The sequence below is a fragment of the Kitasatospora sp. NPDC097643 genome (assembly GCF_040302625.1).
Classification (GTDB): domain Bacteria; phylum Actinomycetota; class Actinomycetes; order Streptomycetales; family Streptomycetaceae; genus Kitasatospora.
Window position 1 is genome coordinate 1 of the sequence record NZ_JBEOSA010000026.1, and the last position, 104,149, is coordinate 104,149.

Sequence of the window (104,149 nt, forward strand, 5' to 3'; positions counted from 1 at the left end):
CCGCGGTCATCCTCGGCGGCATGGGCACCATCAGCGGCCCGCTCGCCGGCGCCACCCTGCTCTTCCTCATCCCGAAGAAGCTCGAATTCCTCTCCGACTACCAGCTGCTCGCCTTCGGCGCCGCCCTCATCGTCCTGATGCGCGTCCGCCCCGAGGGGCTCATCCCCAACCGGCGCCAGCAGCTCGAGTTCCACGAGGCCGCCATCCCGGCCCAGCCCACCGGCGACGCCGCAGCACTCACCAAGGCAGGGGCGTGACCAGCCAGATGACCACCACCACGGCCCGGCCCCTGCTCGAAGTCTCCAACGTCACCATGCGGTTCGGCGGCCTCACCGCCGTCAACGACGTCTCCCTCACCGTCGGCGAGGGCGAGATCATCGGCCTCATCGGCCCCAACGGCGCCGGCAAGACCACCTTCTTCAACTGCCTCACCGGCCTGTACGTCCCCACCGAGGGCGTCGTCCGCTACCGCGACACCGTCCTGCCGCCCAAGCCCCACCTGGTCACCCAGGCCGGCATCGCGCGCACCTTCCAGAACATCCGGCTCTTCGCCAACATGACCGTCCTGGAGAACGTCCTGGTCGGCCGGCACACCCGCACCAAGGAAGGCATCTTCTCCGCCATCCTGCGCGGCCCCGGCTACCACCGCGCCGAAGCCGCCAGCCGCGAGAAGGCGATGGAACTCCTCGCCTTCACCGGCCTCGCCGACAAGGCCGACCACCTCGCCCGCAACCTCCCGTACGGCGAGCAGCGCAAGCTCGAGATCGCCCGCGCCCTCGCCTCCGAACCGGGCCTCCTGCTGCTCGACGAGCCCACCGCCGGCATGAACCCCCAGGAGACCCGCGCCGCCGAGGAACTCGTCTTCGCCATCCGCGACCGCGGCATCTCCATCCTCGTCATCGAGCACGACATGCGCTTCATCTTCAACCTCTGCGACCGGACCGCCGTCCTCGTCCAGGGCCAGAAGATCGTCGAAGGCGACCGCGAGACCGTCCAGAACGACGAACGCGTCATCACCGCCTACCTCGGCGCCCCGCTCGAAGGCACCACCGCTCCGGAGGACCACCAGTGACCGCGCTCCTTGAGGTCGAGGACCTCCGCGTCGCCTACGGCAAGATCGAGGCCGTCAAGGGCATCAGCTTCACCGTCAACCAGGGCGAGGTCACCACCCTCATCGGCACCAACGGCGCCGGCAAGACCACCACCCTGCGCACCCTGTCCGGGCTGCTCAAGCCCACCAGCGGGAAGATCACCTTCGACGGCCAGGACCTCTCCGTCGTCCCCGCCCACAAGATCGTGTCCCTCGGCCTCGCCCACTCCCCCGAAGGCCGGCACATCTTCCCGCGCATGACGATCGAGGAGAACCTCCTCCTCGGCGCCTTCCTGCGCACCGACACCGCCGGCATCGCCGCCGACGTGGAACGGGCCTACGGCCTCTTCCCCATCCTCGGCGAGCGCCGCAAGCAGGCCGCCGGCACCCTGTCCGGCGGCGAGCAGCAGATGCTCGCCATGGGCCGGGCCCTGATGAGCCAGCCCAAGCTGCTCATGCTCGACGAGCCGTCGATGGGCCTGTCGCCGCTGATGATGCAGAAGATCATGGCGACCATCGTCGAACTCAAGGCCGGCGGCACCACCATCCTGCTCGTCGAGCAGAACGCCCAGGCCGCGCTGTCGCTCTCCGACCAGGGCTACGTCATGGAGACCGGCCGCATCGTCCTCACCGGGACGGGCGCCGACCTCCTCCACGACGAGTCCGTGCGCAAGGCCTACCTCGGCGAGGACTGACCCCGCGCAACGCTGAGGGCCCCGTCCGGGGGGACGGGGCCCTCAGTCGTTCCTCCTGGTACTACTCCCCCTGGGCCGCGTCCTCGGCCTTCTTGCGGTCCTGGGCCTCGCCCTCCTCGATGACCGCCTCGGCCACCGCCGCCATCGTCATCCGACGGTCCATCGAGGTCTTCTGGATCCACCGGAACGCGGCCGGCTCGGTCAGCCCGAACTTGGTCTGCAGCACGCCCTTCGCCCGGTCCACCAGCTTCCGGGTCTCCAGCCGCTGGGTGAGGTCCCCGATCTCCTTCTCCAGCGCCCGCATCTCGGTGTACCGCGACACCGCCATCTCGATCGCCGGCACCAGGTCCGACTTGGAGAACGGCTTCACGATGTACGCCATCGCGCCCGCGTCACGGGCCCGGTCCACCAGCTCCCGCTGCGAGAACGCGGTCAGCATCAGCACCGGCGCCAGGTGCTTCTCGTGGATCTGCTCAGCGGCCGAGAGCCCGTCCAGAACCGGCATCTTCACGTCGAAGATCGCCAGATCCGGCCTCAGCTCCTCCACCAACCGCACCGCCGTCTCGCCGTCGCCCGCTTCCCCGACGACGGTGTACCCCTCCTCTTCGAGCATCTCCTTCAGGTCAAGGCGGATCAGCGCCTCGTCCTCGGCGATCACAATCCGCGTGATCTGGGGCGTATCGGTCTCAAGCGGCTGTGCCTGCTCGTCGGCGGTGCTCACGGGGCTCCTAGTTCCGGCGGGGTACTGCATGCACGAGGGTACCTAGCTGCGCTCAACCGCGCTCACAGGGTATCCTTCACGGGCGCGAACTTGCCGGGTTGGTGGAAGGGCATACACGATCGCCTCAAAAGCGATTGCCCGAAAGGGCTTGTGGGTTCGAATCCCACACTCGGCACCAGAATTTTTCTTATATTCCCAGGCTGCGGGAAATTCACCCCATCTAGTGGATCAGACCTAAGACGTCCACCATCCACTTTGACTCGTCTCACTCTGGCGCACATGACCACAGTTTCCGTGCGCGAACAAGCTGTTCACCTACTCCGCCGAGGCACCGCAACGCCGAGGTTGCCCGCCGTCTCGGTGTCCCGAAGGGCACGGTCTCCTGGTGGAAGCACCAGGACCTCGCCAAGCGCAGCCAACTCCCCGACCGCAAGCGTTCCGCCTGCATGCACTGCTACGGCGACGAGTTGAACCGCCCCGCCTATGCCTATCTGCTCGGCCTCTACCTCGGCGACGGCCACATCCTGATGCCCAACGAGTACCGCCGAACGCAGAGCCTTCAGATCACCTGTGACGACCACTGGCCGGGAATCATGGACTCCGTCGAGCAGGCCATGCGCCAGGTCCTCCCCAACAACAAGCCCTGCCGGGTCCGGCGAACCGGCTGCCACGACGTCAAGGTCTACTCGAATCACCTGACCTGCTACTTCCCCCAGCACGGCCCCGGCAAGAAACACGAGCGCGTCATAGCCCTGGCGCCCTGGCAGCAGGAGATCGTCGACGCCCACTCGTGGGAGTTCCTGCGCGGCCTGATCCACTCCGACGGCTGTCGCATCACCAACTGGGCGACCCGCACGGTCAACGGCGTCAAGAAGCGCTACGAGTACCCGCGGTACTTCTTCACCAACACCTCGACCGACATCATCGGCCTCTTCACCGCCACCCTCGACGCCGTCGGCGTCCACTGGAAGGCCGCCGCCCGGTCCAACAGCGGCATCAACATCTCCATCGCCCGCAAGGACTCCGTCGCCCTCATGGACGCCCACATCGGCCCCAAGTACTGACAGCGGTGCGGCCCTTCCCCGGGAAGGGCCGCACCGTCGATGGCCGCTCAGTTGTCCAGGGTCCCCACGTGGTGGACGCGGACGAGGTTGGTGGAGCCGGCGAGGCCGGGTGGGGAGCCTGCCGTGATGACGACGATGTCGCCCTTCTGGCAGCGGCCGAGGGAGAGCAGTGCGGCGTCGACCTGCTCGACCATCTGGTCGGTGGTGGGGGCGAAGGGGCCGAGGAAGGTCTCGACGCCCCAGGTGAGGGCGAGTTGGCTGCGGACGGCCGGCTCGTAGGTGAAGGCGAGGACGGGGATCGGCGAGCGGTAGCGGGTCAACCGGCGTGCGGTGTCGCCGGACTGGGTGAAGGCGATCAGGTACTTGGCGTCGAGGAAGTCGCCGATCTCGGCGGCCGCGCGGGCGACGGCGCCGCCCTGGGTCCGCGGCTTGCTGCCGGTGGTGAGCGGCGGGAGGCCGGCGGCGAGGATGTCGGATTCGGCGGCCGCGATGATGCGGCTCATGGTCTTGACGGTCTCGACCGGGAACTTCCCGACCGAGGTCTCGCCGGAGAGCATCACCGCGTCCGTGCCGTCCAGCACCGCGTTGGCGACGTCGGAGGCCTCGGCCCGGGTCGGCCGGGAGGCGTTGATCATCGAGTCGAGCATCTGGGTGGCGACGATGACCGGCTTGGCGTTGCGCTTGGCGAGCTTGATGGCGCGCTTCTGGACCAGCGGGACCTCTTCGAGGGGCATCTCCACGCCGAGGTCGCCGCGGGCCACCATGATGCCGTCGAAGGCGTCCACGATGGCGTCCAGGTTGTCGACCGCCTGCGGCTTCTCGATCTTGGCGATGACCGGGACGTACCGCCCCTCCTCCGCCATGATCCGGTGCACGTCCTCGATGTCGCGCCCGCTGCGGACGAAGGAGAGCGCGACGAGGTCGGCGCCGGTGCGCAGCGCCCACCGCAGGTCGGCGACGTCCTTGTCGCTGAGCGCGGGGACGGAGACGGCGACGCCGGGGAGGTTGAGGCCCTTGTGGTCGGAGACGAGTCCGCCCTCGATGACGAGGCACCGCACCCGGGGCCCGTCCACCGAGAGGACCTCCAGGGTGACGCGGCCGTCGTCGACCAGGATGCGTTCGCCGCGGGAGACGTCGCCGGCCAGGCCGGGGTAGGTGGTGCCGCAGATGTCCTTGTCCCCCACGACGCCGTTGTCGGTGGAGATGGTGAACTCGTCGCCGCGTTCGAGAAGTACCGGCCCGTGGGCGAAGGTGTCGAGGCGGATCTTCGGGCCTTGAAGGTCGACGAGGACGCCGACGCTGCGGCCGGTCTCGTCGGCGGCCTTGCGGACCCGGCGGTACCGCTCCTCGTGTTCGAGGTGGGAGCCGTGGCTGAGGTTGAAGCGGGCGATGTCCATTCCGGCGTCGACCAGGGTCTTGATCTGGTCGTACGAGTCGGTGGCGGGCCCGAGGGTACAGACGATTTTTGCTCGGCGCATAGTGCTGAGAGTAGGCATTACCGGCGCGTAACCACGAGGCGGGTCCGGACCGCGGGATGACCTTTGCCGGAAGGCGAGTTGAACAATCTGACACATCCTCGGACCGGTGTGCGAGCACCGGTTCGGAAGCCCCGCGGGCGCTGCCCGTCGATGCGATTCCGTGAAGGGGTGTTAACCCGTAGTTCACCGTTGCTTCGGCTGGTGCTCCTCGCCCGGCGGGACGCTCGTCACCCCCGGGTGACCACCCGGACGGACGTAGCGGACGAGGGGAGCGTTCGGTATGAGACGTGCGCTGGTGATCCTGATGGCACTGGTCCTGGCGGGTGGGGTGACGTACGCGCTGTTCCCCGAGGGCGACGACGACAAGGACGTCGTCGAGGTCTCCGGCCTGATCGGCTCGGAGAAACGTGACTTCTTCCAGGATCCGCAGGTCGTCGCCGAGTTGGCCAAGCAGGGCCTGAAGGTGAACGTGGAGAGCGTCGGCTCCTGGCTGATGGACGGCGAGACGAAGCGGGACTTCGCCTTCCCGGCCAGCCAGCCGCCGGCCGACAAGCTGCGCGACGCGTGGGGCATCAAGGAGGTCCCGGTCCAGCCGTTCTACTCCCCGCTGGTGATCCTCGCGCACCGGCCGGTGGCGGACGTCCTGAGGCAGAACAACCTGGCCACGCTGGACGAGTCCACCGGGCTGTGGACGTTCAGGATGGACGCCTACGTGGCCGCTCTGAAGGCCGGCAGCACCTGGCCCGATCTCACCGGCGCGAAGGACCACGCGGAGCTGAAGGGCCCGGTGTTCCTCACCACCACCGACCCGGAGACCAGCTCCTCGGGCGCGCTGCACATCGCCCTGCTGTCCTACCTCCTGAACAACCGCCAGGTGGTCTTCGACCAGACCGGCATCGACAACACCAAGAAGGTGCTGTACACCGCGACCGCCCTCCAGGGCGGCCAGCAGAGCAGCAGCGACGAGCCGTTCAAGCGGTTCCTGGCCGGGGTCGGCAACCCGCTGGTGCTGGCCTACGAGTCGCAGGCCGCCGCGCTGGTGCTGAAGGGCGAGCCGACCGGCGACATGGTGGTGCTGTACCCGGACACCACCATCTACACCGACCACACCATCGTCAGCCGCACCGACAACGGCCGGAAGCTGGCCGCCCAGCTGCGCGACAACCCCGAACTGCGCCGGCTGGAGGCCCGGTACGGCTTCCGTCCGCAGGACGACCCGGACGCGTTCGCCGCGCTGGTCAAGGGCAAGACGCCCGCCTTCGCCCCGAACCTCACGGCCGCGAAGGTGAACCAGCCGCCGATCCCGGTGCCCGACGTCCTGACCAGGCTGATCAAGGCCGCCAAGGGAAAGGCCCAGTGAACGCCCCCGTGAATGCCCCTGCGAACAACGCCACGAACGACGTCACGAACGAAGCGACGAACGCCCCCGTGCGGCAGAAGGGTTGGCGCCTGCTCGCCGCCGCCCTGGGCACCGTCCTGGTGACGGTCACCGCCTGCACCTCCGACGCCACCCCGCCCGGCCCGAAGGTGACCGACCCACCCCCGCAGACCGCCCAGGCGGGCGTGCTGCGGGTCCTCGCCGGCAGTGAACTCCAGGACCTCGCGCCGATCCTGGAGGACGCGAAGAAGGCCACCGGGATCACCGTGCAGTTCTCCTGGACGGGCTCGCTGGACGGCGCGGACGCGGTCTCCAGCGGCCGGGCGGACGGCAAGTACGACGCCGTCTGGTTCCCGTCCAACCAGTACCTGCGGCTGGACGACACCGGGAAGTCCAAGGTGCTCTCCGAGACCCCGGTGATGGTCTCGCCGGTGGCGGTGGGCGTGCGCTCCTCGGTGCTCAACGAGCTCGGCTGGGGCGACGGTTCGAAGGTCACCTGGGCGCAGATCGGGGACGCCGCCTCGGCCGGGAAGCTGGCGTACGGGATGGCCGACCCGTCCCGTTCGAACTCGGGCTTCTCGACGCTGGTCGCGGTCGCCGCGGCCTTCTCGGGCGCGGGCGCCGCGCTGACCGAGGCGGACGTGCAGAAGGCCTCGCCGCAGCTGAAGCAGTTCTTCACCGGTCAGAAGCTCACCTCCGGCTCCTCCGGCTGGCTGGCGCAGGCCTACACCCGGGCCGAGCCCGGCAAGGTGGGGGCGCTGGTGAACTACGAGTCGGTGCTGCTCTCCCTGAACAAGACGCTCTCCCCGGACCAGCAGCTGACGGTGATCCGCCCGGTGGACGGCGTGGTGTCGGCGGACTACCCGCTGTCCCTGCTCGCCTCCTCGGCGCAGCGGGAGCGGGACTCCTTCCAGAAGCTGACCGCGTACCTGCTCAAGGAGGACGTGCAGAAGCGGATCTCGGAGACGACGCTGCGCCGCCCGGTGACCCCGGGGGTGTCCCCGGCGGCGGGCCTGCCGGCGGACCGGCGGCGGGAGCTGCCGTTCCCGGGCAGCCGGGCGGTGGCGGACGGGCTGCTGGCCTCGTACCAGAACGACCTGCGCCGGCCGTCCCGGACGGTGTACGTGCTGGACACCTCGGGGTCGATGGACGGGTCGCGGATCGCCGCGCTGAAGGCGGCGCTGAGCCGGCTGACCGGCGCGGACGACACCCGCGGGGTGCGCCGGTTCCGCAACCGTGAGGAGGTGACGCTGATCTCCTTCGCGTCGAAGGTGAAGTCGACGAAGACGCACGTGGTGCCGCCCTCCGGTAGCCAGCCGGGCCCGCAGGCGGAGCTGGCCTCGATCAACGCGGACGTGCAGTCGCTGTCGGCCTCGGGCGGGACGGCGCTGTACGACTCGCTGGAGGAGGCGTACCGGGTGATCCAGCGCCAGCAGCAGGCGGCGGGGGACGACCGGTTCACCTCGATCGTGCTGATGACGGACGGGGAGAGCAACGAGGGCGCCACGGACAACGACTTCCGGTCGTTCCACGCGGGGCTGTCGCCGGCGCAGAAGGCCATCCCGGTGTTCCCGATCAAGTTCGGGGAGGCGGCGGTGAGCCAGTTGCAGGGGGTGGCGGAGCTGAGCGGCGGGAAGCTGTTCGACGGGTCGGGTTCGCTGGACGGGGCGTTCGAGGAGATCCGTGGCTACCAGTGAGGGCGGCCGCCCGGGGGTGGGCCGGCGGGTGTGGCGGTACCTGGAGTCGACCAGGAACCTGGTGGGCTTCGGCGGCGCCATCGCGGGCGTCGGGCTGCACATCGCCGGGCTGGGCGGGTCGCTGTGGCCGGGGGTGGTGGTGGGGCTGTACGGCATCGGCGCGCTGCTGACGCCCGGTCCGAAGGACCCCGACGGCTCCCGGCAGCCCCCGAACCCGACCCCACAGCCGCCGGTACCGGAGGCCTCCGGGATCTCCGGCATCTCCGGGCTCTCCGGCATCTCCGGGGCCTCCGGGCTCTCCGGGGTCTCGGCCGGCTCCACGGCCCCGCCCCCCGCGCCGCGCCCCGACCCCGAGCTGGAGGCGCTGGCCGCGTACCTGGACTCGGCGGAGCTGCCGCCCTCGGCCAAGGTGGACGACCTGGTGGACGCGCTGCGCGCCGCCGGGTCGGGCCCGGTGGCGGAGCGGATCGTGCGGCACCGGCTGCCGGTCGCGGTCGCCGGCTACCTGCGGGCCCGGACCTGGCAGCCGTGGGCGGGCCCGGACGCGCCGGACCCGGAGGCCGAGCTCGCCCGGGAGGTGGACCGGCTGGCCGCCGACCTCGCCTGACCCACCGAAGCCGACCAAACCTGAGCTGACCTGACCTCGCCTGACCCGCCGAACCGCCGTCATACCACCCCGACCCCCGCCCACCCCGGTCACGAACGAGTCGCCAAGATCTCACCTGTTGGAAACGTCGGAGGGCTATCCATCGGCGGGGCCCGCACGGCAGACTTCTACGCGCGTTCCTCTACGCGCGTCACCGCGCTCACGCATGCCCCATGAACACCAGTTGACGGTCCATCCGCCCGTCAGTCCCCACCCGGGAGAGTCGTCCATGTCCCTGAACCGTCGTGACTTCGTCACCCGGTCCGCCGCCACCGCCGCCGGCGCCGCCCTCGTCGGCGGGACCGGCCTCGCCGCCGCCACCCCCGCCGCGGCCGCCGAGCCGGGCCCGGAGCAGGCGCAGGCCAAGGGCAAGAGCCACAAGCAGGCCTTCACCGTCATGGGCACCACCGACCTGCACGGCCGGGTGCTCAACTGGGACTACTTCACCGACGCGGTCTACGCCGACAAGGCGCACAACGCCGTCGGCCTCGCCAAGATCTCCACCCTGGCCAACCAGGTCCGCGAGGAGAAGGGCTGGAACCGCTGCCTGCTGATCGACTCCGGCGACATCATCCAGGGCACCCAGCTGACCTACTACTACGCCCGCGTCGAGCCGATCGCCACCGACGGCGACACCGTGCCCGACCACCCGATGGCCGTCGCCATGAACCTCATGGGCTACGACGCCGCCGCGCTCGGCAACCACGAGTTCAACTACGGCATCCCCACCGTGAAGGCCTTCGAGGACCAGCTGGAGTTCCCGCTGCTGGGCGCCAACGCCCTGCACGCCAAGAACGAGAAGCCGGCCTTCCCGCCGTACGTCATCAAGGAACTGCACCTGGGCGGCGGCCGCCCGCTGCGGGTCGGCATCCTCGGCCTCACCAACCCGGGCATCGCGATCTGGGACAAGGCCAACGTCACCGGCAAGATGGTCTTCCCGGGCATCGTGGAGACGGCGGCGAAGTACGTGCCGCGGATGAAGGCGGCGGGCGCGGACGTCATCGTGGTGTCGGCGCACTCCGGCATCGACGAGCCGACCACCTACGGCGACCAGCTGCCCTGGCCCGAGGACGCCTCGGGCGAGATGGCGGAGACCGTCCCGGACATCGACGCGGTGCTGGTGGGGCACACCCACAAGGAGGTGCCGCAGCGGCTGATCGTCAACAAGAAGACCGGCAAGACCGTGGTGCTCTCCGAGCCGCTGTGCTGGGGCCAGCGCCTGAGCTGCTTCGACTTCGAGGTCGAGCTCGTCGACGGCGCCTGGAAGGTCCTCTCGGTCTCCTCGCGGGTGCTGAACTCCAACACCGCCGAGGAGAACCCGGAGATCGTCAACGCGATCACCGACCAGCACAAGAAGGTCGTGGCGTACGTCAACCAGCAGATCGGCACCTGCAAGGCCGAGCTGTCGATCGCCGAGTCGCGGTTCCAGGCGACCCCGATCATCGACCTGATCGGCCGCGTCCAGGCCGACACCGTGAAGGCGGCCCTGGCCGGCGGGCAGTACGCCAACCTGCCGGTGGTGGCGCAGGCCGCGCCGTTCAACCGCACCGCGGTGATCCCGGCCGGCCAGGTCAAGCTGCGTGACGCGGCCGGCCTGTACATCTACGAGAACACCCTGGAGGCCCGCATCCTGACGGGTGCGGAGCTGAAGGACTACCTGGAGTTCTCGGCGAAGTACTTCTACCAGCTGGCCCCCGGCGCCGCGGTGGACAAGGAGAAGCTGACCGGCGCCGAGACCACGCCCGACTACAACTACGACTCGGTGTACGGGCTGAGCTACGACATCGACATCGCGCAGCCGAAGGGCCAGCGGATCGTCAACCTGTCGTTCCAGGGCAAGCCGATCGACCCGGCCGCCCAGTTCGTCCTGGCGGTCAACAACTACCGCGCCAACGGCGGCGGCAACTTCCCGCACGTGGCGAAGGCCAAGCTGGTCTGGTCGAACTCCGACGAGATCCGCAACACGATGATCGCCTGGGTGAAGGCCAAGGGCGTCATCGACCCGGCCGACTTCTTCACCAACTCCTGGCGCCTCGTCCGCGCCGGCCAGCCGGTGTTCTGATCGGTGCTCCCCTTCGAGGCGCCGCCGGGCTCGTCCGCCCGGCGGCGCCTCGCCGCGTGCGGGGCGGTGGAAGAATGGCGCCATGAGCGAGATCCCCGAGCGCCACGCGCGGTTGCTGGCGTACGCGCAGAGCCTGACGCCTCCAGCCGGGTGGAAGATCGAGATCTCCGGCGACGAGATCATCATGATGGCCGGTCCGTCCGTCATCCATCAGCGCAACCTCCTGCTCGTCCGCAGGCAGTTCGAAGCACACGAACCTGCCGACATGATGGCGAGCGAGAACACCGATCTCGCCTCGCCCAACGTGGGCAAGCTACGCAATCCCGACCTCACCTACGTCCCGCTCTCGGTGCTCGAGTCCGGCGGCAACGAGGTGCCCGCCGAGCAGGCCGCCATCGCAGTGGAGATCGTCTCCCCGTCGAACCCGGAGAACGACCTGGTCGGCAAGGTCCGTGACTACCCGCTGATGGACATCCCGCTGTACCTGCTGATCGACCCGCGCAACGGCGACATCACGCTCTACTCCGAGCCCTCCGCCACTGGCTACCACCAGCAGTGGACCGGCAAGTTCGGCGACCGGGTGCCGATCCCGGCCCCGTTCGACTTCGAGCTCGCCACCGACACCCTGCTCCGCTACCCGGTCTGACCCACTCGCTCGGCGAGACGATCGGACATCTGAGAGAGACTGGAGGATATTCAGCCGCTCACCCGCCCTCCCTATCGTTGAGTCATCGCGAACGGCCCCACGGGGGGCCTGGGTTGTGGACCGGACAGGGAGTGAGTGCGATGCGTGCGGTGGTGCAGCGGGAGGTCGGCGGGCCGGAGGTCCTGGAGGTCGCCGAGGTGGCGCGCCCGGAGCTGCTGAGCGGCGAGGTGCTGGTGCGGGTGAAGGCGGCCGGGGTGAACCCGGTGGACGTGGCGGTGCGGGCGGGCTGGTTCCCGCTGCTGGGCGAGCCGCCGTTCACGGTGGGCTGGGACCTCTCCGGGGTGGTGGAGGAGGCCGCGCCCGGTGCCCGGTACCGGGTGGGCGAGGAGGTGTACGGGATGCCGTTCTTCCCGCGCGCCGCGAACGCGTACGCCGAGTACGTGGCCGCGCCGTCCCGCCAGCTGGCCCGCAAGCCCGCCTCGATCGACCACGTGCAGGCGGCCGCGCTGCCGCTGGCCGCGCTGACCGCCTGGCAGGGCCTGGTGGACGTGGCGAAGGTCGACGAGGGGCAGCGGGTGCTGATCCACCGGGCGGCGGGCGGGGTCGGCCACTTCGCGGTGCAGATCGCCAAGGCCCGTGGGGCGTACGTGATCGCGCTGGCGAGCGAGCCCAAGCACGCCTTCCTCCAGGAGATCGGCGCGGACGAGGTGATCGACTACCGCACCACCGACTACACGGAGGCGGTCAAGGACGTCGACATCGTCTTCGACTCCTCCTCCGAGGGCACCCGCGCGCTGGAGGTGCTCAAGCCCGGCGGGGTGCTGGTGAGCATCATGGAGCACCGCGACCGGGAGCTGGCCGCCGCCGTCGAGGCCGCCGGACGGCGCTTCGCGGGCGTCTCGGTCGAGCCGGACTACGCGGCGCTGGAGGAGATCGCCGCCCTGGTGGACGAGGGCCGGATCCGCCCGCACGTCGCGCGGACCTTCCCGCTGGCCGAGGCCGGCCCGGCGCACGAGCTGGTGGGCTCCGGTACCGTCCAGGGCAAGGTCGTCCTCACCGTCGGCTGAGGAAGCGAAGGAGCGGGGCATTGGACATCCTGACCGAGGCACTGGGCTCGATGCGGACGGCGCACCCCGCCTCCGTCCGCACCGAGGGCCGCGCGCCCTGGGCCCTGCGGCTGCCGCCGGTGGTCGGGGCCGGGTTCCACGTCGTCCTGTACGGGACGTGCTGGCTGATCCCGCTCAACCCCCAGGAGCACGGCCCGGAACCCGGCGAGCCGGTGCCGCTCAGCCCGGGGGACGTGGTGTTCCTGCGGGACGGCCGCGGCCACATCCTCGCCGACCACCCGGACACCCCGCCGGTGTCGGCCGAGGCGTCCCGGGCGGACGACAGCCTGCCGATCGGCACCGTCTCGCTGGGCGGTGCCGGCGCCCGCACCAGTCTGCTGTGCGGCAACTACCACCTGGACCAGGGCCGCCCGCACCCGATGGTCCGCCAGTTGCCGGCCCTCATCCACCTCCAGACCCGGCACGGCCGCCACCCCGAACTGGCCGCCGCCGTCCAGCTGTTGGGCGCGGAGCTGGAGAACCCGCGGATCGGCTCGACCGGGATCGTGCCGGCCCTGATCGACTCGCTGCTGCTGTACATCCTGCGGGCCTGGTTCGAGGACCAGCCGCCCGCGACGGCCGCGGGCTGGGCGGCGGCGCTCGGCGACGCGGGGGTGGCCCCGGCCCTGGCGGCGATCCACGAGGCGCCGGCGACGGCCTGGACGGTGGAGTCGCTGGCGGAGCGGGCGGGGCTGTCCCGGGCGGCGTTCGCCCGCCGGTTCACCTCGATGGTGGGCGAGCCGCCGATGGCGTACCTCACCCGCTGGCGGATGACCACGGCGGCCCGGCTGCTGCGCGAGTCGGAGGCGCCGCTGACGACGGTGGCGGCCCGGACCGGGTACGGCTCGGAGTACGCCTTCGCGAAGGCGTTCAAGCGGGAGTTCGGGCAGGCCCCCGGCGGCTACCGCCGGGAGGCCCGCGCCGCGTGACCCGCCCGAACCCCGTTGCTAGGACCTTCAGGGAACGGAGCGTCAGAACGGGAACGCCGTCCGCCCGTGCTGGACGGAGATCCACTTCACCGTGGTGAAGGCGTCCACCGTGGACTCGCCGTTGAGCCGCCCGACCCCGGAGTTCTTCTCCCCGCCGAACGGCACCGCCGGCTCGTCCGCGATGGTCCCGTCGTTGACGTGGATCATGCCGGTCTCGATCCGGTGCGCGACCCGCACACCGCGCTCGACGTCGGCGGTGTGCACGGCGCCGCTGAGCCCGAAGGGGCTGTCGTTGGCGATCCGGACGGCCTCGTCCTCGCCGTCGAAGGGCACCACCAGTACGACCGGGCCGAAGAGTTCGCGCCGCAGGATCGGCGCGTCCTCGGCCAGGCCGGTGAGCACCACGGGCTCCATCAGGCTGCCGACCGTGCTGCCGCGCAGCAGCACGGTGGCGCCGGCCGCGACCGCCTGGTCGACCTGCGTGCCGATGTTGTCGGCCTGGACGGCGTTGATCAGCGGGCCGATCTGGGTGGCCGGGTCCTTCGGGTCGCCGACGGTGAGCGAGGCGACCTTGGCGACGAACTTCTCGGTGAACTCGGCCTCGATGCTGCGGTCGACCAGCACCCGGTTGGCGGCCATGCAGACCTGGCCCTGGTGGACGAAGCGGCTGAACACGGCGGCGTCGACCGCGTAGTCCACGTCGGCGTCGTCCAGCACGATCAGCGCGCTGTTGCCACCGAGCTCCAGCACCGTCCGCTTGAAGTGCGCGGCGGCGACGGTCGCGACGTGCCGGCCGATCTGGTCGGAGCCGGTGAAGGAGATCACCTTGGGCACGGGGTGCTCGATGAACGCGTCGCCGATCTCGGCGATGTCGGTGACCACGACGTTGAGCAGGCCGGGCGGCAGGCCGGCGTCCTCGAAGATCTTGGCGATCAGGGTGCCGCCGACCACCGGGGTCTCCTGGTGCGGCTTGAGCACCACGCCGTTGCCGAGCGCCAGGGCCGGCGCGACGGCCTTGAGCGAGAGGAACAGCGGGAAGTTGAACGGGCTGATCACGCCGACCACGCCGACCGGCAGCCGGTAGAGGCGGTTCTCCTTGCCGGGCGCCGGGGAGGGCAGCAGCCGGCCCTCGGCGCTCACCGACAGGTGCAGGCACTCCCGCAGCATGTCCTTGACGAGGCCGAGCTCGAACCCGGCCTTGAGCGCGGTGCCGCCGAGCTCGGCCATGATCGCCTGGACGATCTCCGGCTCGCGCTCCTCGACGATGCGCAGCGCCCGTTCGAAGACCAGCCGCCGGGCGTACGGATTGGCGGCGGCCCACACCCGCTGGGCGCGTTCGGCGGCCCGGTAGGCCTGGTCGACCTCGTCGACGGTGGCGACGGTGATGGTGGCGAGCTTGTCCCCGGTGTAGGGATCGACGTCGACGATGTCCCAGGAGCCGCTGCCGCTGCGCCATTCGCCGTCGATGTACTGCAGCGCCAAGTCGGAGAAGTACGACATCCGATCCCTCTCGTGCCGATGCGGGAACCCGTGCGGGCCGCTACGGCGTCCCGCCCTGACTGAACATCATCGTACTGACCGGTCAAAGCTCTTGGCGTACGGAGCGAAGAAGATCCCGGGTCGGCTCGGGGTCGAGGCTGTCGGCGAGCAGGCCCTCCATCGCCTGGCGGTACTCGGCGACCTCGGCGGGCTTGTCGAGGTAGAGCGCGGTGGTGAACTGCTCCAGGTAGACGACGTCGCCGAGTTCGGGTTCGGCGAAGCCGAGCAGGGTGAACGCGCCCGCCTCGGCGCTGAGTCCGGCGGAGCCGAGCGGCAGCACCCGGAACCGGACGTTGGGCAGGTCGCTCAGCTCCAGCAGCCGGTCGATCTGGTTGCGCATCAGTTCGCGGCCGCCCCAGGGCCGGCGCAGCGCGGCCTCGTCGAGGACGGCGAGCAGCCTCGGCGCGCGCTCGGCGGTGAGCAGCGCCTGGCGCTTGAGCCGGACCTCGACCCGCCGTTCGATCTCGGCCGGTTCGGTGACGTGGCCGCCCGCGGCGATGACGGCCCGGGCGTAGTCGGGGGTCTGGAGCAGCCCATGGACGAACTGGACCTCGTAGCCGAAGATCTCGGCGACGGCCTCCTCCAGGCCGACGTAGTTCTGGAACCAGGTGGGCAGCACGTCGCCGTACTCGTGCCACCAGGAGGAGGCGTTGGCGTCCTGGACCAGGCCGAGGACGGTGGCGCGCTCGTGCTCGGACTCGACGCCGTACAGGGTGAGCAGGTCGGCGACGTCGCGCTCCTTGAAGCCGACCCGGCCCAGCTCCATCCGGCTGATCTTGGACTCGGAGGCGCGGATCGAGTACCCGGCCTCCTCGCGGCTGACGCCTCTGGCCTCGCGGAGTTTTCGCAGCTGGGTCCCGAGGAGCAGGCGCCGGACTGTGGCACCACCGCCCGCCTGAGTCGTGCTCATTGCGTCAACCTCCGCACTCGCGCAGCCCCCCGGCCGTCGGCGGCAGTCTGCCATCTGGCACCGACGAACAACAGCCCGTCAGCGGGTGCGTTCCAGCCGGATCAGCGCAGGGACGGCGGCGGCGCTCAGGACGGCCAGGAAGAGCCAGGGCACGGCGGCACCGCGGCCGAGGAGCAGGGTCAGCAGAGCGGGCGCGACGGCCTGGCCGAAGTTCCAGGAGAGCTGGTAGAGGGCCAGGTAGCGGCCGCGGCGGGCCGGGTCGGCGAGCGAGACGCTGAGGTCCGCGGTGAACGGGGTGGCGACGGTCTCGGCCAGGTTGTAGACGAGCATCGCGGTGACCAGTCCGACCGGGACGGCCCAGCCGGGGGCGGCGGCGACCAGGGCGAAGAGGAGGAAGGCGAGCGCGTTGAGGAGCGCGCCGACGGCCACCACCCGGGTGGGGCGCCGGTGTTCGAGCCGGCGGGCGACGGCGCTCTGGGTGAGCACGACCTGGACGCCGTTGAGGACGAGCAGGGCGCCGGCGGTCCAGGCGTCGCGGTGCAGGCCCTCGGTGAGGTACACGGCGAGCAGCATGCCGAGGATCATCGAGGCGAAGACGAAGGTGAGGTTGACGGCGATCAGCAGCAGGTAGCGCCGGTCGCGCAGCACCGCCCGGTACCCGCCGGGGGCGTCCGCCGCGTCCTGCGCCGCGCTGGGGAGGTCCGCCGGTGCCGCCCCCGCGCCGGTCGGCCGCCAGGTGCCCAGCAGGGCCGCCGCGAGGGCGTAGCTGGCCGCGTTGAGCACCACCAGCAGCCGCAGCGCGCCGTTCCCGCCGCCGGCCACCAGGACGGCGCCGAGCGCCCCGCCGAGGCCGAGTCCGGTGTTGCGCAGCGTCTGCACCAGGGCGAACCAGCGCGGCCGCTCCCCCTCGTCGGCGGCGAGGACGACCAGGCCGGTGCTGGCGGTCCAGTAGCCGACGTGCCCGATCTGGGCCAGCAGGCAGACCAGCACGATCTGCCAGGCTTGCTGGGCGCCGAGGAAGCCGAGGTAGGCGAGGGCGGAGAGCGCGTTCCCGGCGGTGGCGACCGGCCGGGCGCCGTACCGGTCGATCAGCGGCCCGACGGCGACGGCGGTGGGCAGGGCGAGCAGCCGCGCGGTGGAGACGGCGGCGCCGACGGCGGCGACGGCGAGGCCGGTGGTGGTGGCGAAGTAGACGAGGGTGAAGGCGAGGATCAGCCCGGTGCCGAGGCTGTCGACGAGGTGGGCGCCGATCAGCCGGGCGCGGCCGGCGGTGGCGGGCAGTCCGAGGCGGTCGCGCAGCGGCGGGCGCGGTTCGGAACGCGGCGGGGAGGGGGTCGCGGTGGTCATGGGTCGAGCCTTCCTGGGATGATCACCGGCGCCCACTGATTCCATCAGGATCGAATCCTCATCGGAGGCGCCCGTGCTGACCTGGGAGTTCTCGGCGCAGGACCTGGCCCGCACCCGGTTCGCCCGTTCCCCGCTCGGCGAGCTGGTGACGAGCGTCGAGGTGCTCAAGGACCCGGGCCGGCACGCCGTGCACCTGCCGTGGGTGCGGGCGGCCCGGCGGCGGCTGGCGGGGGTCGGCTGGGAGCTGCTGTCGGCGCTGGTGCGGCTGCCGACGGTGTACGTGGCGGACTTCCTCACCCCGGTGCCGGACGGCCCGGATCCGACGATCGAGCGGCAGGCGGCCGAGCTGGCCGCCACCGATCCGGCCGTGGTGCGCCGCGACCTGGCCCGGATCGACGGTGAACTCCACCCGCTGGTGGCCCGGTTGGCGCGGGACCCGGAGTCCGGCATGGCCCGGCTGGCGGCCGAGGTGGAGGCGTACTGGGCGGCCGCGATCGCCCCGCACTGGGCGCGGATGCAGCGGCTGACCGACGGCGAGATCCTGCGCCGGGCCCGGCAGATGTCGGCGGGCGGTCCGGCGGCGCTCTTCGCCGACCTGCACCCGCAGGTCGGCTGGGAGCGCGACACGCTGCGGATCGGCCACCGGATCGACGTGCACCGGCGGCTGGACGGCGCGCGCGGGCTGGTGCTGCTGCCGACGGTCTTCGCCTGGCCGGGCGTGTACTCGCAGCAGAACCCGCCCTGGCAGCCCGGTCTGGTCTACCCGCCGCGCGGCGTCGCCACGCTCTGGGAGACCTCGGGCGAGCCGGTCCCGGAGGGGCTGGCCCGGGTCCTCGGCCGCACCCGGGCCCGGCTGCTGGCCGAGCTCGACGCCCCCGCCTCCACCACCGAACTGGCCGCCCGCACCGGCCTGTCCGCCCCGAACCTCTCGCACCACCTGGGCGCCCTGCACGACGCCGGCCTGCTGGCCCGCCACCGCACCGGCCGCACGGTCCTCTACCTGCGCACGGAGGCGGCCGAACTCCTGCTGAACGTCCGGTAGTTGACGCAACCACCCGGGCCACTCGGGCGTCCCACAGACCGTGCTCCGACGACTCCTGATCGCCGCACTGCTGCTCGCCGTCCTCGCCGCCACCGGCGCCGCCGACGACGACCGTCCGCCGCCGCCCCGGGCCGCCGCGTCTCCCGAGGCCTCACCCACCCCGACGCCGACCGCCGAGCTCCCGAGCGCCATGACCACCGTCCCGCCCGGCACCACCGAACCGAGCGGTCCGCTGCTGGAGCGGGCCCGGGCGCTGACGGCGGCCTGGTCCGGCTCCGACACCCAACGCCTCTGGCGGACCGGGTACTTCCCGCGGAGCACCAAGGAGCTGTTCGGACCGGCCGCGGGCTACGACAGCCGGAACGACCGGGAGGCGCTCGCCTACTACCGGTTGGACCTGCCGGCCGAGGCCGTCGAGGTCCCCGCGACCGGCGAGGTGGTCTGGCCGGACGGCTCGCGCGCGACCCTGCCGCTGCTGGACCCGGCGACCGCGCTGCGTTCCCCGTACAGCCGGGACCTGTGCCCGAGCGACCCGTGCGGCCGGCTCACCGTCACCGCCGTCCGGCTGGCCACCCGCCCGCAGCTGACCAGCCGGGGCGAGGCGACGATCCCGGTCTGGGAGCTGACGACCGCCGGCCACGAGACGCCGCTCGCCGTCGCCGCCGTGGCGGCGTCCGAGCCGCGCTTCCTGAGGAACGCCCCGGACTGGCACGGCATCCCGCTGGCGAGCGTCCTGGAATCCGGGTCGACCGAGCAGCGACTCGAAGGGCTGTTCCTGCTGGAGGGCTGCGAGCAGCTGCTGCCGGGCGAGGTGTACGAGACCGCGGAGGTGGTGGTGCTGATCGGCCACATCGCGCCCGCCCGGCGGGCCGGCTGCGAAACGGAGGAATCCCGGACCGTCGTGGGCGCCTTCCGGCTCGCCCGGCCGCTCGGCGACCGCGTCGTCCTCAACCTGGCGCTCTGGACGCCCGAGGTGCTCGACCACTCCTGGCGCCGGTAGGCGTCGCCGGCGCCTGCCCGGACATGCGAGGGCGCCTGCCCCCCAACTGGTCGGGGAAGGGGGCAGACGCCAGAGGACCGCATTGGCCCGGCGACGCTGACGGGTGGAAGCGGGTAACACAACCCGGTGAATGCGGCACCGGGCGGTCAGGGGTCCGGCTCAGACCACCAGCGGGCGGTCGGTGGGCCGGATCGGCGCGGGAAGCGGGGTCTTGCCGCCGAGGTACTTGTCCACCGCGGCGGCGGCCGAACGGCCCTCCGCGATGGCCCAGACGATCAGCGACTGGCCACGGCCGGCGTCGCCGCAGACGTAGACGCCATCGACATTGGTGGCGAACTTCCCGTCCCGGGCGATATTACCGCGTGCGTCGAGGTCCACGCCCAACTGCTCGACCAGACCGTTCTTCACGTCCGTCCCGGTGAAGCCCATGGCCAGGGTGACCAGCTGGGCCGGGATGGTCCGCTCGCTGCCGGGGACGGGCTCGAACCGGCCGTCCTTGAACTCCACCTCGACCAGGTGCAGCTCCTGGACGTTGCCGTCCTCGTCACCGCTGAAGTGGGTGGTGTTGACGGAGTAGATCCGCTCGCCGCCCTCCTCGTGCGCGGAGGTGACCTTGTAGGTCATCGGCATGGTCGGCCAGGGCTGGTGGCCGGGGCGCTCCTCGGACGGCCGCGGCATGATCTCCAGCTGGGTGACCGAGGCCGCGCCCTGGCGGTGGGCGGTGCCGACGCAGTCCGCGCCGGTGTCGCCGCCGCCGATGACGACGACGTGCTTGCCCTTGGCGCTGATCGGCGACTCGACGAAGTCGCCCTCCTGCACCTTGTTGGCCAGCGGCAGGTACTCCATGGCCTGGTGGATGCCCTTGAGCTCGCGCCCGGGCACCGGCAGGTCGCGGGCGGTGGTCGCACCGGCCGCGAGGACGACGGCGTCGAAGCGCTCGCGCAGCTGCTGGCCGGTGATGTCCTCGCCGACGTGCACGCCGGTGCGGAACCGGGTGCCCTCCGCGCGCATCTGCTCGATGCGGCGGTTGATGTGGCGCTTCTCCATCTTGAACTCGGGGATGCCGTAGCGCAGCAGGCCACCGACGCGGTCGGCGCGCTCGTACACCACCACGGTGTGCCCGGCCCGGGTGAGCTGCTGGGCGACGGCCAGGCCGGCCGGGCCGGAGCCGACCACGGCCACCGTCTTGCCGGACAGCCGCTCCGGGACCTGCGGCGTGACGCCGCCGCGGTCCCAGGCCTTGTCGATGATGGTGACCTCGACGTTCTTGATGGTCACCGCGTCCTGGTTGATGCCGAGGACGCACGCCGACTCACAGGGCGCGGGGCAGAGGCGGCCGGTGAACTCCGGGAAGTTGTTGGTCGCGTGCAGCCGCTCGATCGCGCCGACGAAGTCGTCCCGGTAGGCGAGGTCGTTCCACTCGGGGATGAGGTTCCCGAGCGGGCAGCCGTTGTGGCAGAACGGGATGCCGCAGTCCATGCAGCGACCGGCCTGCTTGGTGATGATCGGCAGGAGGCTGCGCTCGACGTAGACCTCGTTCCAGTCCCGCAGACGGACGTCCACGGGACGGCGCTCGGCCAGCTGCTTGGGCGTGGTCAGGAAGCCCTTGGGGTCAGCCATTTGCCGCCTCCATCATCTTGCGAGTGGTCTCGGCCTCGGAGAGGCCATCGCGCTCAGCGGCGTCCTTGGCGGCGAGCACTGCCTTGTAGTCGGTCGGCATGATCTTGGAGAAGCGGGAGACCCCGCCGCCCCAGTCGGCCAGGAGCTCGGCGGCGACGGTGGAGCCGGTCTCCTCGTAGTGCTGCTGCACGGTCTCGCGCAGCCAGTCGCGGTCGTCGGCGGTCGGGGCCTCGATGCCCACCATGCCGTCGTTCACGTTCGCGGGGCGCAGGTCCAGGACGTACGCGATGCCGCCGGACATGCCCGCCGCCAGGTTGCGCCCGGTCTCGCCGAGGATGACGACCCGGCCGCCGGTCATGTACTCCAGGCCGTGGTCGCCCACGCCCTCGACCACCAGGGTGGCCCCGGAGTTGCGGACGGCGAAGCGCTCACCGGCCTTGCCGCGCAGGTGGATCCGGCCCGCGGTGGCGCCGTAGCCGATGGTGTTGCCGGTGATGACGTGGTTCTGCGCGTCGTTGCCGATGGCCGCGGCGTCGCGGGCCGGGCGGACGATCACCACACCGCCGGAGAGGCCCTTGCCGACGTAGTCGTTGGCGTCGCCCTCCAGCCGCAGGGTGATGCCCTTGGGCACGAAGGCGCCGAAGGACTGCCCGGCGGAGCCGGTGAAGGTGACGTCGATCGTCCCCTCCGGCAGGCCCTCGCCGCGGTACCGCTTGGTCACCTCGTGGCCGAGCATGGTGCCGACGGTGCGGTTGACGTTGCGGATCGGCAGCTGGACGCGGACGGCGTCGCCGCGCTCCAGGGCGTCCTCGGCGAGCTCGATCAGCTGGTTGTCCAGCGCCTTGTCCAGCGCGTGGTCCTGCGAGGTGGTGCAGTGGCGGGCGGCACCCTCCGGCAGCGCCGGCACGTGGAACAGCGGGGCCAGGTCGAGCCCGGCGGCCTTCCAGTGGTCGATCGCCGCCTGGGCGTTGATGTGCTCGGCGTGGCCGACGGCCTCCTCGATCGAGCGGAAGCCGAGCTCCGCCAGGATCTCGCGGACCTCCTCGGCGATGAACTCGAAGAAGTTGACCACGAATTCGGGCTTGCCGGAGAACCGCTCGCGCAGCACCGGGTTCTGCGTGGCGACACCGACCGGGCAGGTGTCCAGGTGGCAGACGCGCATCATGATGCAGCCGGAGACGACCAGCGGGGCGGTCGCGAAGCCGAACTCCTCGGCGCCCAGCAGGGCGGCGATGACGACGTCGCGGCCGGTCTTCAGCTGACCGTCCGTCTGGACCACGATGCGGTCGCGCAGCCCGTTGAGCAGCAGGGTCTGCTGGGTCTCGGCGAGGCCGAGCTCCCAGGGGCCGCCCGCGTGCTTCAGCGAGGTGAGCGGCGAGGCGCCGGTGCCGCCGTCGTGCCCGGAGACCAGGACGACGTCCGCGTGCGCCTTGGACACACCGGCCGCGACCGTCCCGACGCCGACCTCGGACACCAGCTTCACGTGGATGCGGGCGGCCGGGTTGGCGTTCTTGAGGTCGTGGATCAGCTGCGCCAGGTCCTCGATCGAGTAGATGTCGTGGTGCGGCGGCGGCGAGATCAGGCCGACACCCGGGGTGGAGTGCCGGGTCTTGGCGACCCACGGGTAGACCTTGTGGCCGGGCAGCTGGCCGCCCTCGCCGGGCTTGGCGCCCTGGGCCATCTTGATCTGGATGTCGTCCGCGTTGACCAGGTACTCGGAGGTGACGCCGAAGCGGCCGGAGGCGACCTGCTTGATCGCCGAGCGGCGCTCCGGGTCGTACAGGCGGTCCGGGTCCTCGCCGCCCTCACCGGTGTTGGACTTGCCGCCGAGGCGGTTCATCGCGATGGCCAGGGTCTCGTGCGCCTCGCGGGAGATCGAGCCGTACGACATGGCGCCGGTGGAGAAGCGCTTGACGATCTCGGAGACCGGCTCGACCTCCTCGACCGGGATCGGCGCGCGGCCGAGGCCGTCCAGCTGGAACAGGCCGCGCAGCGTCATCAGACGGGCGGACTGCTCGTTCACCCGGTCCGTGTACTGCTTGAAGATGTCGTACCGGCGGTTGCGGGTGGAGTGCTGCAACCGGAAGACGGTGTCCGGGTCGAACAGGTGCGGCTCGCCCTCGCGGCGCCACTGGTACTCGCCGCCGATCTCCAGCGCGCGGTGCGCGGCCGGGATGCCGGAGGCCGGGTACGCCTTGGCGTGCCGGGCGGCGGTCTCGCGGGCGATCTCGTCCAGGCCGATGCCGCCGAGCTTGGTGGTGGTGCCGGCGAAGTAGCCGTCCACCAGCTCCTGGGAGAGGCCGATGGCCTCGAAGACCTGGGCTCCGCGATAGGAGGCCACGGTGGAGATGCCCATCTTGGACATGACCTTGAGCACGCCCTTGCCGAGCGCCTTGATCAGGTGCTTGATGGCCTTCTCGGGCTCGACGCCCTGGATGAACACGCCCTGGGCGACCAGGTCCTCGACGGACTCCATCGCCAGGTACGGGTTGACCGCGCCGGCGCCGTAGCCGATCAGCAGCGCGACGTGGTGCACCTCGCGGACGTCACCGGCCTCGACCAGCAGCGACACCTGGGTGCGCTGCTTGGTGCGGATCAGGTGGTGGTGGATCGCCGAGGTGAGCAGCAGCGAGGGGATCGGGGCGTGCTCGGCGTCCGAGTGGCGGTCGGAGAGCACGATGATCCGGGCGCCGTCGGCGATCGCCGCGTCGGCCTCGGCCGCGATCTCGGCGAGCCGGGAGGCCAGGCCCTGGCCGCCGGTGGTGACCTTGTAGAGGCCGGACAGCGTGACGGCCTTGAGGCCGGGCTGGTCGCCGTCGTGGTTGATGTGGACGAGCTTGGCCAGCTCGTCGTTGTCGATCACCGGGAAGGTGATGCCGACCGAGCGGCAGGAGGCGGCCTCGGCGCCCAGCAGGTTGCCCTCGGGGCCGAGGTTGCTCAGCAGCGAGGTGACGAGCTCCTCGCGGATGGCGTCCAGCGGCGGGTTGGTGACCTGCGCGAAGAGCTGCACGAAGTAGTCGAACAGCAGGCGCGGCTTCTCGCTGAGCGCGGCGATCGGCGAGTCGGTGCCCATCGAACCGAGCGCCTCGGCGCCGGTCTTGGCCATCGGCGCGAGGATGACCCGCAGCTCCTCCTCGGTGTAGCCGAAGGTCTGCTGGCGGCGGGTGACCGAGGCGTGGGTGTGCGCGATGTGCTCGCGCTCGGGCAGCTTGGCGAGCTGGATCTGCCCGGCGGCGACCCACTCCTCGTACGGGTGCTCGGCGGCGAGGGCGGACTTGATCTCCTCGTCCTCGACGATCCGGCCCTCGACGGTGTCGACCAGGAACATCTTGCCGGGCTGGAGGCGGCCCTTCTTGGCGATCTTCTCCTGCTCGATGTCGAGCACGCCGACCTCGGAGGAGAGGACGACCAGGCCGTCCTCGGTGATCCAGTAGCGGGCCGGGCGCAGGCCGTTGCGGTCCAGCACGGCGCCGATCTGGGTGCCGTCGGTGAAGGTGACGCAGGCCGGGCCGTCCCAGGGCTCCATCAGGTTGGAGTGGTACTGGTAGAACGCGCGGCGGGCCGGGTCCATGGTGGCGTGGTTCTCCCACGCCTCCGGGATCATCATCAGCACCGAGTGCGGCAGCGAGCGGCCGCCGAGGTGGAGCAGCTCCAGGACCTCGTCGAAGGACGCGGAGTCGGAGTGGTCCGGGGTGCAGATCGGGAAGATCCGGCTCAGGTCGCCAGGGATCCTGTCCGTGGCCAGCTGGGACTCGCGGGCGCGCATCCAGTTGCGGTTGCCCTTGACCGTGTTGATCTCGCCGTTGTGCGCGACGAAGCGGTACGGGTGGGCCAGCGGCCAGCTCGGGAAGGTGTTGGTGGAGAACCGCGAGTGCACCAGGCCGATGGCGGACGCGTAGCTGCGGTCCGACAGGTCGGGGAAGAAGGGCTCCAGCTGGCCGGTGGTCAGCATGCCCTTGTAGACGATGGTGCGCGCGGACAGCGACGGGAAGTACACCCCGGCCTCGCGCTCGGCCCGCTTGCGAACGACGAAGCCGATCCGGTCCAGCTCGATGCCGGCCTTCTCGCCCTGCGAAAGGAAGAGCTGCCGGAACCGCGGCATCACGCTGCGCGCGGTGGCGCCGAGCAGGTCCGGGGTGACCGGGACGTCGCGCCAGCCGAGGACGGTCAGGCCCTCCTCGGCGGCGATGGCCTCGATCTGCGCGACGGCGGCGGCGTCCGCCTCGTCCTCGTCGGGCAGGAAGGCGATGCCGACCGCGTAGGAGCCGGCGGCCGGGAGCTCGAAGCCCACCTTGCCGCGCAGGAAGGCGTCCGGGATCTGGGTGAGGATGCCCGCGCCGTCACCGGAGTCCGGCTCGGCGCCGGTGGCGCCGCGGTGCTCCAGGTTGCGCAGGACGGTCAGCGCCTGGTCGACGACGGTGTGGTCGGCGATGCCGGTCAGCGTGGCGACGAAACCGACGCCACAGGCGTCGTGCTCGTTCCGCGGGTCGTACAGGCCCTGAGCAGCAGGTCGCGCATCCGGAACGAGCGCGTACGGCGCGCGGGCGGCGCCGGCCTGGAGCTCGTTGGCGGAGTGCATGGATGCAGACAGCATCGGCTCTCCCGTCGTCGTCTTTCGGCAAGTTGGTGCAAGTAGGGACGACGTTGGCCCTGATGCGATGGTGCGATTTCGTGCAAGTTACATGATGCCCAAGATCCCGGAAAGCGGGAACATCCGGTCCACATGGCGGACGGATCCGCAGGTCAGCGGGACGTGGGGGGCCTTGGGGGGGACGTGCCACAGTGCACGTCCCGACGATTGTGCCCGCCCGTCCCCGGCCTGAAACAGGGGCGAAACGCCACCGCCACAGAAGCCGATCATGGCCGCCTGGGAATCCATTCCCGAGAGCGGGTCAACGGATGCGAATCTGCGGCCATTGGGCTCGGATGATGAGACTAGGCCAGGCGCCGCGGGACGCCCATGTGTGGAACGTCACGCGGTTCGCAGCATAGTCATGCAGAATCCTGTGTCATCCCACATGCCCGCCGATCAGCCAGCCGAGCAGGTACGTGACCCCGGCCGCCGCCCCGCCCAGCAGCAGCTGCCGCAGCCCGCTGAACCACCAGCTGCGCGCCGTCACCCGGGCCACCACCGCGCCGCACAGGAACAGGCCCGCCATCGACAGCAGCAGCGCCGGCAGCAGCGAGGTCGCCCCCAGCAGGTACGGCAGCAGCGGCAGCAGCGCGCCCACCGCGAAGCAGACGAAGGACGACCCGGCGGCCACCCACGGCGAGGGCAGGTCGTTGGGGTCGATGCCCAGCTCCTCCCGCGCGTGGATCTCCAGCGTCTGGTCCGGGTCCGCCGACAGCTGCCGGGCCACCTCGTGGGCGAGCTCCGGCTCCACCCCGCGGGCGATGTACAGCTGCGCCAGCTCGGCCAGCTCCCCGTGCGGGTTGCGGCGCAGCTCCAGCCGCTCGGCCTCGATCTCGGCCTGCACCAGCTCGGCCTGCGAGGCCACCGAGGTGTACTCCCCCGCCGCCATCGAGCAGGCCCCGGCCGCCAGGCCCGCAAGTCCGGTCAGCACCACCGTGCCGCTGGACACCGAGCCGCCGACCACGCCGGTCATCAGCGCGAAGTTGGAGACCAGGCCGTCCATCGCCCCGAACACGGCGGGCCGCAGCCAGCCGCCGTTGACGTCTCGGTGGTGCCCCGCGGCGGGTATGCGGGGGTGGTTCCCGGCTTCGGGCTCCAGGGTGGTCGTGCTCACGGTCGTCCCCTCCGTTCGATTGGTCTGACTCGAACGTAGACCGGCTGAGCTGGGCATTTCCAGCAAAGTAAGGCTGTCCGAACAGCACTCCGGCCGCCCTGCGCGAGCTTCGCACGGGCGGCCGGAACGGGGTGAACTCCCAGGTCAGGTCAGGTTCTTGGCGTCCTTGCCGGTCTTCTCCGCGGCATCGGGCGCCGGGCTCGCATCCACCTTTTCGTCCGCCTTCCGAGACAGCTCGGCGGTCTCACCGGCCCCGGCGACCTTCTCGGACGGGGTGGCCTTGTCGGTGGGCCCGGCCTCGTCGGCCGCCGCGTCGGCGGCCTCGTGCGCGGCCGGGTCGATGCTCGCCGGGTCCTCCCGGCCGGGCCGCTTCTTCCCGACGATCACCAGGTACGCGACGGCGGAGAGGAACACCGCGATCGCCACCCAGTCGTTCAGCCGCAGGCCGAAGAAGACGTGCGCCTCGTCGATCCGCAGCCACTCGGTCCAGAACCGGCCCACCGTGTACGCGGCCACGTACAGCGCGAACGCCCGGCCGTGGCCCAGCGTGAAGCGCCGGTCCGCCCAGATCACCAGCAGCGCGACGCCGACGCACCAGAGCGACTCGTACAGGAAGGTCGGGTGGTAGACGCCGTCCACGACGGTGCCGTCCGGCAGCACCTTGTGGATCTTCAGGCCCCACGGCAGCGTGGTGTCCCGGCCGTACAGCTCCTGGTTGAAGTAGTTGCCCCAGCGGCCCATCGCCTGCGCGAGCGCGATGCCCGGCGCGATGGCGTCGGCGTAGGCGGGCAGCGGCACGCCCCGGCGCCGGCAGCCGATCCAGGCGCCGACCGCGCCGAACGCGATCGCGCCCCAGATGCCGAGGCCGCCCTCCCAGATCTTGAAGGCGTTCCAGGGGTTCCGGCCGTCCCCGAAGTACAGCTGGTTGTCGGTGATCACGTGGTACAGCCGCCCGCCGACCAGGCCGAACGGCACGGCCCAGACGGCGATGTCACCGACCGTGTGCTTGGCACCGCCCCGGGCGACCCAGCGCTTGCTGCCGAGCCAGACGGCGGCGACGACACCGAGGATGATGCAGAAGGCGTAGGCGCGCAGCGGGACCGGTCCGAGGTACAGGACGCCCCGCGACGGGCTGGGAATGTAGGCGATATCCATGGCAGCTCCGACGCTACAGGGTCGGCGGCCCGCGCCGGACACCCCCGGGGTCTCTATTTGCGCTCGGCCCGCCGAAACCGAACAACGCCCGCCGCCGCCCCCTCCGGACGGGGAGGGGGCGGCGGCGGGCGTCCGGCGACGGGCAGGGCTCAGCCGGCGTTCGGCGACGGGTTGTTGCTCTCCGACGCGGTGCTGGTCGGCGCCGGGGTCTGCCCGTTGGAGCCCGGGGTGCCCAACTGCTTGCCCTGGTTGGCGGCGTCGACCCACTTCGCCAGGTTCGCCGGGGTGATCTCCTCGGTGCCGTTCTTCGGGTAGACCGGCTGGCCGTTGAGCAGCACGGTCGGGGTGGACTTGTAGCTGGACTTGTCGAAGTCCTGCTGCACCGAGGACACCCATCCGCCGTACTTGTTGTCGTTGACGCAGGCCTCGAAGGCGGGCGTGTCCAGGCCGTTGACCTGCTTGGCGAGGTTGATCAGGACGGCCTTGTTGCCGAAGGCGTCGTTGGTCTCGTCCGGCTGGTTGCGGTACAGCACGTCGTGGTAGTCCCGGAAGTGCCCGGCGTCCTGGGCGCAGGCCAGCGCGTTGGCGCCGTACTTGGAGCCCTTGCCCGGCACGGCCCGGTCGATGAACGAGACGATGTGGTAGTTGGTGGTGATCTTGCCGGCGTCCTCCAGCTGGTCGATCGTCGGCGAGAACTCGCGCTCGAACATGCCGCAGGCGGGGCAGCGCGGGTCCTCGTAGACGGTGAGGACGGCGGGCGCGTTGGCCGCCCCGGCCGGGATGACGAGGTTCTTGTCGCCGATGGTGCCGGCCGGGGCGGCGGCCGGCGTCTCCGGCGTGGAGCGCTCGTTCTGCACCACGACGCCGGTGACCACGGCGGCGGCGATCACCGCGAGCACCGAGCCGCCCACGATCAGCTTCTTCCTGCGCCGGGAGGCGGCCTCGTCGGCCGCCCGCTGCTCCAGCATCCGCTCGCGGGCGGTGCGCTTGCCTTCTCGGTTCTTCTCGCTCATTGCCTTGACATCCACGGTCGGGGAGGGCCTTCGTCAGGTGGGAGTGGGGGTGTGGGGGTGCGGGTACGGGCCCCGCCGGTCAGCTCGCCAGCCAGCCGTCCACCGAGAACCTGGTGCGGGGCCGCCAGAGCAGCCACCCGGCCAGCAGCAGGAAGCCGGTGTCGCGCAGGATCTCCTGGAGGTACTCGGTCTGCGAGGCGTCCACGTGCCCACCGCCGCCGAAGCAGCCGCAGTCGATCGAGATGCCGCGCGCCCAGGCGGAGGTGATCCCGGCGATGAAGGCGAGCAGCAGCAGCGCCGAGACGCCCGCGACGATCCGGACGCCGAGACCGATCACCAGCAGCAGGGCGAGCGCCAGCTCCAGGAAGGGCAGGGCGTAGCCGACCGGCTTGACCAGGCCCTCGGGCAGGATCTCGTAGGCGCGGACGGCCTGGGCGGCCTCCGCCGGGTCGGCGATCTTGGCCAGGCCGGCCCAGCCCCAGACCACCGCGAGGCCGAGCCGGGCCGCGAGGCCGACCCACTCCGTCCACACCGGCACCGGCCGCCGCACGGCCGACGGGGAGGCGGGGTCACCGGGCTGGGCTGCCGGGCCGGCCATCAGGGAACCCCCCTTGGGAAACTCGTTCACTTCCTGATGAACCGTAAGGGATGAAGACCGGTTCCTCCATATTCAGGAATTACGCCGTATGGGTGATACCTGATGACGGTGTGTCCGAATACACCCGAACGTCCGTTCCTACCGGCAGCCCGCCGGGCGACCGGGGTCGAGCAGCTCCGCCCGCCCCTCGTGGTGCCGGTGCGCCGCCCGGGCGGCGTCGCCCCACCGGGCCGCCTCGGCACAGGCCGTCGCGGCCCGCTCCGCCCGTTCGGCCGCCCGTTTGGCCAGCGCCTGCCCGACCTCGGGGTGGGCCCCGACGGCGGCGCCGAGCGCCAGCGCGGCGGCCGCCGCCCGCAGCAGGACGGCTCGATGGAGACCCGGCACCGGCTCACCCCTTCGCTCGCTCGGCAACCCCCGTACACCTCGTTCGTGCACTCGTCCCTCCACTCAACGCCGGTCAACCCCGGCTGATGCGTGTGCCCGGCGCGGTTCACCCGTTCGGGGCCCGCACGGCCCCGACGCCGCCCGCTCGACGAGCCGAAGGGCCGCGCCGGTGTCGAAAGGGAGAAGGGCCAAGCCGCCGACGAAGGAGGTGGCGCAGCGCCCGCCGACCGTCGGCACCGGGTCAGGAGCGGCCCGGAGGCGAGTCGAGCGCAAAAAGAGGGGCCCGCCGCCCCCTTACCACAGGAGCGACGGGCCGTCGGGCTCGATCACGCGTCAGTGCCGGCGCACACCCTCCGCCAGCTCGCCCGCGAGGGCGCGGACGGCGGCCAGCGCGGCCGTCTCGTCACCGTCCGCCGCGAGGATCCGCTGGACAAACGCCGAGCCGACGATCACACCGTCCGCGAAGCGCGCCACCTCGGCCGCCTGGTCGGCCGTGGAGACCCCGAGGCCCACGCAGACCGGCAGCTCGGTGGTGGCCCGGGTGCGGGCGACCAGGTCCTCGGCCATCGAGCCGACCGCGGACCGGGTGCCGGTCACACCCATCACGGCCGCCGCGTACACGAACCCGCTGCCCGCCGCGGTGACCTGCGCGAGCCGCTGGTCCTTGCTGCTGGGGGCGACCACGAACACGGTGTCCAGCCCGTGCTCCTCCGCCGCCTTGCGCCACTCCGCGGACTCCTCGACCGGCAGGTCCGGCAGGATGCAGCCCGCACCGCCGGCCGCGGCCAGGTCGGCCGCGAACCGCGCCACCCCGTACCGGTCGACCGGGTTCCAGTACGTCATCACCAGCACCGCCGCCTCGGGGTGCGCGGAGGCGACCTCCTGGACGGTGCGCAGCACGTCCTTGATCCGCACGCCGCCGCGCAGCGCGATGTCGTCGGCGGTCTGGATGACCGCGCCGTCCAGCACCGGGTCGGAGTGCGGCAGGCCGACCTCGACCACGTCGCAGCCGCCCTCGATCAGCGCGTTGACCGCCCGGATGCCGCCGTCGACGGTCGGGAAGCCGGCCGGCAGGTAGCCGATCAGCGCGGCCCGGTCCGCCGCCTTGGCGGCGGCCAGGATCTCCGTGAGCTTCGTCGCCATGGTCAGTTACCCCCGTTGCCCGTGCCGTGGGCCGAACCGGCGCCCGGCTCGTCGTAGAGGCCGAAGTACTCGGCCGCGGTGTGCATGTCCTTGTCGCCGCGCCCGGAGAGGGAGACCAGGATGGTGGCCTCCGGCCCGAGCTCGCGGCCCAGCTCCAGGGCGCCGGCCAGCGCGTGCGCGCTCTCGATGGCCGGGATGATGCCCTCGGTGCGGGACAGCAGCCGCAGTGCCTGCATGGCGGCGTCGTCGGTGACGGGGCGGTACTCGGCCCGTCCGGTGTCCTTCAGCCAGGCGTGCTCCGGGCCGACGCCCGGGTAGTCCAGGCCGGCCGAGATGGAGTGCGACTCGATGGTCTGGCCGTCCTCGTCCTGGAGGACGTAGGTGCGCGAGCCGTGCAGCACGCCCGGGTCGCCCTTGGTGAGGGTGGCCGCGTGCCTGGGGGTGTCGGCGCCCTCGCCGGCCGCCTCGCAGCCGATCAGGCGCACGCCGGCGTCCGGGATGAACTCGTGGAAGATGCCCATCGCGTTGGAGCCGCCGCCGACGCAGGCGACCACGGCGTCGGGCAGCCGCCCGGTGCGGTCGAGCACCTGCTGCCGGGCCTCGACGCCGATGATCCGGTGGAAGTCGCGCACCATCATCGGGAAGGGGTGCGGCCCGGCCACGGTGCCGAACAGGTAGTGGGTCGAGTCGACGTTGGCGACCCAGTCCCGGAACGCCTCGTTGATGGCGTCCTTGAGCGTGCGGCTGCCGGACTTGACGGCCACCACCTCGGCGCCGAGCATCCGCATCCGGGCGACGTTCAGCGCCTGGCGCTGGGTGTCCACCTCGCCCATGTAGATGGTGCAGTCGAAGCCGAACAGCGCGCAGGCGGTGGCGGTGGCCACGCCGTGCTGGCCCGCGCCGGTCTCGGCGATGATCCGGGTCTTGCCCATCCGCTTGGTGAGCAGCGCCTGGCCCAGCACGTTGTTGATCTTGTGCGAGCCGGTGTGGTTGAGGTCCTCGCGCTTGAGCAGGATGCGCGCGCCGCCCGCCTCGGCGGAGAAGCGGTGCACGTCGGTCAGCGGGCTCGGGCGGCCCGTGTAGTCCTTGAGCAGGGCGTCGAGCTCGGCCGTGAAGGCCGGGTCGGCCTTGGCCTTCTCGTACTCCTCGGCGACCTGCTCGACGGCGGCGACCAGCGCCTCGGGGATGAAGCGGCCGCCGTACGCGCCGAAGTAGCCGCGGGCGTCCGGCACCTGGGCGCCGGGCAGGTAGTCCTGGTCGGACGGTTCGGACATGGTGGAGTCCTTCTGGAATTCGGAGGATGACGACAGTGACGTCTGAACGGCCTTGTCAGCCGTACGTCCTGCGCCATCGCCGACCAGGCACCTGCCCGGGCTCGCAGCCGATCACGTACCGCACCCGACGCCCCAGCACCCGGCGGGCGGGCGCGCGGCAGCCGCGCGGGCGGCAGCCGGGGGCGAGGCGGGTGGCGATCTTCATGGTCGGCGGATCAGTCCTTGTGCCGAACGGCGGGGTGGGCCCCGGCGGCGACCAGGTCGGCCACCGCGGCGCGCGGGTCCTTGCCGGTCACCAGGGACTCGCCGACCAGCACCGCGTCGGCGCCGAGGTTGGCGTACGAGATGACGTCCAGCGGGCCGCGCACACCGGACTCGGCGACCTTGACGACACCGTCCGGGATGGCGTGGACGACGTTGCCGAAGGTGTTGCGGTCCACCTCGAGGGTCTTGAGGTTGCGGGCGTTGACGCCGATGATCCGCGCCCCGGCGTCCACCGCGCGCTTGATCTCCTCCTCGTCGTGCACCTCGACCAGCGGGGTGAGGCCGATCGACTCGGCGCGCTCGATCAGCGACACCAGGGCCGGCTGGTCGAGGGCCGCGACGATCAGCAGCGCGAGGTCGGCGCCGTGCGCCCGGGCCTCCCACAGCTGGTACGCGGTGACGATGAAGTCCTTGCGCAGCAGCGGGGTGTCCACCGCCGCGCGGACGGAGTCCAGGTCGGCCAGCGACCCGCCGAAGCGGCGCTGCTCGGTCAGCACGCTGATCGCGGCGGCACCGCCGGCCGCGTAGTCGCGGGCCAGGGCGGCCGGATCGGCGATCGCGGCCAGGGCGCCCTTGGACGGGCTGGAGCGCTTCACCTCGCAGATCACCCGGACCCCGTCGCCCTTGAGGGCGGCGACGCCGTCCTTGGCCTCCGGAGCCTTGGTGGCGAGCTCCTTGAGCTCGTCCAGGGAGACCCGGGCCTGCCGCTCGGCGAGGTCCTCGCGGACCCCCTCGATGATCGTGTCGAGCACACTCACTCGAGTTGCCCCCTATATTTCTGCTAGTTCGCTAGCGACGAGCCGTCCGGGCAAGGGCCCGGCGGCTCTTCGATGGTATCGGCACGCGGGGGCGCGGGGCGCATCCACCCGGCGCGCGTCTCGCGGACCGGACGCCCCCTGCGGCGGCCCTCAGCTGCGCCTTCACCGTTCGTCCACTGATCCCGTAGTCGGCCGCCGATCCGGTGGGCGGCCGCCCGGCTCAGACCAGCGGCGGTGCCAGCCCGGCCCCCACCGGCAGGTTCCGCACCACCGCGAACACCAGCACCAGCAGCGCGATCAGCGCCCAGCGCCGGGCCCCGACGACGAGCCGGGGCGGCGCTCCCCCGGTCAGCGCGGCCCAGCCCCAGCGCAGCCAGAGCACCGCCAGCACGCCGAACAGCAGCACCGCGACCGCGTTGTCGTGCAACGCGCCGGTGAGGTCCCCGTGGGCCAGCGCGTGAACGCAGCGCAGGCCGCCGCAGCCCGGGCACCACCAGCCGGTGGCGGCCAGGAACGGGCAGTCCGGGTAGTGCCCGGGGGCGTTCGGGTCGACCGCGGCGACGTACACCGAGGGGACGGCCACCGCGGTCAGCGCGGCCAGCGGCGGCACCAGCCGGCGCAGCACGGGCGGCGGGGCGGAGGCGGTGGGGGCGGCGTTCACGCCCCGATTCTGCCCGGCACGGGCCCGGACAGAACGAAACGGCGGGCGTGGCGCGCCCGCCGTTCAGCTGTGCGAAAAGACCGTCGTCAGGCGGTGACGGCGGCGGCGGCACCCTTGCGGGCCGCGAGCGCCTCGGCCTGCTCCTTGGCGTCCTTGTAGACGTGCGGGCTCGGCTGCTTGCCCATGCCGGCCATCGACATGGCCACGCCGACCACGCCGCCGACCAGGACGACCGCCAGGCCGGCGCAGACCAGCAGCACCGACGGGAGGATCATGGCCACACCCGCGATCCCGAAACCGATGAACGTGATGGTCACGCCGGTCCAGGCGGCGGGGGTGTGACCGTGTGCTGCTGCTGCCACTGTGGTGCTCCTAGGCTCTCGGGGCCCGGCCGGGCCTGCGGGGCCGCCGGCGGGTTGACGCCTCCCATTGTGCCGGGCCGTACACGCGCGCCCCAAAGCGGGTGCCGGGTCTATCGCGTCACATCCGGGACGTCCGCACGGCTGACCGGTCCGACCGGTCAGACCGCGGTCGGGTCCTCGCCCCGGTCCAGCGCCTTCCACAGGTCCGCCGGGGTCTCCGCCTTCGCCGGGGCCTTGCCGGTGGGCGCCTCGTAGCGGCTGCCCATGGCCGGCCAGCTCCGACCGAAGCGCAGCGTCAGCAGCCCGGCGAGCGCCAGCAGCAGCCCGCCGGCCAACGCCACCCAGGGCCAACCGGTGTGGCCGACCTCGGTGGCCGCCGAGCCGGACAGCGCCAGCTTGCGGGCTGCCTCGGCGTCCAGCGCGGCGGTGTCACCGGCCCCGGCGACCGCGGCGGCGGCCGCGCCGAGCCCGGCCAGCAGGGTCAGCGCGCCCACCGCGAGTCGGCCGACGCCCCGCACCGCGAACACCGCGACGGCCGCGGCCAGCCCCACCAGGGCCAGCCCGCCGGGCAGTTCGGAGATCCGGCCACCGGTGACGGACACCGCCAGGGTGCCGGCCCTGCCCTCGGCCCAGACCCGGCCGGCCGCGGTCAGCACCAGGACGGCGCTCAGCACGGTCAGCAGCAGCATCACGAGGAGCGTCCGGCGGCCCGACGCGGGGGCCGACGGGGCGGGGGCGGTGGTCTGGTCTGGAGCGCTCACCCGTCCACTATCCCCCGTCCGCCGCCCGGCCCCGTACCCGGGGTGGGCGCCCCGGGCGGGAACTCGTCGGTCCGCAGCACCAGGGTCCGCCCGCCGGCCGGCAGGAACAGGTCGTTGCCGAACGGCACCCGCTCGGCCTCCCGGTACGCCCCGCCCGGCGAGGGCGCGGTGTGCACGGTGCAGACCCGCACGGCCGGGTCGACCAGCACGTAGAGCGGCACACCGCCCTCCGCGCAGACCCGCGCCCAGACGTGGCCGCGGCCCGGCCGCGCCACCTCCAGCACCACCTCGACGTCGGCCGCGCGGTACCGGCCCCCGGCGTCGCGCCCGGCGTCCGGGGCGAGCACCACCAGGTCCGGGGCTCGCCCCTCGGGCGCGCCCGGGAGGTCGACCGGCACGCCGGACAGCACCCGGCCCCGGCCCGCCAGCTGCTCCCGGAGCTGCACCGAGGAGCTGAGCACGACCTCCCACCGCAGCTCGTCGTGCGGCAACTCGGACATCCCGGCCGCCTCCTTTACGAGAGTCCCGGTGTGACGGGGTTCCGGTGTGACGAGGGTTCCGGCGTCACGAGGGTTCCGGCGCTACGAGAGTTCCGGCGTCCGCAGCGTATTGGCGGTGGCGACGGCCCGCAGCACGGCGGCCGCCTTGTTGCGGCACTCGGTGTCCTCGCCGTGCGGGTCGGAGTCGGCCACCACGCCCGCGCCGGCCTGCACGTAGGCGGTGCCGTCGCGCAGCACGGCCGTCCGGATGGCGATCGCGGTGTCGGAGTCGCCGGCGAAGTCCAGGTAGCCGACGCAGCCGCCGTACAGGCCGCGGCGGGTCGGCTCCAGCTCCTCGATGATCCGCATCGCGCGCGGCTTGGGCGCGCCGGAGAGCGTGCCGGCCGGGAAGCAGGCGGTCAGCACGTCGAAGGCGGTCCGTCCGGGCGCCACCGTGCCGGTCACGGTGGAGACGATGTGCATGACGTGGCTGTACCGCTCGATCTGCATGAAGTCGACCACCTCGACGCTGCCCGGCTCGCAGACCCGGCCGAGGTCGTTGCGGCCGAGGTCGACCAGCATCAGGTGCTCGGCCCGCTCCTTGGGGTCGGCCAGCAGTTCGGCGGCCAGCGCCGCGTCCTCGTGCGGGGTGGCGCCCCGGTGCCGGGTGCCGGCGATCGGGTGCAGCATCGCCTCGCCGTCGGTGACCTTGACCAGCGCCTCCGGGCTGGAGCCGACCACGTCGAAGCCGCCCTCGGCGGTGCCGTCCGGGCCCGGGAAGCGGAACAGGTACATGTACGGGCTGGGGTTGGTGGTGCGCAGCACGCGGTAGACGTCCAGCGCGGAGGCCGGGCAGGGCGCCTCGAAGCGCTGCGAGGGGACGACCTGGAAGGCCTCGCCGGCCCGGATCCGCTCCTTGATCTCCTCCACCGCGGCCCGGTAGGGCGCGCCGCCGAACGGGGAGTGCACCGCGCCGGGGCCGGCCGGGGTGAAGGTGGCCAGGCCCGGGTCGACCGGCTTGAGCAGGTCCGCCTCCATCGCGTCCAGCCGGGCCACCGCGTCCGCGTAGGCCTCGTCCACGCCACTGGCCAGGTCGTTGTGGTTGACGGCGTTGGCGATCAGCAGCACCGTGCCGTCGGCGTGGTCGAGCACGGCCAGGTCGGTGGCCAGCAGCATGGTCAGCTCGGGGAGCTTCAGCTCGTCCGGGTTGAGGTCGGGCAGCTTCTCCAGCCGGCGGACGACGTCGTAGCCGAGGTAGCCGACCAGGCCACCGGTGAGCGGGGGCAGGCCGTCGTCGGTGTGCCGCGGGGTGTGCAGCGCCTCCAGGGCGGCGCGCAGCACCTGCAACGGGTCACCCGACGTGGGGATGCCGACCGGCGGGGTGCCCAGCCAGCGGGCGTCGCCGTCCGGGCCGGCGGTGAGGGTGGCGGCGCTGCGGACCCCGACGAAGGAGTAGCGCGACCAGCTGCGGCCCTGCTCGGCGGACTCCAGCAGGAAGGTGCCGGGCCGCTCGGCGGCGAGGCTGCGGTAGAGGCCGATCGGGGTGAGACCGTCCGCGAGGAGCCTGCGGGTGACCGGGATGACCCGGGTGTCGACGGCGAGCTTGCGGAAGGCTGCGAGATCCATGGTGCGGCGACCTTCGGGAGTTCAGGGGTTCGGGAGTTCGGGAGTTCCGGTGGGGGGGTGGGTCAGGCGAGCGGGAGCACGTCGGCGTCGAAGCAGGTGCGGTCACCGGTGTGGCAGGCCGCGCCGGTCTGGTCGACCTTCACCAGCAGGGTGTCGCCGTCGCAGTCCAGCGCCACCGACTTGACCGCCTGGACGTGCCCCGAGGTGTCGCCCTTCACCCAGTACTCGCGGCGGCTACGGCTCCAGTAGGTGCAGCGGCCGGTGGTGAGCGTGCGGTGCAGCGCCTCGTCGTCCATCCAGCCGAGCATCAGCACCTCGCCGGTGTCGTACTGCTGCGCGATGGCCGGGAGCAGGCCGTCCTCGGTGCGCTTCAGGCGGGCGGCGATCTCGGGGGCCAGGGCGGTGCTGCCGGGGGCGGCGGGTGTGGTGGACATGGGGCCATTGTGTCAGTTCGGGCGCCCCTCCCCGGCTCGCCGCGGCACTGCTCCGGATCACCGCTCCCGCGTCACCGCTCCACACCCCGCTCGCAGCCCACCGGCCAGATCCGGTGGACGAACAGCCCGGCCGCGTGGGCGAGTCCGGCGACCCGGGCCGGCTCGCTGCCCGGTTCACCGTCCCAGACCGCGATCAGCTCGTCGATCATGCCGACCAGGGCGCGCCCGGTGTCGTCACCGAGGCCGCCACGGTCGGCGGCGGCGAGCCGGTGGACGGCGTTCGCCTCGTTCATCAACCGCAGCCTGGTACCCCGGTGGTGGTCGTCGGCACGGCCGACCACCGGCGCACCCGCCGGGACGATGACCTCCAACTTGCCGCCGTGCTCCAGGACGGACCGGGCGAACCAGCTCTCCGGACCCTCGTCGACACAGCTGACACCGACCAGCTCGTACGAGCCGTAGGTGATGACCAGCCGCCACAGCTCCCCGCGGACCAGCATCTCGGTGATGCCGCCCGACAGGCCCTGGTGACCGGTGATTCCGACGCGCATTCCCAACTCCCGGGATCGTGTCGTGCCGCCGGGAGCCTATCCGACCCGCCCCTGCTCCCCTCCCTGCTCCTCTCCTCCCATCGACGAGTTCGGCCAACCGCCTGCCGGGCGGGCCCGGCGTGGGCCATCCTCGTGGCCATGACGTCCGAGCAGCCGCAGCCGCCCGCAGCCGCCGAATCCCGTCCGTCCCGGGGCCTGGTCCTCACCGTCGCGGCGGTGCTGGCCGTACTGCTCGCGGTGGTGGCCACGGTGCTGCTCTGGCCGGAGGAGAAGAAGCCGGCCGCCGCGCCGCCGCCGCCGACCCCCACGGCCACTCCCACCCCGACCCCGACACCCACCCCCACGCCGACGCCCACCCCCACCCCGAAGCCGCCGTACGTCTTCTTCCCGGTCGGCACCTGCTTCGACCACCCGCAGCTCAGCCCGACGATCATCAAGGCCGAGGAACGCCCCTGCACCGGCGAGCACGACGGCGAGGTCATCGCCAACCCGAAGCTCCCCGACGGGATCGCCGGCGACCTCGCGATCTCCCTGGCGATGCGGGACGGCTGCAAGGAGGCGGAGAAGGCCGCCAAGGCCCGGCAGACCGACGGAAAGACCTACTACGTCCGGCAGTTCGGCCCGACCAAGGCCGGCTACGAGCAGGGCTGGCGGGACTTCACCTGCTCCCTGACGGCCAGCGAGAAACAGGGCGGCCCCAAGCTCACCGGCCACCTCCAGTGACGGGCCCGACCCCGCTCTAGGGTGGCGACATGTCGAACCACGCCCTCGCCGAACGCCACCGCCTCGCCGAACTCCTGGCCGCCGCCGGGCCGGACGCCCCTACCCTCTGCGCCGGGTGGACCACCCGCGACCTCGCCGCCCACCTCGTCATCCGCGAGCGCCGGGCCGACGCGGCCGCCGGCATCCGGATCGACGCCCTGGCCGGCTGGACCCAGCGCGTGCAGTCCGCCTACGCCGAGCGCCCGTACGAGGAGCTCCTCAAGCTGTTCCGCTCCGGCCCCCCGGTGTTCTCCTTCTTCGCCCTGCCCGGCGCCGACGAAGCGGCCAACACCGTCGAGTACTTCGTCCACGCCGAGGACGTCCGCCGCGCGGCCAAGGACTGGACCCCGCAACCCCTCCCGCCCGGCCGCGCCGAAGCCCTGTGGCGCCGACTCCCCCTCCTCGCCCGCCTGGAAGCCGGCCGCCGCTCCCCCGTCCGCCTGACCCTCTGCCACCCCGACGGCCGCTCCCTCACCATCGGCCCCGCCGGCACCCCCACCGTCCGCCTCACCGGCGACCCCAGCGAACTCATCCTCTTCACCTACGGCCGCGGCACCCACACCACCCTCACCACCGACGGCCCCGAGGACGCCCTCGAAGCCCTCCGCCACGTCCTGCCGCTGCCCTAGAACAACACTAGAAAAGGTGGGTGTCGGCTCCTCGACATGCCGAGGAGCCGACACCCGAACAAAAATTACGACGCCCCCTCGGTGGAGGCGATGCAGCCCAACCTGGACGCCAGGCTCAAGAGCTGACGGACTTTCGACACGAGGGCCGTGTGGGCGGCTGTCACTTCGGCACCTCGCTGCGCGAACCGGCCAGGTTCAACGCTCAGCAGCCGTCGCCGGATTCGCCACAACTGATCGCGACGATCCGCCGGATCCTCTGAATCCGCAAACTCGGCCGTGTCCCGGCTGCGGATGTCAGTGCCCGGGTGCAGACTCGCTTGTGGCCGGGAAGGGGGCGTGTGCGCGCCTTGGGGGGAGCCGTCCCGGTCAGCACTTCCGCTGAAGGAGCACCACTTCATGCTCACCACCGATTTCCCCATCGGCTCGCCCTGCTGGATCGACCTCGGCAGCCCGGACGTGAACGCCACCGTCGAGTTCTACGGCAGGGTCTTCGGCTGGACGTTCCAGTCCGCCGGCCCGGAGGCGGGCGGGTACGGCTTCCTCCAGGCGAACGGCAAGACGGTCGCCGCCGTCGGTCCGCTGACCGAGCAGGGGGCACAGTCCGCCTGGACGACGTACTTCCGGACGGCCGACGCCGACGCCACCGCCAAGGCGGTCAAGAACGTCGGCGGCACCGTCCGGGTCCCGCCGATGGACGTGATGGACGCCGGGCGGATGGCGCAGCTGACCGACCCGCAGGGGGCCCAGTTCGCGATCTGGCAGGCCGGGACGGTCAAGGGCCTGGACGTGGTGTCCGAGGACAACGCGCTGGTCTGGACGGAGTTGCACGCCGCCGACCAGAACGCGGCCCGCGACTTCTACGGGTCGGTGTTCGGCTGGCGCGCCGAGCCGTTCCCCGCGCCGGGCATCACGTACCTGGTGCTGTCCCCCGCCGAGGGTGACCAGCAGGCCACGTCCTTCGGCGGCATCGCCCCGGTCATGGCGGAGGGGCAGTCGCCGTCCTGGACGCCGTACTTCGCCACCGAGGTGGTGGACGAGCTGGTCACCAAGGCGCAGGCGGCCGGCGGCACGGTGCTGATGCCGGCCACGGACATGCCGGGCGTCGGCCGGATCGCCTGGCTGGCGGACCCGAACGGCGCGCCGTTCGCGCTGATCAAGGGTGAGCCGCGCGAACAGTCCTGAGCAAGCGGGAGGGCCCGCCGTCACCACGGCGGGCCCTCCGACGATTCACCGGACCGGGTGCCCGGCCTCCCGCAGCGCGTTCTTGACCTCGCCGATCCGCAGGTCCCCGAAGTGGAAGACGCTGGCCGCGAGCACCGCGTCCGCGCCCGCTTCCACGGCCGGCGCGAAGTCGGCGAGCTTGCCGGCCCCGCCGGAGGCGATCACCGGTACGGATACGGCCTTGCGGACGGCCCGGATCATGTCCAGGTCGTAGCCGTCCTTGGTGCCGTCCGCGTCCATCGAGTTGAGCAGGATCTCGCCCGCGCCCAACTCGGCCGCGCGGCCCGCCCATTCGACGGCGTCGAGGCCGGTGCCCTGGCGCCCGCCGTGCGTGGTGACCTCGTACCCCGAAGGAGTCTCCACCCCGGCAGGGCAGCGCCGGGCGTCGACGGAGAGCACCAGCACCTGCCGCCCGAACCGCTGGGCGATCTCACGCACCAGCTCGGGCCGGGCGATGGCGGCGGTGTTGACGCCGACCTTGTCGGCGCCGGCCCGCAGCAGCTTGTCGACGTCCTCGACGGCGCGGATGCCGCCGCCGACGGTGAGCGGGATGAAGACCTGCTCGGCGGTGCGGCGGACCACGTCGTAGGTGGTCTCCCGGTCGCCGGAGGAGGCGGTGATGTCGAGGAAGGTCAACTCGTCGGCGCCCTCGGCGTCGTAGAGCTTGGCCATCTCGACCGGGTCGCCGGCGTCGCGCAGGTTCTGGAAGTTGACGCCCTTGACCACCCGTCCGGCGTCCACGTCCAGGCAGGGGATGACACGTACTGCGAGGGTCACGGCTGTTCGCCTTCCAGGGTTTCCAGGGTTCCCAGGGGTTCGGAGGCTTCCAGAGCTTCCGGGGCGTCCAGGGCTTCCAGGGTCTTTGCCAGCCCGGCACGATAGGCGTCGAGCTCGATCTCGACCATCATCCGGGAGTCGATCAGGCCCTCGACCACCACCATGGTGGCCACCGGGCGGGCGGCGGCGAAGAGTTCGCGGTGGGCGCGGCCCACCTCCTCGGCGTCGCGGACGTGGGTGATGTACATCCGGGTGCGGACCACGTCGTCCACCGTCAGACCGTACGCGGCCAGGGCCTGGAGCCCAACGCCGAACGCGGCGAGGGTCTGCCCGTACGGGTCGCCCTCGTGCTCGATCCGGCCGTCCACCCACGCGGTGGAGCCGGCGACGTGCACGTGGTCGCCCGCGGCGACCGCCCGGGAGTAGCCGAACTCGTCCTCCCAGGGGGAGAATCCGCCGATCCGACCGCGTACGACCCGGCCGCGTGCGATCTGACGTTCCGTCATCCTGAAACCGCCTCCAGGGCCTCTTCGAGGGTGAACTTCTGCTCGTAGAGTGCCTTGCCCACGATGGCGCCCTCGACACCCACCTCGACCAGGCCGGCGATGGCGCGCAGGTCGTCGAGCGAGGAGACGCCGCCGGAGGCGACGACCGGGCGGTCGGTGGCGGCGCAGACGTCACGCAGCAGCTGGAGGTTGGGGCCGGTGAGGGTGCCGTCCCGGTTGACGTCGGTGACGACGTAGCGGGCGCAGCCCTCGCTGTTCAGCCGCTCCAGCACGTCGAAGAGCTGGCCGCCGTCGCGGGTCCAGCCGCGGCCGCGCAGGGTGGTGCCGACGACGTCCAGGCCGACGGCGATCTTGTCGCCGTGCTCGGCGATGGCCTTGGCGACCCACTCGGGGGCCTCCAGGGCGGCGGTGCCGAGGTTGACCCGGGTGCAGCCGGTGGCGAGCGCGCGGGCGAGCGACTCGTCGTCGCGGATGCCGCCGGACAGCTCGACCTTGATGTCCAGCTGGCCGGTGACCTCGCGCAGCAGCTCGTAGTTGCTGCCCGTGCCGAAGGCGGCGTCCAGGTCGACCAGGTGCAGCCACTCGGCGCCGGCGTGCTGCCAGGCGAGGGCGGCGGCCAGCGGCTCACCGAAGGAGGTCTCGGTGCCGGAGGCGCCCTTGACCAGGCGGACGGCCTGGCCGTCGCGGACGTCGACGGCGGGCAGCAGTTCGAGGCGGCTCTTCAGGCTCATCAGATACAACTCTCAGACGGTCAGAGGGTGTTGACCCAGTTGGTCAGCAGGGCGGCGCCGGCGTCACCGGACTTCTCGGGGTGGAACTGGGTGGCCCAGAGCGGGCCGTTCTCGACGGCCGCGACGAACGGCTGCCCGTGCGTGGCCCAGGTGACGAGCGGGGCGTTGATCCGCGCGCTGTGGATCTCCAGCTCCCAGTGCCGCACGCCGTAGGAGTGCACGAAGTAGAAGCGGGTCTCCGGGTCGAGGCCGGCGAACATCCGGCTGCCCTCGGGCACGTCCACGGTGTTCCAGCCCATGTGCGGCACGACCGGCGCGTCGAGCGGCTCGACGGTGCCCGGCCACTCGTCGCAGCCCGGGGTCTCCACGCCGTGCTCGACCCCCTTCTCGAAGAGGATCTGCATGCCGACGCAGATGCCCATGACCGGCCGGCCGCCGGCCAGGCGGCGGCCGATGATCCAGTCCCCGCGGACCGACTTCAGGCCGCGCATGCAGGCCTCGAAGGCGCCGACGCCGGGGACGAGCAGGCCGTCCGCGTTCATCGCGGTGTCGTAGTCGGAGGTGACGGTGACGGTCGCACCGGTGCGCTCGACGGCGCGCTGCGCGGAGCGGAGGTTGCCCGACCCGTAATCGAGGACGACGACGTTCTTGCCCATGTTCAGGTGTCCAGTCTCTTCAAGCGGGGTCAGTCGGGGTCAGCCGGGACTACAGGCGCATGACGCCGGCGGCCAGGCACATGCCCGAGCCGAGGGCGAGCACCAGGATGACGCCCTTGGGCAGCTTCTGCTTCCAGAACGAGATCACCCCGCCGGCCAGGAACAGCCCGACGAAGATGAGCCCGACAGCGGCCTTGCTCACAGCGCCCCCTTGGTGGACGGAAGGATGCCGGCCGCGCGGACGTCGCGCTCGGAGGCGTAGCGCAGGGCCCGGGCCAGCGCCTTGAACTGGCACTCGACGATGTGGTGGGCGTTGCGCCCGTACGGCACGTGGACGTGCAGGGCTATCTGGGCCTGGGCCACGAAGGACTCCAGGATGTGCCGGGTCATCGTGGTGTCGTACGAGCCGATCATCGGCGCCATGTTCTCGGGCTCGGTGTGCACCAGGTAGGGCCGGCCGGAGAGGTCCACGGTGACCTGGGCGAGCGACTCGTCCAGCGGCACCGTGCAGTTGCCGAAGCGGTAGATGCCGACCTTGTCGCCGAGCGCCTGCCGGAAGGCGGCGCCGAGCGCGAGGGCGGTGTCCTCGATGGTGTGGTGGGTGTCGATGTGCAGGTCGCCGTCGGTCTTGACGGTGAGGTCGAACAGACCGTGCCGGCCGAGCTGGTCGAGCATGTGGTCGTAGAACCCGACGCCCGTGGAGATGTCGGTCTTGCCGGTGCCGTCGAGGTCGATCTCGACCAGGACCGAGGTCTCCTTGGTGGTGCGCTCAACGCGTCCGATGCGGGACATGCGGGATTACAGCTCCTTGATCACAGTGCGAACGGCGTCCAGGAAGGCGTCGTTCTCGGCCGGCGTGCCGGCGGTGACGCGCAGCCACCCGGGGACGCCGTTGTCGCGGACCAGGACACCCTGGTCGAGGATGGCCTGCCAGACCGCGTGGGTGTCGGCGAAGCGGCCGAACTGGACGAAGTTGGCGTCCGAGTCGGTGACCTCCAGGCCGAGCCCGCGCAGCGCGTCCACCAGCCGGTCGCGCTCCTCCTTGAGCCGCCCGACGTACCCGAGCAGGGTGTCGGTGTGCTCCAGGCAGGCCAGCGCGGTGGCCTGGGTGACGGCCGACAGGTGGTACGGCAGCCGGACCAGCTGCACCGCGTCCACCACCGCCGGGTCGGCGGCCAGGTAGCCCAGGCGCAGCCCGGCCGCACCGAAGGCCTTGGACATGGTGCGGGTGATCACCAGGTTGGGGCGGCCCTCGATCAGCGGCAGCAGCGAGGCGCGGTGCGAGAACTCGACGTACGCCTCGTCGACGACCACCAGGCTGGGCCGGGCGGCCTGCGCGGCCTCGTACAGCCGCAGCACGGTGTCGGTGGCGACGGCGGTGCCGGTCGGGTTGTTCGGCGAGCAGACGAAGACCACGTTGGGCCGGTGCTCGGCGATCGCGGCGACGGCGGCGTCCACGTCGATGGTGAAGTCGGCGTTGCGCGGGCCGGAGATCCAGGCGGTGCCGGTGCCCCGGGAGATCAGGGCGTGCATCGAGTAGGAGGGCTCGAAGCCGAGCGCGGTGCGGCCGGGGCCGCCGAAGGTCTGCAACAGCTGCTGGAGCACCTCGTTGGAGCCGTTGGCGGCCCAGACCTGCTCGCGGGCCACGGCGAAGCCGGTGGTCCTGCTGAGGTACCCCGCCAGACCCGTACGCAGCTCGACCGCGTCCCGGTCGGGGTAGCGGTTGAGGTGGCGGGCGGCCTCGGCGACGCGCTCGGCGATCCGGGCGACCAGCTCCTCGGGCAGCTGGTACGGGTTCTCGTTGGTGTTCAGCTGGACGGGCACGTCCAACTGCGGTGCGCCGTACGGGGACTGGCCGCGCAGCTCGTCCCGGATGGGAAGATCGTCAATTCGAGTCACGAGCCGGGAACCGTCCAATCGAACCGGGCCTTGATGGCGTCGCCGTGCCCGGGCAGGTCCTCGGCGTCCGACAGGTTGACCACGTGTGCGGCGATGTCCGCCAGCGCGTCCCGGTCGTACTCGACGACCTGGACGCCGCGCAGGAAGGTCTGCACGGACAGGCCGGACGAGTGGCAGGCGCAGCCGCCGGTCGGCAGCACGTGGTTGGAGCCGGCCGCGTAGTCGCCCAGCGAGACCGGGGTCCAGCGGCCGATGAAGACCGCGCCCGCGTTGACCACCTTCGCCGCCACCGCGTGCGGGTCGCGGGTCTGGATCTCCAGGTGCTCGGCCGCGTAGGCGTTGACCACGGCCAGGCCCTGCTCCAGGTCGTCGACCAGGATGATGCCGGACTGCCGGCCGCCCAGCGCCTCGGCCACCCGCTCGCTGTGCTTCGTCCGCGCGACCTGCGTCTTGAGCTCGGCCTCGACCGCCTCGGCCAGCGCCACCGAGTCGGTGACCAGCACCGAGCCGGACGTCGGGCCGTGCTCGGCCTGGCTGATCAGGTCGGCGGCCACGTCGGAGGCCAGCGCGCTGTCGTCGGCGAGCACGGCGATCTCGGTCGGGCCGGCCTCCGAGTCGATGCCGATCCGGCCGGAGAAGTAGCGCTTGGCGGCGGCCACGTAGATGTTGCCGGGGCCGGTGACCATGTTGACCGGCGCGCACTCCTCGGTGCCCAGCGCGAACATCGCGACCGCCTGGGCGCCGCCGACCGCGTACACCTCGTCGACGCCGAGCAGCGCGCAGGCCGCCAGGATGGTCGGGTGCACCCGGCCGCCGAACGCCTTCTGCGGCGGGGAGGTCACGGCGATGCCCGGCACGCCCGCCTCCTGGGCCGGCACCACGTTCATCACCACGGAGGACGGGTAGACCGCCAGCCCGCCCGGCACGTACAGGCCGACCCGCTGCACCGGCACCCAGCGCTGGGTGACCGTGCCGCCCGGGACCACCTGGGTGGTGTGCCCGGTCCGGCGCTGGTCCGCGTGGACGGCGCGGGCCCGGCGGATCGACTCCTCCAGCGCGGCGCGCACCTTCGGGTCCAGCCCGGCCAGGGCCTCGGTCAGCTGCTCGGCCGGGACCCGGGTGGACTCCAGCCGGACGCCGTCGAACCGTTCGGTGATCTCGATCAGCGCCGTGACCCCGCGATGGCGTACGTCCTCGGCGATCGGACGCACCTTCTCCAGGGCGGCCGCGACGTCGAAGTCGGCACGGGGCAGCAGGTCACGCGGGTCGTCGAGCGAGCCGCGCAGATCGATTCGAGAGATCACGCCACCCAGTGTAAGGAGTGGCCGGAATCGCTGGTCCCGCATTTCAGTCCGTGATACGAAAGGCGAGACGAACGGGGGGCGGGGGAAACGATGGCGGAGCGGGCACCGGAGCACTGGACCGACACCGAGCGGGAGCTCTGGGAGGCGTTCCGCCAGGGGGACGTGTTCGACCGGCGGGTGCGCGACACCGAGGCCGACGACCCCTTCGGCGACGCCGACTGGGGCCCCGAGCGCACCGTCCGCGCGGAGGTCCTCGCCCACCTGCTGCTGGCCGGCCCGTCCGCCGCCGCCGGGCGGGTCGCCTCGCTGCGGCTCAACGGCGTGCTGATCACCGGCAGCCTCAACCTGGCCGGCGGCGCCATCGGCCACTACGTGGAGCTCCACGAGTGCCGCTTCGCGCACAAGGTCCTGGTCTCCGAGGCCACCGCCACCACGCTGCGCTTCGTCACCTGCCTGATCCCCCGCCTGGAGGCCTCCCGGCTGGCCACCACCGGCGACCTCCACCTGGCGCGCTGCCGGATACCGGACGGCATCCGGCTCACCGACGCCAAGATCGGCACCGACCTGCTGCTCAACCAAACCGTCCTCGGCGGCGACCGCTACGGCCGCGCCGTCTCCGCCGACGGGATGACCGTCCACCAGGACTTCGAGGCCGACCGGATCGAGGTCCACGGCGAGCTGAGCCTGCGCACCGCCCGGATAGGCGGCCGGCTCTCGCTGCGCGGCGCCCAGCTGCACGCCGTCCCGCAGAACCGCATCTGCCTCAACGCCGTCCGGATCACCGTCGGCCACACCGTCTACCTGACCGCCTCGGCCGACGGCGGCTGGTTCGGCTCCCGCAGCTACTACGGCTCCGGGTACGGCCAGCAGCCGCCACCGGACGCCCCCAGCACCCCGTTCCGCGCCCACGGCCACGTGCGGCTCTCCGACTCCCGCTTCGAGGCCGCCTGCCTGATCTCCGGCGAATTCCACCTGGAGGGTGAGGACGAGCTCTCACTGAGCCGCATTCACACCCCCGAGCTGCGGTTCGCCTGCCGGGTCCGCCCCACCGGCCCGGTCTCGCTGTCCCGCGCCCGGGTCGGCAACCTGGTCGACACCCCGGACGCCTGGCCGAGCGGCAGGCACCTCAACCTCACCGGCTTCGTCTACGAGAGCCTGCGCCCGGCCGCGTCCTTCAGCATCCAGCAGCGGATCGCCTGGCTGGAGGGCGCCTCGGCGGAGTTCCAGCCGGAGTCGTACGAGCAGCTGGCCTCCGCCCTGCGCCGCGACGGCGCCGACGACGACGCCCGCGAGGTGCTGTACGCCAAGCAGCGCCGCCGCCGGCAGACCCTCACCCTGCCCGCCCGGGCCTGGGGCCGGGTGCAGGACGTCACCGTCGGCTACGGCTACCGCCCCGGCCGGGCCGGCCTGTGGCTGCTGCTGGCGTGGGCGCTCGGCAGCATCTGGTTCGCCACCCACGAGCTGGAGCCGCTCAAGGCCGACGAGCGCCCGCACTGGAACCCGGTGCTGTACACGCTCAGCCAGCTGCTCCCGGTCGTCGACCTCGGCCAGCAGGGCTGGAACCCGGGCGGCCTCAGCCAGTACGTCTCCGTCGGGCTGGTGATCGTCGGCTGGTTGCTCGCCACCACCGTGGTCGCCGGGGCCTCCCGGATGCTCCAGCGCGGATAACCGGGCGACACCGGCCCCGCCCGGGGAACTACGCTGTCCGCCGTGACAGAACGGCTGCCGCTCTTCCCGCTGAACAACGTGCTCTACCCGGGCCTCGTGCTGCCCCTGAACGTCTTCGAGGAGCGTTACCGCCGTCTCGTCGCCGATCTGCTCGAACTGCCCGAGGACACCCCGCGCCGCTTCGGCGTCCTCGCGATCAAGGACGGCCGCGACGTCGCCCCGGTGCGCCCGGGGGACGGCCCCGCCGGGCCGCTCGACGGCCTCGGCACCGCCACCGGCGACCCGCTGGAGGCGGTGTTCCACATCGGCTGCGTCGCCGACATCGCCTCCGCCCAGCACCAGCCGGACGGCCGCTACGAGCTGCTGGTCACCGGCACCACCCGGTTCTGGCTCCGCTCGGTCGACGTCACCGGCCCGTACCTGACCGGCGAGATCGAGCCGATCGAGGAACGCCCCGGGGAGGGCTCCGGCGCCCTCGCCTCCGAGGTCGAACGGGCCTTCCGGGTCTACCAGAAGCGCCTCGCCGGGGCCCGCGAGGCCAGCACCGTCGGCCGCCAGGAGCTCCCCGACGACCCGCAGGTGCTCTCCTACCTGGTCGCCGCCGCCTCGGTGTTCGAGACCCCGGTCAAGCAGCAGCTGCTGGCCTGCCCGGACACCGCCCAGCGCCTACGCACCGAACTCGACTTGCTGCGCCGCGAGAGCGCCGTGCTCAGCTGGCTGCCGTCGCTGCCCGCGGTCGACCTCACCCGCCAGTCGTTCAGCCCCAACTGAGGTCGGCCCCAAGCGAGTTCAACCCAACCGAGTCCAGCCCCAACCACGCCGGGAGCCACCGCCATGGCCAAGAAGCCGAAGAAGGGCGGCCAGGGCACCCCCGCCACCGTCGCCCTGGAAGCCGCCGCCGTCCCGTTCACCGTGCACTCCTACGAGCACGACCCGGCCGCCGCCTCCTACGGCGGCGAGGCCGCCGAGGTCCTGGGCATCCCCGCTGACCGCGTCTTCAAGACCCTGGTCGCCGACGTGGACGGCGTCCTCACGGTCGGTGTCGTCCCGGTGGCCGGCCAGCTCGACCTCAAGGCGCTCGCCGCCGCCGTGGGCGGCAAGCGCGCCGCGATGGCCGACCCGGCCGCCGCCGAACGCAGCAGCGGCTACGTGCGCGGCGGCATCTCCCCGCTGGGCCAGCGCCGCCCGCTGCGCACCGTCGTCGACGCCAGCGCCCTCGGTCACCCCACCGTGTACGTCTCCGCCGGCCGCCGCGGCCTGGAGGTCGAACTCGCCCCCGCCGACCTGATCACCCTCACCCGGGCCCACACCGCCCCGATCGCCCGCTGACCCACGCCAGGGCCGGGGCAGCGGCTACCCGCTCAGCCCTGCCCCCGCTCCTCCGGCCCCGGGTGAGCCTGCGGCCCCGCGTAGCCCTCCGGCCCCGGGTAAACCTCCGGCCCCGTGTAACCCTGCGGCACCGCCCCCCAGTACGGCGGCGGGTCCTCCTCGCGCTTGCCGAACGCCGCCGACAGCGCCAGCAGCGCCACCATCGCCCCCATCGGCCACGCCACCAGCGCCCCGAGCGCCCCCAGGTCGAGGTTCGCGCTGAAGTGCCCGCCGGGCCCGACCCGCCGGGCCTCCGCGATCAGGTTGTCGCTGGGCCCGAGCCACTGCCCGATCCGCCAGGCCCCCACCGACCCGAGCAGCCCGCCGAGGGCCAGCCCGACCGCGACCGCGATGCCCCCGCCGCGCCGCCGGGTGGCCAGGAAGGCCCCGAGCGCCGTCAGGATGCCCGCCCCGAGCCCGATCAGCACGAAGACCGCGTCGGCCCCCGCCCGCTGCTCGCCCTCCGGGTCCAGGTACAGGATCCGGTCGCCGTCCACCACCAGCGGCACCTTGGGCGCCAGCCAGGCCCACAGCCCCGCCGCGACCAGCCCGACGACCACGCACGCGAGCACGACGGCCGCGCCGATCCGCAGCTCCGGCAGCAGCCGGCGGCCGAGCGAGGGCCTGGGTGACTGCGCCACCAGCCCGGGCGGCGGCAGCATCCCGTTGTCCGGGGCCGGCGGCGGCGCGAACGGGTCGCGGTCGGCGTCCGGCCCCGGGTTCACGTCGGCGCGAATGGGTTCCGGAGGTGTGTTCGGTACGGTCACAGGCCCCATCGTTTCACGCTCGCCGTCCGGACGGGCCCGCCACCCGTCCCGGCGCCGGCCGCCCCGCACCGCCCGCCACCGGGCCGCTACCGGGCGACGGCCCGCCGGTACGCCCAGGTGGCGAGGGCCAGCGAGACCACGCCGACGCCCGCGCAGACCCCCAGGTCGCCCACGACCAGTGCCCAGTCCGGGTCGGGCGTGAACGTACGGGCGAAGGCCTCCACCCCGTACGTGGACGGCAGCAGGTCCCGCAGCCACTGCACCGGCTGCGGCAGGTGGTCGACCGGCAGCACGCCGAGCAGCAGCGCCGCCGACATGCCGAGCTGCCCGAGCATGGTGGCGATCTCCTGCCGGGGCGCGAGCAGCCCGCAGGCGGCCCCCAGCCCGGCGAGCGCGGCCCCGGCCAGCGGGACGACCGCCAGCAGCACCCACAGCTGCCCCAGCGGCAGCCCGAACATGACCGCCCCGACCGCCGCCGTGACCACCGACCCCGGCAGCGTGAACGAGGCGTACGCGGCGGCCGCGCCCAGCACCACCGAGGCGGCGGGCACCGGCAGGGTCGCGTAGTGGTCCAGGCCACCGGTGGCCCGGAGCTTCCCGAAGTACTGGGCGAGCAGGTTGAGCGCCACGAACGCGACGACCAGCACGCTCGACCCGGCGACCACCGACCGCGCGGCCGTGGTCTGCCCGGCGTCGACGACGCCCCGCATCATCACCAGGATCCCCAGCGACTGGAAGGTGGCGACGAACAGCAGCGGGATCCGCGCCACCCGGGCCCGGGCGAGCTGGGCCCGGTAGACGGCGGCGAGGGCGGGCAGCAGCCGGGCCGCGGGGGCGAGCGGAGCGGGGGCGTGGCTCGCGGGGGCGGGGGCCTGCGGCGGCACCGAGAGCAGCGTCACTTGGCCAGTCCTCCGTGACGGCCGCCGAGCTTGAGGTACGCGTCCTCCAGGCTCGGCGTGGCGAGGGTGAAGTCGTCGAGCGCGGCGAAGGCCGGACCGGTGGTGACGGCGGCGACCAGTTCGCGGGCCTGTTCGGGGGTGGTGCGGACGGTCCAGCGGCGGCCGGTGCGTTCGGCCCGCTCGGCGAGCGCGGCGACGGCGGGCACCCCGACCGGCGCCTCGTCCCGCCAGACCAGGTCGAGCCGGACGTCCCCGTCGACCAGCGCCTTGAGCCCGCCGGGCGTGTCGCAGGCGATCACCCGGCCGTCGTCGACCACCGCGACCCGGTCGAGCACGGTCTCCGCCTCGATGACGTTGTGGGTGACCAGCAGCACGGTGGTGCCGTGGTCGGCCCGCCGCCGGTCGACGGCCGTCCACACGGCGCGCCGGGCGACCGGGTCCATGCCGGTGGTCGGCTCGTCGAGGACGAGCAGCGGCCGCTCCCCGACCAGGGTGGCGGCGAAGCAGGCGAGCCGGCGCTGCCCGCCGGAGAGCTTGGCGAGCGGCCGGTGCGCGATCGGTTCCAGCCCGAGTTCGGTGAGCACGTCGGCGGCCTCGGCGCGGGCCTGTGCCCGGCCGAGCCCGCGCAGCCGTCCGGTGGTCTCGGCGGCGAGGGCGACGGTCAGCTCGTCGAGGGCGGTCGACTCCTGGCCGAGGTAGCCGAGCAGCCGGGCGGCCCGTTCGGGGTGGCGGACGATGTCGTGGCCGAGCAGTTCGATCGAGCCGGAGTCCGGCCGCAGCAGCCCGGTGAGCTGGCGGACCAGCGTCGACTTGCCGGCGCCGTTGGGTCCGAGCAGCCCGAAGACCTCGCCCTGCCGGACGCTGAGGCTGATCCCGTCGTTGGCCCGGATCGCGGTGGCGGCGGCGCCGCGCCCGCTGCGGTAGGTCCTGACCAGGTCGCGTACGGCGACGCACGGCGGGGTGTCGTGGGGTGGTCGCCCGGCCGTCTCGTTCACGACCGAAGACTCTACGCGCTCGCACGGGCGAGCCGGACAACGGGGCACGGTCGCCGACCGCCGAGGCCCGGCCCCTGCCGCGTCAGTCGTCCACGACCATGGACCCGCCCGGCACCCGCGCGGCGAGCTCCTTCCAGAACCCGGCCCGGATGGCGTAGCGATCGTGTTCGTCGATCTGGTCGTCCTTGTGCGCGAGCAGGCCGAATCGGGCCGCGTAGCGGAGCAGTTCTCCGTCGACCCGGTGCGGGATGCGCGGGTAGTCGGGCCAGAGCACGGTGAGCCGTTCGACGTCGCCGAGGCGGTCGCTCCAGCGGCGGGCGAAGACCTGGCCGACCTCGTGGGCGTCACCGCCGATGGAGGTGATGTCCTCCTCGCGGTCGGCCCAGCGCTGTTCGGCGGTGGTGAGCTGGGCGAGGGTGGGCAGGCTGTCGCCGGCGGTGACGGCGGGTTCGGGGGCGGGCCGATCGACCCAGCCGCGGTCGGAGGACCAGCGCAGCACCGGCCCGGTCTGCCCGACGGCGCCGTGCCCGTTCACGCCGTGTGCGGTGGCGCCGTGCCCGTTCACGCCGTGTCCGTTGGCTCCGTGCCCGTTGGCGACCGCCGTGATCGGGGTGGCGGCGGTGCGCCCGGCGAGGTCCTTGGGGGTGGGGACGACCTTGAGCGCGGCGGCCGGCTGGGGTCGCCCGGGGGCGACGGCCGGGACGGGCGCGGGGGCGTCGGCGGCCGGGTGGACGGCCGGGGGCACCACGGCGGGCAGGGCGGCCGGCGGCGCGGCGAGGATCTTGGCGATCTCCTGGCGGGGGCCGGGCGCGGGGAAGACGCTGGAGGTGTCGCGCAGGGTGAACGAGCCCTCGATCCACTCGCGGTCCAGCACCCGCCGTTCGTCCGCCTCGCCGACCAGGTCCTCGGACTGGTTGAAGTCGCCGTCGGCGGCCTGGAGCGCCCACAGGTGGACGACCACGCCGTGTTCCTTGGCGGACATCATGCCGGGCAGCAGGTCGCCGTCGCCGGTGATCAGCACGACGTCGGCGCAGGCCCGGTTGCGGGCGAGTTCGGAGAGTTCGGCGTGCATCGCCGCGTCGACGCCCTTCTGCACCCAGCGCCCCTCGGCCCGGGTGAGCGCGCCGAGCCGGACGGTGACCCGGGGCAGCACCCGCAGCCGGCGGTGCTCGGGCATCGGCCGCCGGTCGGGCGCGGCGTCGAACCAGTAGATCCGCAGCAGCGGCAGGCCGGTCTCGGCCTCGGCGCGTTCCCGCAGCGCGGTGATCAGCGCGGTGTGGTCGACGGTGACCCGGGAGCGGGATGGATCACCGGCGAGCAGGCTGGCGGCGGCGCCCAGTAGGTATCCGGCGTCCACCAGGACGACACAGCGGTCCATCGCGCACCTCTTCCGCTCGCCCTCGGGGTCAGGCCGGGTGGGCTCGGTCCGCCCGCCGCCCGGGCGTGGTGGGGTGAGGGGCCCCCGTGACCGCCCGATCGTTGGGTCGTCTTTTCCCCCTGGTTCGCGCGCCGAACCTCGGAGGATGTCCCGGTACCGCAACGGCCGCCCCAACGGAACGCAAAGGCGGGCCCCGTCCCAACGACGGGGCCCGCCCCATGGTCACGCGTGGTCACGCGAGCGACTGATCAGCCCTTGAGCTCCGCGGCGACGAGCTCGGCGAGCTGGACGGCGTTGAGGGCCGCACCCTTGCGCAGGTTGTCGTTGGAGACGAACAGCGACAGGCCGTGCTCGACGGTCTCGTCCGCCCGGATCCGGCCGACGTAGCTCGGGTCCTTGCCCGCGGCCTGGAGCGGGGTGGGGATCTCGGACAGCTCGACGCCCGGGGCGCCGGCGAGCAGCTCGGCGGCCCGCTCGGGGCTGATCGGGCGCTCGAAGCGGGCGTTGATCTGCAGCGAGTGGCCGGAGAAGACCGGCACGCGCACGCAGGTGCCGGCGACCTTCAGCTCGGGGATGCCGAGGATCTTGCGGCTCTCGTGGCGCAGCTTCTGCTCCTCGTCGGTCTCGTTGGAGCCGTCCTCGACGATGGAGCCGGCCAGCGGCACCACGTTGAACGCGATGGGGCGCCGGTAGACCTTGGGCTCGGGGAACTCGACCGCGGCGCCGTCGTGGGCGAGCGCGGAGGCGCCGTCGACGACCTTGGCGGCCTGGTCCTGGAGCTCGGCGACGCCGGCCACGCCGCTGCCGGAGACGGCCTGGTAGGTGGAGACGACCAGCGCGGCCAGCCCGGCCTCCTGGTGCAGCGGGCGCAGCACGGGCATGGCGGCCATGGTGGTGCAGTTCGGGTTGGCGATGATGCCCTTGGGGCGGTCGGCGATCGCCTCGGGGTTGACCTCGGAGACCACCAGCGGCACCTCGGGGTCGCGGCGCCAGGCCGAGGAGTTGTCGATCACCACGGCACCGGCCGCGGCGACCTTCGGGGCCAGCGCCTTGGAGGTCGTGCCGCCGGCCGAGAAGATCACGATGTCCAGACCGGTGTAGTCCGCCGTCGCCGCGTCCTCCACCGTCACCTCGGTGCCCTGCCACGGCAGCGTGCGCCCGGCCGAACGGGCCGAGGCGAACAGCCGCAGCTGCTCGACCGGGCCAATGCCACCAGGAAGTCCTGCGCGCTCCGCCAGGATCTCGCGGACCACGCCGCCGACCTGGCCGGTGGCCCCGACAATGCCGATCTTCATTTCCGACTACTCCTCTGGATGGTGCTGTTCACAGCCGCACTCTGCCCATCATGCCTTGTCACGGGCTCGATACGACCTGGTATTCCACGGTGTGAGAGGGCGCCCGGACAGGCCCTAGCGGTCCAGACCATTCACGAGGGCCAGCGCCGCGTCCACCTCGGCCCGCCCGGCCGGCAGCAGCGGCAGCCGTACGTCCGGCGTCGGGATCCGGCCCTGGGCGTGCAGCACGCCCTTGGTCACCGTCGGGTTGGGCGCCGTGAACGCGGACAGCGCCAGGGCGGTCAGCCGGTGCCCGAGCGCCCGGGCCCGCTCGACGTCCCCGGCCCGCCAGGCCTCGTACAGCTCGACGAACCGGCCGGTCGCCAGGTGCGCGGAGGCGAGGATGCCGCCGGCCGCGCCGATCGCCAGCATCGGTGCCAGGTAGGCGTCCTCCCCGGTGAGGAACGCGAACCCTTCGGGGGTGTCGGCGAGCAGCTCGGCCGCCGTCTGGTCCAGCCCGCCGGTCGCGTACTTGACGCCCACCACGCCCTCGATCGCCGCCAGTTCGCGCAGTGCGCCGGTGGAGAGCTGCTGCCCGGTGCGGTACGGGATGTGGTAGACGACCAGCGGCAGCGGGCTCCTCTCCGCCAGCGCCCGGAAGTGCGCGACCGTCCCGGCCTCGCCCGCCCGGACGAAGGACGGGGTGGTGACCAGCGCCGCCGCCTCCGGCGCCCGCGCGCCCAGCGCGGCCAGCGCCTCGCCGACGGCCCGGGTGTCACCACCGGAGGCGCCGACGATCAGCTGCGCCCCGCGCGCCGCACAGGCGGCCGCGGCGACGTCGATCACGGCGTCCCGCTCCTCGGCGGTGAGCGCGGCGGGCTCGCCGGTGGTGCCGAGCGCGACCAGCCCGGCCGCGCCGGCGTCCAACAGCTCGTGGGCGAGCTTCTCCAGGGCGTCCAGCGCGACCGTGCCGTCCGCGGCGAAGGGCGTGATCAGGGGGACGTAGATACCCGTGAGTTCCATGCCCACGATCCTGCGGCCCGCCGATCGCCCGGGTCCAGTTCACATTTCCGACGCTTCTCGTAAGCTGAGCCGATGCTCGACGTCCGACGCCTTCGCCTGCTGCGCGAACTGGCCCACCTCGGCACCATCGCCGCCGTGGCCGAGGCGCTGTCCTTCAGCCCTTCGGCGGTGTCCCAGCAGCTGTCCGTCCTGGAGAAGGAGGCGGGCGTCCCGCTGCTGGAGCGGACCGGCCGCCGGGTGGCGCTGACGCCCGCGGGCCGGAACCTGGTCCGGCACGCCGAGTCGGTGCTGGCCCTGCTGGAGCAGGCGGGCGCCGAACTCGCCCACGCCCGGCAGGGGTTGGCCGGACCGCTGCGGATCGGCACCTATCCCTCGGCGGCCCGCGCGATCATCCCGGCGGTGCTCGCCGAACTGGCAAGCTGGCACCCGGGGTTGGAGCCGATGGTGACCGAGGTCGATCCGGCGGGCGTCGCGGCGGCACTGCGCGCGGGCGAGTTGGACGTCGCCCTGGTGCACGAGTACGACCTGGTCCCGGCCGATCCGGAGCCCGGCCTGGCGGTCACCCGGCCGGTGTTCACCGAGCCGATGTACCTGGCCGCCCGGACCCCCGGTACCGTCGCCGAGCAGCGCACCGCGCCGTGGATCATGTCCCCGCCGGGCACGCTCTGCCACGGCATGGCCGTCCGGGCCTGCGAGTCCGCCGGTTTCGCACCCCGGATCCGGCACCAGATCGACGACTTCGCGACCGTCCTGGCCCTGGTGGCGGCCGGCCAGGGCGTGGCCCTGATCCCGCACCTGGGCACCGCGAACCCGCCACCGGGGGTCGTCCTCACCCGGCTGCCGATGTACCGCCGCACCCGCGCGGCCTTCCGCGCCGGCGCCGGCTCCCACCCGGCGATCTCCGCCTTCGTCTCGGCCCTGCACACGGCGGTGCCCCCGGGCCTCGGCGGCCAGACCTGAAACGCCCGGGCACGCCTGAAGAAGCCCGGGGGCGCCCACCGTCGTGAGCGCCCCCGGCCGTCCGCCTTACCCGGTCACATGCCTTACCCGGCCAGACAGCTGGGCCCGAGCAGCTGCTTCAGGTCCCCGAACAGCGCCGGGTCCGACTTCACCCGGTGCCGGTCCAGCCGCAGCACCGTGGTCTTGGTGTGGCCCTCCAGCCGCACCCGCACCTCGGTCGTGCCCCGGTGGCTGCCGAGCACCTCTCCGAGCCGGGCCACCAGCGGCGGCGTCACCTTCCCGCTCGGGATGAGGATGGTGATCGGCGCCTCGGCGTGCGCGTTCGACAGGTCGGGGACGGACAGCTCCATCCCCATCAGCCGCGGCACGTCCTCCCGCTTGTCCAGCTTGCCGCGCACGAACACCACGGCGTCCTCCACCAGTTGGGAGGACACCAGCTGGTAGCTCGCCGGGAAGAACATGCAGTCGATCGACCCCGCCAGGTCCTCGACCGTCGCGATCGCCCAGGCGTTGCCCTGCTTGGTCATCTTCCGCTGGAGGCCCGAGATGATGCCGCCGATGGTGACGATCGTCCCGTCCGGCCGGTCGGCGAGGTCCGCCACCGCGCAGTCCGCCTTGTCGGCGAGCACGTGCTCGATGCCGTGCAGCGGGTGCGAGGAGACGTACAGCCCGAGCATCTCCCGCTCCTGGGTGAGCAGGAAGGACTTCTCCCACTCCTCCTCGGAGAACACCACGTCCAGCCCGAAGCTCGGCTCGTCGCTGGTCGCGTCGCCGCCGAACAGGTCGAACTGGCCCTCGGCCTCCTTGCGCTTCACCCCGACCACGTTGTCGATCATCGGCTCGAACTGCGCGCTCAGGCCCTTGCGGGTGTGCCCGAGCGAGTCGAACGAGCCCGCCTTGATCAGCGATTCGACGGTCCGCTTGTTGCAGACCACCGACTCCACCTTGTCCAGGAAGTCCGGGAAGGAGACGAACTTCCCCTTCGCCTTCCGGGTCCGGATCATCGACTCGACCACCGGCCCACCGACGTTGCGGATGGCGGTGAGCCCGAAGCGCACGGTGTCGCTGCCGTGCGGGGTGAAGTCCGAGTCCGACTCGTTGACGTCCGGCGGCAGCACCTGGATGCCCATCTTGCGGCACTCGTTCAGGTACACCGCCGACTTGTCCTTGTCGTCCTTGACGGACGTCAGCAGGCCGGACATGTACTCGGCCGGGTAGTTGGCCTTGAGGTACGCCGTCCAGTACGAGACCAGCCCGTACCCGGCGGTGTGCGCTTTGTTGAACGCGTAGCCGGAGAAGGGGACGAGGACGTCCCACACCGCCTGGATCGCCGCGTCCGAGTAGCCGCGTTCCCGGCAGCCCTTCTGGAACGGGACGAATTCGGCCTCCAGGATCTCCTTCTTCTTCTTGCCCATGGCGCGGCGCAGCAGGTCGGCCTGGCCGAGCGAGTACCCGGCGAGGATCTGCGCGGCCTTCTGCACCTGCTCCTGGTAGACGATCAGACCGTACGTCGGCCGGAGCACCTCCTCCAGGGGCTTCTCCAGCTCCGGGTGGATCGGCGTGATCTCCTGCTGCCCGTTCTTCCGGAGCGCGTAGTTCGTGTGGGAGTTGACGCCCATCGGGCCCGGTCGGTACAGCGCCAGTACGGCGGAGATGTCCTCGAAGTTGTCGGGCTTCATCAGGCGCAGCAGCGAGCGCATCGGCCCGCCGTCGAGCTGGAAGACGCCGAGCGTGTCACCGCGCGACAGCAGCTCGTAGGTCGGCTTGTCGTCCAGGGGCAGATCAAGCAGGTTGATCTTGACGCCCTTGTTCTTCTCGATCGCCTTGACGGCGTCGTCCATGATCGTCAGGTTGCGCAGGCCGAGGAAGTCCATCTTGAGGAGGCCGAGGCCCTCACAAGTGGGGTAGTCGAACTGCGTGATGGTGACGCCGTCGGTGTGCCGGGTCCAGACCGGGATGTGGTCGGTCAGCGGCTCGGCGGACATGATGACGCCGGCCGCGTGCACGCCGGGCTGGCGGATCAGGCCCTCGATGCCCCGCGCGGTGTCGATGACCTTCTTGACGTCCGGGTCGGTCTCGTACAGCCCCCGGATCTCGCCGGCCTCGCTGTAGCGCGGGTGGCTGCTGTCCGTGATGCCGGACAACGGGATGCCCTTGCCCATGACGTCCGGCGGCATCGCCTTGGTGATCCGGTCGCCCATCGCGTACGGGTAGCCGAGGACGCGCGAGGAGTCCTTGATGGCGGCCTTCGCCTTGATGGTGCCGTACGTGACGATCATGGCGACCTTGTCGGAGCCCCACTTGTCCGTCACGTAGCGGATCACGTCACCGCGCCGGCGCTCGTCGAAGTCGATGTCGACATCGGGCATGGAGATGCGCTCGGGGTTGAGGAAGCGCTCGAAGATCAGGCCGTGCGGGATCGGGTCGAGGTCGGTGATGCCCATCGCGTACGCGACCAGCGAACCGGCCGCCGAACCACGGCCGGGGCCCACCGCGATGCCCTGGCTCTTCGCCCACATGATGAAGTCGGCGACCACGAGGAAGTACGCCGGGAACCCCATCTGGATGATGGTGTCCATCTCGTACTCGGCGAGCTTCTTGTGCTCCTCGTCGTACCCGTCCGGGAAGCGCCAGTCCATGCCCTCCCAGACCTTGGACTTGAAGAAGTCCGCCTCGGACTCGAAGCCCTCCGGGATCGGGAAGCGGGGCATCAGGTTCTTGAACTTGAACATGCCCTCGGTGTCGACCCGGGAGGCGACCAGCAGCTGGCTGTTGCGGCAGCCCTCCTGCCAGGCGTCCGAGGAGTCCAGCGCGTACATCTCGGCGGCCGACTTGATGTAGTAGCCGGTGCCGTCGAAGCGGAAGCGGTCCGGGTCGGAGAGGTTCTTGCCGGTCTGCACGCAGAGCAGGAGGTCGTGCGCGCCCGCGTCGGCCTCGGTGGTGTAGTGCGAGTCATTGGTGACCACCGGGGGGATGTTCAGCTTCTTGCTGATCTCCAGCAGCCCGTCGCGGACCCGCTTCTCGATGTCCAGGCCGTGGTCCATCAGCTCCAGGAAGTAGTTCTCCTTGCCGAAGATGTCCTGGTAGTCGGCGGCCGACTTCACCGCCTCGTCGAACTGGCCCAGGCGCAGCCGGGTCTGCACCTCGCCGGAGGGGCAGCCGGTGGTGGCCATCAGGCCGCCGGACAGCTCCGAGATCAGCTCCTTGTCCATCCGGGGCCACTTCACCAGCCAGCCCTCCGCGTACGAGCGCGAGGTCAGCTTGAAGAGGTTGTGCAGGCCCTCCTTGTTCCGGGCCCAGATGGTCTTGTGGGTGTACGCGCCGGACGCCGAGACGTCGTCCTTCTTCTGGTGCGGCTGACCCCACAGGATGCGCTTGGTGTTGCTGCGGGACTCCGGCGCGACGTACGCCTCGATGCCGATCACCGGCGTGATCCCGGCGTCGGTCGCCTGCCGGTGGAACTCGGCGGCGCCGTACATGTTCCCGTGGTCGGTCATCGCGACGTGGGTCTGGCCCAGCCGCTCGACCTCCTTGAACATCTGCTTCAGCCGGGCGGCACCGTCCAGCATCGAGTACTCGGTGTGAACGTGCAGATGCGCGAACGGCTGGTCGCTCAAGGCGGGGCCTCCGGAGGCTCGTGCTGGTCTGGTGGGCCGGCGAACGCGCAGGTCACAGGGGTTACCCCTGGAAACAGACGAGGTCCGAACCGCCTCATGGGGTCCGGACCATCACTCACACGTTCACCCGTCTACTCTAGCCTCCCGCCGGGCCCGCGCCGCCTCCCGAACCCCCGGGTCCTCCATCGGATCGCCGCTCAGGTATCCCAGCCGTTCCCGGACCTCGGGCGTGTCCGGAGCCCGCCCGACCGCCAGCATCCGGGCGTCCGCCTCACAGTCCCACAGGCTCTCGACGTACACCTCCGCAAGCCCGGCCGGCGCCACCCCCGCCAACGCCTCCAGGTACGCGGCCCGCTCGTACGAGTGCGGCGTCCACAACCAGAACCGCCGCAACAACGAGGCCGCCCCTGCCGCCTCCGCCCCGAACCGCGCGAGCCCGCGCGCCAGCCCGTCCGGCCCGCACCACACCTGCTCCACCCAGCACCGCTCCAGCCCGGCCACCAACGCCGCCAGGTCCCCCACCTCCCCGTGCTCCGGCAGCGGATCCCTCCGCCCCCGGCGATGCGGAGCCGGCTCCTGCGGTACCGGTCCGGCGTCGGTCAGATCACCCCACCACTCCACCGGCCAGACCAGGGCCACCGACTCCAGCACCTCCGCCCGGCGCTCTCCCCCGTCCCGGACGTACGCCCGCAGCGCCTCCCGCGCCTCGCCCGACCCGCCGAGCGCCAGCAGCTCCAGGACCCGGGTGGCCCGGTCGCAGGCGCCCTCGTCCCCGGCCAGCAACTCGACCACCGGCCCGAGCGGCAGCTCCAGGTCCCGGACCAGCCGCGCCAGATACAGCGCCCGGTCGTCCACCTGCCGATCCCACCGCCACTCCCAGCGGATGCACCCGTACACCAACTCGGCGGCGGACGCCGGATCCTCCGCCGCCATCCGCGCCCCGAGCCCCCGGCCCCGCTGCAACAACCCCGGCAGCGTGTTCGCCGGCGCGTACTCGTATCTCCGCTCTGCCATGGCCCCCATCCTCGCCCAGCCGACCGGGCCACCGGATCTCGATCCAAAGGTGGAGCAAGGAAAATAGGCCCGTCGCATTGTCCGAGTAACTCGACAGTTCGAGCACAGTGGGTCATTCGCCACCAATTGCCCATAGGATTCCGACCGTCAGAAATCCGCACCCACCAACGGGCAGAACATGGCCAACAGCACCGACGTCAAGCGCCAGTTCGACGAGATCGACACCGACGGCAACGGCACCATCAGCCTCGAAGAGCTGAAGGACTACCTCCAGAAGGACCCCAAGGTCACCGACGAGAACGCTGCCGCCATCATCAGGTACGCCGACGAGAACAGCGACGGCCAGATCGACCTCGACGAGTTCGCCGAGCTCATCCGCAAGTGACGTCAGGGGCGGTTCACCGGCTCTCCCGGTGAACCGCCTCCTTCCCTCTCCTCGGCCCCTCGCGCCCAGCCGCGCGAGGGGCCGCCGACTTGCACAGGAAGTCGACCAGGCCGACTTTTCACGATTTTTTTGTCTGTCGCAGTCCACCGACGGACCACAAGCAACCGAGCCCGCAGCGGAACAGAGGGACCCACGATGACGCACCCGTTCGAGATCGAACTGGAGACGGTCCTGCCGGCCGGCCCGGAGCAGGTCTGGGAGGCCGTCGCCACCGGGCCGGGGATCGACTCCTGGTTCATGGGCCGCAACCACGTGGAGGCCCGCGAGGGCGGCACCGCCACGATGGACACCGGCGGCCACCGGGGGGAGGCGCTGATCACCGCCTACGAACCCGGCGAGCGCTTCGCCACCCGCACCCCCACCGCCGAGGACGGCCGGTTCATGGCCTTCGAGTACCTCATCGAAGGGCGCGAGGGTGGCAGCACCGTCCTCCGCGTCGTCCACAGCGGCCTCCTGGGCGACGACTGGCAGGACGAGTACGACGCGCTGCGCCGCGGCTGGCCCTTCCACCTCGGCACGCTGCACCAGTACCTGACGCACTTCCCCGGCCGCACCGCCCTCCCGGTCTTCGCCGCGGCGCCGACGGGCGACCGGTCGGCGCAGGACGTCCGGACGGTACTCGCCCGCGCCCTCTCCCTCCCCACCCCGGTGACCGTCGGCGCCCGGGCCCACGCCGAGCCGGCCGACCTGCCGCCGCTGGACGGTGAGGTGGTCTGGGCGGACGACGAACGCTTCGAGATCCGCACCACCGACGGGATCTACACCTTCCACCAAGGCCCCGGCATCGCGCTGAGCTTCCACCACCTGTTCGGCCCGGCCCCGGCCGGAGCCGAGACCGCCTGGCAACGCTGGCTGGCCGCACACCTCAACTGACCGACACGACCCAACCCGACACCGACACCGAGACCGAACGGAACCTCCGATGCGCACCCTCATCAGCACCGCATTCATCTCCCTCGACGGCGTCGTGGAGGCCCCGGGCGGCGAGCCCGGTTACCGCAACTCCGGCTGGACCTTCAAGGACGTCGAGTTCGTCCCCGAGGCCTTCGAGATCAAGGAGCGCGAGCAGCGCGAGTCCACCGCCATCCTGATGGGCCGGGTCAGCTACCAGGCCTTCAGCCCGGTGTGGCCGGACATGCCGGAGTTCGCCCACTACAAGACGATGCCGAAGTACGTCGTCTCCACCACCCTCACCGAGGACCAACTGGTCCCGAACTGGGGCGAGACCACCATCCTGCGCTCCCTCGACGAGGTCGCCGCGCTCAAGCGGACCGAGGGGGGCCCGATCATCGTCCACGGCAGCGCCACCCTGAACCACGCCCTCTCCGACGCGGGCCTGATCGACCGCTACCACCTGCTCGTCTACCCACTGCTGCTCGGCGCCGGCAAGCGCCTGTTCAGCACCACGGACAAGGACACCCAGAAGCTGAAGCTCGTCGAGCACGAGGTCTACTCCAACGGCCTGCAGAAGAACGTCCTCGACGTCCTCCACTGACACTGACACCCCTCACCGCGCAGCACCGCACAGGAAGTCGGCCCGCCCGACTTCCTGCGCAGCCCGCCCATCCCCCGGCCCCTCCGGCACTTACGACACCTACGGCGCTGCCGGGCCAACCGTCGCCAACAGCTGCACCACCAGCGGGTTCCGATCGCCCGCACGCCAGGCGACGGCGACCCGCGTGCGGGCGGTGCCGGCCTCGATCCGGCGGAAGGCCACACCGCGGAGGCGGATCCGCCGGATGCTCGCCGGGGCCAGGGAGACGCCCAGGCCGGTCTCCACCAGCGCGCACACCGTCTGCCACTCCACCGCGTGCTGGACGACCCTGGGCGTGAAGCCCGCCGCGCCGCACAGGCCGGTGATCCGGTCGTACAGCTGCGGGCCGACCGCGCGGGGCAGCAGGACGAACGGCGAGTCCGCCAACTCGGGGACCCGCACGGTCCGTTGGGCGGCCAGCGGGTGGGCGGCCGGCAGGACCGCCACGAACGGCTCGGTGAGGACGGTCCGGAAGCCGATGCCCGGCTCGTCGGCCGGGGGCTCGCGCAGCAGGCCGATGTCGATGGCTCCCTCGTGCAGGGCGGCGAGCTGCGGCGCCGTGGTCATCTCACGGATGTCCAACTCCACACCGGGGTACCGCTCCCGGAAGGTGCGCAGCAGCCCGGGCAGCACGGTCAGGGCGAGGGACGCGGAGAAGCCGATCCGCAGACGCCCGGCCCGGCCGCTGCCGACGGCCCGGGCCGCCGCCAGACCGTCGGCGAGGCCGGTGATGGCCTGCCGCGCGGCGGGCAACAGTTCGCGACCGGCCGGAGTGAGCGCGACCCGCCCCGGTTCGCGGCTGAACAGCGCGTGGCCGACCTTCTCCTCCAGCCGCCGGATCTGCTGACTCAACGGCGGCTGGGCGATGCCCAGGCGGGCGGCCGCGTGGCCGAAGTGGAGTTCCTCGGCGAGCACGACGAACGCGTGCAGCTGCGGGAGGGGAATCTCGGGACGGTCCATACGCCCAGGGATATCAGGTCATGCCTGTCACCGTATTAGACGTATCGGTGCTGCTCACCTAGCGTTCGGCGCATGACAGAGCGACGCGCGATCCTCAGCGGTTCGACCTTCGAGGAGCAGATCGGCTACGCCCGGGCCGTGGTCGACGGCGACCGGGTGCACGTGTCCGGGACGACCGGCTTCGACTACACCACCATGACGATCTCCGACGACGTGGTGGAGCAGGCCGAGCAGTGCCTGCGCAACATCGGGGCCGCGCTGGCCGAGGCGGGCTGCACCTTCGCGGACGTGGTCCGGGTGCGCTACCTGCTGCCCGAGCGCGCGGACTTCGAACCCTGCTGGCCGGTCCTGCGCCGCTGCTTCGGCGAGGTCCGCCCGGCCGCCACGATGCTCGTGTGCGGTCTCGCCGACCCCCGGATGAAGATCGAGATCGAGGTCGACGCCCGCCGGACCACCGCGTAACGCCCTACATCTCCCGCCCGGCCCGTCCCACGCGTAACGCCCCCTGCTCACCCACTCACCCGTCCAGCTCGTCCAGCTCCGCCAGGAAGTCCAGCGCCACCGCCCAGGCCCGCTCGGCCGCCTCGGCGTCGTAGTCGGCCAGCTCGGGGTCGGTGAACAGGTGCCCGGCGCCCCGGTAGCGGTGCACCTCGACGTCGGCCCCGGCCCGACGCATCCGCAGGTACCAGGCGTTCAGCCAGTCCTCGGTCTCGAACGGGTCCGGCTCGGCGACGTGCAGCTGGACCGGGATCGAGGTCTCGGCATCCTCCCGCAGGTCCGAAGTCCCGTGCAGGAGCAGCAGCCCGCGCGCCTTCTCGTCCGCCAGCGCCAGGTTCTGCGCGAGCGAGCCGCCGAGCGAGAAGCCCGCGTACACCAGCCCGCCGTCGGACAGCGGAGCGGACACCGCCACCGCCCGGCGCAGCAGTTCCTCGCTGCCGCCGATCTCCTCCTGGTACGCCAGCCCGGCCTCGATGTCGTCGAAGGTCCGCCCGTCGAAGAGGTCCGGGGCGTGCACGGTGTGCCCGGCGGCGCGCAGCCGCTCGGCGGCGGCGTGGACGGCGGGGCGCAGCCCGAGGGCGGAGTGGAAGAGGACGATCTGGGCCACGGCGGGGATCCTTCGACGTACTACTGGGGCTCGGTTTCCCCTCCATGATCCCGCATGACCGCGCACCCACCGCCTCCCACGCCCCCGCACCCCACCTCCGCCCGGGGTGGCCAAATCCGATCGTTTCGCAACAGAACGTCAGATCACCCGATTTACCTATGCTTTACCAGCGGGTAACCTTCCGTCGTGACCGATCTTGTCCATGACATGACCTCCGCCCGCCCCCGTCGCCGCCAGGTGCTGAAGGCCGGCGCCCTGGCCGCCGGCGCCTCCGCGCTCGCCCTCTCCACCCCCGCCGAAGCGGCCACCGAAGCCCCCCGCTTCCTGCACGGCATCGCCTCCGGCGACCCCCTCCCCGACGGCGTCCTGCTCTGGACCCGGGTGACGCCCACCCCGGAGGCCGTCCCCGGCTCGACCCTCGGCCCCGACACCGAGGTCCGCTGGGAGCTGGCCGCCGACCAGGCCTTCACCCGCGTCGTCGCGAGCGGCACGGTGACCGCCACCGCCGCCACCGACCACACCGTCAAGGCCGACGTCCGCGGCCTGACCCCCGACACCACCTACTGGTACCGCTTCACCGCAGGCTCCAGCACGTCCCCCGTCGGCCGCACCCACACCACCCCCGCCGCCGACGCAGCGCTCGCCCGCCTGCGCTTCGGCGTCGCCTCCTGCGCCAACTGGGAGGCCGGCTACTTCTCCGCCTACCGCCACCTCGCCGCCCGCGGCGACCTGGACGCCTTCCTCTTCCTCGGCGACTACATCTACGAGTACAAGACCGGCGAGTTCTGCGCCCGCGGCAAGGTCGTCCGCCCGCACGCCCCCACCCACGAGATCCTCACCCTGGCCGACTACCGCACCCGGCACGGCCAGTACAAGACCGACGAGGACCTCCAGGCCCTGCACGCGAAGATCCCGACCATCGCGATCTGGGACGACCACGAGTTCGCCAACGACGCCTGGTCCGGCGGCGCCGAGAACCACACCCCGGGCGTCGAGGGCGACTGGGCGGACCGGATGGCCGCCGCCAAGCAGGCCTACTTCGAGTGGATGCCCGTCCGGCCGTCCATCGCCGGCACCACCTACCGCCGCCTGCGCTACGGCCGGCTCGCCGACCTGCACCTGATGGACCAGCGCTCGTTCCGCTCCCAGCAGGTCAAGGTCGGCAACGGCGACATCGACTCGGCCGACCGCACCCTCACCGGCCGCGCCCAGATGGACTGGCTGAAGGCCGGACTGTCCGCCTCCGACACCACCTGGCGGCTGATCGGCAACGAGGTGATGATCTCCCCGGTCGCCTTCTTCTCGCTGCCCGACTACCTGCTGCGCCCGCTGGCCAAGCTGCTCGGCCTGCCCGGCGAGGGCCTGGCGGTCAACACCGACCAGTGGGACGGCTACACCCACGACCGCCGCGAGCTGCTCGGCCACCTGAAGACGAACGGCATCACCAACACCGTCTTCCTGACCGGCGACATCCACTCCGCCTGGGCCGCCGACGTCCCGAACGAGGCCGCCACCTACCCGCTGTCGGGCAGCATCGCCACCGAGTTCGTGGTCACCTCGGCGACCTCGGACAACATCGACGACCTGCTGAAGGTCGCGCCGCACACCGTCTCGCTCGCCGCGGCCGCCGCGATCAGGACCGCCAACCCGCACGTCAAGTGGGTCGACCTGGACTCGCACGGCTACGGCGTCCTCGACATCACGCCCGAGCAGGCGCAGATGGACTACTACGTGCTGTCCGACCGCACCCGCAAGGACGCCACCAGCAGCTGGACCCGCTCCTACCGCACCCGCACCGGCACCCAGCGCGTCGAGCGCGTGAACAACCCGGTCAAGTAACCAACCCGGTCACGTAACGAACCCGGTCACGTAACCAACCAATCCGAATAACCACCCCGGTCAAGCGACCACCCGTCCTAGGGCCGCCGACCGACGGCCCTAGGACACCACGTCCTTGCGCGCGAACCCCCGGAAGGCCAGCGCGAGCAGCACCGCCGCGTACGACAGCGACAGCGAGACGCCCTGGACCATGCCGCCCCACTCCAGCTGCGGCTGCAAGGCGTCCGCCCACGCGTACTGCCAGTGCGCCGGCAGCCACTCCCGCAGGTCCCCGAGCGCCGTGACGGCGTCCAGCACCCCGGTGACGATCGACGCGAACACCGCCCCGCCGACCGCGCCCAGCGGCGCGTCCGTCGCCGTCGAGAGCCAGAACGCCAGCGCGGCGATCACGATCTCGCTGAGGAACACGAACACCACCGCGATCGCCAACCGGGGCAGCGCCTCCCCGGCCGGCAGGCTGACCCCGGCGGGCAGCTTGAGGTCCCCCCACCCGTACGCGGCCGTGCCCACGACCAGCCCGATCGCGGGCAGCATCACCACGGCCACCGCCGAGAAGCCCAGCCCGACCACGAACTTGCGGACCAGCAGCCGGGCCCGGGGCACCGGCGCGGCCAGCAGGTAGCGCAGCGAGGACCAGCTCGCCTCGGAGGCGACGGTGTCGCCGCAGAACAGCGCCACCGGGATGACCAGCATGAACCCGGTGCCCACGAACAGCATCGTGGTGGCGAAGTTGGCCCCGGAGGCGGTGGCCAGCTCGATGAAGCTGGTCCGGTCCGGGCGGCCCGGGGTGCCGCCGATCTGGAACGCGGCCAGCAGGACGAACGGCATCGCGGCCAGCACCGCGCCGATCACCAGCGTGCGGCGCCGACGCAGCTGCCGCATCGCCTCCACCCGCAGCGGCAGCGTCCGGCCCGCCCGGTACCCCTCGGCATGGTCCGCCGAGGCCTGCCCTCCCGAAGGCTCCGCCGAAGCCCGCCCCGCCGGGACCGTACTCACCCCGCACCTCCGATCAACGACAGGAACGCGTCCTCCAGCCGCCGCTGCGGCCCGGCACTCTCCACCGGCACGCCGAGGCGCACCAGTTCGGCCAGCAGCTCGCTCGCCGCCAGCCCGTCCAGCCGCACCAGCAGCCCGTCCTCGACGGCCTCCGCCGAGCCGACCCCGGGCAGCGCGCCGACCTTCTCGACGACCGACTCCGGCTGGTACCCCGCGGCCACGCCGATGAGCAGCTGCGAGCCCGAGCCGACGATCTCGCCGACCGCGCCGGTGGTGACCAGCCGCCCGCGGTCCATCACCACCAGGTCGGTGCAGCTCTGCTCGACCTCGGCGAGCAGGTGGCTGGAGACGATGACGGTCCGCCCGGCGGCCGCGTACCGGATCATCACCTCGCGCATCTCGCGGATCTGCGGCGGGTCGAGCCCGTTGGTCGGCTCGTCCAGGATCAGCAGATCGGGCATCCCGAGCATGGCCTGGGCGATCGCGAGCCGCTGCCGCATGCCCTGCGAGTACGTCCGCACCGCGCGGTCCAGCGCCTCGCCGAGCCCGGCGATCGCCAGCGCCTCGTCGAAGCAGGCGTCCTGCTCCGGCCGCCCGGTGGCCTGCCAGTACAGCCGCAGGTTGGCCCGTCCGCTGAGGTGCGGCAGGAAGCCCGCGCCCTCGACGAACGCGCCGACCCGGGAGAGCACCGGCGCTCCGGGGCGCACCAGGTGGCCGAAGATCCGGATCTCGCCCGCGTCGGGGCGGATCAGGCCCATCAGCATCCGCAGTGTGGTGGTCTTGCCCGCGCCGTTGGGCCCGAGCAGGCCGAGCACCTGACCCTGCTCCACCCGGAAGCCCAACTCCCGCACGGCGTAACGGTCCTGAGCGCCCTTGTAACGCTTGCTCAGCCCGCTGATCTGCAACGGCACCCCGGCCAGCGCCGGATCGTACGCAGCCCCACCGACCCCACCGGCCCCGCCGGCTCCCCGGGCCCGACGCAGCCGCAGTCGCAGTCGCAGCCGCGGCAGCAGCACCAGACCGACCGCCACCACCACGGCGACCAGCGGCAGCACCCAGGTCCGCGCGGGCAGCGGCGCGGCCTCGGTGACCAGCTCCTCGACGGTCGGCAGGCTCAGCGCCCCGGCGGGCGCGGCCTGGTAGACGGCCGGCTCGCCGGGCGAGGCGTACGCGAGGTCGGTGGCGGCCAGCACGAGCCGCAGCCGGTGCCCGGCCGGGAAGGTGTGGTCGACCGTCGGCAGGTTCACCGTCACCGTCCGGCCCGCGTCCGCGCCGGTCACCCGCAGCGGAGCGGCGAGCTGCTGCGGCAGCACGGCCTTGCTGTCCGGTCCGACGTCGTACAGCTTCGCGAAGAGCACCGCGTCCGGCCGGTCCGCCTTCACCCGCACCGGTACGGTCGGCTGCCCGGTCAGGTGCAGCGGCCCGTCCAGCGGCGCCGAGTCGAAGGCGGCGTGCTGGCCGGGGAAGTCCAGGGACAGCCCCGCGCCCACGGACGCGGCCTGGCTGAGCGCGCCGACGCCGGGCAGGGTCGAGATCCCGGGCGGCGCACCACCGGGCGGGTTGGCGAAGGTCTTCTCCCCGCCGACCGCCTCCCCGCCGCCCTGCCCCCCACGCTCCCCGGTCAGCTCCACCGTCCGCGTGCCCGTCCCACCCAGCCCCGGGTAACGGTCCGCGGTCGCGCCACGCAGCACGGCCTGGAACCCGGTGGAGTCGAGGCCGCCGGTCCGGGTGACCCGGAACGCCGGCCCGGTGTCGTTGTCCCGGCCCCGCAAGTAGTGGTCGAACCAGGCGGTCACCCGGTCGTCGACCCGGGCGCTGGTGTCGGTGCCGCCGTCGTGCCCACCGGCGAACCAGTCCACCGCGACCGGCGCCCCGTTGGCGGCGACGGCCCGGGCGATCCGGTCCCCCTGGTCGAGCGGGAACAGCGAGTCCTGCTGCCCCTGGACGACCAGGGTGGGCGCCTTCAGCCGATCGGCCACCGAGGACGGGCTGGAGCGCTCCAGCAGCGCGACGGCCTCCGGGTCGGCGTGCCCGGCCGTGGCGACCCGGTCGTACATCTGGCACAGCGCGTCCAGGAACCGCCCGCAACCCACCGGCCCATCCGCATCAGGCTTCGCCCCGCCACCGCCACCGGCCCCGGCACTGCCATCGCCACCACTGCCACTGCCACCACCGCGCGGCGCCCCGCCGGACGGCCCGAGGTCACCGGCCGCGCCGGTGGTGAAGAAGATGCCGGCCCAGAGCTTCTTGAACACCCCGTCCACCGCGCCGGAGCCCTGGACCCCCTGCGGGAACAGCGCGTCGGCCAGGTTCCACCAGGTGATCTGGGTGGCGACGGCGTCGATCCGGCGGTCGTAGGCGGAGGCGAGCAGTGAGACACCGCCGCCGTACGAGGCGCCGGTGATGCCGACCCGGGGATCGCCGGGCGCGTCCAGCTGCACCTCGGGGCGCTGCGCCAGCCAGTCCACCAGGTGCTTGACGTCCTCGACCTCGCGATCGGGCGCGTTGAGGCCGATCTTCCCGCCGGAGTGCCCGAAACCGCGCGCCGACCAGGTCAGCACCGCGTAGCCCTGCCGGGCCAGCTGCTGGGCGCGCTCGCGCTCGCCGTCCTTGGACCCACCGAAGCCGTGCGCCAGCAGCACCGCCGGGCGCGGGCCGGTGCCGGTGGTGAAGAACGAGGTGTCCAGCCGGACCTGGACGTCGCTACCGGGTGTCTCCGGCATGTTGAGGAAACGATCCTCCTGACGGACCGCCTGCTCACCGCCGGACGCCACCGTCGCCGCCGTACCGACCCCGGCCACCGCCACCAGCGCCACCGCACCGGCCAGCACCCTGCGCCGCAGCGGCGTACCCCGGCCGCGCCAACGCCGCCACGCCCCACCGAACTCCATGGGCGCTGATCGTATCCGTCGCGCTGGTAGGCGTCCGATAAAGCCGCCGCCCTATTCGCCCGGTTCACCCCGCTACACCCGGGTATGGTTCGGCGTACCCGCCCGACCTCCTGCTGCGACGCCGAGAACCACGAAGCCCAGAACCGAGAAACCGAAAAGCCGAGAAGGTGCCCGTGCTCTGGCCGCTGACCACCCTGCTCGCCACCGTCGCCGCCACCCTGGTGATCGGCTGGATCGTCGACCAGGTACTCCAGCGCATCGCCGCCGACCACCCCGAGGCCCCGGTCTGGCCACTGCTCCGCCGCTGCCGGATCCCGCTCCAACTCGTGGTCGTCGCAGCCCTGTTGCTCGCCGCCAATCCCGTCAAGCGGATCTTCCACCTGACGAACGACGTCGGCGCGCACCACGCGGTCCTGCTGCTCCTGCTCGCCTCGCTCGGCTGGCTCACCGTCCGGGTGGTCGCCGCCGTCCTGGAGGCCCTGCTCGGCCGCTTCGAGAGGACGGTCGCCGACGACCCGGCCCGGGTGCAGCGCGTCCACACCCAGATCAGCATGCTGCGCCGGGTGGTGAGCGCGGTCATCGTCGTCGTGACGATCGCCGTGATGCTGCTGACCTTCACCGCGATGCGCAGCGTCGGCGCCAGCCTGCTCGCCTCGGCCGGCATCATCGGCATCGTCGCCGGCATCGCCGCCCAGAGCACCCTGGGCAACTTCTTCGCCGGCCTACAGATCGCGTTCGGCGACACCGTCCGGATCGGCGACACCGTGGTGGTGGACGGCCAGCAGGGCACCGTCGAGGAGATCACCCTCTCCTACCTCGTGGTACGGCTCTGGGACTACCGCCGGCTGATCGTCCCGGTCTCCTACTTCGTCAACAAGCCGTTCGAGAACTGGACCCGCCGCGACCCCGGCCTGCTCGCCGCAGTGCTGCTCCACCTCGACCACAGCACCCCGGTCGACGAGCTCCGCGCCGCCCTGCGCGCCCGCCTCGACCAGCACCCGCTCTGGGACGGCGCCGAGTGGGCACTGCACGTCACCGACACCACCCCCAGCACCATCCTGGTCCGCGCCACGATGACCGCCCGCACCCCGGACGACGCCACCCAACTCCGCTTCGACATCCGCGAGCAGCTCATCGCCCACCTGCGCGACACCCACCCCACCGCCCTCCCCCGCCTGCACACCACTCCCGAATAGACCGGGAAAGCAAAGTTCCCCGCACCCCGAGAGGGGCGCGGGGAACCGCGCTACCAGCCATGCACTCCGCCGCGGACCCGCCCCGGCGAACCCACAGCCCCGGAGGGCTACAGCACCCGGGTCATCGTCCGGTGCGGAATCCCGCCGTCGAGGTACTCCGGCCCCTCCGCCGCGTACCCGAGCCGCTCGTAGAAGCCCAGCGCCTGCACCTGAGCGTGCAGCTCCATCTCCACCGCCCCGCGCGCCCGCGCGGCGGCCTCGACGGCCCGCACCAGCTCGGCCCCGAGCCCGGTCCCGCGCGCCGCCCGCCGGACGGCCAGCCGCCCGAGCAGCATCCGCCCCTCGATCCCCCCGGTCAGCTTGAGCGCCTGCTCACCGTGGATCAGCCGGGCGGTCCCCAGCGCCTCGCCGTCGGCCCCGAAGGCCAGCAGGTGCTCCGAGGTGCCGTCGAGGTCGTCCCACTCCTCGTCCTCGGGGATCCCCTGCTCGACGATGAACACCTCGCGCCGCACGCCGTGCACCAGCGCGAGGTCCGCCTCGCCGTCCGCCACCCGAATGCCCACCGTCATACCGCGTCTCCCGTCCGCTCTCAGCTCGAAGTTCTCGGCCCTCAGCCCTTGACCCTGACCCTCAGCCCTGAGCCCTCAGCTCTCCGCCGAGATGATGTCCAGCGCCTTGCGCAGGTCCGCCGGGTACTCGCTGGAGAACTCGACCCACTGCCCGTCCGCCGGGTGCTCGAAGCCGAGCGACACGGCGTGCAGCCACTGCCGGGTGATCCCGAGCCGCTTGGCCAGCGTCGGGTCGGCCCCGTACGTCAGGTCGCCGACGCAGGGGTGCCGGAGCGCGGACATGTGCACCCGGATCTGGTGGGTGCGGCCGGTCTCCAGCTTCACGTCGAGCAGCGAGGCGGCCCGGTAGGCCTCGATCAGGTCGTAGTGCGTGATGGACGGCTTGCCGTCCCGGGTGACCGCCCACTTCCAGTCCGAGCTGGGGTGCCGCCCGATCGGCGCGTCCACCGTGCCGCTCAGCGGGTCGGGGTGGCCCTGCACCAGGGTGTGGTACCGCTTCTGGGTGATCCGGTCGTGGAACTGCCGCTTGAGGTCGGTGTAGGCGCGCTCGGACTTGGCGACGACCATCAGCCCGGAGGTGCCGACGTCCAGCCGGTGCACGATGCCCTGGCGCTCGGCCGCGCCGGAGGTGGAGATCCGGTAGCCGGCCGCGGCCAGCCCGCCGATCACGGTGGGGCCGGTCCAGCCGGGGCTGGGGTGTGCGGCGACGCCGACCGGCTTGTCGACGAGCACGATGTCCTCGTCGTCGTGGACGATCCGCATGCCGTCGACCGGCTCGGCGACGATCTGCACCGGGGCCGCGGGGGCGGGGATCTCGACCTCCAGCCAGGACCCGGCGGTCACCCGGTCCGACTTGCCGGCCACGGCGCCGTCGAGCGTCACCTTGCCGTCGGCGGCCAGTTCGGCGGCCTTGGTCCGGGAGAAGCCGAACATCCGGGCGAGGGCGGCGTCGAGGCGCTCACCCTCCAGGCCGTCGGGAACGGGGAGGCTGCGGATCTGCGCTGCGGTACTCACCCGTACGAGTATGCCGGAAACCCGACCCTCCCCCTGCGCCCGCATCTGCCGCCCGCGCCTGCCACCCCGCGAACGCTCCGCCTGGCCGCCCCCGCGCTACTCCGTCTTGCCGCTCTGCTGGTGGACGGTCCCGTCCGGGTTGCTGCCCCGGAACGAGAGCAGCACCACCAGGATCCCGCCGCAGACGATCGCCGAGTCGGCGAGGTTGAACACCGCGAAGTGCTGGACGGAGATGAAGTCCACCACGTGCCCGCGGAAGATCCCGGGCGCACGGAACAGCCGGTCGGTGAGGTTGCCGAGGGCGCCGCCGAGCAGCAGCCCGAGCGCGATCGCCCACGGGAGGCTGTAGAGCCGGCGGGCGATCCGCCAGATCACCACGATGACCGCCGAGGCGATCATCGTGAAGACCACGGTCAACGCCTGGCCCATGCCGAAGGCGGCGCCGGAGTTGCGGATGACCTGGAAGGTGACGACGTCGCCGATCACCTTGATCGCCGAGTGGTTCTCCAGCCGGGCCACCACCAGCAGCTTGCTGCCGAGGTCGATCAGGAAGGCGAGCACCGCCACGACCAGCAGCACGCCGACCCGCCGCGGGCCCTTCGGCGCCTCGGCCTGAACCGGCGCGGTCACCTCGGCCGGCTCGGCGGGTTCGGTGGGCTCGGCCACGGCCACCTCCACGGCTTCGGCGGGGGTCGGGACGGCGTCGTCCCGGGTCTGGGGGGAACCTTGCGTACTGATGATCCGCTCCGCTGCCGATGGAGCTCCCCCGGTCGGAGGTGGGGGAGGGTGGGCCCGTGGTCGCCGGCCCGGGCACGTCCGGACCTCGGTACCGGACGTGTTTCAGGGATCAGGCGACGTTACGGGGTCGAGCGTACGGCAAGCCCGACCCCCCGCGTCGCGCCGGTCGGCCGGTTCAGCGGCGTTCCTGCTTGGCCTTGCACTGCACACAGAGCGTGGCCCGGGGGAAGGCCTGCATCCGCGCCTTGCCGATGGCCTTCCCGCAGGACTCGCAGATGCCGAAACCGACGCCCTCCAGCCGGGCCAGGGCGCGCTCGGTCTGGGCGAGGCTGTCCCGGGCGTTGTTGGCCAGCGCCAGCTCGCTCTCCCGCGAGATGTTCTTCGTACCGGCGTCCACCTGGTCGTCGCCGGCTCCGTCGTTGGAGTCACGCATCAGGCCGGAGATGGCGGCCTCGGCGGCACCGATCTCGTTCTGCAGGCGTTCCAGCTCGCTGATGAGTTCGGTGTGCAGCTCGTGGACCTCCTCGGTGGTCCACGGGTCCTCACCGGGCCGGACCGGCAGCGTCGCCGGGTCCACGGACTCGGCGCCGCGCGCCACGGTGACGGTGTCGGTGCTGCTGTTCTGCCGTGCGGTAGTGGTCACGGTCCCCTCCCCTGGATCGGCCGCCACGGCCTTGCGTGCCCGCTTGGTGGCGGTACCCGCGCCGGTTGCCTTCTCAGCCATGGCTTCGACCCCATCTACGAACGAATCGAGCCGCCGGTTCCCGGCGGCTTCCAGTGCCGGAACGATAATCCCGGTCAAAACCGGTCACAACATGACATACCGACGCCTCGCCATGATCCCACCCAGGCAGCCGCCCCAGCCGCCACGCCCCGCGCGCTGACCAGACTTGTGCCCAGATCACCCCCGACTAACCGCCCGTCCACAGGCTGGGCAGCAGGCCGGACAGTGGGGCGGACGGCGGGCCGGACAACCGGCCTGACCGCGGGCCGGACGAACGGCCCGGACAAACCGACTTGCGACGCCCGATACACTGGGCCTGCAAGGCGCAGATGGGACGAGTACCGACGTACGCAGCCACCAGCGACCCGGGGACGGTGCGAGCCCGGGGGTGTGCACGGCGGGAAGATCACCCCGGAGCCGCCGGAAGAACGGCCGCCGTCACGGCGGCCCACTAGACCCGGCAGCAAGCCCAAACAAGAGGGCCGCGAAGCAGCATCCGCGGCCAAGGAGGGTGGTACCGCGGGGCGGCCCGGCCGTCTCGTCCCTCCGGAGGATCCAGCCCACGCATCCGCCGGAGGTAGACGCCAGCGATGAGCACCTATAACCCCGTCCCCGCGCAGGTGGACCTGCCTGCCCTGGAGCACCAGATCCTGTCCTTCTGGCAGGACAACAAGATCTTCCAGCGCAGCCTGGAGCAGTCCGAGGGCCGCCCCGAGTGGGTCTTCTACGAGGGCCCGCCGACCGCCAACGGCATGCCCGGCGCCCACCACATCGAGGCCCGCGTCTTCAAGGACGTCTTCCCGCGCTTCCGGACGATGAAGGGCTTCCACGTCGCCCGCAAGGCCGGCTGGGACTGCCACGGCCTCCCGGTCGAGCTCGCCGTCGAGAAGGAGCTCGGCTTCTCCGGCAAGCAGGACATCGAGGCGTACGGCATCGCCGGGTTCAACGCCAAGTGCCGCGAGTCGGTGACCCGCCACACCGACGAGTTCGCCAAGCTCACCACCCGCATGGGGTACTGGGTCGACCTCGACGAGGCCTACCGGACGATGGACCCGTCGTACGTCCAGTCCGTCTGGTGGTCGCTCAAGCAGATCTTCGACAAGGGCCTGCTGGTCCAGGACCACCGGGTCGCCCCCTGGTGCCCGCGCTGCGGCACCGGCCTGTCCGACCACGAGCTGGCCCAGGGCTACGAGACCGTCGTCGACCCCTCGGTCTACGTCCGCTTCCCGCTGACCGGCGGCCCGCTGGCCGGCCAGGCCGCCCTGCTGGCCTGGACCACCACCCCGTGGACCCTGGTCTCCAACACCGCCCTGGCCGTGAACCCGCAGGTCACCTATGTGGTGGCCACCGACGGCAACGAGAAGCTGGTCGTCGCCGAGCCGCTGCTGGCCAAGGCCCTCGGCGAGGGCTGGGAGACCACCGGCGAGTCCTTCACCGGCATCGAGATGGAGCACTGGACCTACCAGCGCCCGTTCGAGCTGGTCGAGCTGGAGAACGCCAACTTCGTCCTCAACGCCGACTACGTCACCACCGAGGACGGCACCGGTGTCGTCCACCAGGCCCCCGCCTTCGGTGCCGACGACCTCGCGACCTGCCGCAAGTACGGCCTGCCGGTGGTCAACCCGGTGCTCGCCGACGGCACCTTCGCCCCGGACGTCCCGCTGGTCGGCGGCCAGTTCTTCAAGAAGGCCGACGAGGCCCTGGTCGCGGACCTCAAGGAGCGCGGCCTGCTCTTCCGCCACGTCCCGTACGAGCACAGCTACCCGCACTGCTGGCGCTGCCACACCGCGCTGCTCTACTACGCGCAGCCGTCCTGGTACATCCGGACCACCGCCGTCAAGGACGCGCTGATCCGCGAGAACGAGGCCACCAACTGGTTCCCGGAGACGGTCAAGCACGGCCGCTTCGGCGACTGGCTGAACAACAACATCGACTGGGCGCTCAGCCGCAACCGCTACTGGGGCACCCCGCTGCCGATCTGGCGCTGCGAGGAGGGCCACCTCACCTGCGTCGGCTCGCTGGCCGAGCTCACCGAGCTCACCGGCACCGACCAGGGCGAGCTCGACCCGCACCGCCCCTTCATCGACGAGGTCACCTTCGACTGCCGCGAGTGCGGCGGCACCTCGACCCGCGTGCCCGAGGTCATCGACGCCTGGTACGACTCGGGCTCGATGCCCTTCGCCCAGTACGGCTACCCGTACCAGAACAAGGAGCTGTTCGAGAAGCGCTACCCGGCGCAGTTCATCTCCGAGGCGATCGACCAGACCCGCGGCTGGTTCTACACCCTGATGGCCGTCGGCACCCTGGTGTTCGACAAGAACAGCTACGAGAACGTCGTCTGCCTGGGCCACATCCTGGCCGAGGACGGCCGCAAGATGTCCAAGCACCTGGGCAACACCCTGGAGCCGATCCCGCTGATGGACCAGCACGGCGCCGACGCCGTCCGCTGGTTCATGGCGGCCGGCGGCTCGCCCTGGTCGGCCCGCCGGGTCGGCCACGGCACCATCCAGGAGGTGGTCCGCAAGACCCTCCTCACCTTCTGGAACACCGTCGCCTTCCAGGCCCTGTACGCCCGCACCGCCGACTGGGCCCCCTCGGCCGCCGACCCGGCCCCGGCCGACCGCCCGCAGCTGGACCGCTGGGTGCTCTCCGAGCTGAACACCCTGGTCCGCGAGGTCGACGCGGCCTTCGAGGCGTACGACACCCAGCGGGCGGGCAAGCTGCTCTCCGGCTTCGTCGACGACCTGTCCAACTGGTACGTCCGCCGCGGCCGCCGCCGCTTCTGGCAGGGCGACGCCGCCGCGCTCGCCACCCTGCACGAGGCGCTGGAGACGGTCACCCGCCTGATGGCCCCGCTCACCCCGTTCATCACCGAGCGGGTCTGGCAGGACCTGGTCGTCCCGGTCGTCCCGGACGCCCCGGCCTCGGTCCACCTGACCAGCTGGCCGACGGCCGACGAGACGCTGATCGACGCCGACCTCTCCCGGCACATGGCGCTGGTCCGCCGCCTGGTCGAGCTCGGCCGGGCCACCCGCGCCGAGTCCGGCGTGAAGACCCGTCAGCCGCTGTCCCGCGCCCTGGTCGCCGCCCAGGGCTGGGAGGAACTGCCCGCCGACCTGCGGGCGCAGATCGCCGAGGAGCTCAACGTCTCCACCCTGGAGTCCCTGGCCGAGGTCGGCGGCTCGCTCGTCGACACCACCGCCAAGGCCAACTTCCGCGCGCTGGGCAAGCGTTTCGGCAAGGGCGTGCAGGACGTCGCCAAGGCGGTCGCCGCCGCGGACGCCGCCAAGCTCGCCGCCGAACTGCGGGCCACCGGCGAGACCGGCGTCGAGCTGAACGGCGAGACGATCACCCTCTCCCCCGACGAGGTGATCATCACCGAGACCCCGCGCGAGGGCTGGGCCGTCGCCAACGAGTCCGGCGCCACCGTCGCCCTCGACCTGGCGATCACCCCGGAGCTCAAGCGGCTCGGCATCGCCCGCGACGCCATCCGCCAGATCCAGGAGGCCCGCAAGAACTCCGGCCTCGACGTCGCCGACCGGATCGTCCTGCGCTGGCGGGCCACCGTCGAGGAGACCGCCGAGGCCATCGCCGAGCACGGCCCGCTCGTCGCCGAAGAGGTGCTCGCCACCGACTTCGCCGCCGGCGCCGCCGACTGGCAGTCCGAGACCTTCAGCGACGAAGCCCTCGGCCTCGCCTTCCAGCTCCGCAAGGCCTGACCCCACCCGAAGCCGCCGGAACCCCCCGGGTTCCGGCGGCTTCGCCGTCCCCCCACGCCCGCGCCCCTCCCCCGATCCGACTCCCCCGCGAAGATCCCCACCCCCCACACAAAAAGAGCGCCCCCTCCCCAACCCCGAAGGGCCGGAAAGGGGACGCTCCCCGAGAGCGGCGAAGCCTAGTTGTCGCCGTCCTCGTCGATCAGGAAGCCCCGCATCGGCGCCGGCGCCTGCTGCATCGGCTGCGGAGGCTGCGGCCGGACGGCCGCCATCGGCTGGGTCATCCCGGCCGGCTGCATCTGCGGCGCGCCGGTGTTGCCACCGGTCGACTGCCCGCCGAAGCTCGGGGCCGGCACGTTCCCACCGAAGGAGCTCTGCCCACCGAACGACGGCGAGTTGCCACCGAAGGACGGCTGGTTCCCGCCGAAGGACGGTGCACCGCTGCTCATCGCACCGGCACCGGCCGGCGCCATCGACGAGGCCGCCGGCGGCAGCGACGCGGTGGCGGGGATCCGCGGCGGGGCGAGCGAGTCGTCGGCCTGCGACTCCAGCTGACGCAGCTGGGTCTCCAGGTACGACTTCAGGCGCGTCCGGTACTCACGCTCGAACGCCCGCAGGTCCTCGACCTTGCGCTCCAGCGTGGCCCGTGCGGACTCCAGCGAGCCCATCGCGACCCGGTGCTTCTCCTGCGCGTCCCGCTCCAGGGCGTCGGCCTTGGCACGGGCGTCGCGCTCCAGGCCCTCGGCCCGGCTGCGCGCCTCGCCGACGATCTTGTTGGCCTCGGAGCGGGCCTCGGAGATCGCCTGGTCGGCGGTCTGCTGGGCGAGCGCCAGGACGCGGGCGGCGCTGTCGCCACCGGGGCCCTGCTGCTGCATCGGGGCGCCCATCGGGCCGCCCATCTGCTGCGGCGCGCCCATCGGGCCGCCCATCGGCTGCATCTGCTGCTGGCCCATGCCCTGGCCCATCGGGTTGCCCATCTGCTGCGGGCCACCGGGGCCGCCCATGGGCTGGAGCATCTGACCGCCCATCGGCTGGACCAGCTGCTGCTGGCCGCCCATGGTCTGGTTCATCTGCTGCTGCGGGCCACCCATCGGACCACCCTGGCCGGCCGGGAGCTGCGGGGCGCCGGACGGCAGGCCGAGGGGCTGGTTGCCCATCTGCTGCTGCTGCGGACCACCCGGGCCCATCTGCTGCGGACCACCGGGGCCCATCTGCTGCGGGCCGCCCGGGCCCTGCTGGCCGGGCACCGGCGGGCCGGATATGGCAGCCGGGACGGGCGCGCCGGGACGGGAGTCCTGCGGCGGCTCCTTCCGCATGTTGGCCTGGTTCTGCGCGGCGGCACGAGTCGCGGCGGCCAGCTTGGCGCGCAGGTCCTCGTTCTCGCGGAGAAGGCGGGTCAGCTCCGCCTCGACCTCGTCGAGGAAGGCATCGACCTCGTCCTCGTCATAGCCTTCGCGCAGGCGGACGGTCGTGAACTGCTTGTTCCGAACGTCCTCGGGGGTCAATGGCATCTCTTCACCTCAACGTGATCGTCGGCACACCGGCATCCTGTCGCATCGCTCACCTACGACTAGGGCCGCACAAGCGAGATCAGGACATACACAATGATCATCAGTACGAAGAACGACAGGTCGAGCGCGACGCCCCCGAAACGCAACGGCGGAATGAACCGCCGAAGAAGCTTGAGCGGCGGATCCGTGACAGTGTACGTGGCCTCCAGGACCAGAACCATGGCCTTGCCGGGCCGCCACGAACGTGCGAACTGGAAGACCCAGTCCATCACCAGCCGCGCAAGCAGGAACACCAGGAAGACGGTCAGGGCGTAGAAGATCACCGCCCACACGATGCTCATCGCGTTTCCCTCTCCCCGGTCCCGGGCCCTAGGGCCTACCGCTCGTCACCTGTCGCTAACCCACTGTTGATCAGATCCACACGTAAAGTCGTGGCCGGGTCAGCTCTGGTTGAAGAACCCACCCTCGGCGATCCGAGCCTTGTCCTCCGCCGTGACATCGACGTTAGCAGGAGACAGCAGGAACACCTTCTGAGTCACGCGCTCGATACTGCCGTGCAGACCGAAGACGAGTCCAGCGGCGAAGTCTACGAGTCGCTTGGCATCAGTGTCGTCCATCTCGGTGAGATTCATGATCACCGGGGTCCCGCCACGGAACTGTTCCCCGATGGTACGGGCCTCGTTGTAGGTTCGAGGATGCAGCGTGGTGATGCGGTAGGGCTCTCGTTCGTTCACTACCTTGGGCATGATCACCGGGGCGCTCTTCTCCAGGTTGTGGCGGCGTTCGGGTGTGATGGACGACACTGGGGCCATCCTCGGGGCCTCCTGCCGGATCGGCACCGCGGCCGGGACCGGCTGCGGGGTGATCGAGGAGACCGGCGCGGGCGCGGCGGCGGGCCGGGGGATGTCCTCCGTCCGCTCTCCGGTGCGAATCGGCTCGGGGTCCGCGTCGTAGTCGTCGTCGGGGTCGTACCCCTGGCCGTCGTACGTCTCGTCCTCCACGAGGCCGAGGTAGACCGCCATCTTGCGCATTGCGCCGGCCATGCTCCTGTCTCCTCCGCTGTGGTGGACCGGCTCCGTCCCCGGCGGCCGGGCCGTGGCCGGCCCTGCCTGCGGATTCCGCGGTCCGCCCACGACGGCCCGTCAGATCGACGATCGGTCAGGTGTCGTGGGTGGGGGCCGCGGAGCTGCGATCCACGGTTCGCTAGCACTCCGGAGAGCTGCTAGATTCTGTCCTATTTTGTCCTGCAGTCTGATCTACTTACTCGGTGACGTTACCTGAGGGGTGACCTCACTCCGAGTACCGCCGTTCCGACGCGCACATGTGTCGCTCCGGCGGCAATCGCCTGCTCAAGGTCGCCGCTCATCCCTGCGGAAACCATGGTGGCAGCCGGATGGGCGGTCCGTACGGCGGTTGCGATTTCCGCCAGCCGCGCGAAGGCGCGGGCCGGGTCGCCGGCCAGCGGACCGGACAGCGGAGCGACGGTCATCACACCGTCGAGCCGCAGCCCGGGCGTGTCGGCGATCGCGTCGGTGAGGGCCGCGACGTCCTCGGGGGCGACCCCGGCCCGGTGCCCGCCCTCGCCGTGCTCCTTGTCCAGCGCCACCTGCACCAGGCAGCCCAGCTCCGGCCGTTCGGCCTTGAGCACCGCCGCCGAGAGCGACTCGACCAGCCGCAGCCGGTCCACCGAGTGCACGTGGTTCGCGTACCGGACGACCGAACGGACCTTGTTGGTCTGGAGCTGCCCGACGAAGTGCCAGTCAAGCGGAAGGTTTCTGCACTGCTCCGCCTTGGGCGCGGCGTCCTGGTCGCGGTTCTCCGCGACGTCGGTCACCCCCAGCCCGGCCAGCAGCGCGGTGTCCTCGGCGGGGTAGGTCTTGGTGACGACGACCAGGGTGACCTCGTCCCGCGCCCGCCCGGCGGCCGCGCAGGCGTCCACGATCCGGCGCTCGACCACGTCGAGGTTGGTGCCGAGTTCCTCGTACCGGGCCCGCTGGCCCTCCGTCAGCGCCTTCAACCAGGTCTCATCGGGAAAACCGGCGGCGTTCCCCGGGAACGGTCCGTAGATGTCGTTCGTCATCAGTGATCAGAGCCCAACCAGACGTAGCTCGCGAGCCGGCCCGTGCGCCGCTCGCGGCGATAGGAGTAGTGATCGGCGGATTCGAGGGTGCAGACCGATGATCGCACCAACTCGGTGACCCCCGCAGCGGCCAGCTGGGCCGCCACTCCCTCCGGCACGTCCAGCGCCGGTGTCCCCCACGAGGTCTCGGCGAACGCGGCGGGCACCACGGCGGCGACCTCGGCGCGCAGCTCGGCCGGCACCTCGTAGCAGCGCCCGCAGACCGCGGGGCCGGTGGCGGCGGTGATCCGCCCGGGCTCGGCCCCCAGTTCGACCATCGCCGTGACCACCGCGGGCACCACCCCGGCCGCCAGCCCGGGCCGACCGGCGTGGGCCGCGCCCACCACGCCCGCCACCGGGTCGGCCAGCAGGACGGGGGTGCAGTCGGCGGTCAGCACGGCGAGCGCGAGCGGCCGGTCGGTGACCACCCCGTCCACCATCGGGGCCTCCCCCAGCGGCTGGCGCTCCGTCACCACGGCGACCTGCGCACCGTGCACCTGGTTCATCCAGACCACGTCGGCCGGGTTCAGTCCGAGCTCCCGGGCCGCGATCCCCCGGTTCTCCCGGACGGCCTCCGGGTCGTCCCCCACCGCGCCGCCGAGGTTGAGCTCCCCGTACGGCGAAGTGCTCACCCCGCCCCACCGGTCGGTGAAGGCGAAGTGAGCACCCGCGTGTACCGCGTGATCGATCACTTAAGGAAATCCGGCACGTCGAGCTCCTCGGCCGGGCTCTCCACGTACGGCTGGCGGGCCGGCTGCACCTGCGGCGGCACCGGCGCGGCGGTCGTGGTGGCCGGAGCCTCGGCGGCCCGCGGCGCGGCGGCGGGGCTCTCACCCTCCGAACGGGACGTCACCGAGCCGATGCTCCCGTAGGACGGCCGGGTGGCCGGGCGCTCCGGGGCAGCCGCGGGGGCGGTCGAGGCGGCCGGGGTGGCCTTGACGACCGGGTCGCGGACGATCGCCGGCGGCTGCCCGCCGTCGAAGCCGGCCGCGATGACGGTGACCCGGACCTCGTCGCCGAGCGCGTCGTCGATGACGGCACCGAAGATGATGTTGGCCTCGGGGTGGGCGGCCTCGCTGACCAGCTGGGCCGACTCGTTGATCTCGAACAGGCCGAGGTCGGAGCCGCCGGAGATGGAGAGCAGCACGCCGCGGGCGCCGTCGATCGAGGCCTCCAGCAGCGGCGAGGAGATCGCCATCACGGCGGCCGCCTTGGCGCGGTCCTCACCGCGGGCCGAGCCGATGCCCATCAGCGCCGATCCGGCGTCCGACATGACGGACTTGACGTCGGCGAAGTCGAGGTTGATCAGACCGGGGGTGGTGATCAGGTCGGTGATGCCCTGGACACCGGAGAGCAGCACCTGGTCGGCCGAGCGGAACGCGTCCAGCACGCTGACCTGGCGGTCCGAGATGGACAGCAGCCGGTCGTTGGGGATCACGATGAGGGTGTCGACCTCTTCGCGCAGGCTGGCGATGCCGTCCTCGGCCTGGTTGGCCCGGCGACGGCCCTCGAAGGTGAAGGGCCGGGTGACCACGCCGATGGTGAGCGCGCCGAGCGAGCGGGCGATGTTGGCGACGACGGGCGCGCCGCCCGTGCCCGTGCCACCGCCCTCGCCGGCGGTCACGAAGACCATGTCGGCCCCCTTGAGGACCTCCTCGATCTCCTCGCGGTGGTCCTCGGCCGCCTTGCGGCCGACCTCGGGGTTGGCGCCGGCGCCGAGGCCCCGGGTGAGTTCACGGCCCACATCGAGCTTGACGTCGGCGTCGCTCATCAGGAGGGCCTGCGCATCGGTGTTGATCGCGATGAACTCGACGCCCTTGAGACCGACCTCGATCATCCGGTTGATGGCGTTGACACCACCGCCGCCGATGCCGACGACCTTGATGACTGCGAGGTAGTTCTGCGGTGCTGCCACGTCGAAGGCCTCTCGCCTCGAATTTCCGGGTCGGTCCGGTCCGATGAGGAGCCGTACCGACGGATGTCGATGGGTAGGGAGCCTGGTTTCTGACTGAATGTCCGAAATGCCGACCGCCGACCCCAACCCTAAACTTGACCTTTAGGGTTAGTGCTGTGCCTCCGTCACATCACCAGGAAACACAGTCTGGTGACACAGGACACTAGGTGGCTCCGGGCACGCGTTTCAACGAACACGCCGAGCTTCCCTTTTTCTTTTGAGCCTATGTGATCATCGGCCGGCACATGAAACCGGGGTGACCACCAAGGGTCGGGCCGACACTCCGAGGCGTCAACCCCTCCCTCAGGCAAAGAACCTACCGGATCATCCCGACACCGCCGGCGCCTCCGGCGCACTCACGTCGAAGTTCGTACCCTTCTGATTCAGCAGCGCCACCAGCACCCGGGCTTTTCGGTCATTCTGCTCCGGGCTCCCCCAGCGGACCGTCGCACCCCCGGTGAGCTGTAGCTGGATGTCGTCGTAGGAATGCACCAGGACCGCCCCGGCCCGGCCGGACACCCCCGGCGGAAGTCCGGCGGCGACCGTCACCGCGCCCTGCACCAACTGCGGACGGGAGATCACCCCATCGGCATCCTTCGCCTGCTGACTGAGCCGCAGTTCGACCACCGGCACCCCCTGCGGCGGGGCCGCCTCGGTGGCGAAGCTCACGCCGTTGGCGTCCACCTGGGTGAACTGGCCGTCCTCCCCCTTGACGGCGGCCACCGCCTTGCGCTGGACGACCTTCACCTGGAGGGTGTGCGGCCAGCCCCGCCACACCTCGGCCTTGGCCACCCGAGGGATGGCCTCGACCCGCCGACGGACGTCGTCCAGGTCCACCCGGGCCAGCGGGCCGTCGCCGAGCCCGCCGATCGCCCCGCGGACCTGGTCCGCCGTCAGCTTCTGGTCCTGCGTCCCCTGGACGGCGACGTCGCGCACGTCCAGCACCGAGGACAGGAACACCACCCAGGCCAGCACGCCGAGCACCGCGGCGCCGAGCACGCCCAGCACCACGATGCCCCTCCGGGAGAGCCGGAGCCGAGGAGCGGACTCCTCGTCCTCCAGCTCGTCCTCCAGAGGGTCGGCGAGCCGGCCGTCAGCCACGGCGGCGACCGCCGCGGGAGGCCTCGATCGCCTCGTAGACCATGCCGACCAGCAGCTCGTCGGCGTCCCGGCGGCCGAACTCGGCGGCGGCCCGGCTCATGTCCCACAGCCGCTGCGGGTCGGTGAGCACCGGCAGCACGTTCTGCAGCACCCAGTCCGGGGTCAACTCGGCGTCGTCCACCAGCAGACCGCCGCCGGCCTTCACCATCGGCTGGGCGTTCAGCCGCTGCTCGCCGTTGCCGATCGGCAGCGGGACGAAGGCGGCGGGCAGACCGACGGCCGCCAGCTCGGCCACCGTCATGGCGCCGGCCCGGCAGAGCATCAGGTCGGCCGCCGCGTAGGCGAGGTCCATCCGGTCGACGTACGGCACGGCCCGGTACGGCGGCATCCCGGGGATGTCGTTCACCTGCGGCAGCTCGTTCTTCGGGCCGACCGCGTGCAGGATCTGCACGCCGTACTGCTGGAGCCGCGGGGCGATCGCGGTGACCGTCTCGTTGAGCCGGCGCGCGCCCTGCGAGCCGCCCGACACCAGCAGGGTGGGCAGCCGCTGGTCGAGGCCGAAGTACTGACGGGCCTCCGGCCGGGCGGCGCCCCGGTCCAGGGTGGCGATGGTGCGGCGCAGCGGGATGCCGATGTACCGGGAGTCCCGCAGCTTGCTGTCCGGTGTGGAGACGGCCACGAAGTCGGTGTAGCGGGCCCCGATCTTGTTGGCCAGGCCCGGACGGGCGTTCGCCTCGTGCACCACGATCGGCACCCCGGCCCGCTTGGCGGCCAGGTAGGCGGGCATCGCGACGTAGCCGCCGAAACCCACCACGGCGTCGGCGTTGACCCGCTCGATGATCTCCTGGGCGGCCCGGACGGTGCCGCGCAGCCGGCCCGGGACGGTGATCAGCTCGGGGGTGGGCTTGCGGGGCAGCGGGACGGCCGGGATGAGCTCCAGCTGATAGCCGCGCTCGGGCACCAGCCGGGTCTCCAGACCACGCTCGGTGCCCAGGGCGGTGATCCCGATGGACGGGTCGTGCCTGCGGAGGGCGTCCGCGAGGGCCATGGCCGGCTCGATGTGACCGGCGGTCCCCCCGCCGGCGAGTACGACATGCACCGAAATTCACCGCTCCCTGCGTGCCGGCACCGGGGCCGGGCGCGCTGTGGTTCGTCGTCGTGGCAGCACCCGGGCCAGTCGCTTCCTGATCCGGGAGTTCTTGGTCCGGGCGGCCAAGGCCGCCTTCGCGCCCGAGGTGCTGCGCGCCAGGCACAGCAGCACACCGATCGCGGACATGGCCGACAGCATGGCGGAACCGCCGTAGGAGAACAGCGGGAGCGGGACGCCCGCGATGGGCAGCAGTCCCAGCGCCGACCCCAGGTTGATCATGGCCTGCGCCATGATCCAGGTGGTGGCGGCTCCCGCGGCGTACCTGACGAAGGGGTCCTTCGTACCGATGGCCACACGGATACCCGCGTAGCCTAGTGCCGCGAAGAGACCGATCACCGACAGCGTCCCCACCAGGCCCAGTTCCTCACCGGTGGCGGCGAAGATGAAGTCGGTGTGCGCCTCGGGCAGCTGGCCCCATTTCTCCACCCCGGCGCCCAGGCCGGTGCCGAAGCCCCCGCCGAGGGCGAACGAGTAGACGCCGTGCAGGGCCTGGAAGCAGGCGCCCTCCGGGTCGAGCTTGGTGACGCCGATGCAGCCCAGCCGCTCGGCCCGGTGCGGGACGGTGACCACCAGGGCCGTGCAGACCACGACGGCCACGCCCAGGGTGGCCACGAACAGCCGCAGCGGCGCGCCGACCATCCAGAGCAGCGCGAACAGCATGGCGACCAGGATCATCGAGGTGCCCATGTCACCGCCGAGCATGATCAGCGCGAGCAGCAGCAGGGCGCCCGGCACCAGCGGGACCAGCAGGTGCTTCCAGGTGGTGAGGGTGCCGGCCTTCTGCTTGCGGGCGAGCAGGTCGGCACCCCAGAGCACCAGTGCGAGCTTGGCGAACTCGGAGGGCTGGAACTGGAAGAAGCCGAAGTCCAGCCAGTTCTGGTTGCCGTTGATCCGCATCCCGACGCCGGGCACCGCGACCAGCGCCAGCGCGCCGATCACCCCGAACATCACCGGGTAGACGATCACCCGCAGCACCGCCACCGGGACGGAGGCGAAGCCGATCAGCAGGACCAGGCCGAGGATGGCCGCGATCAGCTGCTTGAGGAAGTAGTACTGCGCCGAGTGGTGCTGGCCCAGGGCCAGGATCTGCGAGGCCGAGAAGACCATCAGCAGACCGAGCACCACCAGCAGCAGCGTCGTGCCGACCACCAGCAGGTAGGGCGCGAGCGGCCGGTCCAGCCAATACCCGAGCCGCGCCCGGAACGCCTGCACCCGGGCCAGCGGACCGGCCGACTTGTACTTGGTCGTGGTGGCCGAGATCACTCGCCACGGCTCGGCGGCGTCCTTCTCCGGCACCCCGGAACCCGCCCTGCCCTGCCCCGCCACCACGCCCCTAGCGCTCCTTCTCGATGCGGCTCGTTCGCCCTAGAACCGGCTCACTCGCCGGGGTCCGCCAGCTGCCGGACGGCCGCCGCGAACAGGTCGCCGCGCTCGCCGTAGTTGGTGAACATGTCCATCGAGGCGCAGGCCGGGGCCAGCAGCACCGTGTCACCCGATCGGGCGAGCGACGCGGCCGTTCGGACGACCTCGGTCATCGCCACCGCGCCAGTCTGGCCCTCGGCCGCCTCGATCACCGGGACATCCGGAGCGTGTCGCTCCAGCGCCTCCCGGATCAGCGCGCGGTCCTCGCCGATCAGCACGACCGCGCGCAGGCGCTCGGCCGAGCCCTGCACCAGGTCGTCGAAGGTCGCACCCTTGGCCAGGCCGCCGGCGATCCAGACGATCGGCCGGAAGGCGGCCAGCGAGGCGGCGGCGGCGTGGGTGTTGGTGGCCTTGGAGTCGTCGATGTAGGTGACCTCGTCGACCACGCCGACCTCGGCGATCCGGTGGGCGTCCGGCCGGAAGGCCCGCAGGCCCTCCCGGACGGCCTTCGGCTCGACGCCGTACGCCCGGGCCAGCGCCGCCGCGGCCAGCGCGTTGGTGATGTTGTGCGGGGCCGGCGGGTTCACGTCCTCGACGGCACCCAGCTCGGCCGCGTTCTTGGCCCGGTCCTCGACGAAGGCGCGGTCGACCAGCAGCCCGTCCACCACGCCGAAGTTCGACGGGCCGGGCGCGCCGAGGCCGAAGCCGATCGCCCGGCAGCCCTCCTCGACGTCGGCCTCGCGGACCAGCGCCTCGGTGGCCGGGTCGGCCAGGTTGTACACGCAGGCGACGACGTTGCCCTCGTAGATCCGGCCCTTGTCGGCGGCGTACGCCTCCATCGAGCCGTGCCAGTCGAGGTGGTCGGGGGCCAGGTTGAGCACGGCCGCCGAGTACGGGCGCAGCGAGGGCGCCCAGTGCAGCTGGTAGCTGGAGAGCTCGACGGCGAGGACGTCGTACGGCTCCTCGGCGAGCACCGCGTCCAGCACCGAGACGCCGACGTTGCCGACGGCGGCGGTGCGCTTGCCGGCCGCGGTCAGGATCGACGCGAGCATCTGGACGGTGGTGGTCTTGCCGTTGGTACCGGTGACGGCCAGCCAGGGGGCGGGCTCGCCGGTGGCCGGCAGCGGCCTGCGCAGCCGCCAGGCGAGCTCGACGTCGCCCCAGACCTCGACGCCGGCGGCCTCGGCGGCGGCGAACAGCGGGCTGTTCGGCGGCCAGCCGGGCGAGGTCACGATCAGCCGGGTGCCCTCGGGCAGGGTGTCGCCGTCGCCCAGGCGCACGGTGGCGCCCAGTGCCTCCAGCTCGGCGGCCCGGGCCCGCAGGCCGTCCGAGGAGCCGCCGTCGACCACGGTGACCCGGGCGCCGAGGTCGCGCAGCACCCGGGCCGCGCTGATCCCCGAGACGCCGAGTCCGGCGACGACGACGGGCAGGTCCACGAAGTCTGGGTTGGTCATCCGGTCACGTATCCCGCGTAGAAGAGGCCGAGGCCGACGGCCACGCAGAGCCCCTGGATGATCCAGAACCGGACCACGACCAGGACCTCGCTCCAGCCCTTGAGTTCGAAGTGGTGCTGTAGTGGCGCCATCTTGAAGACGCGCTTGCCGGTCATCCGGAAGGAGCCGACCTGGATGATCACCGAGAGGGTGATGATCATGAAGAGGCCACCGAGCAGGATGAGCAGCAGCTCGGTGCGGGAGCAGATCGCCAGACCGGCCAGGGCGCCGCCGAGGGCGAGCGAGCCGGTGTCACCCATGAAGATCTTGGCGGGCGAGGTGTTCCACCAGAGGAAGCCGAAGCAGGAGCCCATCAGGGCGGCGGCGACCACCGCGAGGTCCAGTGGGTCCCGGACGTCGTAGCAGCTGTTGGTCGCGGAGAAGAAGTAGGCGCAGCTCTGGCCGTACTCCCAGACGCCGATGAAGGTGTAGGCGCCGAAGGCCATCACCGAGGCGCCGGTGGCCAGACCGTCCAGGCCGTCGGTGAGGTTCACGCCGTTGGAGGTGGCCGCGATCATGAAGTACGCGAAGATGACGAACAGCACCGGGCCGATCGACCACTTGAAGTCCCGCACGAACGACAGGGACTGGGAGGCCGGGGTGAGCCCGCGGTCGTCGTGGAACTGGAGCGCCAGGACGGCGAAGACGAGACCGACGATGGACTGGCCGGCCAGCTTCGCCTTGGCCCGCAGACCGAGCGAACGGCGCTTGACCACCTTGATGTAGTCGTCCAGGAAGCCGACCAGGCCGAGGCCGGCGGTCAGGAAGAGCACCAGCAGCCCGGAGATGGTCGGGCTCTCGCCCGTTATCGCCTTGGTCGCGAAGTAGGCGATCAGCGTCGCCAGGATGAAGGCGATGCCGCCCATGGTGGGCGTGCCCTTCTTGCTGTGGTGCGCCTTCGGGCCGTCGTCGCGGATGTACTGGCCGTAGCCGTGCCGGGCGAGCAGCTTGATCAGGGCGGGCGTGCCGGCCAGGGACAGGATCAGGCCGATCATGCCCGAGAAGAGGATCTGCTTCATCGGGCAGCACCGTCCGCCAGGAGCGCCTCGGCCACCTTCTCCAGCCCCACCGAACGGGACGCCTTCACCAGGACCACATCCCCCGGGAGCAGCTGACTGCGCAGCAGCTCGACCGCCGCGTCCGCGTCGGACACCAGCACCGACTCCTCACCCCACGAACCTTCGTTCCTCGCGCCGAGTTCCATGCAGGCCGCCTCGCGTCCGCCGACCGCCACCAGCTTGGTGACGTCCAGCCGGACGGCGAGCCGCCCGATGGCGTCGTGCTCGGCCAGGCTCTCCTCGCCGAGCTCCCGCATCTCGCCGAGCACCGCCCAGGTGCGGCGGCGCTCCGGGCCGCGTCCCCCCATCGAGACCAGCGCCCGCAGCGCGGCCCGCATCGAGTCGGGGTTCGCGTTGTAGGCGTCGTTGACGACGGTGACACCATCGGCCCGGTCGACGACCTCCATGCGCCAGCGGGACAGCGCACCCGCCTCGCTCAGGGCTGTCGCGGTGTCGTCGACGGACATCCCGAGCTCCACCGCCACCGCGGCGGCGGCGAGGGCGTTCGAGACGTGGTGCTCACCGTACAGGCGCAGCTGTACGGGCGCGGAACCGGCCGGGGTGGTGAGCGTGAACGATGGCCGTCCGGTGGCGTCCAGGCGAACGCCGGTCGCCCGGACGTGGGCGTCCGGGGATTCCCCGAACAGGACCACCCTGGCCCTGGTACGGGAGGCCATCGCGCGCACCAGCCGGTCGTCCGCGTTGAGGATCGCGGCGCCGTCGGCGGGCAGCGCCTCGACCAGCTCGCCCTTGGCCTCGGCGATCGCCTCCTGCGAGCCGAACTCGCCGACGTGCGCGGTGCCGACGTTCAGCACCAGGCCGATCCGGGGCGGGGTGATCGAGGTCAGGTACTCGATGTCGCCCTTGTGCCGGGCGCCCATCTCCATGACCAGGTGCCGGGTGGACGGCTCCACCCGCAGCGCGGTCATCGGGTGGCCGATCTCGTTGTTGAGCGAGCCGGGCGGGTAGACGGTGTCGCCGAGGCGCTGGAGCAGCTGGGCGATCAGGTCCTTGGTGCTGGTCTTGCCGGCCGAGCCGGTCAGCGCGACCACGGCGGTGCCAGCGGCGCGGGCGACCACGGTCCGGGCCAGCTTGCCGAGCGCGTCCACCACACTGTCGACCAGGACGGCGGGCACGCCGACCGGGCGGGAGGCCAGCACGGCGACGGCGCCGGCCTCGATCGCGGTGGCCGCGTAGTCGTGGCCGTCCACGTGCTCGCCGACGAAGGCCGCGAACAGGCCGCCGGGGCGCACCTTCCGGGAGTCGACCTCGACCGGGCCGGTCACCGGGGTGGCCGGGTCAACGCCGTCCAGGGTGCCTCCGACGGCCGCGGCCACCTCGGCGAGGGTCAGTGCGATCACTGCTGCTCTACTCCTCGGTCGCCCCGGGCGGCCGTGGCCTGCGTGATGGATTCGCGCAGCACCTCCCGGTCGTCGAAGGGGCGGATCTCGTCTCGTACGTACTGGCCGAGCTCGTGGCCCTTGCCGGCCACCAGCACGGTGTCCCCCGCCTGGGCGCGGGCGACCGCGAGCTGGATCGCCTCGGCCCGGTCGGGCACCACCAGGACGGCCCCGCGCTCGGCCTCGGGCACCGCGGCGGCACCGTTCAGCATGGTGGCGAGGATCGCCAGCGGGTCCTCGCTGCGCGGGTTGTCGCTGGTCAGCAGGGCGGTGTCGGCGAGCCGGGCGGCGATGGCGCCCATCGGCCCGCGCTTGTGCGGGTCGCGGTCGCCGCCGCAGCCGACCACGACGTGCAGCCGGCCCTTGGTGACCTCGCGCAGCGAGCCGAGGACGGCCTGCAAGGCGTCCGGCTTGTGGGCGTAGTCGACCACGGCGACGAACGGCTGTCCGGCGTCCACCCGCTCCAGTCGGCCCGGCACCCCGGGCACCGCGGCGACGCCCGCGACGGCCCGGTCCAGCGGCAGTCCGGCGGCGACCAGCAGGGTGATCGCGGCCAGCGCGTTGGCCACGTTGAACGGGCCGGGCAGCGGCACGGAGGCGTCGGCCTCGGCGCCGCCCGGGCCGACCACCCGGAAGGTCGAGCCGACCGGGCCGAGCTGGACGTCCACGGCCCGCCAGTCGGCTTCGACGGCGCCGGCGGCGGAGAAGGTGGTCACCGGGATCTTGGCCTCGGCGGCCAGCCGGCGCCCGTACTCGTCGTCCAGGTTGACCACGCCGTGGCGGGACTTGCCGGGCTGGAAGAGCCGGGCCTTCGCCTGGAAGTAGTCCTCCATGTCCGGGTGGAAGTCGAGGTGCTCGGGCGTGAGGTTGTTGAACAGCGCGACGTCGTACGTCACCCCGTCGGTGCGCCCGAAGACCAGGGCGTGGCTGGAGACCTCCATGGTCACCGCGTCCGCGCCGCGCTCGGCCATCACGCCGAGGATCGCGTGCAGGTCGGTGGCCTCCGGGGTGGTCCGCTCGCTCTTGATCCGCTCGCTGCCGACCCGCATCTCGACGGTGCCGATCACGCCGGGGCTGCGTCCGGCGCCGCGCAGCCCGCCCTCGACCAGGTACGAGGTGGTGGTCTTGCCGTTGGTGCCGGTCAGCCCGATCATCAGCAGCCGCTCGGACGGGTGGCCGTAGACGGCGGCCGCCAGCTCGCCCATCCGGGCCCGCGGCCGGTCGACGACCAGCAGCGGCAGGCCCGTACCGGCGGCCAGCTCGGCGCCGGCCGGGTCGGTGAGCACGGCCACCGCGCCCGCCTCGGCGGCCTTGGCCGCGAAGGCCGCGCCGTGGTGGTTGGCGCCGGGGAAGGCCACGTACACGTCGCCCGGGCGCACCGCGCGGGAGTCGTGGGTGACGCCGCTGACCGGGCCCCCCTCGACGGGCTCAAGACCCAGCTGGCGGGCCAGCTCGGCGAGCGGCAGGGTGGCGGTCGCGGCCGGGCGGGGCGGACTCACGGTGATTTGCTCGGGTTTCGGCACGGCGGGAAGGCTATCCGCCGAAGGGTGTCCAGGGCCAAACCGGGCCTTCGCCGCGCCGTCGTCCAGCCCGGCCCGCTCGTTGCTCATGCTCGCTCACGGCTTCCACTCGACGGGCAGGTTGGGCGCCTGGCTGCCGCTCGGCGGGACCTGCAAGGTCTTCAGGGTGAACTCCATCACCTGCTTGAACACCGGCCCGCACAGCTGGCCGCCGAAGTGCCCGTTGACCGGGCCCTGGAGGGTGCAGGAGACGGTGACCCGGGGGGCCTCGGCGGGCGCGAAGCCGATGAACGAGGCGGTGTAGCCGTCGTAGCCGACGCCGTTGGCGGCCCCCCGGTTGGCGGTACCGGTCTTGCCCGCGACCCGGTAGCCGGAGATGGCGGCCTTGCCGCCGGTGCCCTGCTCGTCGTCGACGACCGACTCCAGCATCGAGGTGAGGGTCCTGGCGGTCTGCTCGCTGACCACCCGGGTCTGCGCGCCCGGCGGGGTCGGGGTGTACTTGCCGTCCGGGCTGGTGATGCCCTGGACGATGCTGGGCGCGACCCGGACGCCCCCGTTGGCGATGGTCGAGTAGACCGAGGTGGCCTGGAGCGCGTTCATCTGCAGCGGGCCCTGGCCGAAGGAGATGTTGTACTTCTCCGAGGCGACCAGGTCCTCCGGCTTCTTGAGCTTCCCGGCGGTCTCCCCGGGGAAGTTCAGACCGGTCGGCTCGGCCACGCCGAACTTGCGCATGTAGCCGTCCAGGACCTTGTTGACCTCCAGCTGGTCGGCGCCGAGCGTCTCGATGGCCTCGATGGTGCCGATGTTGGAGGACTTGGCGAGCACCCCGGCCAGGGTCAGGTTCCAGTCGCCGTGCTCGATGTCGTCCTTGAACTGCTGCCCGGCCCGCACCAGTCGGTTGGGCACGGTGACCTTGGTGTCCCAGCTGGCCTTGCCGGTGTCCAGCACGGCGGCCAGGCTCATCAGCTTGGCGGTGCTGCCCGGCTCGTACGCGTCGACCAGGGCGGCGTTGCCCAGCTGGGACTGCTTGGCGGAGCTCAGGTCGTTCGGGTTGAGGCCGGGCGCGGTGGCCATCGCGAGGACCTGCCCGGTCTTCACGTCCTGGACGACGACGTAGCCCTTCTCCGCGCCGGAGTTGGCCACCTGGTCGGTGATCGCCCGCTGGGCGGCCCACTGGATGTCCCGGTTGATGGTCAGCTTGACGTCGTTGCCGGGCACGGCCGGGTCCATCGAACCCCCGGCGGTGGGCACCAGCCGGCCGCCCGCCTGGGCGTAGCTGCTGTGACCGTCTTTGCCGGCCAGCAGCTTCTGGTACTGGAGCTCCAGGCCGCCGGCGCCCTCGCCCTCGCCGTTGACGAAGCCGACCAGGTTGGCGGCCAGTCCGTCCGCGGGGTAGATCCGCTTCTGGGTCTCCCGGTTGAAGACCCCGGCCAGCGGGTTGGCGCACTCGTTGTCGACCCGGGTGCGGCCGCCCTGGTCGGCGGGCTTGCCGAGCTGGCGCTTCTGGGCCTGGCAGGCGCGCGAACCGGCCTGCTTCTCCAGGGTGGCCTTGAGGTCGGTGATCTGCTTCTTGGCGGCCGGGCTCTGCTGGGCGGCGAGCCGCTTGTAGCGGGTCTTGGGGGTGTGCAGGTCGGCGGCGATCTTCTCCTTGGACCCGCCGAGGATCGGCGCCAGCAGGGCGGCCGCCTGCTCCGGGGCGTCCGGGATGCCGGTCGCATCGGGGGTGAACATGGCCGGGTCGGCGGTGATGTCGTACGCGTCGACGGTGGTGGCCAGCGAGACCCCGTCGGAGGACGTTATCGAGCCGCGCTCGGCGGTGATCGGGATGTTCAGGTAGCGGTTGGTGTTGGCGTCGGCGGCCAGCGCGTCGGAGTCCAGCAGCTGGAGCTGCACCAGCCGGCCGGCGAACACCGAGAACACCAGTGACATCGCCACGGTGATCACCCGCAGCCGGCGCTTCGGCTCGGCCAGCCGGAGCGCCTTGGGGCGCTGCGGCGGGCGGGACTTCGGGCGCGGCCGGGCGGCCACCTGGCCCCGGGCCGGCGGCCGGCCCTCGGGGCGGCGCTGCTGCGGTGCCCGCGGCGTACGGGCGGCGGCGGCCTTGCCGGGCTGCCCCTTCGCGGGCTGCGGCGACCGGGCCGGCTGCCCCTTCGGCTGCGGGGCCTTCCCGGACTGCGCCTTTCCGGACTGTGCCTTCCCGGCGGCCTGCCCGCGCGGCGCGGCGCCCTTGGGCGCGGGCCGACGCCCGTTCCCGGAACCGCCCGAAGGCTGACGAGGCTCGCTCATCGCCCACCACCCCCACTCGGCGCGGCCGGGGAGGCCGGGTTGATCTGGACCACGGAGTCCCCGGCGGTCGCCGCCGGGCTGGGCGCGCCCGCGCCCGGCTGGGCGCTCGGAGACGGCTGCTTCATCGGCCAGGGCTCGGCCGTGGAGCGCTTGACCGGCGGGCTGTCCTGCGCCGGGCCGGGCGTGCCCAGCACCTTGCCGCCGCCCGGGACGTCCAGGAAGGCCATCCCGCCGGCCGGCACCATGCCCATCTCGGCGGCCCGCCGGGCCAGCGCGTCCGGGGCGGAGCTCTGGTCGATCTGGTGCTGGAGGCTCTGCTGCTCGTCGGTCGCCACGGTGGTCTGCTTCTGCAGCCGGGACAGCTCGAACGAGCCCTCGTTGAGCGCCGTGTTCAGCGCCAGCAGCCCGAGCAGCCCCGCCCCCAGCAGCACCACCACCAGCACGGCGAACGGCGTCCGCCCCCGGATCGGGCGCCGCCCCGGCCGGACCGTGATCCGTGCCCTGCCCTGTCCGGGGAGTGCTCCCCGCCCCGCCCGGACCTCACCGGCCACCGGCCCCACCGCTCTCCTCCGCCCTTCGGACCCCGCCGGGGCCGACCCTTCAGCCCCGCTTGCTACGGTCCCTGATCCTCTCCGCCACCCGCAGCCGTACGGGCGCGGCACGCCGGTTCTCCTCGATCTCCTCCTCGGTGGCCAGCTCGGCCCCGCGGGTGATCAGCTTGAGCCAGGGCTGGTGCTCCTCCGGGATGAACGGCAGCCCCGGCGGCGCGGTGCTGGTCGCCCCGGCCGCGAAGTACTGCTTCACCAGGCGGTCCTCCAGCGACTGGTAGGACATCACGACGATCCGACCGCCGAGCGCCAGGACGTCCAGCGCCCCCGGGATCGCCCGGTCCAGGACCTCCAGCTCGCCGTTGACCTCGATCCGCAGCGCCTGGAAGGTCCGCTTGGCCGGGTTGCCGCCGGTCCGCCGGGTCGCCGCCGGGATGGCGTTGCGCACCAACTCGACCAGACGCGCACTGGTGGTGAACGGTTCCTTCGCCCGCTCCCGCAGGATCACCGAGGCGATCTTCCCGGCGAACCGCTCCTCGCCGTACACCTTGAGGATCCGCGCCAGGTCGCCGTGGCTGTAGGTGTTCAGCACCTCGGCCGCGCTGATCCCCCGGGTCTGGTCCATCCGCATGTCCAGCGGCGCGTCCTGGGCGTACGCGAAACCGCGCTCGGCCTCGTCCAGCTGCATCGAGGAGACGCCCAGGTCGAACAGGACGCCGTCCACCCGGTCCACGCCCAGGCGCTCCAGCACCTCGGGGATCTCGTCGTACACGGCGTGCACCAGGGTGGCCCGGTCGCCGAACGGCGCGAGCCGCTCGCCGGCGAGCTTGAGCGCCTGCGGGTCGCGGTCCACCGCGATCAGCCGGACCTCGGGGAACTGGGTGAGCAGCGCCTCGCTGTGCCCGCCGAGGCCGAGGGTGGCGTCCACCACCACGGCGCCGGGGCGCGAGATCGCCGGGGCCAGCGCGTCCATGCACCGTTGCAGCATCACGGGGACGTGCTTGGGGCCCGGATCGTTGGTGGTCATTGCGCGGTGGCGCCCTTCCTCGGTGCGGAGCAGCCCGATGTCCGGGAGCTCCGACCATTCTCGCCCACCGCATCGCCGCAGCACGACGCGGCCCGTGGTCCCCGCCCGCTCAAGGGGAAGGACGTGACCGCCCGGCGCCGGGGAAGGTGCGCCAGGTGGGCACGGAGCGGGTGGAGGCCACGGGCCGCGTCGGCCGGGCCGCACCGGCCGGTACGGCCTGGTTGACGGGCCCCGGCGGGTGTGCTCCACTGCGCCGCAACTCTATCGCGCGGACCCCGCCAGTCAATGGTCCGCTCCGGCGCACCACCCGGGCGGCGGTACGGATCACCGCAGGTCGCGGCCGTGCGGGCGGCCCGGCGCGGGCACCGGGACGGGGCGCCCGGCGACCCCGCGCGCCCCGCCCCGACGCGCCGCCCGCCCGGGCCCGTTGTGGGTATGCACTCGGTCACAGCCAGCGGTTCTGTAGCACTTCGCCCCACCGCGCCCGACCGATTCGCACTAACGTCGCCACCATGACAGTGACCCCCGACCGGCCCACGCCGACCGCCGCTGCCGCCTCCGCGAGACCCACCATCATCGACCGCTTCGTCACGGCCAACCGCGAGTACGCGGTGACCTTCCGGGACGGCGGCATGGATGCCCGCCCGGTGCAGAAGATCGCCGTGGTGGCCTGCATGGACGCCCGCCTCGACCTGTTCGCCGCGCTCGGCCTCGAACTCGGCGACGCCCACGTCATCCGCAACGCCGGCGGCGTCGTCACCGACGACACCATCCGGTCCCTCACCATCAGCCAACGCGCCCTCGGCACCCGTTCGATCGCGCTGATCCACCACACCGGCTGCGGCCTGCTCGGGCTCACCGAGGACTTCCGCCGCGAGCTGGAACTGGAGGTCGGCCAGCGCCCGCAGTGGGCGGTGGAGGCCTTCGTCGACCTCGACGGCGACGTCCGCCAGTCCATGCAGCGGGTCCGCACCTCACCGTTCCTGCTGCACACCGACGACGTCCGCGGCTTCGTCTTCGACGTGCACACCGGGCTCCTGCGCGAGATCCACTGAACGTCACGCCCCCACCCGCCCGGCCAACGGCGTCCGGGCTCCGCGGCCCGCACTTCCGCCCGCACCTCACCGGTGCTTCCCCGTGCTTCCCCGCGGAATGGTGACTTCTGGCCGCCGCCCGGGGGAGAATGCGCCTGCCGGTCGGACCCCGAACCACCTGGGGCGGCCAGGCCGCAGGCCGTCACCCCGGCGCCGGATCCAGCTCGGAACCGCCCCCGGAACGGTCGCGTCAAGCATGGGGTGGGGGCCGGCCTCGGGGTGAGGCGGGCACAGTGTGCCAGGGAGCGTAACGGGTGACGAGCTACAGCGATCAGGCCGGTCTCGGCGGTCCTGCGGGGGGCGACCAGGGGGCGAACGGGTACCACCGGATCGGGCTTCCGGAGCTCGCCGCGGTCGTGGACCGGATCCGCGCCAACGTCGAGAGCGTCATCGAGGGCAAGCCGGAGGCCGTCCGGATCGCCCTGACCGTGCTGCTCGCCGAGGGCCACCTGCTGCTGGAGGACGTGCCCGGCGTCGGCAAGACCATGCTCGCCAAGGCGCTCGCCCGCTCGGTCGACTGCACCGTCCGCCGGATCCAGTTCACGCCCGACCTGCTGCCCTCGGACGTCACCGGCACCAACATCTTCGACCAGCACCAGCGCGACTTCGAGTTCCGCCCGGGCGCGATCTTCGCCCAGATCGTGGTCGGCGACGAGATCAACCGCGCCTCGCCGAAGACCCAGTCCGCGCTGCTGGAGTCGATGGAGGAGCGCCAGGTCACCATCGACGGCACCAGCTACGAGCTGCCCTCGCCGTTCATGGTCGTGGCCACCCAGAACCCGGTCGAGATGGAGGGCACCTACCCCCTCCCCGAGGCCCAGCGGGACCGCTTCATGGCCCGGATCTCGATCGGCTACCCCAGCCCCGAGGCCGAGTTCGCGATGCTCGACGTGCACTCCGGCGCCAACCCGCTGGAGGACCTTCAGCCGGTCGCACACGCCGCCGACATCCTCAAGCTGATCGACCTGGTCCGCACCGTGCACATCGCCGACCCGGTCCGCCGCTACGCCGTCGACCTGGTCGGCGCCACCCGCAACAGCCACGAGCTGCGCCTGGGCGCCTCGCCGCGCGCCACCCTGCACCTGGTCCGGGCCGCCCGCGCCGCCGCGGCGCTGGACGGGCGCGACTACGTCACCCCCGACGACATCCAGCGCCTCGCCGTCCCGGTCCTCGCGCACCGCCTGATGCCGACCGCCGAGACCCAGCTGAGCCGCCGCACCTCCGAGCAGATCGTGGCCGACCTGGTCGCCCGGCTGCCGCTGCCGCGCCCGCAGGGCGGCCCGGCCGGCCGGAGGGGCTGAGGTGGCCTCGTCCGACCCAACGTCGGGCCTGCGGGCCGGCCTGCGCGGCCTCACCACCCGGGGCCGTTCCTTCCTCGCCGCCGGCGTCACCGCCGTGCTCTGCGCCTACCTGCTCGACCAGGACGCGCTGCTGCGGGTCGGCGTGCTGCTGGCCGCGCTGCCGCTGGCCGCCGCCCTGGTGGTCGCCAACACCCGCTACCGGGTGGCCAGCGGCCGCCGGCTGAGCCCGCGGCGCGCGATCGCCGGCCAGGAGGCCCGGGTGCACCTGCGGGTCGACAACGTCTCCCGGGTGCCCACCGGCCTGCTGCTGCTGGAGGACAAGGTCCCGTACGTGCTCGGGCCGCGCCCGCGCTTCGTACTGGACCGGGTCGAGTCGCGCGGCTACCGCGAGGTCTCCTACCGGGTCCGCTCCGACCTGCGCGGCCGCTACCCGCTCGGGCCGCTCCAGCTGCGGCTGTCCGACCCGTTCGGGATGTGCGAGGTGAACCGGTCGTTCTCCGCCGCCGACGTGCTCACCGTCGTCCCCCAGGTCCAGGCGCTGCCGCACGTGCGGCTGAGCGGCGAGTGGATCGGCCAGGGCGAGAGCCACACCCGCACCCTGGCGCTGGCCGGCGACGACGACGTGATCCTGCGCGAGTACCGGCCCGGCGACGACCTGCGCCGGGTGCACTGGAAGTCCACCGCGCGGTACGGCGAGCTGATGGTCCGCCGCGAGGAGCAGCCGCAGCGGGCCCGGGCCACCGTCCTGCTGGACACCCGCGAGATCGGCCACCGCGGCAGCGGCCCCGCCTCCTCCTTCGAGTGGGCGGTCAGCTGCGCCGCCTCGGTCGCCGTGCACCTGCTGGAGCGCGGCTACCAGACCCAGTTGCTCACCGACATGGGCCAGTCGGTCCCCGGGCCGGGCACCGGCGGCAGCAACACCGCCGCCGACTCCTCCGGGCTGATCCTGGACGCGCTCGCGGTGGCCGACCTGTCCGACGGCGGCGGGCTCTCCCGCGCCGAGGAGCCGATCCGCACCAGCGGCGAGGGCCTGCTGGTCGCCGTCCTCGGCGAGCTGGACGAGGAGCAGGCCGCCCGACTGGCCCGGCTGCGCAACCGCACCGGCGGGGCGATCGCCTTCCTGCTCGACACCGGCACCTGGGCGGGCCTGCGGATGCTCGCCCCCGACACCGGCGGCGAGCAGTTCCAGGCCCGGGTCCGCCAGCTGCGCGAGGCCGGCTGGACCGTCCTGCCGGTCCGCTCCGGGGACTCCGTCCCGGACCTGTGGCGGGCCGCCGACGGTGCCAAGACGACCGCCCCCTACCGAGAAGAGGCCGGCGCGTGACCACCCGGGCCAAACTGACCGTTTACGCGGCGCTGGCCACCGCCCTCGCCTCGCTCTGCCTGACCCCGCTGCTCACCACCAAGAGCTGGATCACCCACGCATTCCTGGTGATCGCCGTGATCGGCGCGGCCGGCGCGGGCCTGCGCCGCTCCCCGCTGTACCGCTGGACGGTGCCGGTCGGGCAGCTGCTCGTCCTGCTCCTGCTGCTGCTCATCGGCTTCGCCGGCTCCGGCGCGCTCTGGGGCGGCCTGGTGCCCGGGCCCTCGTCGATGCGGGTCCTCGACCACGTGTTCGCCTCCGGCCTGGACGACATCCAGCAGTACGCCATCCCGGCGCCGCCCAGCGAGGGCCTGCGGCTGATCCTGGTCACCTCGGTCGGCCTGGTCGCCGTCGTCGTGGACACCGTCGCGGTGACCTACCGGCGGTCGGCGCTGGCCGGGCTGCCGCTGCTGGCGCTCTACTCGGTCGGCAACGGCCTGGCCGGGGACCGCGGCAGCTGGATCTGGTTCGCGCTGGCCTCGGCCGGCTACCTGGTGCTGCTGTTCGCCGAGGGCCAGGACCGGGTCTCCCGCTGGGGCCGGGTCTTCCGCGGCTCCTCGCGCGACACCGAGAGCACCCGCCCGGTCGGCCTCGGCGGCCAGCAGGTCGGCATCCTGGCCCTGGCCATCGCCCTGCTGCTGCCGGTCTTCCTGCCGCACTGGGACGCCGGCCTGGTGCACTCCGGCGGCGGCGGGACGGTCGGCAAGGGCATCGGCGGCGCGGCGACCAGCCTCGACCCGCTGGTCAGTCTGGAGTCCGAGGTCAGCAAGCCCACCCAGAACGAGCTGCTCAGCTACTCGATGGACAGCGACCTCGCCGACCAGACCTACTTGCGGACCGGCTCGCTGGACCAGTTCGACGGCACCAACTGGAAGCTCAGCAGCACCACGGTCAACGACCTCCCGACCGCCTTCCCGGCCCCCGAGGGCCTGAAGGACGCCAACGTCCCCCGGATCGACGGCGAGTTCCAGATCAGCGACCGGCTGGAGAAGAGCTGGCTGCCGATGCCGTACCCGGCGGCGTCCCTCCAGGTCCCCAACCGCGGCGACTGGAAGCTCGACCCGCTCACCCGCACCGTCCTCCCGACCAACGACCGGGCGATCCGCGGCCTGCGCTACCACGTCAGCGCCCTCGACCTGCGGCCCACCGCCAACGAGCTGCGCACCGCGCCGATCGCTCCGCAGGACGTCCGGGACCGCTACACCGCCCTCCCGGCGAACCTCCCGCCGATCGTCGCCGAGCAGGCCAAGGCCGTCACCGCCAAGGCGCAGAACGACTACGACCGGGCGACCGCCCTGGTGAACTGGTTCACCAGCCAGCAGTTCAGCTACGACACCTCGGTCTCCGGCGGCACCGGCAGCAACGCGATCGTCGTCTTCCTGCGCGACCGCAAGGGCTTCTGCGTGCACTTCGCCTCCACCATGGCGGCGATGGCCCGCACCCTGAGGATCCCGGCCCGGGTGGCCGTCGGCTTCACCCCCGGTGACGCCAAGGGCGGCAACGTCTACTCGGTGAGCGGCAAGATGTACCACGCCTGGCCCGAGCTGTACTTCTCGGGCTACGGCTGGATGCGCTTCGAGCCCACCCCGAGCCGCGGCGTCCAGCCCCGCTACACCGAGCAGACCACCACCCCGACCACCGCGCCCACCCAGCAGCCGACCGCCGCCGCGCAGACCGAGGCGCCCGCCCCGATGCCGAGCAGCAGCAAGGACTGCGACGCGAAGCTGCGTCAGATGGGCGAGTGCGGCACCAAGGGCAAGGCCCTCAGCACCGCCGCCGACGAGTCCTGGCTGCTCTCCGGACAGGTGCTGGGCACCCTCGCCGTCGTGCTGGTGCTGATCGCCCTGCTGCTCGTCCCGATGTTCTGGCGGGCGGCGCTGCGCCGGCGCCGGCTCGGCGGCGGCGGGCGGCGCGGCCCCGGCGGGGGCGGCCCGGCCGAACTGACCGACGAGCAGGTGCTGGCCGCCTGGGACGAGCTGATCGACTCGGCCTGGGACCTCGGCATCCCGCCGGACGAGTCCCGCACCCCGCGCTCCGCCGCCCGGCGGATCACCGAGACGGCGGAGCTGGACGCGGACTCGGCGGCGGCCACCGGACGGCTGGCGATGGCCACCGAGCGGGTGCTCTACGCCCGGCCCGGTGCGGCCACCGCCGCCCCGCTGGCGGCCGACGTCCGGACCGCCCGGCAGGGTCTGCGGGCCACCGCCAGCCGGCGCGAGCGGACCAGGGCCGTCCTGCTGCCGGCCTCCTCGGCGCAGCTGTGGTGGCGGATCTCCGAGGGGATGCTGACGGCCCGGACGGCGGTCGGCAACCAGGTCGCCCGGGTGACGGCCGCGGTCAGCACGCCGCTGCGGCGGGTGTTCACCCGGCGCAAGGACACCCCGGAGTCCTGACACCCCGGCCGGGACGACCGGAAACGCCGAGGGGCGGGGGGGAGATCGAGAGGCCCCCCCACCCCCGAGGTGCGGGGGCGGGGGGGGTAGGAAAATCGGGCGGGGGGGGAAGAG

Annotated in this window: 93 protein-coding genes, 1 tRNA gene and 1 pseudogene; 32 read left to right on the top strand and 63 right to left on the bottom strand. The window is 72.3% G+C overall.

What is annotated here, in order from left to right; translation table 11 throughout:
* The 3 genes and pseudogenes from ABTY15_RS18235 to ABTY15_RS18245 form a co-directional block, all read left to right on the top strand.
* Window positions 1-257 (top strand): annotated as a pseudogene (locus ABTY15_RS18235) (branched-chain amino acid ABC transporter permease); the annotation flags it as partial.
* Between the two features lie 8 nt (window positions 258-265).
* A complete protein-coding gene (locus ABTY15_RS18240; RefSeq protein ID WP_350590976.1) occupies window positions 266-1,072 on the top strand; it encodes an ABC transporter ATP-binding protein in 807 nt (268 codons plus the stop codon).
* On the top strand, window positions 1,069-1,785 hold the full coding sequence (locus ABTY15_RS18245; protein WP_350590371.1) for an ABC transporter ATP-binding protein: 717 nt from the start codon (window positions 1,069-1,071) through the stop codon (window positions 1,783-1,785). Before ABTY15_RS18240 ends, ABTY15_RS18245 begins: the two co-directional genes overlap by 4 nt.
* Window positions 1,786-1,846: 61 nt before the next feature.
* On the opposite strand, the gene ABTY15_RS18250 is transcribed toward ABTY15_RS18245, so the two are convergent.
* The gene (locus tag ABTY15_RS18250; RefSeq protein WP_350590381.1) at window positions 1,847-2,536 is read right to left on the bottom strand and encodes an ANTAR domain-containing response regulator; all 690 of its coding nucleotides are present in this window, start codon (window positions 2,534-2,536) and stop codon (window positions 1,847-1,849) included.
* Between the two features lie 62 nt (window positions 2,537-2,598).
* On the opposite strand from ABTY15_RS18250, the gene ABTY15_RS18255 reads away from it, so the two are divergent.
* Both ABTY15_RS18255 and ABTY15_RS18260 read left to right on the top strand, forming a co-directional pair.
* Window positions 2,599-2,684, top strand: a tRNA-Leu gene (locus ABTY15_RS18255).
* A 268-nt stretch (window positions 2,685-2,952) separates the two neighbouring features.
* The gene (locus tag ABTY15_RS18260) at window positions 2,953-3,570 is read left to right on the top strand and encodes a helix-turn-helix domain-containing protein (protein WP_502893530.1); all 618 of its coding nucleotides are present in this window, start codon (window positions 2,953-2,955) and stop codon (window positions 3,568-3,570) included.
* A 47-nt stretch (window positions 3,571-3,617) separates the two neighbouring features.
* Here ABTY15_RS18260 and pyk read toward each other — a convergent pair whose 3' ends face one another.
* Window positions 3,618-5,048 (bottom strand): pyruvate kinase, encoded by a 1,431-nt coding sequence (gene pyk / locus ABTY15_RS18265; RefSeq protein ID WP_350590395.1) that lies wholly within the window; start codon window positions 5,046-5,048, stop codon window positions 3,618-3,620.
* A 280-nt stretch (window positions 5,049-5,328) separates the two neighbouring features.
* On the opposite strand from pyk, the gene ABTY15_RS18270 reads away from it, so the two are divergent.
* The 7 genes from ABTY15_RS18270 (at window position 5,329) to ABTY15_RS18300 (ending at window position 13,512) form a co-directional block, all read left to right on the top strand.
* A complete protein-coding gene (locus ABTY15_RS18270) occupies window positions 5,329-6,408 on the top strand; it encodes a hypothetical protein (protein ID WP_350590403.1) in 1,080 nt (359 codons plus the stop codon).
* A gap of 68 nt (window positions 6,409-6,476) precedes the next feature.
* Window positions 6,477-8,123 carry a VWA domain-containing protein gene (locus ABTY15_RS18275; protein WP_350590410.1) on the top strand — a complete coding sequence of 549 codons (1,647 nt, stop codon included), beginning with the start codon at window positions 6,477-6,479 and terminating at the stop codon, window positions 8,121-8,123.
* Window positions 8,110-8,730 carry a hypothetical protein gene (locus ABTY15_RS18280; RefSeq protein ID WP_350590420.1) on the top strand — a complete coding sequence of 207 codons (621 nt, stop codon included), beginning with the start codon at window positions 8,110-8,112 and terminating at the stop codon, window positions 8,728-8,730. Before ABTY15_RS18275 ends, ABTY15_RS18280 begins: the two co-directional genes overlap by 14 nt.
* Window positions 8,731-8,998: 268 nt before the next feature.
* Window positions 8,999-10,831: a bifunctional metallophosphatase/5'-nucleotidase gene (locus ABTY15_RS18285; RefSeq protein ID WP_350590434.1), complete on the top strand. Its 1,833-nt coding sequence runs from the start codon at window positions 8,999-9,001 to the stop codon at window positions 10,829-10,831.
* Window positions 10,832-10,913: 82 nt separating this feature from the next.
* Entirely contained in the window at window positions 10,914-11,477 is a 564-nt protein-coding gene (locus tag ABTY15_RS18290) for a Uma2 family endonuclease (RefSeq protein ID WP_350590448.1), read from the top strand.
* A 140-nt stretch (window positions 11,478-11,617) separates the two neighbouring features.
* Window positions 11,618-12,544, top strand: a complete 927-nt coding sequence (locus ABTY15_RS18295; protein WP_350590469.1) for an NADP-dependent oxidoreductase — start codon at window positions 11,618-11,620, stop codon at window positions 12,542-12,544.
* A gap of 20 nt (window positions 12,545-12,564) precedes the next feature.
* The gene (locus ABTY15_RS18300) at window positions 12,565-13,512 is read left to right on the top strand and encodes an AraC family transcriptional regulator (RefSeq protein WP_350590480.1); all 948 of its coding nucleotides are present in this window, start codon (window positions 12,565-12,567) and stop codon (window positions 13,510-13,512) included.
* A gap of 42 nt (window positions 13,513-13,554) precedes the next feature.
* Here the strand turns inward: ABTY15_RS18300 and ABTY15_RS18305 are convergent, their stop codons facing one another.
* From ABTY15_RS18305 to ABTY15_RS18315, 3 genes are all read right to left on the bottom strand, one after another.
* Window positions 13,555-15,012 carry an aldehyde dehydrogenase family protein gene (locus ABTY15_RS18305; protein ID WP_350590503.1) on the bottom strand — a complete coding sequence of 486 codons (1,458 nt, stop codon included), beginning with the start codon at window positions 15,010-15,012 and terminating at the stop codon, window positions 13,555-13,557.
* Window positions 15,013-15,094: 82 nt separating this feature from the next.
* On the bottom strand, window positions 15,095-15,961 hold the full coding sequence (locus ABTY15_RS18310; RefSeq protein WP_350590516.1) for a Sco1979 family transcriptional regulator: 867 nt from the start codon (window positions 15,959-15,961) through the stop codon (window positions 15,095-15,097).
* Window positions 15,962-16,039: 78 nt separating this feature from the next.
* The gene (locus tag ABTY15_RS18315; protein WP_350590528.1) at window positions 16,040-17,308 is read right to left on the bottom strand and encodes an MFS transporter; all 1,269 of its coding nucleotides are present in this window, start codon (window positions 17,306-17,308) and stop codon (window positions 16,040-16,042) included.
* A gap of 73 nt (window positions 17,309-17,381) precedes the next feature.
* On the opposite strand from ABTY15_RS18315, the gene ABTY15_RS18320 reads away from it, so the two are divergent.
* Window positions 17,382-18,350 (top strand): ArsR/SmtB family transcription factor, encoded by a 969-nt coding sequence (locus tag ABTY15_RS18320; protein WP_350590543.1) that lies wholly within the window; start codon window positions 17,382-17,384, stop codon window positions 18,348-18,350.
* A gap of 40 nt (window positions 18,351-18,390) precedes the next feature.
* Window positions 18,391-19,350: a hypothetical protein gene (locus ABTY15_RS18325; RefSeq protein WP_350590549.1), complete on the top strand. Its 960-nt coding sequence runs from the start codon at window positions 18,391-18,393 to the stop codon at window positions 19,348-19,350.
* Between the two features lie 159 nt (window positions 19,351-19,509).
* On the opposite strand, the gene ABTY15_RS18330 is transcribed toward ABTY15_RS18325, so the two are convergent.
* From ABTY15_RS18330 to ABTY15_RS18415, 18 genes are all read right to left on the bottom strand, one after another.
* Window positions 19,510-20,970 (bottom strand): glutamate synthase subunit beta, encoded by a 1,461-nt coding sequence (locus ABTY15_RS18330; protein ID WP_350590555.1) that lies wholly within the window; start codon window positions 20,968-20,970, stop codon window positions 19,510-19,512.
* On the bottom strand, window positions 20,963-25,564 hold the full coding sequence (gltB, locus tag ABTY15_RS18335) for a glutamate synthase large subunit (protein WP_350590563.1): 4,602 nt from the start codon (window positions 25,562-25,564) through the stop codon (window positions 20,963-20,965). The genes ABTY15_RS18330 and gltB overlap by 8 nt, the downstream gene beginning before the upstream one ends.
* A gap of 415 nt (window positions 25,565-25,979) precedes the next feature.
* Window positions 25,980-26,717, bottom strand: a complete 738-nt coding sequence (locus tag ABTY15_RS18340) for a VIT1/CCC1 transporter family protein (protein ID WP_502893531.1) — start codon at window positions 26,715-26,717, stop codon at window positions 25,980-25,982.
* 144 nt (window positions 26,718-26,861) lie between these two features.
* The gene (gene lgt / locus ABTY15_RS18345; RefSeq protein ID WP_350590583.1) at window positions 26,862-27,872 is read right to left on the bottom strand and encodes a prolipoprotein diacylglyceryl transferase; all 1,011 of its coding nucleotides are present in this window, start codon (window positions 27,870-27,872) and stop codon (window positions 26,862-26,864) included.
* Between the two features lie 149 nt (window positions 27,873-28,021).
* Window positions 28,022-28,885 carry a DsbA family protein gene (locus ABTY15_RS18350; protein WP_350590587.1) on the bottom strand — a complete coding sequence of 288 codons (864 nt, stop codon included), beginning with the start codon at window positions 28,883-28,885 and terminating at the stop codon, window positions 28,022-28,024.
* 79 nt (window positions 28,886-28,964) lie between these two features.
* Window positions 28,965-29,483, bottom strand: a complete 519-nt coding sequence (locus ABTY15_RS18355) for a MauE/DoxX family redox-associated membrane protein (protein ID WP_350590594.1) — start codon at window positions 29,481-29,483, stop codon at window positions 28,965-28,967.
* A 138-nt stretch (window positions 29,484-29,621) separates the two neighbouring features.
* On the bottom strand, window positions 29,622-29,867 hold the full coding sequence (locus ABTY15_RS18360; protein ID WP_350590598.1) for a hypothetical protein: 246 nt from the start codon (window positions 29,865-29,867) through the stop codon (window positions 29,622-29,624).
* Between the two features lie 333 nt (window positions 29,868-30,200).
* Window positions 30,201-31,010 (bottom strand): tryptophan synthase subunit alpha, encoded by an 810-nt coding sequence (gene trpA / locus ABTY15_RS18365; RefSeq protein WP_350590601.1) that lies wholly within the window; start codon window positions 31,008-31,010, stop codon window positions 30,201-30,203.
* A 2-nt stretch (window positions 31,011-31,012) separates the two neighbouring features.
* A complete protein-coding gene (trpB, locus tag ABTY15_RS18370; protein ID WP_350590606.1) occupies window positions 31,013-32,284 on the bottom strand; it encodes a tryptophan synthase subunit beta in 1,272 nt (423 codons plus the stop codon).
* 55 nt (window positions 32,285-32,339) lie between these two features.
* Window positions 32,340-32,489, bottom strand: coding sequence for a tryptophan biosynthesis modulator TrpM (gene trpM, locus ABTY15_RS18375; RefSeq protein WP_350590608.1), 150 nt, complete (start codon window positions 32,487-32,489; stop codon window positions 32,340-32,342).
* A 10-nt stretch (window positions 32,490-32,499) separates the two neighbouring features.
* Window positions 32,500-33,306, bottom strand: a complete 807-nt coding sequence (gene trpC, locus ABTY15_RS18380) for an indole-3-glycerol phosphate synthase TrpC (RefSeq protein ID WP_350590616.1) — start codon at window positions 33,304-33,306, stop codon at window positions 32,500-32,502.
* Between the two features lie 220 nt (window positions 33,307-33,526).
* Window positions 33,527-33,967 carry a DUF2752 domain-containing protein gene (locus ABTY15_RS18385; RefSeq protein ID WP_350590622.1) on the bottom strand — a complete coding sequence of 147 codons (441 nt, stop codon included), beginning with the start codon at window positions 33,965-33,967 and terminating at the stop codon, window positions 33,527-33,529.
* A gap of 86 nt (window positions 33,968-34,053) precedes the next feature.
* Entirely contained in the window at window positions 34,054-34,329 is a 276-nt protein-coding gene (locus ABTY15_RS18390; protein WP_350590626.1) for an HGxxPAAW family protein, read from the bottom strand.
* Window positions 34,330-34,487: 158 nt separating this feature from the next.
* Complete coding sequence (locus tag ABTY15_RS18395; RefSeq protein WP_350590628.1) at window positions 34,488-35,090, bottom strand: TIGR02234 family membrane protein; 603 nt, start codon at window positions 35,088-35,090, stop codon at window positions 34,488-34,490.
* A complete protein-coding gene (locus tag ABTY15_RS18400; RefSeq protein WP_350590635.1) occupies window positions 35,087-35,590 on the bottom strand; it encodes a Uma2 family endonuclease in 504 nt (167 codons plus the stop codon). The genes ABTY15_RS18395 and ABTY15_RS18400 overlap by 4 nt, the downstream gene beginning before the upstream one ends.
* Window positions 35,591-35,671: 81 nt before the next feature.
* Entirely contained in the window at window positions 35,672-37,195 is a 1,524-nt protein-coding gene (locus ABTY15_RS18405; protein ID WP_350590641.1) for an anthranilate synthase component I, read from the bottom strand.
* Between the two features lie 62 nt (window positions 37,196-37,257).
* Window positions 37,258-37,629 carry a phosphoribosyl-AMP cyclohydrolase gene (gene hisI, locus ABTY15_RS18410; RefSeq protein ID WP_350590645.1) on the bottom strand — a complete coding sequence of 124 codons (372 nt, stop codon included), beginning with the start codon at window positions 37,627-37,629 and terminating at the stop codon, window positions 37,258-37,260.
* 71 nt (window positions 37,630-37,700) lie between these two features.
* Window positions 37,701-38,180, bottom strand: coding sequence for a hypothetical protein (locus ABTY15_RS18415; RefSeq protein WP_350590649.1), 480 nt, complete (start codon window positions 38,178-38,180; stop codon window positions 37,701-37,703).
* A gap of 138 nt (window positions 38,181-38,318) precedes the next feature.
* Between ABTY15_RS18415 and ABTY15_RS18420 the strand changes: the two genes are divergently transcribed.
* From ABTY15_RS18420 to ABTY15_RS18430, 3 genes are all read left to right on the top strand, one after another.
* Complete coding sequence (locus tag ABTY15_RS18420) at window positions 38,319-38,903, top strand: hypothetical protein (protein WP_350590654.1); 585 nt, start codon at window positions 38,319-38,321, stop codon at window positions 38,901-38,903.
* Between the two features lie 29 nt (window positions 38,904-38,932).
* A complete protein-coding gene (locus tag ABTY15_RS18425) occupies window positions 38,933-39,571 on the top strand; it encodes a TIGR03085 family metal-binding protein (RefSeq protein WP_350590655.1) in 639 nt (212 codons plus the stop codon).
* Between the two features lie 396 nt (window positions 39,572-39,967).
* Window positions 39,968-40,753 (top strand): VOC family protein, encoded by a 786-nt coding sequence (locus tag ABTY15_RS18430; protein ID WP_350590660.1) that lies wholly within the window; start codon window positions 39,968-39,970, stop codon window positions 40,751-40,753.
* A gap of 45 nt (window positions 40,754-40,798) precedes the next feature.
* Here the strand turns inward: ABTY15_RS18430 and hisF are convergent, their stop codons facing one another.
* Genes hisF through hisD form a run of 8 tightly spaced genes read right to left on the bottom strand, consistent with a single transcriptional unit; the run spans window position 40,799 to window position 46,665 of the window.
* The gene (gene hisF / locus ABTY15_RS18435; RefSeq protein ID WP_350590668.1) at window positions 40,799-41,569 is read right to left on the bottom strand and encodes an imidazole glycerol phosphate synthase subunit HisF; all 771 of its coding nucleotides are present in this window, start codon (window positions 41,567-41,569) and stop codon (window positions 40,799-40,801) included.
* A complete protein-coding gene (locus ABTY15_RS18440) occupies window positions 41,566-42,075 on the bottom strand; it encodes a RidA family protein (protein ID WP_350590672.1) in 510 nt (169 codons plus the stop codon). Before ABTY15_RS18440 ends, hisF begins: the two co-directional genes overlap by 4 nt.
* Window positions 42,072-42,806, bottom strand: a complete 735-nt coding sequence (gene priA / locus ABTY15_RS18445) for a bifunctional 1-(5-phosphoribosyl)-5-((5-phosphoribosylamino)methylideneamino)imidazole-4-carboxamide isomerase/phosphoribosylanthranilate isomerase PriA (RefSeq protein WP_350590678.1) — start codon at window positions 42,804-42,806, stop codon at window positions 42,072-42,074. Before priA ends, ABTY15_RS18440 begins: the two co-directional genes overlap by 4 nt.
* A gap of 20 nt (window positions 42,807-42,826) precedes the next feature.
* Complete coding sequence (gene hisH, locus ABTY15_RS18450; protein ID WP_350590686.1) at window positions 42,827-43,462, bottom strand: imidazole glycerol phosphate synthase subunit HisH; 636 nt, start codon at window positions 43,460-43,462, stop codon at window positions 42,827-42,829.
* A gap of 49 nt (window positions 43,463-43,511) precedes the next feature.
* Window positions 43,512-43,664 carry a CG2302 family histidine operon protein gene (locus ABTY15_RS18455; protein ID WP_350590690.1) on the bottom strand — a complete coding sequence of 51 codons (153 nt, stop codon included), beginning with the start codon at window positions 43,662-43,664 and terminating at the stop codon, window positions 43,512-43,514.
* Entirely contained in the window at window positions 43,661-44,254 is a 594-nt protein-coding gene (gene hisB, locus ABTY15_RS18460; RefSeq protein ID WP_350590695.1) for an imidazoleglycerol-phosphate dehydratase HisB, read from the bottom strand. Before hisB ends, ABTY15_RS18455 begins: the two co-directional genes overlap by 4 nt.
* 6 nt (window positions 44,255-44,260) lie before the next feature.
* Window positions 44,261-45,361, bottom strand: coding sequence for a histidinol-phosphate transaminase (locus ABTY15_RS18465; RefSeq protein ID WP_350590701.1), 1,101 nt, complete (start codon window positions 45,359-45,361; stop codon window positions 44,261-44,263).
* Entirely contained in the window at window positions 45,358-46,665 is a 1,308-nt protein-coding gene (gene hisD, locus ABTY15_RS18470; RefSeq protein ID WP_350590707.1) for a histidinol dehydrogenase, read from the bottom strand. The genes ABTY15_RS18465 and hisD overlap by 4 nt, the downstream gene beginning before the upstream one ends.
* A 90-nt stretch (window positions 46,666-46,755) precedes the next feature.
* On the opposite strand from hisD, the gene ABTY15_RS18475 reads away from it, so the two are divergent.
* The 3 genes from ABTY15_RS18475 (at window position 46,756) to ybaK (ending at window position 49,662) form a co-directional block, all read left to right on the top strand.
* Window positions 46,756-48,333 (top strand): oxidoreductase, encoded by a 1,578-nt coding sequence (locus ABTY15_RS18475; RefSeq protein WP_350590713.1) that lies wholly within the window; start codon window positions 46,756-46,758, stop codon window positions 48,331-48,333.
* Between the two features lie 42 nt (window positions 48,334-48,375).
* The gene (locus ABTY15_RS18480) at window positions 48,376-49,104 is read left to right on the top strand and encodes an LON peptidase substrate-binding domain-containing protein (protein ID WP_350590718.1); all 729 of its coding nucleotides are present in this window, start codon (window positions 48,376-48,378) and stop codon (window positions 49,102-49,104) included.
* A 63-nt stretch (window positions 49,105-49,167) separates the two neighbouring features.
* Window positions 49,168-49,662 carry a Cys-tRNA(Pro) deacylase gene (gene ybaK, locus ABTY15_RS18485; protein ID WP_350590725.1) on the top strand — a complete coding sequence of 165 codons (495 nt, stop codon included), beginning with the start codon at window positions 49,168-49,170 and terminating at the stop codon, window positions 49,660-49,662.
* Between the two features lie 32 nt (window positions 49,663-49,694).
* Here ybaK and ABTY15_RS18490 read toward each other — a convergent pair whose 3' ends face one another.
* The 6 genes from ABTY15_RS18490 to ABTY15_RS18515 form a co-directional block, all read right to left on the bottom strand.
* Complete coding sequence (locus ABTY15_RS18490; RefSeq protein WP_350590728.1) at window positions 49,695-50,426, bottom strand: hypothetical protein; 732 nt, start codon at window positions 50,424-50,426, stop codon at window positions 49,695-49,697.
* A gap of 128 nt (window positions 50,427-50,554) precedes the next feature.
* Window positions 50,555-51,367, bottom strand: a complete 813-nt coding sequence (locus ABTY15_RS18495; RefSeq protein ID WP_350590733.1) for an ABC transporter permease — start codon at window positions 51,365-51,367, stop codon at window positions 50,555-50,557.
* On the bottom strand, window positions 51,364-52,362 hold the full coding sequence (locus tag ABTY15_RS18500) for an ABC transporter ATP-binding protein (protein ID WP_350590738.1): 999 nt from the start codon (window positions 52,360-52,362) through the stop codon (window positions 51,364-51,366). Before ABTY15_RS18500 ends, ABTY15_RS18495 begins: the two co-directional genes overlap by 4 nt.
* A gap of 82 nt (window positions 52,363-52,444) precedes the next feature.
* Entirely contained in the window at window positions 52,445-53,740 is a 1,296-nt protein-coding gene (locus tag ABTY15_RS18505) for an NYN domain-containing protein (protein WP_350590743.1), read from the bottom strand.
* A gap of 248 nt (window positions 53,741-53,988) precedes the next feature.
* Window positions 53,989-55,035, bottom strand: coding sequence for an aspartate-semialdehyde dehydrogenase (locus tag ABTY15_RS18510; RefSeq protein WP_350590753.1), 1,047 nt, complete (start codon window positions 55,033-55,035; stop codon window positions 53,989-53,991).
* A gap of 114 nt (window positions 55,036-55,149) precedes the next feature.
* Complete coding sequence (locus tag ABTY15_RS18515; protein WP_350590768.1) at window positions 55,150-56,037, bottom strand: dihydrodipicolinate synthase family protein; 888 nt, start codon at window positions 56,035-56,037, stop codon at window positions 55,150-55,152.
* Window positions 56,038-56,109: 72 nt separating this feature from the next.
* On the opposite strand from ABTY15_RS18515, the gene ABTY15_RS18520 reads away from it, so the two are divergent.
* A complete protein-coding gene (locus tag ABTY15_RS18520) occupies window positions 56,110-56,997 on the top strand; it encodes a LysR family transcriptional regulator (RefSeq protein ID WP_350590776.1) in 888 nt (295 codons plus the stop codon).
* 83 nt (window positions 56,998-57,080) lie between these two features.
* On the opposite strand, the gene dnaE is transcribed toward ABTY15_RS18520, so the two are convergent.
* Complete coding sequence (gene dnaE / locus ABTY15_RS18525; RefSeq protein WP_350590781.1) at window positions 57,081-60,614, bottom strand: DNA polymerase III subunit alpha; 3,534 nt, start codon at window positions 60,612-60,614, stop codon at window positions 57,081-57,083.
* A 123-nt stretch (window positions 60,615-60,737) separates the two neighbouring features.
* The gene (locus ABTY15_RS18530; protein ID WP_350590784.1) at window positions 60,738-61,628 is read right to left on the bottom strand and encodes a hypothetical protein; all 891 of its coding nucleotides are present in this window, start codon (window positions 61,626-61,628) and stop codon (window positions 60,738-60,740) included.
* Between the two features lie 178 nt (window positions 61,629-61,806).
* Here ABTY15_RS18530 and ABTY15_RS18535 point away from each other — a divergent pair, with 178 nt between their 5' ends.
* From ABTY15_RS18535 to ABTY15_RS18545, 3 genes are all read left to right on the top strand, one after another.
* Window positions 61,807-62,013, top strand: coding sequence for an EF-hand domain-containing protein (locus ABTY15_RS18535; protein WP_350590793.1), 207 nt, complete (start codon window positions 61,807-61,809; stop codon window positions 62,011-62,013).
* A gap of 195 nt (window positions 62,014-62,208) precedes the next feature.
* Window positions 62,209-62,946, top strand: coding sequence for an SRPBCC family protein (locus ABTY15_RS18540; protein ID WP_350590800.1), 738 nt, complete (start codon window positions 62,209-62,211; stop codon window positions 62,944-62,946).
* Between the two features lie 49 nt (window positions 62,947-62,995).
* A complete protein-coding gene (locus ABTY15_RS18545) occupies window positions 62,996-63,568 on the top strand; it encodes a dihydrofolate reductase family protein (protein ID WP_350590807.1) in 573 nt (190 codons plus the stop codon).
* A 99-nt stretch (window positions 63,569-63,667) separates the two neighbouring features.
* Here ABTY15_RS18545 and ABTY15_RS18550 read toward each other — a convergent pair whose 3' ends face one another.
* A complete protein-coding gene (locus tag ABTY15_RS18550) occupies window positions 63,668-64,567 on the bottom strand; it encodes a LysR family transcriptional regulator (RefSeq protein WP_350590814.1) in 900 nt (299 codons plus the stop codon).
* Window positions 64,568-64,639: 72 nt separating this feature from the next.
* Here ABTY15_RS18550 and ABTY15_RS18555 point away from each other — a divergent pair, with 72 nt between their 5' ends.
* Window positions 64,640-65,029, top strand: a complete 390-nt coding sequence (locus ABTY15_RS18555; RefSeq protein ID WP_350590817.1) for a RidA family protein — start codon at window positions 64,640-64,642, stop codon at window positions 65,027-65,029.
* Window positions 65,030-65,084: 55 nt separating this feature from the next.
* Here the strand turns inward: ABTY15_RS18555 and ABTY15_RS18560 are convergent, their stop codons facing one another.
* Window positions 65,085-65,672: a dienelactone hydrolase family protein gene (locus tag ABTY15_RS18560; protein WP_350590820.1), complete on the bottom strand. Its 588-nt coding sequence runs from the start codon at window positions 65,670-65,672 to the stop codon at window positions 65,085-65,087.
* 207 nt (window positions 65,673-65,879) lie between these two features.
* On the opposite strand from ABTY15_RS18560, the gene ABTY15_RS18565 reads away from it, so the two are divergent.
* Window positions 65,880-67,511 carry an alkaline phosphatase D family protein gene (locus tag ABTY15_RS18565; RefSeq protein ID WP_350590987.1) on the top strand — a complete coding sequence of 544 codons (1,632 nt, stop codon included), beginning with the start codon at window positions 65,880-65,882 and terminating at the stop codon, window positions 67,509-67,511.
* 99 nt (window positions 67,512-67,610) lie between these two features.
* On the opposite strand, the gene ABTY15_RS18570 is transcribed toward ABTY15_RS18565, so the two are convergent.
* Both ABTY15_RS18570 and ABTY15_RS18575 read right to left on the bottom strand, forming a co-directional pair.
* The gene (locus ABTY15_RS18570) at window positions 67,611-68,507 is read right to left on the bottom strand and encodes an ABC transporter permease (protein ID WP_350590827.1); all 897 of its coding nucleotides are present in this window, start codon (window positions 68,505-68,507) and stop codon (window positions 67,611-67,613) included.
* Window positions 68,504-71,398, bottom strand: a complete 2,895-nt coding sequence (locus tag ABTY15_RS18575; RefSeq protein WP_350590830.1) for an alpha/beta fold hydrolase — start codon at window positions 71,396-71,398, stop codon at window positions 68,504-68,506. The genes ABTY15_RS18570 and ABTY15_RS18575 overlap by 4 nt, the downstream gene beginning before the upstream one ends.
* Window positions 71,399-71,571: 173 nt before the next feature.
* Here ABTY15_RS18575 and ABTY15_RS18580 point away from each other — a divergent pair, with 173 nt between their 5' ends.
* Window positions 71,572-72,594: a mechanosensitive ion channel family protein gene (locus ABTY15_RS18580; RefSeq protein WP_350590839.1), complete on the top strand. Its 1,023-nt coding sequence runs from the start codon at window positions 71,572-71,574 to the stop codon at window positions 72,592-72,594.
* A gap of 107 nt (window positions 72,595-72,701) precedes the next feature.
* Here ABTY15_RS18580 and ABTY15_RS18585 read toward each other — a convergent pair whose 3' ends face one another.
* The 4 genes from ABTY15_RS18585 to ABTY15_RS18600 form a co-directional block, all read right to left on the bottom strand.
* Complete coding sequence (locus tag ABTY15_RS18585) at window positions 72,702-73,163, bottom strand: GNAT family N-acetyltransferase (protein ID WP_350590844.1); 462 nt, start codon at window positions 73,161-73,163, stop codon at window positions 72,702-72,704.
* A gap of 75 nt (window positions 73,164-73,238) precedes the next feature.
* The gene (locus ABTY15_RS18590; RefSeq protein WP_350590851.1) at window positions 73,239-74,177 is read right to left on the bottom strand and encodes an RluA family pseudouridine synthase; all 939 of its coding nucleotides are present in this window, start codon (window positions 74,175-74,177) and stop codon (window positions 73,239-73,241) included.
* A 96-nt stretch (window positions 74,178-74,273) separates the two neighbouring features.
* Entirely contained in the window at window positions 74,274-74,918 is a 645-nt protein-coding gene (lspA, locus tag ABTY15_RS18595) for a signal peptidase II (protein ID WP_502893534.1), read from the bottom strand.
* 172 nt (window positions 74,919-75,090) lie between these two features.
* Window positions 75,091-75,558, bottom strand: coding sequence for a TraR/DksA family transcriptional regulator (locus ABTY15_RS18600; protein ID WP_350590862.1), 468 nt, complete (start codon window positions 75,556-75,558; stop codon window positions 75,091-75,093).
* A 671-nt stretch (window positions 75,559-76,229) separates the two neighbouring features.
* Here ABTY15_RS18600 and ileS point away from each other — a divergent pair.
* Entirely contained in the window at window positions 76,230-79,358 is a 3,129-nt protein-coding gene (ileS, locus tag ABTY15_RS18605) for an isoleucine--tRNA ligase (protein ID WP_350590868.1), read from the top strand.
* 176 nt (window positions 79,359-79,534) lie between these two features.
* Here ileS and ABTY15_RS18610 read toward each other — a convergent pair whose 3' ends face one another.
* The 16 genes from ABTY15_RS18610 to rsmH all read right to left on the bottom strand — a co-directional run bounded on the left by ABTY15_RS18610 (window position 79,535) and on the right by rsmH (window position 97,884).
* On the bottom strand, window positions 79,535-80,866 hold the full coding sequence (locus ABTY15_RS18610) for a DivIVA domain-containing protein (protein WP_350590873.1): 1,332 nt from the start codon (window positions 80,864-80,866) through the stop codon (window positions 79,535-79,537).
* A gap of 59 nt (window positions 80,867-80,925) precedes the next feature.
* Window positions 80,926-81,207, bottom strand: coding sequence for a YggT family protein (locus tag ABTY15_RS18615; RefSeq protein WP_350590878.1), 282 nt, complete (start codon window positions 81,205-81,207; stop codon window positions 80,926-80,928).
* 99 nt (window positions 81,208-81,306) lie between these two features.
* A complete protein-coding gene (locus tag ABTY15_RS18620) occupies window positions 81,307-81,909 on the bottom strand; it encodes a cell division protein SepF (protein ID WP_350590882.1) in 603 nt (200 codons plus the stop codon).
* Window positions 81,910-82,139: 230 nt separating this feature from the next.
* The gene (locus ABTY15_RS18625) at window positions 82,140-82,946 is read right to left on the bottom strand and encodes a YggS family pyridoxal phosphate-dependent enzyme (protein ID WP_350590890.1); all 807 of its coding nucleotides are present in this window, start codon (window positions 82,944-82,946) and stop codon (window positions 82,140-82,142) included.
* Window positions 82,946-83,677 (bottom strand): peptidoglycan editing factor PgeF, encoded by a 732-nt coding sequence (pgeF, locus tag ABTY15_RS18630; protein WP_350590894.1) that lies wholly within the window; start codon window positions 83,675-83,677, stop codon window positions 82,946-82,948. The genes ABTY15_RS18625 and pgeF overlap by 1 nt, the downstream gene beginning before the upstream one ends.
* On the bottom strand, window positions 83,674-84,900 hold the full coding sequence (gene ftsZ / locus ABTY15_RS18635; protein WP_350590901.1) for a cell division protein FtsZ: 1,227 nt from the start codon (window positions 84,898-84,900) through the stop codon (window positions 83,674-83,676). The genes pgeF and ftsZ overlap by 4 nt, the downstream gene beginning before the upstream one ends.
* A gap of 363 nt (window positions 84,901-85,263) precedes the next feature.
* Window positions 85,264-86,040, bottom strand: a complete 777-nt coding sequence (locus ABTY15_RS18640) for a cell division protein FtsQ/DivIB (protein ID WP_350590905.1) — start codon at window positions 86,038-86,040, stop codon at window positions 85,264-85,266.
* The gene (gene murG, locus ABTY15_RS18645; RefSeq protein WP_350590913.1) at window positions 86,033-87,139 is read right to left on the bottom strand and encodes an undecaprenyldiphospho-muramoylpentapeptide beta-N-acetylglucosaminyltransferase; all 1,107 of its coding nucleotides are present in this window, start codon (window positions 87,137-87,139) and stop codon (window positions 86,033-86,035) included. The genes ABTY15_RS18640 and murG overlap by 8 nt, the downstream gene beginning before the upstream one ends.
* A gap of 6 nt (window positions 87,140-87,145) precedes the next feature.
* Window positions 87,146-88,519, bottom strand: a complete 1,374-nt coding sequence (gene ftsW, locus ABTY15_RS18650; protein ID WP_502893532.1) for a putative lipid II flippase FtsW — start codon at window positions 88,517-88,519, stop codon at window positions 87,146-87,148.
* A gap of 47 nt (window positions 88,520-88,566) precedes the next feature.
* The gene (murD, locus tag ABTY15_RS18655; protein WP_350590925.1) at window positions 88,567-90,006 is read right to left on the bottom strand and encodes a UDP-N-acetylmuramoyl-L-alanine--D-glutamate ligase; all 1,440 of its coding nucleotides are present in this window, start codon (window positions 90,004-90,006) and stop codon (window positions 88,567-88,569) included.
* Window positions 90,003-91,064 (bottom strand): phospho-N-acetylmuramoyl-pentapeptide-transferase, encoded by a 1,062-nt coding sequence (gene mraY, locus ABTY15_RS18660; protein WP_350590929.1) that lies wholly within the window; start codon window positions 91,062-91,064, stop codon window positions 90,003-90,005. The genes murD and mraY overlap by 4 nt, the downstream gene beginning before the upstream one ends.
* A complete protein-coding gene (locus ABTY15_RS18665) occupies window positions 91,061-92,464 on the bottom strand; it encodes a UDP-N-acetylmuramoyl-tripeptide--D-alanyl-D-alanine ligase (protein ID WP_350590937.1) in 1,404 nt (467 codons plus the stop codon). Before ABTY15_RS18665 ends, mraY begins: the two co-directional genes overlap by 4 nt.
* Window positions 92,461-94,113, bottom strand: a complete 1,653-nt coding sequence (locus ABTY15_RS18670) for a UDP-N-acetylmuramoyl-L-alanyl-D-glutamate--2,6-diaminopimelate ligase (protein WP_502893533.1) — start codon at window positions 94,111-94,113, stop codon at window positions 92,461-92,463. The genes ABTY15_RS18665 and ABTY15_RS18670 overlap by 4 nt, the downstream gene beginning before the upstream one ends.
* Before the next feature lie 6 nt (window positions 94,114-94,119).
* Window positions 94,120-96,309: a peptidoglycan D,D-transpeptidase FtsI family protein gene (locus tag ABTY15_RS18675; protein ID WP_350590943.1), complete on the bottom strand. Its 2,190-nt coding sequence runs from the start codon at window positions 96,307-96,309 to the stop codon at window positions 94,120-94,122.
* On the bottom strand, window positions 96,306-96,860 hold the full coding sequence (gene ftsL, locus ABTY15_RS18680) for a cell division protein FtsL (RefSeq protein WP_350590946.1): 555 nt from the start codon (window positions 96,858-96,860) through the stop codon (window positions 96,306-96,308). Before ftsL ends, ABTY15_RS18675 begins: the two co-directional genes overlap by 4 nt.
* Before the next feature lie 49 nt (window positions 96,861-96,909).
* Window positions 96,910-97,884: a 16S rRNA (cytosine(1402)-N(4))-methyltransferase RsmH gene (gene rsmH / locus ABTY15_RS18685; protein ID WP_350590954.1), complete on the bottom strand. Its 975-nt coding sequence runs from the start codon at window positions 97,882-97,884 to the stop codon at window positions 96,910-96,912.
* Window positions 97,885-98,396: 512 nt separating this feature from the next.
* Between rsmH and ABTY15_RS18690 the strand changes: the two genes are divergently transcribed.
* The 4 genes from ABTY15_RS18690 to ABTY15_RS18705 all read left to right on the top strand — a co-directional run bounded on the left by ABTY15_RS18690 (window position 98,397) and on the right by ABTY15_RS18705 (window position 104,035).
* Entirely contained in the window at window positions 98,397-98,939 is a 543-nt protein-coding gene (locus tag ABTY15_RS18690) for a beta-class carbonic anhydrase (RefSeq protein ID WP_350590959.1), read from the top strand.
* A 368-nt stretch (window positions 98,940-99,307) separates the two neighbouring features.
* Window positions 99,308-100,279, top strand: coding sequence for an AAA family ATPase (locus tag ABTY15_RS18695; protein WP_350590997.1), 972 nt, complete (start codon window positions 99,308-99,310; stop codon window positions 100,277-100,279).
* A 1-nt stretch (window position 100,280) separates the two neighbouring features.
* Window positions 100,281-101,603, top strand: coding sequence for a DUF58 domain-containing protein (locus ABTY15_RS18700; protein ID WP_350590964.1), 1,323 nt, complete (start codon window positions 100,281-100,283; stop codon window positions 101,601-101,603).
* Window positions 101,600-104,035, top strand: coding sequence for a transglutaminase TgpA family protein (locus tag ABTY15_RS18705; protein WP_350590970.1), 2,436 nt, complete (start codon window positions 101,600-101,602; stop codon window positions 104,033-104,035). The genes ABTY15_RS18700 and ABTY15_RS18705 overlap by 4 nt, the downstream gene beginning before the upstream one ends.
* Window positions 104,036-104,149 lie beyond the last annotated feature (114 nt).

What these genes read in the sequence shown, in the direction of transcription:
- ABTY15_RS18240 (WP_350590976.1), top strand. Translation starts at nt 266, where the DNA reads ATGACCACCACCACGGCCCGGCCCCTGCTCGAAGTCTCCAACGTCACC.
- ABTY15_RS18250 (WP_350590381.1), bottom strand. Translation starts at nt 2,536, where the DNA reads ATGCAGTACCCCGCCGGAACTAGGAGCCCCGTGAGCACCGCCGACGAG.
- ABTY15_RS18260 (WP_502893530.1), top strand. Translation starts at nt 2,953, where the DNA reads ATGCACTGCTACGGCGACGAGTTGAACCGCCCCGCCTATGCCTATCTG.
- pyk (WP_350590395.1), bottom strand. Translation starts at nt 5,048, where the DNA reads ATGCGCCGAGCAAAAATCGTCTGTACCCTCGGGCCCGCCACCGACTCG.
- ABTY15_RS18270 (WP_350590403.1), top strand. Translation starts at nt 5,329, where the DNA reads ATGAGACGTGCGCTGGTGATCCTGATGGCACTGGTCCTGGCGGGTGGG.
- ABTY15_RS18285 (WP_350590434.1), top strand. Translation starts at nt 8,999, where the DNA reads ATGTCCCTGAACCGTCGTGACTTCGTCACCCGGTCCGCCGCCACCGCC.
- ABTY15_RS18290 (WP_350590448.1), top strand. Translation starts at nt 10,914, where the DNA reads ATGAGCGAGATCCCCGAGCGCCACGCGCGGTTGCTGGCGTACGCGCAG.
- ABTY15_RS18295 (WP_350590469.1), top strand. Translation starts at nt 11,618, where the DNA reads ATGCGTGCGGTGGTGCAGCGGGAGGTCGGCGGGCCGGAGGTCCTGGAG.
- ABTY15_RS18305 (WP_350590503.1), bottom strand. Translation starts at nt 15,012, where the DNA reads ATGTCGTACTTCTCCGACTTGGCGCTGCAGTACATCGACGGCGAATGG.
- ABTY15_RS18310 (WP_350590516.1), bottom strand. Translation starts at nt 15,961, where the DNA reads ATGAGCACGACTCAGGCGGGCGGTGGTGCCACAGTCCGGCGCCTGCTC.
- ABTY15_RS18315 (WP_350590528.1), bottom strand. Translation starts at nt 17,308, where the DNA reads ATGACCACCGCGACCCCCTCCCCGCCGCGTTCCGAACCGCGCCCGCCG.
- ABTY15_RS18330 (WP_350590555.1), bottom strand. Translation starts at nt 20,970, where the DNA reads ATGGCTGACCCCAAGGGCTTCCTGACCACGCCCAAGCAGCTGGCCGAG.
- gltB (WP_350590563.1), bottom strand. Translation starts at nt 25,564, where the DNA reads ATGCTGTCTGCATCCATGCACTCCGCCAACGAGCTCCAGGCCGGCGCC.
- lgt (WP_350590583.1), bottom strand. Translation starts at nt 27,872, where the DNA reads ATGGATATCGCCTACATTCCCAGCCCGTCGCGGGGCGTCCTGTACCTC.
- ABTY15_RS18350 (WP_350590587.1), bottom strand. Translation starts at nt 28,885, where the DNA reads ATGAGCGAGAAGAACCGAGAAGGCAAGCGCACCGCCCGCGAGCGGATG.
- ABTY15_RS18355 (WP_350590594.1), bottom strand. Translation starts at nt 29,483, where the DNA reads ATGGCCGGCCCGGCAGCCCAGCCCGGTGACCCCGCCTCCCCGTCGGCC.
- trpA (WP_350590601.1), bottom strand. Translation starts at nt 31,010, where the DNA reads ATGGCGACGAAGCTCACGGAGATCCTGGCCGCCGCCAAGGCGGCGGAC.
- trpB (WP_350590606.1), bottom strand. Translation starts at nt 32,284, where the DNA reads ATGTCCGAACCGTCCGACCAGGACTACCTGCCCGGCGCCCAGGTGCCG.
- trpM (WP_350590608.1), bottom strand. Translation starts at nt 32,489, where the DNA reads ATGAAGATCGCCACCCGCCTCGCCCCCGGCTGCCGCCCGCGCGGCTGC.
- ABTY15_RS18400 (WP_350590635.1), bottom strand. Translation starts at nt 35,590, where the DNA reads ATGTCCGAGTTGCCGCACGACGAGCTGCGGTGGGAGGTCGTGCTCAGC.
- ABTY15_RS18405 (WP_350590641.1), bottom strand. Translation starts at nt 37,195, where the DNA reads ATGGATCTCGCAGCCTTCCGCAAGCTCGCCGTCGACACCCGGGTCATC.
- hisI (WP_350590645.1), bottom strand. Translation starts at nt 37,629, where the DNA reads ATGTCCACCACACCCGCCGCCCCCGGCAGCACCGCCCTGGCCCCCGAG.
- ABTY15_RS18415 (WP_350590649.1), bottom strand. Translation starts at nt 38,180, where the DNA reads ATGCGCGTCGGAATCACCGGTCACCAGGGCCTGTCGGGCGGCATCACC.
- ABTY15_RS18420 (WP_350590654.1), top strand. Translation starts at nt 38,319, where the DNA reads ATGACGTCCGAGCAGCCGCAGCCGCCCGCAGCCGCCGAATCCCGTCCG.
- ABTY15_RS18425 (WP_350590655.1), top strand. Translation starts at nt 38,933, where the DNA reads ATGTCGAACCACGCCCTCGCCGAACGCCACCGCCTCGCCGAACTCCTG.
- ABTY15_RS18430 (WP_350590660.1), top strand. Translation starts at nt 39,968, where the DNA reads ATGCTCACCACCGATTTCCCCATCGGCTCGCCCTGCTGGATCGACCTC.
- ABTY15_RS18440 (WP_350590672.1), bottom strand. Translation starts at nt 42,075, where the DNA reads ATGACGGAACGTCAGATCGCACGCGGCCGGGTCGTACGCGGTCGGATC.
- priA (WP_350590678.1), bottom strand. Translation starts at nt 42,806, where the DNA reads ATGAGCCTGAAGAGCCGCCTCGAACTGCTGCCCGCCGTCGACGTCCGC.
- hisH (WP_350590686.1), bottom strand. Translation starts at nt 43,462, where the DNA reads ATGGGCAAGAACGTCGTCGTCCTCGATTACGGGTCGGGCAACCTCCGC.
- hisB (WP_350590695.1), bottom strand. Translation starts at nt 44,254, where the DNA reads ATGTCCCGCATCGGACGCGTTGAGCGCACCACCAAGGAGACCTCGGTC.
- ABTY15_RS18475 (WP_350590713.1), top strand. Translation starts at nt 46,756, where the DNA reads ATGGCGGAGCGGGCACCGGAGCACTGGACCGACACCGAGCGGGAGCTC.
- ybaK (WP_350590725.1), top strand. Translation starts at nt 49,168, where the DNA reads ATGGCCAAGAAGCCGAAGAAGGGCGGCCAGGGCACCCCCGCCACCGTC.
- ABTY15_RS18505 (WP_350590743.1), bottom strand. Translation starts at nt 53,740, where the DNA reads ATGGACCGCTGTGTCGTCCTGGTGGACGCCGGATACCTACTGGGCGCC.
- ABTY15_RS18510 (WP_350590753.1), bottom strand. Translation starts at nt 55,035, where the DNA reads ATGAAGATCGGCATTGTCGGGGCCACCGGCCAGGTCGGCGGCGTGGTC.
- ABTY15_RS18515 (WP_350590768.1), bottom strand. Translation starts at nt 56,037, where the DNA reads ATGGAACTCACGGGTATCTACGTCCCCCTGATCACGCCCTTCGCCGCG.
- ABTY15_RS18520 (WP_350590776.1), top strand. Translation starts at nt 56,110, where the DNA reads ATGCTCGACGTCCGACGCCTTCGCCTGCTGCGCGAACTGGCCCACCTC.
- ABTY15_RS18530 (WP_350590784.1), bottom strand. Translation starts at nt 61,628, where the DNA reads ATGGCAGAGCGGAGATACGAGTACGCGCCGGCGAACACGCTGCCGGGG.
- ABTY15_RS18535 (WP_350590793.1), top strand. Translation starts at nt 61,807, where the DNA reads ATGGCCAACAGCACCGACGTCAAGCGCCAGTTCGACGAGATCGACACC.
- ABTY15_RS18540 (WP_350590800.1), top strand. Translation starts at nt 62,209, where the DNA reads ATGACGCACCCGTTCGAGATCGAACTGGAGACGGTCCTGCCGGCCGGC.
- ABTY15_RS18545 (WP_350590807.1), top strand. Translation starts at nt 62,996, where the DNA reads ATGCGCACCCTCATCAGCACCGCATTCATCTCCCTCGACGGCGTCGTG.
- ABTY15_RS18550 (WP_350590814.1), bottom strand. Translation starts at nt 64,567, where the DNA reads ATGGACCGTCCCGAGATTCCCCTCCCGCAGCTGCACGCGTTCGTCGTG.
- ABTY15_RS18555 (WP_350590817.1), top strand. Translation starts at nt 64,640, where the DNA reads ATGACAGAGCGACGCGCGATCCTCAGCGGTTCGACCTTCGAGGAGCAG.
- ABTY15_RS18565 (WP_350590987.1), top strand. Translation starts at nt 65,880, where the DNA reads ATGACCTCCGCCCGCCCCCGTCGCCGCCAGGTGCTGAAGGCCGGCGCC.
- ABTY15_RS18575 (WP_350590830.1), bottom strand. Translation starts at nt 71,398, where the DNA reads ATGGAGTTCGGTGGGGCGTGGCGGCGTTGGCGCGGCCGGGGTACGCCG.
- ABTY15_RS18585 (WP_350590844.1), bottom strand. Translation starts at nt 73,163, where the DNA reads ATGACGGTGGGCATTCGGGTGGCGGACGGCGAGGCGGACCTCGCGCTG.
- ileS (WP_350590868.1), top strand. Translation starts at nt 76,230, where the DNA reads ATGAGCACCTATAACCCCGTCCCCGCGCAGGTGGACCTGCCTGCCCTG.
- ABTY15_RS18610 (WP_350590873.1), bottom strand. Translation starts at nt 80,866, where the DNA reads ATGCCATTGACCCCCGAGGACGTTCGGAACAAGCAGTTCACGACCGTC.
- ABTY15_RS18615 (WP_350590878.1), bottom strand. Translation starts at nt 81,207, where the DNA reads ATGAGCATCGTGTGGGCGGTGATCTTCTACGCCCTGACCGTCTTCCTG.
- ABTY15_RS18620 (WP_350590882.1), bottom strand. Translation starts at nt 81,909, where the DNA reads ATGGCCGGCGCAATGCGCAAGATGGCGGTCTACCTCGGCCTCGTGGAG.
- ABTY15_RS18625 (WP_350590890.1), bottom strand. Translation starts at nt 82,946, where the DNA reads ATGACGAACGACATCTACGGACCGTTCCCGGGGAACGCCGCCGGTTTT.
- murD (WP_350590925.1), bottom strand. Translation starts at nt 90,006, where the DNA reads ATGACCAACCCAGACTTCGTGGACCTGCCCGTCGTCGTCGCCGGACTC.
- mraY (WP_350590929.1), bottom strand. Translation starts at nt 91,064, where the DNA reads ATGAAGCAGATCCTCTTCTCGGGCATGATCGGCCTGATCCTGTCCCTG.
- ABTY15_RS18670 (WP_502893533.1), bottom strand. Translation starts at nt 94,113, where the DNA reads ATGAGCAACGAGCGGGCCGGGCTGGACGACGGCGCGGCGAAGGCCCGG.
- ABTY15_RS18675 (WP_350590943.1), bottom strand. Translation starts at nt 96,309, where the DNA reads ATGAGCGAGCCTCGTCAGCCTTCGGGCGGTTCCGGGAACGGGCGTCGG.
- rsmH (WP_350590954.1), bottom strand. Translation starts at nt 97,884, where the DNA reads ATGACCACCAACGATCCGGGCCCCAAGCACGTCCCCGTGATGCTGCAA.
- ABTY15_RS18690 (WP_350590959.1), top strand. Translation starts at nt 98,397, where the DNA reads ATGACAGTGACCCCCGACCGGCCCACGCCGACCGCCGCTGCCGCCTCC.